Annotated in this window: 73 protein-coding genes and 2 pseudogenes; 28 read left to right on the forward strand and 47 right to left on the reverse strand. The window is 70.3% G+C overall.

What is annotated here, in order from left to right; genetic code table 11:
- Positions 1 to 10: 10 nt before the first annotated feature.
- A pseudogene (locus A4X16_RS18460) lies at positions 11 to 352 on the reverse strand (pentapeptide repeat-containing protein); the annotation flags it as partial.
- A gap of 751 nt (positions 353 to 1,103) precedes the next feature.
- Here A4X16_RS18460 and A4X16_RS03540 point away from each other — a divergent pair.
- The 3 genes from A4X16_RS03540 to A4X16_RS03550 are packed head-to-tail and all read left to right on the forward strand — an operon-like array spanning position 1,104 to position 3,236.
- Complete coding sequence (locus A4X16_RS03540) at positions 1,104 to 1,475, forward strand: YrdB family protein (protein ID WP_067116471.1); 372 nt, start codon at positions 1,104 to 1,106, stop codon at positions 1,473 to 1,475.
- A complete protein-coding gene (locus A4X16_RS03545; RefSeq protein WP_067116474.1) occupies positions 1,472 to 2,836 on the forward strand; it encodes an FAD-binding oxidoreductase in 1,365 nt (454 codons plus the stop codon). The genes A4X16_RS03540 and A4X16_RS03545 overlap by 4 nt, the downstream gene beginning before the upstream one ends.
- Positions 2,829 to 3,236, forward strand: a complete 408-nt coding sequence (locus A4X16_RS03550) for an NUDIX hydrolase (RefSeq protein WP_067116477.1) — start codon at positions 2,829 to 2,831, stop codon at positions 3,234 to 3,236. The genes A4X16_RS03545 and A4X16_RS03550 overlap by 8 nt, the downstream gene beginning before the upstream one ends.
- Before the next feature lie 70 nt (positions 3,237 to 3,306).
- Here A4X16_RS03550 and nagB read toward each other — a convergent pair whose 3' ends face one another.
- The 5 genes from nagB to A4X16_RS03575 all read right to left on the reverse strand — a co-directional run bounded on the left by nagB (position 3,307) and on the right by A4X16_RS03575 (position 10,814).
- A complete protein-coding gene (gene nagB / locus A4X16_RS03555; RefSeq protein WP_067116479.1) occupies positions 3,307 to 4,086 on the reverse strand; it encodes a glucosamine-6-phosphate deaminase in 780 nt (259 codons plus the stop codon).
- Positions 4,079 to 5,044 carry an ROK family protein gene (locus A4X16_RS03560; RefSeq protein WP_067116482.1) on the reverse strand — a complete coding sequence of 322 codons (966 nt, stop codon included), beginning with the start codon at positions 5,042 to 5,044 and terminating at the stop codon, positions 4,079 to 4,081. The genes nagB and A4X16_RS03560 overlap by 8 nt, the downstream gene beginning before the upstream one ends.
- Positions 5,045 to 5,084: 40 nt before the next feature.
- Entirely contained in the window at positions 5,085 to 6,272 is a 1,188-nt protein-coding gene (locus A4X16_RS03565; RefSeq protein WP_067116485.1) for an ROK family transcriptional regulator, read from the reverse strand.
- A gap of 79 nt (positions 6,273 to 6,351) precedes the next feature.
- Positions 6,352 to 9,606 carry a family 20 glycosylhydrolase gene (locus tag A4X16_RS03570; protein ID WP_067116488.1) on the reverse strand — a complete coding sequence of 1,085 codons (3,255 nt, stop codon included), beginning with the start codon at positions 9,604 to 9,606 and terminating at the stop codon, positions 6,352 to 6,354.
- Positions 9,597 to 10,814 carry an alanine racemase gene (locus A4X16_RS03575; RefSeq protein WP_231880261.1) on the reverse strand — a complete coding sequence of 406 codons (1,218 nt, stop codon included), beginning with the start codon at positions 10,812 to 10,814 and terminating at the stop codon, positions 9,597 to 9,599. Before A4X16_RS03575 ends, A4X16_RS03570 begins: the two co-directional genes overlap by 10 nt.
- A gap of 25 nt (positions 10,815 to 10,839) precedes the next feature.
- On the opposite strand from A4X16_RS03575, the gene A4X16_RS03580 reads away from it, so the two are divergent.
- Together A4X16_RS03580 and A4X16_RS03585 are read left to right on the forward strand one after the other, a co-directional pair.
- The gene (locus A4X16_RS03580; protein WP_067116491.1) at positions 10,840 to 11,247 is read left to right on the forward strand and encodes a RidA family protein; all 408 of its coding nucleotides are present in this window, start codon (positions 10,840 to 10,842) and stop codon (positions 11,245 to 11,247) included.
- Between the two features lie 119 nt (positions 11,248 to 11,366).
- The gene (locus A4X16_RS03585; RefSeq protein WP_067116664.1) at positions 11,367 to 12,881 is read left to right on the forward strand and encodes a L,D-transpeptidase family protein; all 1,515 of its coding nucleotides are present in this window, start codon (positions 11,367 to 11,369) and stop codon (positions 12,879 to 12,881) included.
- A 70-nt stretch (positions 12,882 to 12,951) separates the two neighbouring features.
- Here the strand turns inward: A4X16_RS03585 and A4X16_RS03590 are convergent, their stop codons facing one another.
- A complete protein-coding gene (locus A4X16_RS03590) occupies positions 12,952 to 15,171 on the reverse strand; it encodes an NADP-dependent isocitrate dehydrogenase (protein ID WP_067116494.1) in 2,220 nt (739 codons plus the stop codon).
- A gap of 180 nt (positions 15,172 to 15,351) precedes the next feature.
- On the opposite strand from A4X16_RS03590, the gene A4X16_RS03595 reads away from it, so the two are divergent.
- Both A4X16_RS03595 and A4X16_RS17710 read left to right on the forward strand, forming a co-directional pair.
- Positions 15,352 to 15,810, forward strand: coding sequence for a GNAT family N-acetyltransferase (locus A4X16_RS03595; RefSeq protein WP_067116667.1), 459 nt, complete (start codon positions 15,352 to 15,354; stop codon positions 15,808 to 15,810).
- 133 nt (positions 15,811 to 15,943) lie between these two features.
- Positions 15,944 to 16,084, forward strand: a pseudogene (locus tag A4X16_RS17710) (family 1 glycosylhydrolase); the annotation flags it as partial.
- 50 nt (positions 16,085 to 16,134) lie between these two features.
- Here A4X16_RS17710 and A4X16_RS03600 read toward each other — a convergent pair.
- The gene (locus A4X16_RS03600) at positions 16,135 to 16,938 is read right to left on the reverse strand and encodes a hypothetical protein (RefSeq protein WP_067116497.1); all 804 of its coding nucleotides are present in this window, start codon (positions 16,936 to 16,938) and stop codon (positions 16,135 to 16,137) included.
- A gap of 265 nt (positions 16,939 to 17,203) precedes the next feature.
- Between A4X16_RS03600 and A4X16_RS03605 the strand changes: the two genes are divergently transcribed.
- The gene (locus tag A4X16_RS03605) at positions 17,204 to 18,052 is read left to right on the forward strand and encodes a type IV toxin-antitoxin system AbiEi family antitoxin domain-containing protein (protein WP_067116499.1); all 849 of its coding nucleotides are present in this window, start codon (positions 17,204 to 17,206) and stop codon (positions 18,050 to 18,052) included.
- 104 nt (positions 18,053 to 18,156) lie between these two features.
- On the opposite strand, the gene A4X16_RS03610 is transcribed toward A4X16_RS03605, so the two are convergent.
- The 7 genes from A4X16_RS03610 to A4X16_RS03640 all read right to left on the reverse strand — a co-directional run bounded on the left by A4X16_RS03610 (position 18,157) and on the right by A4X16_RS03640 (position 28,040).
- Positions 18,157 to 19,971: an ABC transporter ATP-binding protein gene (locus A4X16_RS03610; protein ID WP_067116502.1), complete on the reverse strand. Its 1,815-nt coding sequence runs from the start codon at positions 19,969 to 19,971 to the stop codon at positions 18,157 to 18,159.
- Complete coding sequence (locus A4X16_RS03615; protein WP_067116505.1) at positions 19,968 to 21,854, reverse strand: ABC transporter ATP-binding protein; 1,887 nt, start codon at positions 21,852 to 21,854, stop codon at positions 19,968 to 19,970. Before A4X16_RS03615 ends, A4X16_RS03610 begins: the two co-directional genes overlap by 4 nt.
- Before the next feature lie 307 nt (positions 21,855 to 22,161).
- Positions 22,162 to 22,659, reverse strand: coding sequence for a methylated-DNA--[protein]-cysteine S-methyltransferase (locus A4X16_RS03620; protein WP_067116508.1), 498 nt, complete (start codon positions 22,657 to 22,659; stop codon positions 22,162 to 22,164).
- On the reverse strand, positions 22,656 to 24,179 hold the full coding sequence (locus tag A4X16_RS03625; RefSeq protein WP_067116511.1) for a DNA-3-methyladenine glycosylase 2 family protein: 1,524 nt from the start codon (positions 24,177 to 24,179) through the stop codon (positions 22,656 to 22,658). The genes A4X16_RS03620 and A4X16_RS03625 overlap by 4 nt, the downstream gene beginning before the upstream one ends.
- 179 nt (positions 24,180 to 24,358) lie before the next feature.
- On the reverse strand, positions 24,359 to 25,966 hold the full coding sequence (gene purH, locus A4X16_RS03630) for a bifunctional phosphoribosylaminoimidazolecarboxamide formyltransferase/IMP cyclohydrolase (RefSeq protein ID WP_067116514.1): 1,608 nt from the start codon (positions 25,964 to 25,966) through the stop codon (positions 24,359 to 24,361).
- Positions 25,967 to 26,005: 39 nt separating this feature from the next.
- Positions 26,006 to 26,593, reverse strand: coding sequence for a phosphoribosylglycinamide formyltransferase (gene purN, locus A4X16_RS03635; RefSeq protein WP_067116517.1), 588 nt, complete (start codon positions 26,591 to 26,593; stop codon positions 26,006 to 26,008).
- Between the two features lie 43 nt (positions 26,594 to 26,636).
- Entirely contained in the window at positions 26,637 to 28,040 is a 1,404-nt protein-coding gene (locus tag A4X16_RS03640; RefSeq protein ID WP_231880262.1) for a cell division protein PerM, read from the reverse strand.
- Positions 28,041 to 28,131: 91 nt separating this feature from the next.
- Here A4X16_RS03640 and A4X16_RS03645 point away from each other — a divergent pair, with 91 nt between their 5' ends.
- Both A4X16_RS03645 and A4X16_RS03650 read left to right on the forward strand, forming a co-directional pair.
- The gene (locus A4X16_RS03645; RefSeq protein WP_067116520.1) at positions 28,132 to 29,553 is read left to right on the forward strand and encodes an NCS2 family permease; all 1,422 of its coding nucleotides are present in this window, start codon (positions 28,132 to 28,134) and stop codon (positions 29,551 to 29,553) included.
- 126 nt (positions 29,554 to 29,679) lie between these two features.
- Complete coding sequence (locus A4X16_RS03650) at positions 29,680 to 30,627, forward strand: homocysteine S-methyltransferase family protein (RefSeq protein ID WP_067116523.1); 948 nt, start codon at positions 29,680 to 29,682, stop codon at positions 30,625 to 30,627.
- Between the two features lie 97 nt (positions 30,628 to 30,724).
- Here the strand turns inward: A4X16_RS03650 and sucD are convergent, their stop codons facing one another.
- A complete protein-coding gene (gene sucD / locus A4X16_RS03655; protein ID WP_067116526.1) occupies positions 30,725 to 31,627 on the reverse strand; it encodes a succinate--CoA ligase subunit alpha in 903 nt (300 codons plus the stop codon).
- 33 nt (positions 31,628 to 31,660) lie between these two features.
- On the reverse strand, positions 31,661 to 32,827 hold the full coding sequence (sucC, locus tag A4X16_RS03660) for an ADP-forming succinate--CoA ligase subunit beta (protein WP_067116529.1): 1,167 nt from the start codon (positions 32,825 to 32,827) through the stop codon (positions 31,661 to 31,663).
- A 168-nt stretch (positions 32,828 to 32,995) separates the two neighbouring features.
- Here sucC and A4X16_RS03665 point away from each other — a divergent pair, with 168 nt between their 5' ends.
- Genes A4X16_RS03665 through A4X16_RS03690 form a run of 6 tightly spaced genes read left to right on the forward strand, consistent with a single transcriptional unit; the run spans position 32,996 to position 36,173 of the window.
- Positions 32,996 to 33,409 carry a YbaB/EbfC family nucleoid-associated protein gene (locus A4X16_RS03665; RefSeq protein WP_067116531.1) on the forward strand — a complete coding sequence of 138 codons (414 nt, stop codon included), beginning with the start codon at positions 32,996 to 32,998 and terminating at the stop codon, positions 33,407 to 33,409.
- Positions 33,409 to 33,738: a type VII secretion target gene (locus A4X16_RS03670; protein ID WP_067116535.1), complete on the forward strand. Its 330-nt coding sequence runs from the start codon at positions 33,409 to 33,411 to the stop codon at positions 33,736 to 33,738. Before A4X16_RS03665 ends, A4X16_RS03670 begins: the two co-directional genes overlap by 1 nt.
- A complete protein-coding gene (locus A4X16_RS03675) occupies positions 33,735 to 35,186 on the forward strand; it encodes a TNT domain-containing protein (RefSeq protein ID WP_067116538.1) in 1,452 nt (483 codons plus the stop codon). The genes A4X16_RS03670 and A4X16_RS03675 overlap by 4 nt, the downstream gene beginning before the upstream one ends.
- Positions 35,183 to 35,467, forward strand: coding sequence for a hypothetical protein (locus A4X16_RS03680; RefSeq protein WP_067116541.1), 285 nt, complete (start codon positions 35,183 to 35,185; stop codon positions 35,465 to 35,467). The genes A4X16_RS03675 and A4X16_RS03680 overlap by 4 nt, the downstream gene beginning before the upstream one ends.
- Complete coding sequence (locus A4X16_RS03685; RefSeq protein ID WP_067116544.1) at positions 35,464 to 35,907, forward strand: glycohydrolase toxin TNT-related protein; 444 nt, start codon at positions 35,464 to 35,466, stop codon at positions 35,905 to 35,907. Before A4X16_RS03680 ends, A4X16_RS03685 begins: the two co-directional genes overlap by 4 nt.
- Entirely contained in the window at positions 35,904 to 36,173 is a 270-nt protein-coding gene (locus A4X16_RS03690; protein WP_067116547.1) for a hypothetical protein, read from the forward strand. Before A4X16_RS03685 ends, A4X16_RS03690 begins: the two co-directional genes overlap by 4 nt.
- Positions 36,174 to 36,241: 68 nt before the next feature.
- Here A4X16_RS03690 and A4X16_RS03695 read toward each other — a convergent pair whose 3' ends face one another.
- The 3 genes from A4X16_RS03695 to A4X16_RS03705 are packed head-to-tail and all read right to left on the reverse strand — an operon-like array spanning position 36,242 to position 39,235.
- Positions 36,242 to 37,609 (reverse strand): hypothetical protein, encoded by a 1,368-nt coding sequence (locus A4X16_RS03695; protein WP_067116550.1) that lies wholly within the window; start codon positions 37,607 to 37,609, stop codon positions 36,242 to 36,244.
- Positions 37,602 to 38,816 (reverse strand): S8 family peptidase, encoded by a 1,215-nt coding sequence (locus A4X16_RS03700; protein ID WP_067116553.1) that lies wholly within the window; start codon positions 38,814 to 38,816, stop codon positions 37,602 to 37,604. Before A4X16_RS03700 ends, A4X16_RS03695 begins: the two co-directional genes overlap by 8 nt.
- The gene (locus tag A4X16_RS03705) at positions 38,816 to 39,235 is read right to left on the reverse strand and encodes a hypothetical protein (RefSeq protein WP_067116556.1); all 420 of its coding nucleotides are present in this window, start codon (positions 39,233 to 39,235) and stop codon (positions 38,816 to 38,818) included. The genes A4X16_RS03700 and A4X16_RS03705 overlap by 1 nt, the downstream gene beginning before the upstream one ends.
- A gap of 151 nt (positions 39,236 to 39,386) precedes the next feature.
- On the opposite strand from A4X16_RS03705, the gene A4X16_RS03710 reads away from it, so the two are divergent.
- Positions 39,387 to 40,049, forward strand: coding sequence for a TetR/AcrR family transcriptional regulator (locus A4X16_RS03710; protein WP_067116559.1), 663 nt, complete (start codon positions 39,387 to 39,389; stop codon positions 40,047 to 40,049).
- A gap of 71 nt (positions 40,050 to 40,120) precedes the next feature.
- Positions 40,121 to 41,356 (forward strand): acyl-CoA dehydrogenase family protein, encoded by a 1,236-nt coding sequence (locus A4X16_RS03715; protein ID WP_067116562.1) that lies wholly within the window; start codon positions 40,121 to 40,123, stop codon positions 41,354 to 41,356.
- 56 nt (positions 41,357 to 41,412) lie between these two features.
- On the opposite strand, the gene ligD is transcribed toward A4X16_RS03715, so the two are convergent.
- From ligD to A4X16_RS03740, 5 genes are all read right to left on the reverse strand, one after another.
- Complete coding sequence (ligD, locus tag A4X16_RS03720; RefSeq protein ID WP_082914254.1) at positions 41,413 to 42,528, reverse strand: non-homologous end-joining DNA ligase; 1,116 nt, start codon at positions 42,526 to 42,528, stop codon at positions 41,413 to 41,415.
- Between the two features lie 40 nt (positions 42,529 to 42,568).
- Positions 42,569 to 43,726: an SseB family protein gene (locus tag A4X16_RS03725; RefSeq protein ID WP_067116565.1), complete on the reverse strand. Its 1,158-nt coding sequence runs from the start codon at positions 43,724 to 43,726 to the stop codon at positions 42,569 to 42,571.
- A 20-nt stretch (positions 43,727 to 43,746) separates the two neighbouring features.
- Entirely contained in the window at positions 43,747 to 46,206 is a 2,460-nt protein-coding gene (locus A4X16_RS03730) for an ATP-dependent helicase (RefSeq protein ID WP_067116569.1), read from the reverse strand.
- A gap of 125 nt (positions 46,207 to 46,331) precedes the next feature.
- Positions 46,332 to 49,424 carry a lamin tail domain-containing protein gene (locus A4X16_RS03735; protein ID WP_067116572.1) on the reverse strand — a complete coding sequence of 1,031 codons (3,093 nt, stop codon included), beginning with the start codon at positions 49,422 to 49,424 and terminating at the stop codon, positions 46,332 to 46,334.
- Positions 49,425 to 49,567: 143 nt separating this feature from the next.
- Entirely contained in the window at positions 49,568 to 50,554 is a 987-nt protein-coding gene (locus A4X16_RS03740; protein WP_067116670.1) for a glycerophosphodiester phosphodiesterase family protein, read from the reverse strand.
- A gap of 87 nt (positions 50,555 to 50,641) precedes the next feature.
- Between A4X16_RS03740 and A4X16_RS03745 the strand changes: the two genes are divergently transcribed.
- Both A4X16_RS03745 and A4X16_RS03750 read left to right on the forward strand, forming a co-directional pair.
- Positions 50,642 to 51,562, forward strand: coding sequence for a Bax inhibitor-1/YccA family protein (locus A4X16_RS03745; RefSeq protein ID WP_067116575.1), 921 nt, complete (start codon positions 50,642 to 50,644; stop codon positions 51,560 to 51,562).
- A gap of 164 nt (positions 51,563 to 51,726) precedes the next feature.
- A complete protein-coding gene (locus A4X16_RS03750) occupies positions 51,727 to 51,999 on the forward strand; it encodes a GlsB/YeaQ/YmgE family stress response membrane protein (protein WP_067116578.1) in 273 nt (90 codons plus the stop codon).
- A gap of 173 nt (positions 52,000 to 52,172) precedes the next feature.
- Here A4X16_RS03750 and A4X16_RS03755 read toward each other — a convergent pair whose 3' ends face one another.
- The 6 genes from A4X16_RS03755 to A4X16_RS03780 all read right to left on the reverse strand — a co-directional run bounded on the left by A4X16_RS03755 (position 52,173) and on the right by A4X16_RS03780 (position 62,235).
- Positions 52,173 to 53,114 (reverse strand): L-lactate dehydrogenase, encoded by a 942-nt coding sequence (locus A4X16_RS03755; RefSeq protein WP_067116581.1) that lies wholly within the window; start codon positions 53,112 to 53,114, stop codon positions 52,173 to 52,175.
- A 79-nt stretch (positions 53,115 to 53,193) separates the two neighbouring features.
- Entirely contained in the window at positions 53,194 to 54,780 is a 1,587-nt protein-coding gene (guaA, locus tag A4X16_RS03760; protein ID WP_067116584.1) for a glutamine-hydrolyzing GMP synthase, read from the reverse strand.
- Entirely contained in the window at positions 54,777 to 55,289 is a 513-nt protein-coding gene (locus tag A4X16_RS03765; protein ID WP_067116587.1) for a DUF3817 domain-containing protein, read from the reverse strand. The genes guaA and A4X16_RS03765 overlap by 4 nt, the downstream gene beginning before the upstream one ends.
- Before the next feature lie 110 nt (positions 55,290 to 55,399).
- Positions 55,400 to 60,046, reverse strand: a complete 4,647-nt coding sequence (locus tag A4X16_RS03770; RefSeq protein WP_067116589.1) for an ExeM/NucH family extracellular endonuclease — start codon at positions 60,044 to 60,046, stop codon at positions 55,400 to 55,402.
- 256 nt (positions 60,047 to 60,302) lie between these two features.
- A complete protein-coding gene (locus A4X16_RS03775; protein ID WP_082914256.1) occupies positions 60,303 to 61,061 on the reverse strand; it encodes an SURF1 family protein in 759 nt (252 codons plus the stop codon).
- Between the two features lie 58 nt (positions 61,062 to 61,119).
- Positions 61,120 to 62,235: a GuaB3 family IMP dehydrogenase-related protein gene (locus A4X16_RS03780; protein ID WP_067116595.1), complete on the reverse strand. Its 1,116-nt coding sequence runs from the start codon at positions 62,233 to 62,235 to the stop codon at positions 61,120 to 61,122.
- A gap of 74 nt (positions 62,236 to 62,309) precedes the next feature.
- Between A4X16_RS03780 and A4X16_RS03785 the strand changes: the two genes are divergently transcribed.
- Complete coding sequence (locus A4X16_RS03785; RefSeq protein ID WP_067116598.1) at positions 62,310 to 63,392, forward strand: FAD-dependent oxidoreductase; 1,083 nt, start codon at positions 62,310 to 62,312, stop codon at positions 63,390 to 63,392.
- 10 nt (positions 63,393 to 63,402) lie between these two features.
- Here the strand turns inward: A4X16_RS03785 and A4X16_RS03790 are convergent, their stop codons facing one another.
- The 10 genes from A4X16_RS03790 to guaB form a co-directional block, all read right to left on the reverse strand.
- Positions 63,403 to 65,091 (reverse strand): ABC-F family ATP-binding cassette domain-containing protein, encoded by a 1,689-nt coding sequence (locus tag A4X16_RS03790; protein WP_067116602.1) that lies wholly within the window; start codon positions 65,089 to 65,091, stop codon positions 63,403 to 63,405.
- 69 nt (positions 65,092 to 65,160) lie between these two features.
- A complete protein-coding gene (locus A4X16_RS03795; protein ID WP_067116605.1) occupies positions 65,161 to 66,948 on the reverse strand; it encodes a sensor histidine kinase in 1,788 nt (595 codons plus the stop codon).
- Positions 66,945 to 67,292 carry a response regulator gene (locus A4X16_RS03800; RefSeq protein WP_067116608.1) on the reverse strand — a complete coding sequence of 116 codons (348 nt, stop codon included), beginning with the start codon at positions 67,290 to 67,292 and terminating at the stop codon, positions 66,945 to 66,947. The genes A4X16_RS03795 and A4X16_RS03800 overlap by 4 nt, the downstream gene beginning before the upstream one ends.
- A complete protein-coding gene (locus A4X16_RS18010) occupies positions 67,289 to 67,432 on the reverse strand; it encodes a hypothetical protein (protein ID WP_197491765.1) in 144 nt (47 codons plus the stop codon). Before A4X16_RS18010 ends, A4X16_RS03800 begins: the two co-directional genes overlap by 4 nt.
- A complete protein-coding gene (locus tag A4X16_RS03805) occupies positions 67,429 to 68,916 on the reverse strand; it encodes a glycosyltransferase family 2 protein (protein WP_067116611.1) in 1,488 nt (495 codons plus the stop codon). The genes A4X16_RS18010 and A4X16_RS03805 overlap by 4 nt, the downstream gene beginning before the upstream one ends.
- Positions 68,916 to 69,629 (reverse strand): PHP domain-containing protein, encoded by a 714-nt coding sequence (locus tag A4X16_RS03810; protein WP_067116613.1) that lies wholly within the window; start codon positions 69,627 to 69,629, stop codon positions 68,916 to 68,918. The genes A4X16_RS03805 and A4X16_RS03810 overlap by 1 nt, the downstream gene beginning before the upstream one ends.
- Complete coding sequence (locus tag A4X16_RS03815) at positions 69,626 to 70,615, reverse strand: ATP-grasp domain-containing protein (RefSeq protein WP_067116616.1); 990 nt, start codon at positions 70,613 to 70,615, stop codon at positions 69,626 to 69,628. Before A4X16_RS03815 ends, A4X16_RS03810 begins: the two co-directional genes overlap by 4 nt.
- A complete protein-coding gene (locus A4X16_RS03820) occupies positions 70,615 to 71,658 on the reverse strand; it encodes a response regulator (protein WP_067116619.1) in 1,044 nt (347 codons plus the stop codon). The genes A4X16_RS03815 and A4X16_RS03820 overlap by 1 nt, the downstream gene beginning before the upstream one ends.
- Positions 71,659 to 71,817: 159 nt before the next feature.
- A complete protein-coding gene (locus A4X16_RS03825; RefSeq protein ID WP_067116622.1) occupies positions 71,818 to 72,132 on the reverse strand; it encodes a DUF2277 domain-containing protein in 315 nt (104 codons plus the stop codon).
- Between the two features lie 76 nt (positions 72,133 to 72,208).
- A complete protein-coding gene (gene guaB, locus A4X16_RS03830; protein WP_067116625.1) occupies positions 72,209 to 73,711 on the reverse strand; it encodes an IMP dehydrogenase in 1,503 nt (500 codons plus the stop codon).
- A gap of 338 nt (positions 73,712 to 74,049) precedes the next feature.
- Between guaB and A4X16_RS03835 the strand changes: the two genes are divergently transcribed.
- Genes A4X16_RS03835 through A4X16_RS03850 form a run of 4 tightly spaced genes read left to right on the forward strand, consistent with a single transcriptional unit; the run spans position 74,050 to position 78,053 of the window.
- Positions 74,050 to 75,327, forward strand: coding sequence for a branched-chain amino acid ABC transporter permease (locus tag A4X16_RS03835; protein ID WP_067116673.1), 1,278 nt, complete (start codon positions 74,050 to 74,052; stop codon positions 75,325 to 75,327).
- Positions 75,328 to 75,329: 2 nt separating this feature from the next.
- Complete coding sequence (locus A4X16_RS03840) at positions 75,330 to 76,307, forward strand: branched-chain amino acid ABC transporter permease (protein WP_067116626.1); 978 nt, start codon at positions 75,330 to 75,332, stop codon at positions 76,305 to 76,307.
- Between the two features lie 46 nt (positions 76,308 to 76,353).
- The gene (locus tag A4X16_RS03845) at positions 76,354 to 77,307 is read left to right on the forward strand and encodes an ABC transporter ATP-binding protein (RefSeq protein ID WP_157559940.1); all 954 of its coding nucleotides are present in this window, start codon (positions 76,354 to 76,356) and stop codon (positions 77,305 to 77,307) included.
- Positions 77,304 to 78,053 carry an ABC transporter ATP-binding protein gene (locus A4X16_RS03850; RefSeq protein WP_067116632.1) on the forward strand — a complete coding sequence of 250 codons (750 nt, stop codon included), beginning with the start codon at positions 77,304 to 77,306 and terminating at the stop codon, positions 78,051 to 78,053. The genes A4X16_RS03845 and A4X16_RS03850 overlap by 4 nt, the downstream gene beginning before the upstream one ends.
- A gap of 137 nt (positions 78,054 to 78,190) precedes the next feature.
- On the opposite strand, the gene A4X16_RS03855 is transcribed toward A4X16_RS03850, so the two are convergent.
- Positions 78,191 to 79,465, reverse strand: coding sequence for an ABC transporter substrate-binding protein (locus tag A4X16_RS03855; RefSeq protein WP_067116634.1), 1,275 nt, complete (start codon positions 79,463 to 79,465; stop codon positions 78,191 to 78,193).
- Between the two features lie 144 nt (positions 79,466 to 79,609).
- The gene (gene rarD, locus A4X16_RS03860; protein WP_067116637.1) at positions 79,610 to 80,548 is read right to left on the reverse strand and encodes an EamA family transporter RarD; all 939 of its coding nucleotides are present in this window, start codon (positions 80,546 to 80,548) and stop codon (positions 79,610 to 79,612) included.
- 184 nt (positions 80,549 to 80,732) lie between these two features.
- Here rarD and A4X16_RS18395 point away from each other — a divergent pair, with 184 nt between their 5' ends.
- The 3 genes from A4X16_RS18395 (at position 80,733) to A4X16_RS03875 (ending at position 86,072) form a co-directional block, all read left to right on the forward strand.
- Positions 80,733 to 82,595, forward strand: coding sequence for an Hsp70 family protein (locus A4X16_RS18395; protein ID WP_067116641.1), 1,863 nt, complete (start codon positions 80,733 to 80,735; stop codon positions 82,593 to 82,595).
- Positions 82,596 to 82,605: 10 nt separating this feature from the next.
- Entirely contained in the window at positions 82,606 to 85,215 is a 2,610-nt protein-coding gene (locus A4X16_RS03870) for a LuxR C-terminal-related transcriptional regulator (protein WP_067116644.1), read from the forward strand.
- A 128-nt stretch (positions 85,216 to 85,343) separates the two neighbouring features.
- The gene (locus A4X16_RS03875) at positions 85,344 to 86,072 is read left to right on the forward strand and encodes an IniB N-terminal domain-containing protein (protein WP_067116647.1); all 729 of its coding nucleotides are present in this window, start codon (positions 85,344 to 85,346) and stop codon (positions 86,070 to 86,072) included.
- A 421-nt stretch (positions 86,073 to 86,493) separates the two neighbouring features.
- Here A4X16_RS03875 and A4X16_RS03880 read toward each other — a convergent pair whose 3' ends face one another.
- The 4 genes from A4X16_RS03880 to A4X16_RS18015 form a co-directional block, all read right to left on the reverse strand.
- Positions 86,494 to 88,128, reverse strand: a complete 1,635-nt coding sequence (locus A4X16_RS03880; RefSeq protein ID WP_067116650.1) for a dynamin family protein — start codon at positions 88,126 to 88,128, stop codon at positions 86,494 to 86,496.
- On the reverse strand, positions 88,125 to 90,026 hold the full coding sequence (locus tag A4X16_RS03885) for a dynamin family protein (protein WP_082914255.1): 1,902 nt from the start codon (positions 90,024 to 90,026) through the stop codon (positions 88,125 to 88,127). Before A4X16_RS03885 ends, A4X16_RS03880 begins: the two co-directional genes overlap by 4 nt.
- Positions 90,027 to 90,098: 72 nt before the next feature.
- On the reverse strand, positions 90,099 to 90,341 hold the full coding sequence (locus A4X16_RS03890) for a hypothetical protein (RefSeq protein ID WP_067116653.1): 243 nt from the start codon (positions 90,339 to 90,341) through the stop codon (positions 90,099 to 90,101).
- Positions 90,342 to 90,423: 82 nt separating this feature from the next.
- Positions 90,424 to 91,710 carry a hypothetical protein gene (locus tag A4X16_RS18015; protein ID WP_067116657.1) on the reverse strand — a complete coding sequence of 429 codons (1,287 nt, stop codon included), beginning with the start codon at positions 91,708 to 91,710 and terminating at the stop codon, positions 90,424 to 90,426.
- Positions 91,711 to 91,818 lie beyond the last annotated feature (108 nt).

The following is a 91,818-nucleotide window of genomic DNA, read 5'->3' on the forward strand; positions in this document are numbered from 1 at the left end:
CCTACACCGCTCAGGATGCCGCCGCTCGCCGCGCCGGCGGCTCCGCCACCCGTCGCGCCCGCGGACGTCCCGGCTCCGGCACCGCCGGCACCGCCGGTCGCCGTCGCGCCGCCCATCGAGCCCGAGAACCCCGGCGGCGAGAACCCGGGAGGCGAGAACCCGGGAGGCGAGAACCCGGGAGGCGAGAACCCGGGAGGCGAGAACCCCGGAGGCGAGAACCCCGGAGGCGAGAACCCCGGAGGCGAGAACCCCGGAGGCGAGAACCCCGGCGAAGAGAACCCCGGCGAAGAGACCCCCGGAGGCGAGAACCCCGGAGGCGAGAACCCCGGAGGCGAGAACCCCGGAGGCGAGAACCCCGGAGGCGAGAACCCCGGAGGCGARAACCCCGGAGGCGAAAACCCCGGAGGCGAGAACCCCGGCATGCCGGAGGGCGTTCCGACTGTCTCCCCCGCGACCGTCGAGTTCGTGATCGGCGGCGACCTGGTCACCACGCACTATGTCGTCCCGGTGTCCGGCGCCGCGGGTGCGACCGTGAGCACGACGATCGCAGGCGGCACGGGCGGCACCGGGTCGACCGTCCTCGCCGCGGCCGACGAGACCTCGACCGTGGGGACCGGGCTCATCGATCTCCGCCCGTCGCTGCAGCAGATCTGCGAGGACGCCCCCGTCGAGTTCTTCTACGTCCTGGACGGCCGGGCGGGCGCTTCGACGACGACCACGCTCCGTCAGCTCAACGACTTCGACCCGAGGCTCCTGTGCATCCTCGTGCGCTCCGACGCGACCGCGGATTCCCTCGTCGCGGCACCGGCCGACGCCGCGGCGCCCGTCGATCCCTCGGCGGCGAACGCCGTGACCGCAGACGCCGCTCCGGCCGCGCAGGCGCCCCCCGTCGCGCCCGCTTCGCCCGTCGCCCCCGCGCCCGCCCCGGCCGCACCGATTCCCGCGGAGGCGCCCGCCGTCGCCGCTCCCGAGCCGACCGTCGCTCCCGCGCCCGTCGCTCCCGCACCCGCGCTTCCGGAGGTCACGACCGACCAGCCCGCGACCGCCGCGGACTCCCCCGCTCCCCTGCTCTGACGCCCCACGGCGGCGAATAGACTGGATCCATGTCCCCGGATCCCGCTCCCGTCCCCGGCGTCGACCGCCCGAACCTCACCGTCCTCGACGTCGTCCGCTCGGTCGTCCTGGTCATCGCCGTCGGCACCCTGGCCCTCTGGGGCTTCGCGACCTGGCCGCTGCCGTGGAACATCGTCCTGGGGATCGGGGCTCCCGTCGTCGTCATCGTCGTGTGGGCGCTCTTCCTGTCGCCACGACCCGTGCTGCGCCTGCATCCGTTCCTCCGCGCGGCGGTCGAGCTGCTGATCTACGTCGGCGTGACGATCGCGTGGTGGCTCATGGACCAGCCGTTCATCGGCATCGCCTTCGCCGTGGTCGCCGTCGGCACCGGTGTGGTGACCGGACGGCGCCGCATCGCATGACCGCGCTCGATCAGCTGACGTCCGCCCTCGGCGGCCTCGTCGACACCGACCCGACGACGCTCGAGGATGCCAGGGCCGACCAGTCCGGACACGCGGCCCCGGGGCGCCCGCTGGCCGTCGTGCACGCCGAGACCGTCGAGCACGTGCAGGCCGTGATGCGGATCGCCACCGCGACGCGCACCCCGGTGGTCGTCCGCGGCGCCGGGACGGGCCTCGCCGGAGCCGCGAACGGCGGCCAGGGCGAGATCGTGCTCTCCACCCGACGCATGACCGCCATCCACGAGATCAGCGCCGACGACCTCCTCGCCGTCGTCGAGCCGGGCATCCTCAACGCGGACCTGAACGACGTCCTCTCGGAGCACGGCCTCTGGTGGGCGCCCGACCCCGCCAGCCGCGCCATCTCGACGGTCGGCGGCAACATCGCCACGGGTGCCGGCGGCCTGCTCTGCGCCAAGTACGGCGTCGTGCGCGACGCGGTGCTCGGAGTCGACCTCGTGCTGTCCGACGGACGCCTCCTCCGCCTCGGCCATCGCAGCGTCAAGGGCGTGACCGGCCTCGATCTCACCTCGCTCGTCATCGGATCCGAGGGGACCCTCGGTGTGGTCGTGGGGGCGACTCTGAAGCTCCGGCGGCTCCCGGAGGGCACGACGTGCACCCTCACCGCCACGTTCCCGGACGTCAGGGCCGCCGCGGCCGCATCCGCCGCCGTCACGGCATCCGGCGTCCAACCCGCGATCATGGAGCTCATGGACGCCGCCAGCCTCGCCGCCGTGGCCGCGATGCTCGAACTGCCCCTCCCGAGCGCCGGTGCCGCCCAGCTGACGATCCAGACGGACGGTCCCGGTTCCGTCGCCGAGGCGACCACGATCGCCGAGATCCTCACCGCGCACGGCGGCGACGCGCAGGTCTCCCACGACCGCGACGAAGGCGAGCGCCTGCTGGCGATCCGGCGCGCCATGCATCCGGCGATGGCGCGGCTGGGCACGACGCTCATCGAGGACGTCTCGGTGCCGCGCAGCGCGATGCCCGCGATGTTCGACGAGATCTCCCGCATCGAGGAGGCCTACTCGATGACCATCCCGACCGTCGCCCACGCGGGCGACGGCAACCTGCACCCCAACTTCATCTTCGAGGGGACGGAGCCGCCCGCACACGTCTGGGCGGCGGCCGACGAGCTGTTCCGCGCGGCGATCGCGCTCGGCGGCACCCTGACCGGCGAGCACGGCATCGGCACTCTGAAGAGCCGTTGGCTGGCAGACGAGCTCGGCGACGACCAGTGGGAGCTGCAGCGTCAGATCACCCGCGTGTTCGATCCCGCGGGCATCCTGAACCCCGGCAAGGTGTTCGCCGCGGATGCCTGACATCCGCGTCAGCGCCGCCGTTATCGTCGATGACGCCGGTCGGGTGCTCGTGGTGCGCAAGCAGGGCACGACGAGGTTCATGCAGCCCGGGGGCAAGCCCGAGCCCGATGAGACGCCGTCGCAGACGCTGATCCGCGAACTGCACGAGGAGCTCGGTCTGCAGCTCGACGAGGCGGACCTCGAGCCCCTCGGCACGTTCGTCTCGGAGGCGGCGAACGAGCCGGGTCACCGCGTCATCGCGGACGCGTTCTCCGTGTCGATCGCGGCGGCCGAGGTGACGGTGCAGGCCGAGCTCGCCGAGCTGCGATGGATCACCCCGGCGGACGCCGGTACGCTGCCCCTCGCTCCGCTGAGCGTCGAGCACCTGCTGCCCTTGGCCTGGCCCGTCACCGGCCGCTGAGCCGCCGCGACGGCGTCGCCGGACCGCGATCACCCGAGGATCGACCCGCGGTCGACGCCGGGGCGCGGGATCAGATGCCCTGCCAGGACGGCTTGTTCGCGAAGGTGTAGCGGTAGTAGTCGGCGAGCGCCAGCTTCGAGGCCGCCGCCTCATCGACGACGACCGTCGCGTGCGGGTGCAGCTGGATGGCGGAGCCGGGCAGGATCGCGGAGAGGGGCCCTTCCACGGCATCCGCGACGGCCTGCGCCTTGCCCTCGCCGAAGGCGAGCAGCACGAGGTGGCGTGCGCGCAGGATGGTCCCGAGTCCCTGCGTGATGCAGTGCCGCGGAACGTCGTCGATCGAGTCGAAGAAGCGCGCGTTGTCCTCGCGGGTCTGCTCGGTGAGGGTCTTCACCCGCGTGCGCGAGGCGAACGACGAACCGGGCTCGTTGAAGCCGATGTGCCCGTCGGTGCCGATGCCGAGGATCTGGAGGTCGACGCCGCCGGCGGCGTCGATGGCCTCCTCATAGTCGGCGCCCGCGTGCTGGATCGTCTCCTGCGCGCCGTTCGGCACGTGGATGCGTCGCGGGTCGAGCCCGAGCGGCTCGACCACCTCGCGCGTGATGACCGACCGATAGCTCTCGCTGTGGGCCGGGTCGAGGCCGACGTATTCGTCGAGCGCGAAGCCGCGCACCTGGGAGACGTCGCGTCCTGCGAGGCGCTCCCGCAGCGCCTGGTAGACGGGCAGGGGCGTCGATCCGGTCGCCAGGCCGAGGACCGCATCCGGTCGGCCGTCGATGAGCTCGACGATCTCCTGGGCGACCAGCGCACCGGCCGCTTCGGCGTTCTCGACGATGACGACTTCAGCCATGGGGGACGATCTCCTTCACAGGGGTGGTCGCGCCGACGATCGCGGCGCCGAATGCCGCCGCCGGCGAGCCGTCGGAGAGCATCTCGATTCTCTCATCCAGGTGCAGCGACCGCATGAACGGTGACGCCTCCGCGCCCGCGCGCAGCGCACTCCGGACGCCGCCGAACAGCCGATCTCCGAGCGCGGTCAGTCCCCCGCCGATGATCACCCGCTCGACGTCGGCCGACAGCACCAGCGCGCGGACGGCAGCGGCCGCTCCGTGGAAGAGGTCGGAGCGGAGCGCGGCGGCGGCGGGATCCCCCGCGTCCGCGGCATCGAGGATGTCCCGCACCGGCAGCGCCCCCGGGCGACCCCACGCGCGCGCCAGGGCTCCTCCGCCGCAGAAGGTCTCGATGCAGCCGCGCTGCCCGCAGCCGCAGACCCGACCGTTCGGGTCGACGGACAGGTGCCCGACCTCACCGGCCGTGCCGCGCGCACCGCGCCAGATGGCGCCGTCGACGACGATGCCGGCGGCCACGCCGGTGCCGAGGTTGAGGTAGGCCATGGATCCCGTGATGCCGCGGAGAGCTGCCGCACCGAGCGCGGCCGCCTTCACGTCGTTCTCCACCCGCACCGGCGCGCCGATGATCGCCGACGTCCGCTCCGCGAGATCGAGCGACTCCACGCCGAGGTTGACCGCGTGGAGCACGCGCCCCGTGTCCGCGTCGACGAGTCCGGGGATGCCGATGCCGACCGTGCCCACGGATGTCGGTGCGAAGCCGCCGTCGACGGCGAGATCGGCGATCGCGTCGACGATGCCGGCCACGACCGCCTCGTCTCCCCAGCCGGTCGGGCGTCGGCGGCGCGCGACGATCTCGCCGGACGGGGCCACGGCGACGGCGTCGATCTTGGTGCCGCCGACGTCGAGGCCCACGCGTACCGGCCGACCGGCGAGGTCGGCGGGTGTCGCATCCGTCATCGGATGGTGCTCCTGCACGTCGTGTCGTCGGCCGCGGAGCTCACGAGACACCCAGCTGCCCCGACAGCACCATGACCGCGGTGCCGCGCAGCACGATGTCGTCCTGGTGGGTGCGGCGGATGAGCACGTCCTCGAACACGCCCTCGAGGGTGCGGGCGTGCAGCGTCTCGACGGCGGCGTCGATCAGGACCCCGTCGAGGAGGTCTGCAGGCCCCGAGAGCACGACCTCGGAGAGATCGAGCGCCGCGACGATCGGGGCGATGGCGATGGCCATGCGGGTGCCGGCGTCGCGCAGGATGTCCTCGCGGGAGTCGGGAGCTCCGTCGATCGCGGGGCGCAGCCGCGTCTCGCTGAGCCAGGCCTCGAGGCAGCCGTCCTTGCCGCACGCGCAGCGCGGACCGCCGTCGGTGCCGACCACGACGTGGCCGATCTCCCCCGCGGCGAAGCGGCTGCCCACGAGGGGCTGACTGCCCGTGATGAGGCCTGCGCCCACGCCGCGCCCGATACGGATGAGCATGAAGTCCGCCTTGGCATCGCCGAAGGTGTACTCGGCGAGCACGGCGGCGTTGGCGTCGTTGCGCACCAGCACCGGGAGGTCGAGCTCGACGCCGAGCTTCGCCTCGAGCGGCAGGTCGGTCCAGCCCAGGTTGGGCGAGCTCAGCACCATGCCGTCGGGGCGCACGACCCCGGGCGTGCCGATGCCGACGCCGAGCACCGGCTGCGAGGCCGTCTGCACGAGTGCGCGCGCGAGCTCGAGTGTGGCCGCGTATGCGGCGTCTCCGTCAGGGGTCTCGGGTCGCGCCACCTCGCGCCGCTCGAGCACGTCGCCGTCGAGGCTCAGCAGCGCGCCGACGAATGCGCGCGGCCCCGACAGGTCGATGCCGATGATCTGGTGTCCGACGCGGTCGATGTCGATGAGGATCGGCGGCTTGCCCGGCCCCACGGTCTCGCGGACGCCCATCTCGATCACGATGCCGTCCGCGATGAACTCCGCCACGAGATCCGAGATCGTCACGCGTGTGAGTCCCGTCTCGCGGGAGAGGTCAGCGCGGCTCATCGCGCCCGAGTGATAGAGGGTCTGCAGCACCAGCGCACGATTGTGTCCGCGGGCGTGTTCCGGAAGGACCTTCGAGCGCGAGCGCAGGTGGCGTCCGGGCCCGAAGGCGTGGGCGCTCGCACCGACGTACTCCGACGCCGCCGATGGAGCCTGTTCACCCGATACGGACATGTTTGTTAGTAGACCTTACGAACAAAAATTGTGCAACCCCTGCCCGGTGTGGTACCGGGAGGGTTACCGAAACGTTACATTACTTCGCGAGCCGTCCGGAGACGGTCTTCGCGCGATCGAGGAGAGGGGCCACGAGCCCTGCCACGATCTCCTCTCGCGCCTCACGCGTGAGCGGCTTCCCGGGCACTCCCGGACGACGCTGCGCAGGCGATGGTCCGTCCAGAGGACGATACCGCACCCCCGCCGCCGCGAGCCGTCGGAGGTGGGTCGGCAGACGCCTGCCGAAGTCGTCGAAGGGCGGCGGCTCCCCGCCCTCCCACAGACGCTCGGCGATCGCCGCGAGCCGGGGGAAGACAGCGAAGTCGACGCGGTCGCGCGTGGGGAGATGCTCCGTCCACACGTTCGCCTGACCCCCCACGGCCCCCTCCTCGATGCGCAGCGAATAGGCGCGCTCGATCGGGAGCGGCGGACCGACCCGGATCGGCTCCTCGTCCGAGTCCGACTGCGGGTAGTCCAGATAGACCTCGAGGTCGGGACACGCGACGACCGGGATGCTGCGGCGCAGCGCCTCGCGGATCGCGACCGGGCCGCGCCAGGCGAGGATCTGCACGCCCTCGGGCACATCACCCTCGAGCACCTCGTCCCACGCCAGGGCGACCCTGCCGCGTGCATGGACGGCGTCGACGAACCGCGCGGTGAACCAGGGCTGCACGTCACGGGGCGTCTCCAGCCCCCATTCGCGCATGCTCTCGTCCGCCGCAGTGCTCTGCGCCCATTCGGTCACCGGCACCTCATCGCCGCCGATGCCGATCCACGGCGAGTCGAAGAGATCGCACAACGCGTCGATGGCTGCGCGGCCGAAGGCGAGCGATCGCTCCGTCGGCGCGAGAGTGCGCGGATTGACGCCGAAGCGCTCCCAGGGGGTCGTGATCGGCTCACCCGCGTCGGTGTTGCCGAGCTCGGGGTAGGCGGCGAGCGCGGCCTGCACGTGGCCGGGCAGCTCCACCTCGGGCACGATCGTGACGAAGCGGTCCGCCGCGTACCGCACGAGCTCGCGCAGCTCGGCATCCGAGTAGTGCCCCTCGTGCACTCCGGGCTCGACCGTCGCGAACGGGCCGTGTCCGAGCTGCGTCGCCTCACGGCGCGCTCCCCGCTCGGTGAGCAGCGGATATCCGGGCACCTCGAAGCGCCACCCCTGATCGTCGGTGAGATGAAGGTGCAGCACGTTCAGATGGTGGTCGGCGAGCAGGTCGACGAGGCGACGCACGTCATCGACCGGGCGGAAGTGACGGGCGACGTCGAGCATCGCACCCCGCCATCCGTGGGCTGGAGCCCCCTCCCAGACGCCGGCGGGGATCCGCGTCTCCGCGCCGCTCGGATCCCGCAGCTGACGCAGCACCGTGACGCCGCGGAAGACCCCGGCAGCCGTGGCACCGGCGACCTCGACACCGTGTGCGGCGACCACCACCCGGAACGCCTCGTCCGAGACCCGATCACGCGCGAACGGCAGAGCGGCGAGCGCCTCGTCGACGCGAAGGGCGATCGCGGGTCCGGAGCCTCCGTCGCCGGACGGCTCCCCCAGCAGCTCGATGCTCGCGCCGAGTCCGTCGGGTGCGATGACGGCGGTGCGCGTGGTCCACACGAACGGAGGCGCGGCCGGATCGATGACGGCGGCAGCGCGGGGCACGGTCGCGCGATGCGCGGGTGGCGGCATTCGCAGGGCATGACCCGGCGTCTCGCCGGTGACGTCGCCGCGCGCGACGACCGGCACTCCCGCGACGAGCACCTCGACGATCCCTCGCGGCGGCTCGAACGGCGCGTCGAAGGTGGCGCCGGCGTCGACCGTCTCCGGATCGAACAGGACGAGATCGGCGGTCGCGCCCTCGCGGATCACGCCGCGAGGCGCGTCGCCGCGGTCGAGTCCCAGCCGTGCGGCGGGCGTGCCGGACAGGTGCCGCACGGCCTCCTCGAGCGACAGGACCCCGAGCTCGCGCACGTAGTGGCCGAGATAGCGGGGGAACGTCCCGCGGCCGCGCGGGTGCGGCCTGGCGCCGATCAGGATGCCGTCACTGCCCCCGCTGTGCCGCGGATGGCGCATGATGGCCCTGACGTTGTCCTCGTCGCCGATGTGCATGAGGATGCCGGTCGCGCCGGCGTCCGCCACGATCGTGTCGAGCACCACGTCGACCGCACGGCGTCCGGAGGCGTCGGCGATCTCCGCGACCGTGTGACCGACGAGCGCGGCGAGCGACGGATCCCCCGTCCCGGCGATCTGGATCGCCGACCAGTCGGCGCGCTCGCCGTGGAAGCCGTCGCAGCCGATCTCCTCGAGCTCGACGCGCACCGCTTCACGGCCCTCCGCGTCCAGTGCCGCGATCGTGCCGATCAGGTCTCCCCCCTCCGACAGCCTGCTGGGCAGCAGCGCGGCGAGCGTGGTCGCACCGGGGAGGTAGGGGTACGTGTCGAGCGTGACGTCCACGCCGTCGGCGAGCGCATCGTCCACGAGCGACAGCAGCTCGGCGGCGCGCCCGCGGTTCGGCGCGAAGTTCATGGTCGCGTGGGTCAGGTGGATGGCGCAGCCCGTGCGGCGTCCGATGTCCAGCGCCTCGCGATAGGCGTCGAGGGCGGACCCTCCGTAGCTGCGGGTGTGGGGCGCCCAGTATCCGCCGCGCTCGGCCACGACCCGGCACAGCGCCTCGAGCTCCGCGGTGTCGGCGTACATCCCCGGGGTGTAGGTGAGACCGCTCGACATCCCGAACGCTCCGGCGTCCAGCGCGGCGCCGAGCAGAACGGACATCCGCTCGATCTCGTCCGACGTGGCCCTGCGGTTCTCGTGGCCGACGACCATCATCCGCAGATTGCCCTGCGGCACGAGCAGTGCGGCGTTCGCGACGGTGACCGCATCCATCGCGTCGAGCAGGTCGCCCATGGTCCGCCACGGCGCCGTGGTCGGCGCGCCGTTCCATCCCGCGATCTGCGCCGGGATCACGGCCGCCGCAGCATCGTCGAGGGGGGCGTACCCGAGGCCGTCCTGACCGAGCACCTCGGTCGTCACCCCCTGGCGGATCTTCGCCTCGTGCGCGGCGCCGCGCAGCACAGCGAGCTCGCTGTGCGCATGCATGTCGATGAAGCCGGGAGCGAGCACGAGGCCCGCGGCGGCGATCTCAGCCGCCCCCTCGGGCAGCCGGAAGTCGATCTCCGCGCCTTCTCTGCTCACGCCCACCACGCGCGCGCCCTCGACCGCCACGTCGGCGATGAAGCGCGCGGCCCCGGTGCCGTCGACGACCGTGGCGCCGCGGTAGATCCGGACCGGCCTCTCGGCACTCAGAAGCATGTCGCCACCGCCCCGACGACCCTCGGGTCCTCGGCGTCGGGATCGTCGATCACGGCGACCACCCGCCACTTGTCGAAGGCCGTGCACGGGTGCGAGAGTCCGAGGCGCACGACCTCCCCCGGAGCGACCGTGGCCCCGGGCGCGAGGTGCAGGAACGCGTGCTGGTCGTTGAGTGCCGTGATGGTCCCGTCGACGGATTGCGGTGCGGGCAGATCGATGTCGAAGGGCACGTCCCGTCGCCCCGCGTCGAGAAGGGCGAGGCCGTCCTCGGGCTGCGACACGACGCGCGCCCACGCGTGCATCGCCGAGCGCAGCGGTGCGGTGTCCGTGAGCGGTCCGAAGGGCGACATCCGCGAGTAGAAGCCGTCGTCGTGGATCTGGAAGGCACCGGAGCGCAGGACGATGTCGTTCTCTCCGCGAAGCGGAGCGAGCACCGCGGCGGCGCGGTCGGGGAAGGAGCTCCCTCCGGCGCTCAGCACGGGGCGGATGCCGTCGGCGTAGTCGAGTCGCGCATGCAGCTCGACCAGCGTCCGCAGATACGCGTCGACGGCCTGCACGGAGGATGCGCTCCTGTCGGGACCGAACGGCCCCTCGTAGCCGGTGACGCCGGCGAGCCGCAGACCGTCCGCAGCGGCGATGGCCTCGGCGACGGCCTCGCCCTCCTCGATGCTGCGCGCGCCCGTGCGCCCACCCGCTCCGCCGAGCTCGACGAGGACGTCGAGGGGGCGGCGGGCTCCGGCGAGCGCGTCGGCGAGGATGCCCACCGTGGCGGCCGAATCCGCCCAGCAGAGGATCCGCAGCCCGTCGCGCTCCGACAGCAGGTCGCCGAGTCGGCGCGCGGCCGCCGCATCCGTGACCGCGTTCGCGATCAGCACCGTGTCGACACCGACCGAGACGGCGAACTCCGCCTGCCAGGGGGTCGCGACCGAGATGCCCCACGCGCCGGCGTCGAGCAGGCGCTGCCACAGCGCGGGCGCCATCGTCGTCTTGCCGTGCGGGGCGAGCAGCACCCCTTCGCGCGCGGCCCACTCGAAGACCGTCGTCTCGTTGTGGGCCAAGGCCGCCTCGTGGACCGTGAGCACCGGCGTCATCAGGTCGGAGACCCGCAGACCGGCCCCCGCGACGTCGGAGAGCGCGAGACCCGCGGCATGCGCCGGGAACCCCTTCGTCCAGCTTCCGATCACGGGGTCAGGGATTTGTAGAGGCATCTAACAAGGCTACTAGGCTGTCGGTATGACTGCGAAGATCCGCGTTTCGACCGACGCCGCCCCCGCCCCCGCCCACACCTTCTCGCAGGGTGTCCGCAAGGGACCGATCGTCCAGGTCTCCGGTCAGGGCCCGGTCGACCCCGCGACCAACGAGTACCTGTTCCCCGGTGACGTCGCGGCGCAGACCACCCGCACGCTGGAGAACGTGAAGGCGATCGTCGAGGCATCGGGAGCGACCTTCGACGACGTCGTGATGCTGCGCGTGTACCTCACGAAGCGCGAGGACTTCCCGATCATGAACGAGGCCTATGGCGCGTTCGTGTCCGCGCACACCACCGGCGACGTCCTGCCTTCGCGCACCACCGTGTTCACGGGCCTCCCCCGCGAGGAGATGCTCGTCGAGATCGACGGGCTCGCCGTCGTCTCCGACTGAGCAGGAGTCGTCGCGGGAGGCACCGCGCGCGTGATATCACGACCGTTGCCTCCCCGTTACCTCCCATCCCGTACCATTGAGCGATATACAGGCCACGCGAGTACCGGGGGGTGAAGTTCGTGACCGATCTGACCGCAGCGCAGGACGCGAAGACCGCGAAGCTGGATGAGTCGACCGTCTCGGAGGGCGTCGGGGGAACCGCGAACGCCCGCCCCGACGGCGATGCACCCACCGAGGCGCTCCCTCCGAGCGACGGCGACCAGCCGCTGGCGTGGGCGCCCATCGAACCGACTCCCAAGAAGAAGCGCCTCGGTCTCTGGATCGGCCTCGGCGTCGGTGCGGTCGTGATCGGCGCCGGAGCGGCCTCGATGATCCTGATCGCCCCGGGCACCACGGTCGCCGGCATCCCCGTCGGCTGGATGACCCCCGGCGCTGCCGCGGACGTCATCAGCTCGCACGTCGCCGACACGGAGATCACCCTGACCGGCGCAGGCGGCGACACCGTCCTCACCGGCGCCGACCTGGGGGCGCAGATCGATGCGTCCGCCCTCGCGGATCGGGCCTTCGCGGAACGCCCGCTGTGGAACGTCGGCGCCTGGATGGGTGAGCCGGTCCCCGGCGACATCGCCCTCGACGCGGACGCCGCCGAATCCGTCCTTCGCGACGCCGTCCCCTCGAGCTTCGTCGACCCCGTGAACGCGGGCGTCGTGTTCGACGCCGCGACCGGCGCATACGTCGTCACGCCGTCCGAGACGGGCACGGCGATCGACGTCGACGCCCTCGGCGCCGCGATCACCGACACCATCGCCGACGGCGGCCGCACCCTGCAGTTCTCCGGAGATCCCGCCGAGGCCGCCCCGGCGATCTCCGACGAGGATGCGACGGCCATGGTCGCGTCCGTGAACACGATGCTCGGATCCATCGGCTTCTATCTCGGCGAGGAGCGCACCGTTCCGATCGACGCCGCCACCGCCTCGACCTGGTTCACCGTGGTCGACGACGGCGGAGAGCTGAAGATCGAGGCCGATCAGACCGCGATCCAGGCGACCGTCGACGCGCTGCCCGCTGCCGTCGACCGCGCACCGGTCGATGCGACCAACATCGTGAACTCCTCGGGCGAGATCCTGCGAGTCGAGTCCGAGGGCGTCGCCGGTCGGGCGATCAGCGACACGTCCAACCTCGCGTCCGAGGTCGTCGACAAGCTGCAGGCGGGCGAGGGCGTCTTCCCCATCGCGGTCACAGAGACGCCGTTCCAGTCGGTGAACCTCAAGCGCAACATCGTCGTCGACCTGAGCGCCCAGACGGCGACCGCGTACGAGAACGACGTCGTGGTCAACTCCTGGAAGATCTCCTCGGGCAAGTCGGCGACGCCGACGGACGTGGGGAACTTCAGGGTCTACGCCCACGTCCGCATCCAGAACATGAAGAGCCGCGAGCCCGACGGCTCGATCACCGAGACACCGAACGTCCCCTGGGTCACCTACTTCAACGGCGACGAGGCATTCCACGGCACGTACTGGCACAACGACTTCGGCACCCCGCGCAGCCACGGCTGCGTGAACATGCCCATCGACGTCGCCAAGTTCGTCTACGACTGGTCCCCCATCGGCATGGAGGTGCGAGTCCAGTACTGACTCCCCCCTCCCCCGAGCGGGAACGACGAAGGGGCCGGATGCTGATGCGTCCGGCCCCTTCGTCATCCGATCAGATCAGCGGGTCGACGATGCCGTTGAGCGTCGCGGACGGGCGCATGGCCTTCGCGACCAGCGCCTCGTCCGGACGGTAGTAGCCGCCGATCTCGACCGCCGAACCCTGCACAGCGTTGAGCTCGGAGACGATCGTCTCCTCGTTCTCCGTCAACGCCGCCGCGATCGGCGCGAAGGCGGCGGCGAGCTCTGCATCCTTCGTCTGTCCCGCCAGCTCCTGGGCCCAGTAGAGCCCGAGGTAGAAGTGGCTGCCGCGGTTGTCGATCGTGCCGAGCGCACGCCCCGGCGAGCGGTCCTCCTCGAGGAAGGTCCCGGTTGCGGCGTCGAGGGTCTCCGCGAGGACGCGCGCCTTCTCGTTGCCTGTGCGGTCCGCGAAGTGCTCGAGCGAAGCCGCGAGCGCGAAGAACTCGCCCAGCGAGTCCCAGCGGAGGTAGTTCTCCTCGACGAGCTGCTGCACGTGCTTCGGCGCCGAGCCGCCGGCACCGGTCTCGAACAGACCGCCGCCCGCCAGCAGGGGGACGATCGACAGCATCTTCGCGCTGGTGCCCACCTCGAGGATCGGGAACAGGTCGGTGAGGTAGTCGCGCAGCACGTTGCCGGTCACCGAGATCGTGTCGAGGCCGTGGCGCATGCGCGCCAGCGTGTAGCGGGTGGCCTCCTCAGGGGCGAGGATCGTGATCGTGAGGCCCTTGGTGTCGAGCGTCGCGAGCCCCTGGTGGACCTTCGCGATGATCTGCGCATCGTGCGAGCGGTTGGCGTCGAGCCAGAACACCGCGGGAGCGCCGGTCGCGCGGGCGCGCGAGACGGCGAGCCTGACCCAGTCCATGACCGGGATGTGCTTGGTCTGCGTCGCACGCCAGATGTCGCCGGCGCCGACCTCGTGCTCGATGAGCACCGTGCCCTCACTGTCGAGCACCTGCACGGTGCCGGGTGCGGAGATCTCGAAGGTCTTGTCGTGGCTGCCGTACTCCTCGGCGGCCTGAGCCATGAGACCCACGTTCGGGACGGTGCCGATCGTCGCCGGGTCCAGCGGGCCGTTGGCGATGACGTCGTCGATCACTGCCTGGTAGACGCTCGCGTACGACGAGTCGGGGATGACCGCGAGAGTGTCGGACTCGCCGCCGTCCTCGCCCCAGAGCTTGCCGCCGTTGCGGACGAGGGCGGGCATCGACGCATCCACGATCACGTCGCTGGGGACGTGCAGGTTCGTGATGCCCCTGTCGGAGTTCACGTACGACAGGCGGGGCCCCTCGGCGATGGCCTTGTCGAAGGCCGCGGCGATCTCGTCGCCGCCGGCGATGCCGCCGAGCCCGGCGAGGATCGAGCCCAGACCGTCGTTCGCGTTGAGGCCCGCCTCGGCGAGCCGGTCGCCGTACTGGGCGAAGACGTCCGCGAAGAAGGCCTTCACGACGTGGCCGAAGATGATCGGGTCGCTGACCTTCATCATCGTCGCCTTGAGGTGCACCGAGTACAGGACGTCGTCGTTCTTCGCCGTCTCGAGCGTCTCCGCGAGGAACGCGTCGAGGTGCGCAGCCGAGAGGAAGGTCGCGTCGATGATCTCGCGCGGCAGGACCTTGAGCCCCTCCTTGAGGATCGTGACCGTGCCGTCCTCCGCGGTGTGCCGGAAGCTCAGGACGTCGTCGTGGGCCGCGACCCAGGAGCGCTCGTTGTGCTTGAAGTCGTCGTGGCCGAGCGTGGCGACGCGGGTCTTCGACCCCTCGGCGAACGGCTTGTTGCGGTGCGGGTGCTTCTTCGCGTAGTTCTTGACCGCGAGCGGGGCCCGACGGTCGCTGTTGCCCTCGCGGAGCACCGGGTTGACGGCCGACCCCTTGATGCGGTCGTAGCGCGCGCGCACGTCCTTCTCCTCGAGCGAGGACGGCTCGTCGGGGAAGTCGGGGATGTCGTACCCCTGCGCCTGCAGCTCGGCGATCGCGGCCTTGAGCTGCGGGATGGATGCCGAGATGTTGGGCAGCTTGATGATGTTCGCCTCGGGCAGCGTGGCGAGTCCGCCGAGCTCGGCCAGCGCGTCGCTGACCTGCTGCTCCGGGGTGAGCTTCTGCGGGAAGGCCGCAAGGATGCGCCCGCCGAGCGAGATGTCACGGGTCTCGACCTCGATGCCCGCCTGGCCGGTGTAGGCCTTGATGATGGGGAGGAAGGAAGCCGTGGCGAGAGCAGGAGCCTCGTCCGTGTAGGTGTAGATGATGGCGTCGTCGGTCACCAGGAGGTTCTCCGTTCGCGAGGGCAGATTTGTCTCGATACCAAGATACCTGAGCGCCTCGCCGGCCACGTCCGCCGCCGGACGTCGCGCGGATCGACTTCCGGCATTCCGGACGCGGCGACCCCTGACGAAAGTCGACGTTTCGGCGTGTGAGGGGCCCGGAGGGGCTAGCCTGTGATCATGTCCGAACTGCGCATGGTCGAACTCTCCGCCGCGACGATCGTCGCGGTGAACAACCTGTCGCTCAAGCCCGGACAGGAGCAGTTCCTCGCTCCGGTGTCCTACGGCATCGCCGCGACCGTGATCAACCCCCAGACGTCGTGGCAGCGCGTCGTGCTGGACGGCGACCAGGTGGTCGGATTCGTCAGCGCCAACTTCGACGCCGAGGCCCCGGAGGAGCACTTCCGCTCCGTGCTGTGGCGCATCAACGTCGACGCGGACGACCAGGGCAAGGGAGTCGGACGCTTCGCCGTCGAGCGGCTCGTGGAGGAGGCCCGCGCTCGCGGCGTCGACCACGTCAACGTCATCTACGAAGCCGGAGAGGACGGGCCGGAGGCCTTCTTCCTCCGCGTCGGCTTCACCCCGGTCGGCGAGACCGAGTACTCCGAGGTCATCGCCCAGATCCGCGTCGAACCCTAGACCGGCGGCGGGGTCTCGAATCCCCTCCCCCATCGAGGCCCCGTCGCCCTGTCCGGTCGATCCGCGGGAACGCTCCCATAGCGCGCACCTCGATGTGCTGCCTCGCGCCACAAAAAGCTTGCGTCCGGCGCCGCTCGACAACTTCGAGTGGGGGTACGGCTACGCGAAGCGGTTCGGGATCGTCCGCGTGGGCTTCGACACCCTCGAGCGCACCGTGAAGGACTCGGGGCACGGGTACCGCGAGCTGGTGCGGTCGCGCACGATCGGAGAGTGAGGTCTGCCCGCGAGCTCACGAGCGCGTCGGCGAGACCATGAGCGCGTCCGCTAGCGCTTGTCGGGCCGCTGCTTCCGATCGTTCCACGCGGCGAACGCAGAGGCAGCGGCACCGGCCGCGCGGTCGAAGGCCTCCGCCGACCGCGAGATCATGTCCTGCGCGGCATCCTGCCAGGTCGGAGCCGGAGCGACCTCTCCGGCCTGCACCCGCGCCGCATGCTCCGCCGCCTCGAACGCCCGCTCCAGGTCGGCCACCGCGTCGCGATAGGCGGCGAACTCCGCCGGCGTCGTGACCTTCCCGCCCGCAGCGCGGCGCGCGTCGACCGCGGCGCCCGCCGCCCGCAGGTAGGCGGCCGTCGCGGGCTGCTTGACGTCGGTCATCGCGGGGTAGGCGATCTGCAGCGATGCATCCGTCTCGTACCGCATCCACCGTGCGGTGATCGCCTCGTGCTCGGCCTGCAGACGCTCGAGCGGACGAGGAGCGGATGCCGCGGGCAACGCCGCCCGCGCGGCGCTGAGACGCACCTGTTTGGCTCGGACGTCGGCCGCAGCGGCCTTGGCGTCGTTCTCCTTCTCGCGCAGCATCCGTTTGGCTCCGGCGACCTGCTCGGGCGTCGCTCGCCTCGCGCTGCGCTCGGCCGAGACGCGCGCGTACTCGGCCCTGGCCAGTCGGGCGGCCATGCGACGTTCGGTCGCGAGCTGCTGCGCCTGCCTCAGGTCGTGCCGCGCGGCGTCGACCGCGAGCCGGCGTCCGCTCTTCATGCTCCGCCTCCGCATCCCGATGCCTCCCGCGGCGACTCCTCCGGCCGCGACGGGCGCGATCCACCACCACTCGACGAGCAGCAGCGGATCCATGCTTCGATGCTACCCAGTGCCCCCGACTCTGTCCCCCGCCCTGCTCTGCCCGCTCTGCCCTGCMCCGCCCTGCTCTGCCCCGTCACTTTCCGCGGCCTTTGCCAACTTCTGCGGCCTCGATGGCGCCCCGTGGCCGCAGAAGTCCGCGGTGGCCGCAGAAGTTGATGCCCTCATCCCTTCTGCACAGCGCAGACCAGCGGTCGGTTCTTCCCCGATCGCGTCGTGGGCGAGGTTCCCCGTGCCATCGACACCGCATCCTTGGTCGATGGACCTGACCGCATGGCTCGCTGCCCACGGCGGTATCGCGCATCGATCGGATGCCGCAGCGCACGGCTTCTCCCCTCGCCGCGTGCGGGCGGCGATCAGGGCGGGTGAAGTGCGCCGCGTACGAGCGCAGTGGGTGGCGCTCGATTCCGCCCCCGAGGACCTCACGGCGGCCGCCGCGGCATCCGGTCGTCTGACCTGCGTCTCGCTCGCCCGACGCCGTGGATGGTGGATACCCGATGGAGCGGATGCCGGACTGCACCTTCAGGTCGGCACGAACGCCCATCGCCATCGCGACGATGCGACGCTGCACTGGGGTGCACCGCTCGTCGATCGCGGTGCCCGAGAACTCACAGCCTCCGTCGAAGACGCTTTGGCGCACATCGCAGTCTGCTGCACACACGAAGACGCCCGGGTGATGTGGGAGTCAGCCGTCCGGGTGGAGCGCCTCGACCTGGAGGCCCTCCGGCTCGTGCGGTGGCGCGAGCCGCGCTCTCGCGGTCTCGCCGACCAGGTCGTCGGGCTGTCGGACTCCGGCCTCGAGACCATCTTCGTCGTGCGACTCAGCGGCTGGGGCGTGCCGGTGCGTCAGCAGGTCCGACTGGCAGGACGGCGAGTGGACATCGTCATCGGCTCGCACCTGGTCATCCAGATCGACGGGTACGCTCACCACGCGTCATCGGCGCAGCGCGGCTCCGACGTCGCTCACGATGCCGAACTGCGCCTCCGTGGCTACACGGTGCTGCGGTTCACCTACGGTCAGATCGTGCACGACTGGCAGCGGGTCGAGCGCACTCTGCAGGCCGCCATCGCGCGCGGCCTGCACCTGCCACCCGGTCGTCGCAGCTGAGGTGAGCACGTTCTGCGGCCATGAGCGACTTCTGCGGCCACGACATCCTGGTCGTGGCCGCAGAAGTTGACGATGGCCGCAGAAGTCGACGAGTATCCCGAGGGCTAGACCAGGGTCTCCTGCCATGCCGCGTGCAGTTGGGCGAACTTGCCGGTGCCGCCGATGAGAGCATCCGGCGTGTCGTCCTCGATGATGCGCCCGTGCTCCATGACGAGCACGCGATCGGCGATCGCGACCGTCGAGAGCCGATGAGCGATGATGATCGCCGTCCGGTCCTTGAGCAGCGTCTGCAGAGCGTCCTGGATCAGCCGCTCCGACGGGATGTCGAGCGACGCGGTGGCCTCGTCGAGGATCAGCACCCCCGGATCGGCGAGGAAGGCGCGCGCGAACGAGATCAGCTGCCGCTGCCCCGCGGAGACACGACCGCCGCGCTTGTTGACGTCGGTGCCGTAGCCGTCAGGGAGCGACGAGATGAACCCGTCCGCGCCCACTGCCCGCGCCGCGGCCCTGATCTCGTCCAACGTCGCGTCGGGCTTCCCCAGCGCGATGTTGTCGGCGACCGTGCCGCTGAAGAGGTAGGCCTCCTGCGTCACCATCACGATGGCACGGCGGAGATCCTTCGGATGCAGCTGACGGAGGTCGACGCCGTCGAGGGTGACAGAGCCGATCGACGGGTCGTAGAACCGCGAGATCAGCTTCGCGAGCGTCGACTTGCCGGCGCCCGTGGTGCCGACGAGCGCGATCGTCTGCCCCGCCGGGATGTCCAGCGAGAAGTTCGGAAGGATCGTCTTCTCTCCGTTGTACCCGAAGGTGACCTCGTCGAAGCGGACGTGACCGCGGGACTCCCAGAGGTCGACCGGCTTCTCGGGGTCGGGCACCGTGGGCACCTCCTCGAGCACTCCGGACACCTTCTCCAGTGCGGCGGTCGCCGACTGGTAGGAGTTCAGGAACATCGCGATCTCCTGCATCGGCGCGAAGAAGTTCCGCACGTACAGGACGGCCGAGAGCAGCACGCCCACCGTGAGCGCCCCGTCGGACACGCGGATGCCGCCCCAGAGCACGACGATGCCGAGCACGAGAGCGGCGACGCCCATCAGCCCCGGCTCGAACGTGCCGAACAGCAGCAGCGAGCGACGGTTCACGTCGCGGTACTCTCCCGCGATGCCCTGGAAGGCGGCGTCGTTGCGCGGCTCCTTGCGGAACGCCTTGACGGCGCGGATGCCCGTCATGGTCTCGACGAACTGCACGATGACCTTGGCGCTGATCACCCGGGACTCGCGGTAGACGAGCTGCGAGCGCGAGTAGAACCACCGCATGAGGAAGAACAGCGGCACGCCGCCGATCGCGAGGATGAGCCCCGACTGCCAGTCCCAGACGCACAGCGCGATGAACGTGAACAGACCGAACAGCACCCCCGAGACCAGCTCGTTGAGGCCGCCGTCGAGCAGCTCCCTGATCGAGTCGAGGTCGCTGGTCTGCCGCGAGATGATGCGCCCCGATGTGTACGACTCGTGGAACTCCAGGCTCAGTCGCTGCGTGTGGAGGAAGATGCGCTTGCGCAGATCGAGCAGCACCGCCTGGGTCAGCTTGGCCGCGATGATCACGTACCAGGCGATCATGGCCGCCGCGACGGCACCGGCGAGCAGGTAGATCCCGCCGATCACGAACGTCGGCATCCAGTCCGCGCGCTCGAGCACGGCGGGCAGCGCCCGGTCGAGCCCGATGCTGATCAGGATGGGTCCCGCGACCTGCAGAGCGGTCGAGATCACCAGCACGACCGCGGCCAGCGCGATCTGCGCCTTGAGGGGACGCACGAGCGAGCCGAGCAGCCGCAGCGAACGACGGCGGATCGCCCGGCTCTCCTCGCGGGTGTATCGGGAGCGGTCCTCGTCCTGGGTTCCCGTGATGGCGGAGCTCATCGCGACACCTCCCTCTCGTCGGCCAGGTCTTCGACGGCGGCGTCCTCGCGGATGATCGGGATGGCGCCGGTTCGGGCCGCCTCCTCCGCCTCGAGGCTCGAGATCACATGACGGTAGTGGCGGCTCGTCCTCAGCAGCTCGCTGTGGGTGCCGACCGCCGTGACGCGTCCGGCCTCCAGCAGTGCGACGCGATCGGCCAGCGCGACCGTCGAGGGACGGTGGGCGACGATCATCGCCGTCGTGTCGGCCAGCACATGACGCAGCGCCTCCTCGACGAGCGCCTCGGTGTCGACGTCGAGCGCCGACAGCGGGTCGTCCAGAACGAGCACCTTCGGCTTCGCCGCCACGGCGCGGGCCAGTGCGAGGCGCTGACGCTGACCTCCCGACAGGCTCAGTCCCTCTTCGCCGATGATGGTCTCGACGCCCTCGGGGAGGGAGTCGACGAACGCCGCCTGGGCGACGTCGAGCGCCTCGCGCAGGACCCGTTCGGCCTCGTCGCTGTGGATGTCGAGCTCGGCGCGCCCGAGCAGCACGTTCTCCCGCACGGATGCCGAGAACAGCGTCGCGTCCTCGAACGCCATCGCGATGTGCTGGCGCAGCTCGGCGAGCGGGAGATCCCGGACGTCGACCCCGTCGAGCGTGACGCGACCTCCGGTCACGTCGTACAGACGCGTCGGCAGGGTCGTCAGAGTGGTCTTGCCGCTGCCGGTCAGACCGACCAGCGCCATCGTCTCCCCCGGGCGCAGCACGAGATCGATGCCGTCGAGCAGGTCGCGCTCGCTCGCTCCCGCATCCTGGTAGCGGAAGTGAGCGCCCTCGAACGCGAGCAGGCCGCGCGGCTCGTCGATGTGGACGGGGTGCTCGGGATCCGTGATCGTGTTCGTCTCCGAGAAGATGTCGAAGATGCGGTCCGTCGCGGTGCGCGCATCGAGCATGAACGAGAACAGGAATCCGATCGACTCGATCGGCCACCGCAGGACCGTCGCCATCGCGAAGAACGCGAACAGCTCCGGCAGCTCGATCGCGCCCTGCGAGATGAGCCAGATACCCGTCATCAGGCTCAGGCCGAACGCGATCTGGGGCATGAGGTCGAGCCAGAACCAGATCGATGCGATCGCCCCGGCCTTGCTCATCTCGGTCTCGCGCAGGGTCTCGGCCTGGCGGCTGAAGCGGCGGAGCGCATGCGTGCCGCGTCCGAACGCCTTGAGTACGCGGATGCCGTGCACGCTCTCCTCGACACTGGTGGCGAGGTCTCCGGCCTGGTCCTGGCTGCGACGCGTCAGTGCGCCGTAGCGCTTCTCGAACAGATACCCACGGACCCACAGCGGGATCGCGGTCACGATGAAGATCACTCCGAGCAGCCAGTGCCAGCGGAACAGCAGCACCGCGCCGATGATGATCGTCAGGACGTTGACCACCAGCAGCACGAGCCCGAACGCGAGCCATCGGCGGATCAGGCCGATGTCCTGCATCATGCGGCTGAGCAGCTGGCCCGACTGCCACCGATCGTGGAAGGACACCGGCAGCGTCTGCAGCCGCGCGTACAGCTCGGTGCGCATCTTGTACTCGACCTCGGTCGAGGGGTTGAGCACGAACTGGCGGCGCAGCCACACCATCAGGGCCTCGCCGAGCGCGAGTCCGAAGACGGCCAGCGCGCCCCACACGATCGCGTCGACCGCGCCGCTCTGCACCGGGCCGCGGATGATCTGCTCGAGGACGATCGGGATCATCAGCGCGATGACCGCGGCGGCGAGCGCGCTGACGGCGCCCCCCGCAAGACGCCAGATGACCGGCATGACGAAGGGCTTCAGGCGCCACAGTGCGGCGACGGTGGAGAGGGAGGAGGACGGCGAGGCGTTCTGCGATGAAGGCGAGGAGGACATGGCTCTCAGACGAGTTTCGTATGGGAAGAGTGATGCGAGCGGAGCCGGACGCGCGGCGGACTCTCGGAGTCCGGCGGCCGGTGCAGGGAGGGCGCGGAGGCTCTAGCGGAGCGGGCGCGCCGGGGTCGAGCCGTGAGCGGCGATCTGCACATCGGCGATCGTTGTCATGATGTCCTCCTCAGGGGCTCGGCGGTGTCGTCCGGTCGGCGCGACAGCCCACCAGCCTATTCCTGGGAACAAGCTGAGCGCAAGAGAGATTCCCGAGTCCTCCGATCTCTCTCGCAGCCTCCTCTCCCTCCTCCCGGCATCAGCGCTCGGCGGCCTCGCGGGCGAGCAGGCTCTCCTTCACGTCGAGGCCCCAGGCGAAGCCGCCCAGGCTGCCGTCGCTGCGCAGCACCCGGTGGCACGGGACGAAGAGGGCGGGCGCGTTGCGCGCGCAGATCGACGCCGCCGCGCGGACGGCTCGCGGATTGCCGAGCCGCGCCGCGAAGGAGGTGTACGTCAGGGGCTCCCCCGGGCCGATCGCCCGCAGCGCCGACCACCCGGCGAGCTGCAGTTCGGTGCCGATCTGCCTCACTGCGACGCCGTCGATCGCCGAGAGGTCCCCGTCGTAGTAGGCCAGCGCGGCGGCGGCGGCATCCGTCGCGCCCTCCGCCACCGATGCGGGTCGCGCGGCGGCCGGCAGGCGACCGACGATCGTTGCTTGCTCGGCGGTCCACCCCGAGGCGAGCACCTGCTGACGCTCGTCGGCGAGGATCGTGAAGGCACCGTCCGGGGTGTCGATGGTCTGGATGAGAGCGGTCATGAGATCTCCTTCGAGGCGAGACGGGCGGAGGGGGACGAAGTGATCGGCGCCCGCCGACCCCGCGGCGCGCGCGGTGTGCGGATCGGCGCAGCGCGCCACAGATGCGCGCTGAGGTAGCTGCGCCAGGGCGCGGCCCGCTCGGCCCAGGCGACGAGCGGACCCGGGGCGCCGGGGAGGCCGGACGCGGCCGCCCCCGCGCGGAGTGCGACATCGCCGGGGAGCAGAACGTCCGGATCGCCGAGGACCCGCATCCGCACGTAGTCGGCCGTCCACGGTCCGATGCCCGGCATCGCGAGCAGCGCGGCGCGCTGCTCTGCTCCGTCGTCGCCGACCGTGAGGGTCAGCGACCCGTCGGCGAGAGCCTCGGCCGCGCCGACCAGCGCCCTGATGCGGGCCGCAGGTCCGCGGAGCACCTCGGCGCCGTGCGCGGCGATCGCCGACATCGTCGGGAAGAGCAGTCCCTGCTCGGTGCGCTCACCGAGCGCGTCCGTCAGCGCGGTCAGCGCCGTGCGCGCGGCGACGACGGTGATCTGCTGCCCCACCATCGCCCGGATCAGCATCTCGTGCGGATCAGCGGACCCCGGAACGCGGATGCCCGGTGTGCGCGCGACGAGCGGCGCGATCTCGGGGTGGGCGCTCAGAGCCTGGTCGATCGCGAGCGGATCGGCGTCGAGATCGAACACCCGGCGCACGGTCGAGACCAGCGGAGCGAGATCGCCGAGCTGCGTCACCCGCGCGCGGAGCTGCAATCGCTGCGCGGCATCCTGACCGACCTGGAACCAGGCCGGCCCGCCGGGCATCCGCAGGTGTCGGGCGAAAGACGTCGCCGTGGCCTCCTCCACCCCCGAGACCGCACGCGCCGCCATCCAGTCGAAGACGCCGCGGGCATCGAGCGGCCCCCGGTACGGGAGAGCGAGATCGATGGCACCCGGTGCCGTCGTGGTGTGCGAGCGACGCCGCGCGCGCAGCTCGCCCGGCGTGAGCCCGAAGACCTCGCGGATGGTGTCGTTGCACTGGCGGATGCTCGCGAAGCCCGCCGAGAACGCGACGTCGGAGATCGCCATGTCGGTGCCCACGAGGAGCATGCGCGCGGTGTGCGCCCTGTGCGCTCGCGCCAGTGCCAGCGGCCCCGCGCCGAGCTCGGTCGACAGCACTCGAGTGAGGTGCCGCGTGGAGTAGCCGAGGCGCATCGCGAGCCCCGACACGCCTTCGCGCTCGACGATGCCGGAGGCGATGAGTCGCATCGCCCTGGCGGCCACGTCGCTGCGCAGGTCCCAGGCGGGTGAGCCGGGCGCGGCCTCGGGGAGGCACCGCTTGCAGGCCCGGAACCCCGCCTCGTGCGCTGCGGCGCTCGTCGGATAGAACGTGACGTTCTCGGGTCTCGGCGTGCGCGCGGGACAGCTCGGACGGCAGTAGATGCCGGTGGACCGCACCGCCGTCACGAACTGGCCGTCGAACCGCGTGTCTCGCGCGCTGATCGCTCGATACCGCTCGTCGAAGTCCGTCACGGGGAAGCTCATGCCTTCACTCTGTCACGCGCCACCGACATCGGCTGGCGGAAATCGGACACGGCTGTGGAAGGTCGCTTCCTCGGACGCGACGCGCACGGCGACGCGCACGCCGAGACGCCGCGAGGCTCCCCCGGCCGACACGGCGCGAAGGAGCCTCGGCGCCGGTGGCGGCGCGATCCGCTCTCGGATCAGTGGAAGAAGTGACGCTCCCCGGTGAAGAACATCGTGACGCCGGCCTTGCGAGCGGCATCCACGACCTCCTCATCGCGCACCGATCCGCCGGGCTGCACGATCGCGGTGACGCCCGCATCGATCAGCACCTGCGCGCCGTCGGCGAACGGGAAGAACGCGTCCGAGGCGGCGACGGAGCCGGCGGCGCGGTCGCCCGCACGCTCCACCGCGAGCCGGCAGGAGTCGACGCGGTTGACCTGCCCCATGCCGACCCCGACCGTGGCGTTGTCCTTCGCGAGGACGATCGCATTCGACTTCACGGCGCGGCAGGCCTTCCACGCGAAGATGAGGTTCTCCATCTCCTCGTCGCTCGGACGCTCACCCGAGACGAGCTCCCAGTTCTTCGCGACCGACACGATGTCGTCGGGGAACCGGTCGGCATCCTGCAGCAGCAGACCGCCGGAGACGAGGCGAACGTCCATGCGCTCCTGCTGCCAGTCCTCGGGCAGCTGCAGCAGACGGAGGTTCTTCTTCGCCTTGAAGACCTCGAGCGCGGCCGGCTCGAACGACGGCGCGACGATCACCTCGGTGAAGATGTCCTTGAGGTTCTCCGCCATCTTCAGCGTCACCGTGCCGTTCGCTGCGATCACCCCGCCGTACGCCGACACCGGGTCGCACTCGTGCGCGCGGAGGTGCGCGCTCGCGATGGGGTCGAGCGCATTGGGAGCGGTCGTCGCGATGCCGCAGGGGTTCGCGTGCTTGATGATCGCGACGGCGGGCTTCACCATGTCATAGGCGGCACGGAGCGCGGCATCCGCATCGACGTAGTTGTTGTACGACATCTCCTTGCCCTGCAGCTGCGTGGCCTGAGCGATGCCGTGGCCGCCGACGCGCGTGTAGATCGCGCCGCGCTGGTGCGAGTTCTCGCCGTAGCGGAGCGTCGCCAGTCTCTCGGCCTGGATCGTCAGGTGGGTCGGCAGGTCCTCGCCGTCGCCCAGAGTGCCCTCGGCGAACCACGAGGCGACGGCCGTGTCGTAGGTGGCCGTGTGCGCGAAGGCGCGCGCGGCCAGCTCGCGACGCTGCGTGAGCGAGGTGCCGCCGGCGGCGATCGCGGCGATGATGCCGGGGTAGGACTGGGGCGAGACGACGATCGCGACGTTCGCATGGTTCTTGGCGGCGGCCCGGACCATCGCGGGGCCGCCGATGTCGATCTGCTCGACGACGTCGTCGCCCTCGGCTCCCGAGGCGACGGTCTCGACGAACGGGTAGAGGTTCACGACGACGAGCTCGAAGGGCTCGATGCCGAGGTCGGCGAGCTGACGCTCGTGGTCCTCGAGGCGGAGGTCCGCGAGGAGCCCGCCGTGGACCTTCGGGTGCAGCGTCTTCACACGCCCGTCGAGCATCTCGGCGACACCGGTCACGGCGGCGACGTCCGTCACCTCGAAGCCCGCGTCGCGGATGGTCGCCGCCGTGGAGCCGGTCGAGACGATCTCGACATCCGCCGCGGCGAGCGCCTCGGCGAGAGCGAGCAGATCGGTCTTGTCGCTCACCGAGACGAGCGCGCGACGGATGCGGACGGTGTCTCGGTCGCGGTACAGCGAGGGGTCGTGGCGGGGGCCGGCCATGATGGGCTCCTTCGTGCGAGGGCGGGCGTGCGGGACGGGTCAGGAAGCGGAGGTGAGCGGAAGATCGCCCGTGGCGATGCGACGCACCACGTCGATGAGCAGGCGGCGCTCGACCGGCTTGATGCGCTCGTGCAGCGTGTGCTCCGTGTCGTCCGCAAGGATCGGCACCCGCTCCTGAGCGAGGATCGGGCCGGTGTCGACGCCGTCGTCGACGACGATGACGCTCGCGCCGGTCTCCCCGACCCCGGCGGCGAGCGCGTCGCGCACGCCGTGGGCGCCCGGGAACTCCGGGAGGAACGCGGGATGCGTGTTGATCAGACGCGGCGAGTACTCGGCCACGAGGGCCGGCGGGAGCAGGCGCATGAGGCCGCTCAGCACGACGAGATCGGGCTTCCAGACGGCGAGCTGCTGTGCGAGCTCCTCACCCCATGCCGCTCGACTCTCGTGCTCGTGCCACGGGACGGTGAAGCTGGGGATGCCGAACTCCTCGGCGTGGGCGAGTCCCTCCGCCTGCCGATCGGCCCCGACGACGATCACCCTCGCGGGGAAATCGGGGTGGCGAGCGGCCTCGAGGAGGGCGCGAAGGTTCGAGCCGGTGCCCGAGATGAGAACGGCGACCGTGAGCACCCGCCCAGTCTAGCGGGGAGGGGAACAGACGCCGATCGGCGGGTCAGACGACGGGATCCTGCGGCGTGCCCGCAGCCGGTCGGATCGGGCCGAGATCGTCGAGCGGCACGGTGTCATACGGCGACGGGCGGCCGTCGGTCGACGCTGTCCATCCCGAAGGGACGTCTCGATTCTCCGTCGCGCCGCCGGAGCGCTCGGACTCGGTCATCTCGGCGAGCCAGCGGTCCGTGCGCTCCTCCGCGAGCTCGTCGCGGTTGCGCGGCGACAGCAGCAGGATCGCCGCGCCGAGCAGCACCTCGCCTCCGAGGGCGAGGGAGAAGGCGAGCACGTCGGGTCCGGCCTCGACGAGTCGACCGGGCCCCATGGACCCGCCGCCGAGCACCGCCGCGACCGCGGCGGCCCCCGCGGTGAGCGCGCCGATCCCGACCGCGATCACCGCACGGTGCGCGGTCCCGAGCGGCGTGACCTCCCACACCAGCCGCGAGCGGACCGCCCATCCCGCGAACGCTCCCGCCGCGATCGGGAGGATCACCACGACGAGCATCCAGATGGAGGTGTTCTCGGGGAGGATGCCGAGGATCGGGAGGCCCGGGACGACGCCCAGCTGCGTGCCGGCCGGGGACACCGCCGTGCCCGCGCCGACGGCGAACCCGGGACCCGCCAGCCATGACACCGCCCACACCACGGCCGTGGGCAGGTAGGCGAGCTGCCCCAGCGTGATCACCGTGGCGCCGAGTGCATCGACCCGCGCCGCCTGGAACAGGGCGACCACCTCCCCGCCGCGTGCCAGGGTCGCGACGGCGATCGCGAGCGCGCCGAAGAACGTGACGCCGACGAGCGCGAATGCCGCGCCGCGCACGGCGGCCGACGGGACCGGACCCCAGTCGCCCCAGGAGTCGAACACGTCGTGGACCCGATCGAGCGCGCCGCCGTCGCCGTCCTCCCAGGCGATGCGCACGGCTCCCCCCATCGCGCCGAGGAGGTAGACGGCGGGCGGCAGCAGCATCCCGAGCGCGAGCGGGGTCGCCGCCCCCTCGAGGTGCGATGTCAGGGCCACCCCCGCGGCGATGACGGCGAAGGTCGCCGCGCCGGAGAGGGATCCCATGAGCCATGCTCCCGCGCGGGCGGCGCGGGCCCCGGAGCGCGCGGCGAACAGCAGGGTGAAGAGGAGGAACGCCAGGGGCGTCACCGACAGGGTGAACGCGGCGGCGTCGGGTGCGATCCCCGTCGTGCGGAGCAGATCGCCGGCGATGTCTATGCTCAGCGGGACGCCGTGGCCGAACTGCCACAGCGTGCCGGTCAACGGCCACAGTGCGCCCCAGTCCGCCGAGACGCCGAAGGCCACCGTCCACAGCAGGGTGAGCGGCGCCAACAGCACGACGAGTCCGACGGCCGCGGCGATGGCGGCGTCGAAGGCGGCGAGGAGCGCGACGAGGAGGCGTTGCATATCGAATCGAGACTACGACGAGAAGCCTCGGGCGGCCTGTGGGCGCGCGCGGTGCGAGCGACACGATATCGTCTCCTGCGGAGGTTTCCCGATGTCAACTGCCCCGTCCCCCACCCCGCACCAGGCCGCTCCCGCGAACGCTCTGGACCGCTTCTTCGAGATCAGCACGCGCGGATCCACGATCGGCACCGAGATCCGAGGGGGCCTGGTGACCTTCGTCACCATGGCCTACATCGTGATCCTCAATCCGATCATCCTGAGCACGCCCGACGTCGACGGCAACACGCTCTCAGGGTCCGCGGTCGCCGCCGCCACCGCGCTCACCGCCGGCGTGATGACGATCCTCTTCGGCCTCGTCACCCGCCTGCCGTTCGCCTTCGCGGCGGGCCTCGGCATCAACGCCTTCATCGCGTTCTCCGTCGTCGGATCGGTCACCTGGCCCGAGGCGATGGCTCTCGTGATGATTAACGGCGTCATCATCGTCCTGCTCGCCGCGACCGGTCTGCGGAAGATGATCTTCGACGCAGTGCCCGTGCAGCTGAAGCTCGCGATCACCGTCGGCATCGGCCTGTTCATCGCCTTCATCGGCTTCGTGAACGCCGGATTCGTGACGGCGACCGGCAACGCGTCGCCGCCGGTCGACCTCGGCATCGGCGGCTCGGTCGCGTCGATCCCGACCCTGCTCTTCGTCATCACGCTGCTGCTCGGCGGAGTCCTGACGGCCCTGCGCGTCAAGGGCGCGATCCTCATCGCCCTGGTCGGCGGCACCGTTCTCGGCGGCATCGTCAACCTGATCTGGCCGTTCGGCCTCGACTTCGGCTTCACCGGCGCGATCGTGGGTCTCCCCGACCTCAGCCTCGTCGGGCAGGTCGACTTCGGCTTCGACCTCCAGAAGGTCAGCGTCGTCGCACTGGTCATGTTCGTCTTCACGCTCCTGTTCTCGAACTTCTTCGACGCGATGGGCACCATGACGGGCCTGGCGAAGGAGGCCGACCTGGCCGACGAGAAGGGCGACTTCCCCCGCATCAAGTCGGCACTGATCGTCGAGGGCGTCGGCGCCATCGCCGGCGGTGGCACGTCGTCCTCGTCCGCGACCGTCTTCGTCGAGTCGGGCGCCGGCATCGGCGAGGGCGCGCGCACCGGCTTCGCGACCGTCATCACGGGCACGATGTTCCTCGTCGCCATGTTCTTCACGCCCTTGACCTCGCTGGTGCCCGGCTCGGTGGCGGCCGCCGCCCTCGTCCTCGTCGGCGCGCTGATGCTCGCGCAGATCAAGAACATCGACCTCAGCGACTTCCGCGTGCTGCTGCCGGTGTTCCTCACCGCGACGGTCATGCCGATGACCTACTCGATCGCCAACGGCATCGGAGCCGGCTTCATCAGCTGGATCGTCGTGAACGCGTTCTCGGGCCGCGCCAAGACCATCCACCCGCTCCTGTGGGTGGTCGGCGCCGGATTCGTGATCTTCTTCGCGCGCGGACCCATCGAGGCCCTCTTCGGCGTCGGGATCTGATCCGCGAGCGCGGGCACGAAGGGGCGGATGCGCACTGCATCCGCCCCTTCGTCGTCTCCCCGGATGCCGTGGCGGCGCGACCGGCGCAGTGGTAGACCGGGATCACATCGAGGAGAGCAGGCCGCCATGTCCGGCGTCGACACGTCCATACCGCGCCGCTGGGTCAGCGACGGCGGGCTCGAGACCGACCTCATCTTCCACCACGACGTGGACCTCCCCGACTTCGCGGCCTTCGTCCTCGTCGACGACGAGCAGGGACGTCGGCTTCTGCGCGAGTACTTCCTGGAATACGCCGACGTCGCCCGGACGCACCGTGCTCCGCTCCGACTCGAGACCCCGACGTGGCGTGCCAGCTCCGCCTGGGGCGACCGTCTCGGGTACGACGCCGACGCGCTCCGACGCGTCAACGGCGATGCGGTGCGGCTCCTGCGCGAGGTCGGCACCGACTCCGGCGTCGAGGAGGTTCAGGTCGTCGGGATGGTGGGTCCGCGGGGAGACGGCTACCGTTCGGGCGCCTGGGATCCCGAGACCGGTGCGCGGGACGCGTACGAGTACCACCGCGCGCAGGTGCGGGCGCTGGCCGACGCCGGAGCCGATGCCGTCACCGCGTACACGTTGAACGATGCCGCAGAGGCGATCGGCGTCATCCGCGCAGCACGGGAGATCGGCGTGCCGGTGGAGGTCTCGTTCACCGTGGAGACCGACGGCAGGCTCGCATCGGGCCGCACGCTGTCGGACACGATCGCCGAGGTCGACGCCGCGGCCGCACCGGACGGCTACCTGCTCAACTGCGCGCACCCCGATCACATGGCTCAGGCGCTCGACCGGAGGTCGGCACGGCGCATCGTCGGCGTCCGTCCCAATGCCTCCCGACGGTCGCACGCCGAGCTCGACGAATCGGAGACTCTCGACGAGGGCGACCTCGCCGAGCTCGCCGCCAGCACGGCCGCGCTGGTCGCTCGGATGCCGGCGGTGCGCATGGTCGGCGGATGCTGCGGAACCGACTCTCGCCACGTGGCGGCGATCTGGGCGACGCTGGACCACGATCCGATGCCGCCGGCCGACGCTCCGTAAATCGGCGGGCAGGAGCAGTCCGTCGATCGTGTCATCGCAGCGGACACGAAGAAAGGCCCCGGGGTGGAGCCCGGGGCCTTCTTCACCAGTCTAGCGCTTAGAGCGACTCGACGATCTCACGCATGAGAGCGGCGGTCTCGGACGGCGTCTTGCCGACCTTGACCCCGGCGGCCTCGAGGGCCTCCTTCTTCGCCTGAGCCGTACCCGCCGAGCCCGAGACGATGGCGCCGGCGTGGCCCATGGTCTTGCCCTCGGGAGCCGTGAAGCCGGCGACGTAGCCGACGACCGGCTTCGTGACGTGGGCCTTGATGTAGTCGGCTGCGCGCTCCTCGGCATCGCCGCCGATCTCGCCGATCATGACGATGGCCTTGGTCTCGGGGTCGGCCTCGAACGCGGCGAGCGCGTCGATGTGGGTGGTGCCGATGACCGGGTCGCCGCCGATGCCGATGGCGGTCGAGAAGCCCAGGTCGCGCAGCTCGAACATCATCTGGTACGTGAGCGTGCCCGACTTCGACACCAGGCCGATCGGCCCCTTGCCGGTGATGTTCGCCGGCGTGATGCCCACGAGCGCCTCGCCGGGCGTGATGATGCCGGGGCAGTTCGGGCCGATGATGCGGGTCTTGTTGCCCTTGCTCTGCGCGTAGGCCCACGCCTCAGCGGAGTCGCCGACGGGAACACCCTCGGTGATGACGACGAGCAGCGGGATCTCGGCGTCGATGGCCTCGATCATCGCGTCCTTCGTGAACGCGCCGGGGACGAAGGCGATCGACACATCGGCGCCGGTCTCCTTCATGGCCTCGGCGACCGAGCCGAAGACGGGGAGCTCGACGGCGTTGCCGTCCTTGTCGGTGTGCGCGACCGTGGTGCCGGCCTTGCGGGCGTTCACGCCGCCGACGACCTGGGTGCCGGCCTTCAGCATGAGAGCCGTGTGCTTCGTGCCCTCACCGCCGGTGATGCCCTGGACGATGACCTTGGAGTCCTTGTTGAGGTAGATAGACATTTTCTTCTCTAGTCCTTGTGTCTCAGCGAAGCGTCAGGCGTTGGCGAGTTCGGCGGCCTTGTCGGCGCCCTCGTCCATGGTGGCTGCCAGGGTGACGAGCGGGTGCGCGTACTCTGCGAGGATCGCGCGTCCCTCCTCGACGCGGTTGCCGTCGAGGCGCACGACGAGCGGCTTGGATGCCGTGGCACCCAGCGTCTCGAGGGCACCCTTGATGCCGTTCGCGACGGCGTCGCACGCCGTGATGCCGCCGAAGACGTTGACGAAGACGCTCTTGACCTGCGGGTCGCCGAGGATGACGTCGAGGCCGTTGGCCATGACCTCCGCCGACGCGCCGCCGCCGATGTCGAGGAAGTTGGCGGGCTTGACGCCGTCGTGCTTCTCGCCGGCGTAGGCCACGACGTCGAGCGTCGACATGACGAGTCCCGCGCCGTTGCCGATGATGCCGACCTCGCCGTCGAGCTTCACGTAGTTGAGTCCCGACTTCTTGGCCTTGGCCTCGAGGGGGTCTGCGGCGTCCTTGTCCTCGAGCTCCTCGTGCTCGGGGTGACGGATCTCCGACGCGTTGTCGTCGAGCGTGACCTTGCCGTCGAGCGCGATGATGTCGCCGTCCTCGGTGCGGACCAGCGGGTTCACCTCGACGAGCGTGGCGTCCTCGCCCTTGTAGACCTCGAAGAGCTTCACGAAGACGTCGGAGACCTTCTCGACGAGGTCCTCGGGGAAGTTGGCGGCGCGAGCGATCTCGACGGCCTTCTCCTTGTCGATGCCCGTCAGCGGGTTGACCTCGACGCGGGCGAGCGCCTCGGGCTTCTCCACGGCGAGCTGCTCGATCTCCATGCCGCCCTCGACCGAGCAGAGGCTCAGGTACGAGCGGTTGGCGCGGTCGAGCAGCACGGAGAAGTAGAACTCCTCGGCGATGCGCGCACCCTGCGCGACCATGACGCGCTTGACGACGTGACCCTTGATGTCGAGGCCGAGGATGGCCTTGGCCGCCTCGTAGGCCTCATCGGGGGTCTTCGCGACCTTGACGCCGCCGGCCTTGCCACGACCACCGGTCTTGACCTGCGCCTTGACGACGACGACGCCGCCGATCTTCTCCGCGGCTGCCTTCACCTCCTCGGGGGTGTCGGCGACGATGCCGGCGAGAACCGGCACTCCGTACTTCTCGAAAACGTCTCGTGCCTGGTACTCGTACAGATCCACTGTGGTTCCTTCACTGGGCTGCGTGTCTGGTAATTCTCTCGATGTCGAGACATCGACCAGTCCCCCAGCCTACTACCGCCGCCTGAGCGCCCCGCACGCCGCCGAGACCTCTGGGGATGAGGCGAGGTCATCCGGTAGCATTCTTGAGCGTCGAGGCAGGGGGAGACGATGACGGACACCTTCGACTGGTCCGATCCGGTGGCCACTCGCGCGCGGATCGAACAGCAGGTGAGGGACGCGGAGCGGCGCGCCGAGCAGGCGGCTCAGGTGCGCGACGACATCGCCGCCGTGCGCGAGCAGGCGTCCTCCCCGAAGCGCGACGTCACGGTCACCGTGGATTCCTCCGGTCGACTCGCAGCCGTCGCGCTCACGGATGCCGCCTTCGACCGCTCCCCCGCGGCTCTCGGCGAACTGATCGTCTCCCTCGCGGGCGACGCGCAGCGTGCGGCCGGCGCGAGAGCCGTCGAGATCGCCGCCGAGGCCTTCGGCGCGGAGGACGCGGCCGTCGAGCACCTCCGCGACGAGATCGCCCAACTGCCCGATCCCGGTCAGGACGGCCGACCCCGGATCGAGTACCGCTGATGGCCGACCTCATCGCCGTCGACACGGAGACGGTCCGCCGACACGCTCAGCGCGTCGGCCAGATCGCGTCGGACGTCCGGCTCGCCGAGAACGCCGCAGGGTCGATGAACGTCGGAGGCGGCGCGTTCGGCGTGATGTGCGCCTTCCTGGTCCCGCCCGCCCAGATCGTGTCGTCGATCGCCACGGGCGCGATCTCCGCCGCTGCGACCATGCTCGAGCGCTCAGAGGAGGAGCTCCGCGGTCTCGCGAACGATTTCGATGAAGGCGAGCAGCGGCAGCTCGACACGATCTCGGGCCTGCTCGCCTCCGTCGACGGCGCCGCCGGATGACTCCCCCCAATCCCCTGGTCGCCGGCCCGATCGATCCCACGACGCCGTTCAGCGGCGCGGGACTGCTCGAGGACGGCTACGAACTGGTCAACGCCATCGAGAGCGGCGACTGGGTGGCCGGCGGACTCGCGTCGTTCTCCGCGCTCGCGAACACCGTCGCCACCGCCATGGACCCGCTCGGCTCGCTGATCGCGGCAGGGCTGGGCTGGCTCATGGACCACCTGGAGCCGCTCAAGGGGTGGCTCAACGACCTGACCGGCGACGCCGGCGAGGTCGCCGGCTTCGCCGCGACATGGGGGAACATCGCCCAGCATCTCCAGCAGGCCGGTCAGACCCTGGACGCCCGGCTCGCGGACGTGAGCTCGATGTCCGGCGAGGCCATCGCGGCGTACCTGCGCCTGCAGTCCGACGTCGCCGCCCACATCTCCGCAGCGGCCTCCTGGGCCGGCGGGATGAAGACCGGCATGGAGGCGGCATCCATGCTCGTGCAGGTCGTGCACGAGCTGGTCCGCGACACCCTCTCCCAGCTCGTCGGGTCGCTGATCTCGTACGCGAGCACGCTCGTCGTCTCCCTCGGAACGGCGACGCCCTACGTCATCGCCCAGGCCACGAGCCGGGTCTCGGCCATGACGGCCCGGATCTCGGGCACCGTCCTCAAGCTGGTGGATGCCGTCACCGCACTCGCCAAGCATCTGGACGAGCTCAAGGCTCTGTTCCAGCGCCTCGGCGACCTCTTCTCGCGCGGTCCGAACGGCGGCAGCGCGCCGTCCGGCCCCGGAGCACCGCACGCACCCGGTGCCCCGCATGATCCCGGCGGCACCGCGCCGGACGGCCCCTCGTCCGAACCGCCGAGCGTGCGGGATCAGAGCTCGCTCACCGACGAGCAGCTCCAGACATACCTCGAGCAGAACTACCCCGAGTACGCGGACGATTTCGCGAACACCGGCACCCTCCCGCCCGATGTGCAGATCCCGAAGGGGCCGGAGGTGCTCCAGCCTGACGGCAGCATCGACTGGAGCCAGGTGCCGGGCGGCGGCTACCGGCTCGACCCGAACGGCGACCCCATCCGCACTCCGCACACTCCGCAGGTCGGGGACGTGCTCGACCGCTACGGTCCGCCCGAGGGGCGATACACCTCACCGGTGCCCGAGGGTGCTCCGTACACGTACGATCAGCGGTCGCTGCCCTATGTGGAGAACCCCGCGCATTACCACCAGTACGAGGTCGTCGGCGATCTGTCCGACGTGCAGGGCGCGTTCGATCGTGCCCCCCAGCACGTCCAGGACGAGCTCCTGGCCGGCGGACTCCGACCGGAATACCTGGGGTCGCAGGGCTACCGTGGAGACATCGCTCCCGGTTTCGGCTCGACCGGAGGCGGGGTGCAGGTTCAGCTGCCGCTGACCGCGCAGCAGCTGATCGCGCTGGGCCTGTTGAAGGAGATCACATGACCGGACTCAGCGCCGACGAGGCGCAGCGCATCATCGCGGACGAGAAGCTCACCGCCACCGCGAACTGGTTCGGTCGCACCGGTCGACGCCAGTCCTCCGCCTGGATCGACCGGGACGGCGACGAGTGGGCCGTCTGGGAGACCGACGAGCGCGGAGAGGTGTTCCACGCTCCCCTGCGCTTCCGGTCGGAGTCCGAAGCGCTGGACCTCTTCCTGCGGATCGCTCGTCGGTATCACGCGGGGGACTCCCACGCCGTGCGCCGCAGCGGAGGATCCTCATGACCGAGCTGTGGATCGGCCCCGACGGCCGCACCCTCGACCGCGAGCCCATCCCTGCCGGCGCCGAGGTGTGGGACATGTACGGACCGGTGAACACCCGCTATGTGTACCTGATCCAGAACGGACGCCCGGCCTCGTATCCCGAGCGGTCTCTCCCGTGGATCGAGAACCCCGCGGCGTACCACCAGTTCCTCGTCGTCGGCGACTGCATCCATCTCCGCGCCGCGTACGAGCGATCCGACGACACCGCACTCCGCCGTGATCTGGACGATCTCGTGGACATCGGCTACTACCGATGGGACGAGCCGATCTTCAGCGGGCCCGTCGCCCCGGCATTCGGTGAGCCAGGGGGCGCCATCCAGCTTCTGCTGCCCCTGCCGCTGTCGTTCTATCTTCGCCTCGGGCTCGTCCGCGAGCTGACCGTGCCCGGGAGGACGGCATGAACCGCGACACTCTGCTCGCCGACCTCCGCGCGCGAGGCCTCTCCGGGTTCTGCTTCTTCGAGGACCCGCGCGGCAAGGCGCACGTCGTCGTGATCTCCTTCGGGAGGGACGGCTTCCAGACCTGGCTCCAGGACGAACGCGCCCAGCCGATCGTCAGCTCGCTCCGCACGTTCGCGGAAGAGCGCGACGCTCTCAGCGACCTCGCGCATCGCGTGGAGGTCTGGAACCGTATCGACGGGGTGCGCTCCCCCGTCGCACAGGCCTAGACGAGCCGCGAGCGTTCCCGACCCGGACGAGCCGTGAGCGATCGCAGCTCGTCCAGGCCTGGAACCGTTCAGTCGAGCGCGTCGCGGCTGCCCGCCTGGGCCGACCTCGAGCGGGGTCCGACTTCCTCGTCGTCCTCGAGCTTGGGCGCGATAGGGCCGCCGAGACCCGAGCGCTCGCGCTTCTCGTCGTCGCCGGCGCCACCGCCCATCATGCCGGGAGCCATCGTGCGGCCGCCCGCACCGGCCGCCGAGCCGCCGGCGGATCCGGACGCGGAGCCGGATGCCGACCCCATCGCGCCCATGCCGCCGGGGCCCGTCGCGCCGCTCATGCCGAGCAGTCCGCGCCCCGCCGTGGCCGCTCCCGCACCGGTGCCGGTGCCGGTGCCGCCGCCGAAGAGACCGGCGCCGCCTGCGGTGTTGAGCGATGCCGATCGTGCGCCCAGCATCGCCGCAGCTCCCGCGCCGCCCACGACGGCTGCTCCGAGACCGCCCGAGCCGCCGCCGGGAAGCAGACCGCCGCCGGCTCCGCCACCGCCGCCGAGTCCCCCACCGCCGAGCCCGCCGCCCGGGTAGCCGGGCAGGATGCCGCCACCGGGAGAGTCCACGCTCGGGTCGTCGGTGCCGATCCCTCCGGTCCCGCCGTCGCCGCCGGAGCCTCCGTCGCCGTTACCGTTCCCGTTGCCGTTGCCGTTGCCGGAGCCGTCACCGCCGCCGTTGCCGTCAGGCACCCAGGTGCCGGTGGGCGGGTTCCAGCTGCCGATCCCGGCGCCACCCTGGGGGTAGCCGCCCCCGGCGGACGGCGCGCCGCCGCCGAAGGAGGAGGGGGCGTTGCTGCCGACCGCGGGAACGCGCGCGTCGATCGCATCGACGTCGATCGAAGGGAGGGGCACCGATGAGGGGTTGACCGTCACTCGGCCCGGATCGGTGAAGTTCTGTCGAGCTTCGCCCGCGAGGGTGCTGCGGATCGTCTTGAGCTCGTTCATCGCCGCCGTCTCGCGCTCCGCCGCGAGCCTCGCCTCCTCCCGAGCCACTGCCTCGCCCGTGTCGAACGCCCCCCATCCGTCGGTGAGTCCGGAGAGGTTGCGCCCTGCGTCCGCCAGGAAGCCCTCCGCCGAGGCCGAGGGGAGTCGTCGAAGCGCCGCGGATGCCGCGCCTGCCGCGGTGTCCGACGCTGCGCGGAGATCGGAGCGCATGCCGGTCAGGGCCGTCTCGATCGTGGTGGCGCCCTTCTCCATGCGCTCGAGGAGAACCTGCGCCTCGCCCACCGAGTCTCCGCTCCAGCCGGGGATCTCGCGAACGGCCTGGATGGCCCTCCGCAGCTCCGCCACGGCCTGGAGACGGGAATCGATCTCGGGGTCGGTGAACGCACTCATCGAGGACAGCGCGTTGAGCTCGTCCTCGAACATCGTCGGCGTGCACACGTTGGGGTCATACATTCGTGCGTCCTCCAGTCTTCTTACGGCTGATGAGTACTACGGCCACCACGGCGGCGACCACGATGACGGCTCCGCCGCCGACCAGCCACGGCACGACGTCGGGACCGGCCGCCTGACCGGCGTCGGGTCCGTCCGTTGCGGCGGGATCCGGTGCGGCGGAGAACACCTCGTCGAGGGACGGCTGCTGCTCGTCCTTGAAGAGGGGGTTCTCGTCGGGATACTGCGTCGGGTCCTCCTGCATCAGGCGGGTCGCGTTGACGATCCCGTGGCCGATGGTGTTCGACCACTGCAGCTCATGCGGGGTGGATCCGGTGTTGCGGATCATGGACTGGAGGATCTGGGATCCCGTCGCCTCCGGCCATTTCTCCGTGGCCAGAGCGAGGAGCCCGGCGACGATCGGGGTGGCGGCCGAGTTGCCGGACCAGGTCGACATTCCCCAGGTCCGATCGATGCCGACGCCGGCGACGTCGATCCCCGGAGCGGCGACATCCACATCCTCGTTGACCATCGGGGAGCCGTCGAGCTGGGTCGCGGGCTGCGCGGTGGCATCGACGGAGGCCACGTTCACGACGCCGTTGACGGTGGTCGTCACGAACTCCCACGCGGTGTCACGGTTCGGCAGACCCGCGACGACCAGGACGCCCTCGCGCAGAGCCGCGGCGACACTGTCCACCGAGTCCTGCGCGAGCTCGTCGGCCAGCCGGTTGAGTCCTCCCGACATCGTCACGATGTCGGCGCCCTGGGCGACGGCGTCGTCGAGGGCGCCGGGGAAGGTGTCTCCCTCGCACGAGTCCTGGAGGATGCCGTAGTAGAGGATCTTGACGCCCGGTGCGATCCCGACCGGCCCCGCGCCCGAGTCCGAGGTCCCGTTGCCGACGAGCAGAGAGGTCACCGAGGTGCCGTGCTGCAGCGCATCGAAGTCGGACGGGTCGGCCGACAGCGGGTCAGGGCACCCGTCGACCTGGCGCACCTCGATGTCGGCATCCGCCAGCGTCGCGACGTCGCGGTCGAGGGCTCCGTCGAAGACGGCCACGGTCACGCCGTCGCCGGAGATCCCCGCGTCGTGGATCGCGGACATCTTCATCGCGTCCAGGTACCAGAGCGCGCCTCCCGCGGAGAAGTCCTGCGCGGCTGCGGCACCCGGGAGCAGGACCCCGCCCAGCATCATGGTCGCGGCGGCCGCAGCCGCCCATCGACGCCTCACCATCAGAACTCTCCCGACTCGGAGCCGCCGTCCCCTGTCGTCGTGGTCGTGGTCGTGGTCGTCGTCGGCGATGCCTGCGGAGAGGCGGCCAGCTCGGTGGCCGGGGTGAGCGTCGGGTCGTCCACCACCTGCGCGATCTGGGACAGCGTCGAGGACAGGTTCGCCTCGGACTCCTGCTTCTGGTCGACGACGGCCTTGAGCGCGTCGCGGAACGCTGCCGCGCTGGTGCTCAGATCGGCGATCATCACCTCGAGCGCCGCGGTGTAGTCGGACGCGGAGTCGAGGTACGTCGCGGTGGTGTTCGTGCGCAGGCCGTCGATCTGCGCGCCCCGCGAGCCGACGCCCGCCGCCTCGATGCTCTTGACGAGCGTGTGGATGTTCTCGAGCATCTGCTCGAAGTCAGCACCGATCTGCGCTGCCATGATCTTCCCCTCCGTCGGGGACGCCGTCGCGTCCCGCCCTCCGGCCCACCATGTTAGTCGACCCGATCGATTTTCTGGAGTCGCAATCCCACTTCCCTCGCACGCGTTCCCGCGCGACATCCCGAGGACGGCCGAGGTCTAGGCTCATCACATGCACGAATCCGCAGAACTGCGCAACGGCGTCGTGGCCGCAGCGCTCGAGCTCTTCGCCGCCCAGGGGTTCGATCAGACCTCGGTCGAGCAGATCGCCAAGGCGGCCGGAGTGTCCCGATCCACCTTCTTCCGCCAGTTCGGCGGCAAGGAGGACGTCGTGTTCGCCGACCACGAGGTCCTGCTGAGCCAGCTCCGCGAGTTCCTCGCGGAGGGACACGACGATCCCTGGGGCGCCGTGTGCGCGGCATCCGAATCGGTCTTCGCGCACTTCGCGCACGACCCGGAGCTCGCACGTCGTCGCTATCAGATCGTGCGCCAGGTGCCGGTGCTGCGAGAGCGCGAGATCATCACCGTGTTCCGCTACGAGCGCCTGTTCGACGACTATCTGCGCAGCTCCCTCCCCGGCGTCGACCCGCTGGACGCCGTGGGTTTCGCCGCCCTCGTCACCGCGGTGCACAATCACGTCCTCCGTCAGCTGCTCCGCGGCAAGAAGAAGGTGCCCCTCGCCACGCTGCAGGCGGCCCTCGCGGACGTGCGCCGCCGATACGGGGTGCCGGCCGAGATCGCCGCGCCGGCAGCCGACGACGTCGTCGTCGCGGTGTTCCCGCGCTCGATGCCGATGGCCGAGGTCACCAGGCGTCTTCGCAGTCAGCTGGACTGACAGAACCGTCCCTCGAGGTCGTGGAACTGAGTATCGAGGAGTACGATACTGAGGTCCACGAAGGAGTCCTCATGAGCACCGCTGCCTCTCCCGTTCCCGGCGAACGCGTCTCGTCCTACGACATCACCGGAAGACAGGACGGCGACTACTACGCCGTCTTCGCCGACATCCCCTCCGTGGATCGCGAGGCGTGGGATCGCGCGAGGGCGTACATCGACGAGGTCGGACCGCAGATGCTCGACGCGTGGGATCGCGCCGAGTACCCGCTGGATGTCGCCCGACGCATGGGCGAGATGGACCTGGTCGTCGACGGCATCGAGCACCCGTCCCTCACTCGGCTGTCTCCGCTCGCCGCGGGACTCGTGAACATGGAGATCTCCCGTGGCGACGGCTCGCTCGGAACGGTGCTCGCCGTGCAGGGCGGCCTGGCGCTGCGCACCCTGGCGCTGTTCGGCTCGCCCTCCCAGCAGGAGCGGTGGCTGACCTCGCTCGCGGACGCCTCGGTGCTCGGATCCTTCGCGCTCACCGAGCCCGATCACGGCTCGGACTCCGTCTCCCTCGAGACCGTCGCGCGCCGCGACGGCGAGGAATGGGTGATCCGCGGCGCGAAGAAGTGGATCGGGAACGGCGCGTCGGGCGGCATCACCTTCGTCTGGGCGAGGGTCGACGACGAATCCGCGCCGGAGCACGGTGCGGTGCGCTGCTTCCTCGTCGACCAGGACACCCCGGGATACACCGGTACGCCGATCCGCGGCAAGGCCTCGCTCCGCGCGATCCACCAGGCGCACATCCTGCTCGACGACGTACGCGTGCCGCTCGACGCCGTGCTCCCCGGCACGAAGAGCTTCAAGGACGCGTCGACCGTCCTCTACGCCACACGCTCAGGCGTGGCGTGGTCGGCACTCGGACACGCGACCGCCTGCTACGAGGCGGCGCTCGCGTACTCGAAGGAGCGCGTCCAGTTCGGCAAGCCCCTCGCGAAGTTCCAGATGGTCCAGGAGCGCCTCACGCACATGCTCGAGGACCTCACCGCGATGCAGCTGTACTGCCGCCGGCTCGCCGATCTCGAGAACGCAGGCGAGCTGAGGCCGACGCAGGCGTCGCTCGCGAAGTTCCACAACACGCGCGCAGCCCGCAGGGTGGCCTCCATCGCCCGCGATCTGCTCGGCGGCAACGGCATCCTCCTGGAGAACGGCGTGATGCAGCACATGGCCGACATCGAGGCCATCCACACCTACGAGGGGACCGAGAGCGTGCAGGCGCTCCTGCTCGGGCGCGACATCACCGGGATGAGCGCGTTCGCCTGAGCGGGTCGAGCGCGGCGGATGCGGTCAGTCGCAGCCGCATCCCCCGGCCGGCGTCTTCACCATGAAGCAGACGTCGCACACGCCGTAGTCGCGCTCGACGGGCTTGGGCGCCGCCGGAGTGCGCGGGGCGGCGGCCACGCGCGGCGTCGTCGACCGCTTGGCCTTGACGGGCGCCGACGGGGCATCTTCGGGAACTCGGGCGGGAACGGCAGCTCGCCGAGACCCGCCGCCCTGTCGCGCTCCCACCACTCGAGAAGCGTGTCGATGCGGCCGGGAGAGTCCTGCTTCCCCGCCCACGGGTCATCCCCGTCGGCGAGGCGCTGCGGGATGCTGCGGACGGTGAACGCTGCGGGGTCGAGGTCGTCGAGCTCGTCCCAGTGCACCGGCGTCGACACGGTAGCCCCCGGGAGCGCCCGCGGACTGTAGGCGCCTGCCATGGTGCGGTCGCGATTGGCCTGGTTGAAGTCGACGAAGATGCGCTCTCCGCGCTCCTCCTTCCACCAGTTCGTCGTCACCTGCTCGGGCATGCGCCGCTCGAGCTCGCGACCGGCGGCGATCACCGCGTGCCGGACGTCGAGGAACTCATGCGTCGCCTCGATCGGCGCGAAGACGTGCAGGCCGCGGTTGCCGCTGGTCTTGACGAAGGCCTCGAGCCCGACCTCGGCGAGCACCTCCCGCAGCGCGTGCGCCGCAGGCACGGCGTCGGAGAAGCCGGTGCCCGGCTGCGGATCGAGATCGATCCGCAGCTCGACGGGGTTGTCGGGCTCGGAGGCCAGCGACGCCCACGGGTGGAACACGATCGTGTTCATCTGCCCGGCCCACACGATCGCGCTCGGTCGGGTGAGCACGAGCTGAGGATGCTGACGCCCGCTGTTGTACGTGACGGTGACCGCATCGACGAAGTCGGGCGTCCCCTTCGGAGGGTTCTTCGAGAAGAATCCCTGCGGGCGCTCGTCCGTCGACGAGCCGACGCCGTCGCGGAAGCGCTCGAGGGAGACCGGACGGTTGCCGTTGGCCTCCAGGAAGGGCGTCGCCACGGTCTGGAAGTACTCGGCCAGCTCGGCCTTGGTGATGCCGACATCCGGCCAGATGACCTTGTTCGGACTCGAGAGCGCGACCTCGCGCTCCCCATCGGGATCGATGACGGTCAGGGTCACGCGCTCGGAGGCCATGCTCCGACCCTAGGGCGCGCACGACGCGCGCGGTAGCCCGTCAGTCGGTCGACGCCACGTCCAGAGCGAGCACGGGAGCGAGGGCGTCGCGCTCGATCACCATGCTCGGCCCAGCCGGATCGATGATGATGCCCGCCATCTCCGGGTGGGTCGCGAGCGTCTTCGCCAGCTGCTCGGGATCGAACGGCAGGGGTCGGTCGCCCCGACCGAGCGCGATGATCTCGAGCGGGTGCGAGAACAGCTGCAGGAAGCGCTTGCCGTCCGGTGTCTGCGCCTCGGCGATGCCGACCTGTCCGGTCTCGCCGCCGTCGTTGACGGCGACCCAGGTGCGCTTGAGGGCGAGAGCCTCTCCGAGCCGCACGGTCGAATCCTGCTCGCGCGGCGCCGCGATGATCGACTTGATCGTCATGTCGACATCGGCCTGCTCGAGCGCCTTCTGCAGGAGCTCGGTCGGGAAGACCACTCGGTGAGGAGCCGACGCGTTGTCGACGATGAGGCCCGCGAAGTCACCGGCGACCACCTGCTGCAGCACCGAGGTGACGGGCTGGGCGACGGCGGATGTGGCGGTGGGGTCCTTCTCGAGCTGCACCGAGTCGCGCACGGCGGCCGCCGAGCTGAACCCGAGCATGAACTGGCGATCGCCGTCGCGCACGACCGCCACGGAGAGGGGCTTGCCCTCGCTGATCTGCGCTCGGGCGTCGCCGTTGACCCTGATGTACAGGTGCCCCTGCAGGGCCTGACGCAGCACGCCGAGCAGCTGCTCGTTGGTGGCGCCCTTCTCGACCTCCTTGAGGGACTCGCGCAGCAGGACGTTGTCCTTCATCCCGGCCACGGTCTCGGTCTGCTCCGGCGGCAGGGCCGGTGCGAGCGGTAGTCGCCGCTCGGGCGCGGGCGCCGTCGCGGTCGGAGGCGTGCCCGGCGCGGTGATCGCGCCCGATCCGGTCGATGCGCCGGTCGCGACATCCGGGTCGGGGAGGGAGATCTCGGGCCCCGCCTGAGCGCCCACTCCGCGGAAGGCCTGCACGGAGATGCCGATGGTCGGGGTCGCCTCGGCCTCTTCCGCCGCGGGCGTGTCGGTCGCCGCGGCAGCGCCGACGGACGAGGACTCCTCCGTCTCCGACGCGGAGGCGGTCTCGATGTCGGTCGACTCGGCGACCACGTCGTCGTCGGACTTCTTGCGGCGGGAGAACAGGGCCATATCGCCCAGCCTAACCCGCGTCAGGCGGAGATCTTCTCGATCGGCGCGACCTTGATCAGCAGCTTCTTCTGCCCCGCGGAATCGAAGCGGACATGCGCGATGCGCTTCGCACCCTCCCCCGTCACGGCATCGACGCGCCCCTCGCCGAAGTCGGCGTGGCGGATGCGGTCGCCCGCGGCGAGCTCGAGGTCTCCGTTGTCGCGCATCTTGGCCGTCACCCGGTTGGGGAACTTGTCCATCGCGGTCGAGAGGGGCGTGAGCGAGTCCCGTCCCGGGAGCGGCTTGACGCCGAATGGATCGTTCGACCCGGATCCGCCGAATCCGCCGGCCCGTCGGGCGTTCAGCGCGCGGGACTGCGTGCCGCCGCGGGAGTTCACGTCACCCGGGGACTGGCGCCAGTCGATGAGGCCGGCGGGGATCTCCTGCAGGAACCGGCTCGGCATCGCGACCGACACCTCGCCGAACTGCGCGCGGGTCATGGCCAGCGAGAGGTGCAGCCTCTTGCGCGCGCGGGTGATGCCGACGTAGAACAGCCGGCGCTCCTCCTGAGGACCACCCGGCTCCCCTGCCGAGATGCGGTGCGGGATGAGATCCTCTTCGACGCCGGTGACGAACACGGCGTCGTACTCGAGGCCCTTCGCGGTGTGCATGGTCATCATCGAGACCGATCCGGACTCGTCGTCGAGGTCGTCGGCATCCGACACCAGAGCGACCTCGGTGAGGAAGTCGACGATCGTGCCCTCGGGGTTGTTGCGAGCGAAGTCGCGAGCGACGGCGACGAACTCGTCGAGGTTCTCGACCCTGGCCTCGTCCTGCGGGTCCCGGCTCGCGCGGAGGGCGTCGAGGTAGCCGCTCTTCGACAGCAGGAGGCTGAGACCGTCGGCGACGGTCGTCGGTGCGGGGACCTCGCCGGATGCCGGCAGCATGATCTCGGTCGCCTCGGCGAGCACGGCATCGAGCTGCGCGATGGCGGCCTGGATCTTCGGTCCGAATCCGAGCTCGTCCGGCACCGAGAGCGCCTGTCGGAACGTGATGCCATGCTCCTCGGCGAAGCGGGCGATCGCCGTCTCGCTGACGTCGCCGATGCCGCGGCGCGGCTTGTTGAGGATGCGGCGCACGGCCATCTCGTCGGCCGGGTTCGCCACCGCGACGAGATATGCGAGGGCGTCCTTGATCTCGGCGCGCTCGTAGAACTTGGTGCCGCCCATGATCTTGTACGGCACGGCCGAGCGGATGAAGATCTCCTCGAGCGCACGCGACTGCGAGTTGGTCCGATAGAACACGGCCATCTCGGAGTACGGCATGCCGGCCCGGCGCAGGGCCTCGACCTCGTCCGCGACGAACTGCGCCTCATCGTGCTGCGAGTACCCGGTGAAGCCGACGATCATGTCGCCGTCGCCCTTGTCGCTCCAGAGCTTCTTGTCCTTGCGGTCGAAGTTGTTGCCGATCACGGCGTTCGCGGCCGAGAGGATGTTCTGGGTCGAGCGGTAGTTCTGCTCGAGCAGGACCACCCGCGCTCCGGGGAAGTCACGCTCGAACTCGCTGATGTTGCGGATGTCCGCGCCGCGGAACGCGTAGATCGACTGGTCGGAGTCGCCGACCACGGTGAGCGACGCTCCTTCGAGCTCCGGCGTCGTCTCGGGCTCGAAGATCATCATGCCGTTCGACGCATACGGGTCGGGCGATTCGCCCGACACCGGCCGCGTGAGCTCGTGGATCAGCGCGTACTGGGCATGGTTGGTGTCCTGGTACTCGTCGACGAGGATGTGTCGGAAGCGACGGCGATAGGTGTCGGCCACCTGCGGGAAGGCGCGGAAGAGGTAGACCGTCTGACCGATCAGGTCGTCGAAGTCGAACGCGTTCGCCTTCTGCAGCTGACGCTGGTAATCGGTGAAGAGCTCGACGAAGATGCGCTCCGCCGGGTCGCTCATGTTGGCCTGGCGCGCGTACGCCTCCGCATCGGACAGCTCGTTCTTGAGCTTGGAGATGCGGGACTGCACGGATGCCGGGGTGAGCCCGTACGCGTCGGCCTCGTGCTCCTTGACCAGCCGCTTGATCAGGGCGCGCGAGTCCCCCGAGTCGTAGATCGTGAACGACTTCGTGAATCCGAACTGCTGTGCCTCGCGCCGCAGGATGCGCACGCAAGCCGAGTGGAAGGTGGAGATCCACATGCCCCTGGCGGCCTCGCCGACGATCGCCTCGACGCGCTCCCGCATCTCACCCGCGGCCTTGTTGGTGAACGTGATCGCGAGGATCTGGCTCGGCCAGGCCTCGCGCGCGCGGAGCAGCGAGGCGATGCGTCGCGTGAGCACGCTCGTCTTGCCCGACCCCGCACCGGCGACGATCAGCAGCGCGGGACCGCGGTAGGTCACGGCCTCGAGCTGCTGAGGGTTGAGACCGGCGAGGAGGTCGTACTGTCCGGTGGGTCCTGCCGGGCGAGGGCCGGCGGTTCCGGGGACGATGAGGGGGGCTTCTGTCATGGCTCTACGAGTCTAAGCCGCGCCACCGACACCGCCGTCGGCGTCTGCCCGCGTGACGCCGGGCGCACGCGGAAGGGGTGCGCGGACCGGAGCCCGCGCACCCCTCCGGTGGGTGCGGATCGACGTCAGGCCGCGCGCCGGCGCCGGGCCACGACCACCGCGCCGGCGACCAGCATCAGACCGGCCAGCACGACCGCCGCGATCGGGAGTTCGGCCCCCGTGGCGGCGAGCCCCGTCGCGGTGATGCGGATGTCGGCCCAGCCGAGGAGCGTGCCGTCTGCGGCGTACACCGCGATCCGGTGGGCGCCGAGCGCGGCATCCGTCGGGATCGTGACCGTGATCGCGCCCGCCGCGTTCAGCTCGCCGGTCGCGAGCAGCGCGGGATCCGAGTACAGCCAGACGGCGGCGCTCGTTCCGGCGTGCTCGGCGCCGACGGTCACGGTGACCTTCGATCCCCGGGCGGCGACGGCCGGGTCGACCGTCGCGTCGTTGCGGTTGTCATCGGTCAGGCCCGTGCCCGGCAGCGGCGTCTGCCCGCCGGGAGTGCCGGGGCCGCCGGGGGTGCCAGGGCCGCCCGGGTTGCCGCCGGTCGTGCCGGGAAGCGTGCCCACTCGGAGAGCCTCGGAGGCGAAGCCGTCGGCGAACCACCACACGGGTCGCTGCCCGTCGACGGACAGCGATGCCGGAGCGGTCGCGAAGCCCTCGTTGTTGATGTCCGGCATCCCCGTCGGTCGCGCGAAGTGCGCGACGCCGGGCTTGTCGGTGCCGTTCAGGCTGATCTGCGCCGACGTGCCGTGGCAGCCGTCGTCGCACACCGCCCAGAGGACGTCCAGGACGCTGTCGTAGTCCAGGGCCATGACGCCTGCGAGCCCCGGCGCGATCTCCGAGACGAGCGTCGCCTCGCCGTCCGCGCCGAGCGCGAAGGCGTAGACGTGGCCGTTGTCCTCGACCGCGACGAAGAAGAGACCGTCGCCGTGTCCGGCATAGTCGCTCGCGTCGTAGGCGGATCCGGTGTTGACGTCGAACAGCTCGCCGTCGAGAGCGGAGTCCGGCACCCACTGCACCGCCTCCATGCCGAGGTTGGCCCCCACGGCGGGAAGCAGCGCGGTGAGGTCCCACTCCTGCTGGGCGACGAGGTCGCCGGCTGCGGCCTCGGGGTCGACCTTCAGCACCACGTTCTGGTTGACGCCCTTGGCGCTGTTGTCGCGCTCGGAGGCGACATAGACGAAGCCGTCTCCGTCGACCGTGATGCCCTCGGTGTCGGGGCCCGCAGCGCCGGGCGCTCCGGCGTCCCGCTGGAAGCGGACGCGCTTGCCGTCCTCCCAGCCGGAGATCTTCGAGAACGATCCGTCGGCGCTCACGCGGAGCTTCCAGATGCGTCCCTCGCCGTTGTCGACCGCCCAGAGGAACGCGCCGTCGGCGGTCTCCTGCACGTCGAGGCCGGAGCTGTCCTCCAGGAACGCGGGAGCGGAGTCGAGCACGCGCACGTCCTGCGAGCCCGGCCACGCCGATACGGCGACCTCGCCCTCGCAGACGTTGGCGGCGCCCTTGGTGCTCTCCGCCGTCACGGCGAAGGCACCGGTGACATCGGGGCAGCGCCCCCACGTGGTGGCGGCGTGCCCCTCGCCCCAGGTCGTCGAGTCGACGAGCAGGTCGCCGTCGAAGACGCGCACGGCGTCTCCGCCGCCGAGGCCGAAGCCCAGCTGGTCGCGCTCGATCACCAGGTACCCGCCGGCCGCGATCGTCGTGCCCGCGGGAATGACGTAGGCGTGGGCGTCGTCGTCATCCTTCACGACGATTCCGGAGACGTCCAGCGCGGATGCCGTCGGGTTGACGAGCTCGATCCAGTCCTCCGGCGATCCGCCGTCCGACTCGACCTCGTTGATGCGCACCGGGTTGCCGCACGCGTTGCGCAGTCCCTTGGTGCTCGTCGCGATGTCGACGAAGTCGCCCGTGCCGTCCTCGCAGCGCGCGAGCACGCCGTCGGCGTGAGCCGGGTACACGTGCTCGTCCACGACGTTGAGGTTCGGGTCGCGCAGAGTCACGGTGTCGCCGCCGCCGAGCCCGAACTCGAAGTCGCGGAACTGGTCGAACACGAGATACGCCCCCGGCTCGAGGATCGTGCCCTCGGCGAGCGGGGTGGTCTGGACCGCGTGGCCGACCGGGTCGTCGTCCATGACCGACCAGCCCGAGACATCGACCGGGGTGCTGCCGATGTTCACGACCTCGATCCAGTCGGTGAGGTCGCCGTTCGACTCGATCTCGTTGATCACGACGTCGGGCATGACGCACGAGCCGGCGTTGGTGGCGCCGGGGGTCGCGTGTGCGAGCACGAACTCGCCGACGCCGTCGGGGCAGCGGGCGAGGGTCGCGGCGATGAAGTCGCCGTCGATCGCGGCGTGCGCCGTCCACGGCATCGTGTCGTCGATCTGGGTGCCCGTCGCATCGAACAGGCGGATGCGGTCGGCGCTGCCGATGCCGATCGGGTCGCGGAAGGCGGTCGGCACGCCGTTCACGACGCCGATCGACCCCTCCTCGACGACCAGGTACTGACCGGCCTCGATCGACGTGCCGGCCGGGAACTGCCAGCGGTGGTCGTCGGAGTTGTCGCGGATCTCGTATCCGGAGATGTCGAGCGCCGTGTCCCCCGGATTGAAGAACTCGACCCAGTCGGCCGGCTGCGAGTCCACCTCGTTGATGAGGATCGAGCCCGGGTTCGGGACGTCGGCGCGGAAGACGTTCGCCGCGCCCTTGGTCGACTCCGCCGTCTGCGCCCAGGTCGACACTCCGTCGATGTCCTGCACTCCCCACGTGACCGGGGCGTGCCCGGTCCAGGTGGTCGAGTCGACGACGACGCCCTGCGGGTCGAACAGTCGGACCGAGTCGTCCTTGCCCAGACCGAAGTCGAATCCGGTGACGCCGCCGTCGACCTGGTCGATCGCGAGGAAGGCGCCCGGTGCCACGACGGTTCCCACGGGGAACGTGTACAGGGGGCTGTCGTCCTTGTTGTCGCGGACTCCGAAGCCGGAGATGTCGACGGGCGCGGACGACGTGTTGACGAACTCGATCCAGTCGCCGGGGACGCCCCCGTCGGATTCGACCTCGTTGATGCGGATGCCGGTGTCGGCTCCGGCGGCGGAGAGCGGGACGGCGAGCAGGGCGGCGGCGCTGAGTGCGCAGACCGCCGTGGCCGCTGCCGCGGATTGCAGGCGGGACATGGGGCTCCTGGGTAGGGCTCAGACGGGTGTGAGCCCAGATCATCGGCACCCGGTGGACGGACGGCGTCCCGCCGGTGGACGGGAGGTGAACGAGCGCTGGACATTGCCGCGATCACGCCCGTCCGACCCGCTGCACCGCGTGCTCAGGAGCGGAAGAAGCCGACTCCCAGATCGGGATGATCGACGAACACGCCGTCGACGCCCGTCGCCGCGATCGCGCCCCACTCCGCCTCATAGTCGCCGTAGGCGCTCTTGCCGCCCTGGCCGCGGTACTCCGGCGACAGGAAGGCGTTCTCCGGACGGCACGTCCAGGTGAACACCGTGAGACCCCGCGCATGCGCGTCGGCGACGATCGTGTTGCCCTTCTCGAGCAGCATCCGCTTGTTCACGCTGACGCCGTCGACCACGCCGACGAGACCGTCGAGTCCGGTCGGGGTCACCGTGGCCGGGTAGGTGAGGGCCTGTCTGCCCTGGGCGGTGAGCAGGTCGAACGGCCGCCCCGTCGCCTCGATGAGATAGATGTACGACGCCGGGATCCCCCTGGCCTTGAGCTGCGCGAGCACCGTCGACTCGAAGCTCTCCACGATCAGCGGCAGCTCGCCGTCGGCCCATCCCGCCGCTCGCAGGTCCCGCTCGATGAGCGGCACCAGGTCGAGTCCGATGCTCGCGAAGTAGGTCGCATGCTTGACCTCGAGAACGACGCCGATCTCGCGTCCGTGCTCGGCGGACCCCTCCCGGACGATGTCGAGGAGGTCGATGAGGCGCAGGATCGCCTGAGAGCCGTCGAAGGAGGCGCTGGACAGGCGGACCTTCGGCAGGCGTTCGCGGCTCCGCAGCGTCGCCAGCTCATCCCAGGTGAAGTCCTCGGTGAACCAACCGGTCAGCGCCTCGCCGTCGACGCGCTTGGTCGTCTTCCGGTCGGCGAACTCCGGATGATCGGCGACGTCGGTGGTCCCGGAGATCTCGTTCTCGTGGCGGACGACGAGCACGCCGTCCTTCGTCGCCACGACGTCGGGTTCGACGGCATCCACTCCCATCGCCAGCGCGAGCTCGTACGAGGAGCGGCTGTGCTCCGGACGGTAGCCGGGCGCACCGCGATGCCCGATGACGAGGGGGGATTTCCTGGGCACGCTCACAGCGTAGAACACCCGGGCGACGGTTCCCTCCGGGTATCGTGGAGGAAAGCGACCTACAACCCCTTTGGAGTGAGGCCCACCATGAGCAATTTCGCTTTCAACAACCCGGCGTTCCAGCAGCAGGATCCGCGTAACGTCGCGACCTACCCGGGTGCGCCGCAGGGCGCTCAGGGTGCGCAGGCCGCGTCGTTCCAGCATGGGACCATGGATGCCGCCGCGAACGCGCAGCTGGAGGGCATGTACGCCGCTCCCCCGGCCGGCGCCATCGAGACCGACCGCATGTCCGTCGAGGACACCGTCTGGAAGACCGCGGGTCTCTTCGCCATCCTGCTCGTCACCGCGGCCGTCGGCTGGGTGTGGACGCTCGGCGGACTCTCCGCGCCCGAGTACAACCCGTACGGCGGCGCGGCCGTCAACATGCTGCCCTGGATCGTCGGCGCACTCGGCGGCTTCGTCCTCGCGATGGTGATCTCGTTCACCTCGCGCAAGAAGGTCCGCCCCGCGCTGATCTTCGCGTACGCCGCCTTCGAGGGACTCTTCATCGGCGGCATCTCGGCGTTCTTCGAGGTCCGCTGGCCCGGCATCGTGACTCAGGCGACGCTGGCCACGGTCGCGGTCGTCGGTGTGACCCTGGCGCTCTTCGCGAGCGGCAAGATCCGCGCGTCCAAGAAGGCCACGAAGGTCTTCATGATCGCCATGATCGGCTACCTCGTGTTCTCGCTGCTCAACCTGGTCCTGATGTGGACCGGCGTGAACCAGAACGCGTTCGGACTGTTCAGCCAGCCTGTCTTTGGCATCCCCCTCGGCCTGATCATCGGCGTCCTCGTCGTCATCATGGCCGCGTACTCGCTGGTGCTCGACTTCGACCAGATCCAGCAGGGCGTCCGCAACGGCGCTCCCCGCAAGTACGGCTGGCTCGGCGCCTTCGGCATCATGGTCACGGTCGTCTGGCTCTACGTCGAGATCCTCCGAATCATCGCGATCGCCCGCGGCAACAACTGACGCGACCTCACCTCGCTCAGGAGGCCCGCTTCCCTTCGGGGAAGCGGGCCTTCTGCCATACCTGGATGGCCGCGCGCAAGGGGTTGGCTGACAAACAGCTGAGAGGGCACAGTGGACGACACGAGCCGCGGCACCCCGCGGCTCACGAAACAAAGGAGCTGACCATGAGCTTTCTCGGATTCCTTCTTCTCGGCCTGATCGCCGGTGCCATCGCGAAGCTGATCCTTCCCGGCAAGCAGGGCGGCGGATGGTTCGTCACCCTTCTGCTCGGAGTCGTGGGCGCCCTCCTCGGCGGCTGGCTCGGCAGCCTGATCCTGAACCGTCCGCTCACGGAGTTCTGGGACCTCGGCACCTGGCTCCTCGCCATCGGCGGCTCGATCATCGTGCTGCTGATCTACGGCCTGATCGCCGGACGCGGCCAGAAGGCGCGCAGCTGACACCGCCGTTCACCGAACGCCACGAGGCCCCCGTCGGAGCTCTGCTCCGCGGGGGCCTCGTCCATTCGCTGCAGCGGTCCATCGCGTCGATGACCTGCTCGAACGGCATCTGCTCGTACGCCTCGACGGCCTCGTCGTTCGAGCGCATGATCAGCATGTCGCGTCGACATCGGCTACGCGCCGAGGGCGTCCACGGCCGCACGGATCGCATCCGCGGACGCTCGCAGCAGCCCCGACTCGAGCTCGCTCATCGGGGTCTGCCCGAGAGACACGGCACCCGTCGCGCCGACCACCGACGGCACCGACAGCGCGACACCTCGGATGCCGTACTCGCCGTCGAGCACGGGCGCCACCGGCAGCACCGCCCGCTCGTCGCGCAGGACGGCCTCGGCGATGCGCGCACAGCTGACGCCGATCGCGAGGTTGGTCGCCCCCTTGCCGCGGATGACCGTGTACGCGGCATCGCGCACCTCGATCGCGATGCGATGCAGCTCGTCGGCGGTGAACGGCTCGTCACCCGGCCAGTCGAGGATGGGCACCGAGCCGATCGTCGCATTCGACCAGAGCGGGAACTCGGTGTCGCCGTGCTCGCCCACGATGTCCGCGTGCACGCTTGCCGTGCTCACACCGGCGCGATGCGCGAGACGCCACCGGAGCCGGGACGTGTCGAGCACGGTGCCCGACCCGAACACCCGGTGCGGCGGCAGGCCTGAGACGCGCTGTGCGACGACGGTCATCACATCCGCGGGGTTGGTCACGATGAGGAACACGGCGTCGGGGGCTCGCTCGACGAGCTGCGGCATGAGCGACTCCAGCAGGCGGGCGTTCACGGCCGCCAGCTCCATACGGGTCTGCCCTGGCTGCTGCTTCGCTCCGGCGGTGACCACCACGACGTCGCTGCCGTCGACGACGGAGAGATCCGATCCGCCGCTCACCGCTGCCGATGTGAACTGGGTGCCGTGGGAGAGGTCGAGCACCTCGGCGTCCACCTTCTCCGTCGCGATGTCGTAGAGCGCCACCTCGGCCGCACTCCCCCGGATCAGCGCCGCGTACGCGACGCTCACCCCCACGCTTCCCGCACCGATCACCGTGAGCTTCGTCCGCGCCTTGGTCATACCGTCATACTGCCTGAAGAGACGCGAACGGGCACGGACCTCATGGTCCGTGCCCGTTCGGCTGCGCGTCGGGGAGCGCTCACTCCCATTCGATCGTCCCCGGCGGCTTCGACGTCACGTCGAGCACGACGCGGTTCACGTCGCGCACGCCGTTCGTGATGCGGTTGGAGATCTTGGACAGCACGTCGTACGGCAGACGGGTCCAGTCGGCGGTCATCGCGTCTTCGCTGGAGACGGGACGCAGGACGATCGGATGTCCGTAGGTGCGGCCGTCGCCCTGGACGCCGACCGAGCGGACGTCGGCGAGGAGTACGACGGGGCACTGCCAGATCTCCTGGTCGAGGCCCGCCTTGGTGAGCTCCTCGCGCGCGATCGCATCCGCTTCGCGGAGGATCTCCAGACGATCGGCGGTCACCTCGCCGATGATGCGGATGCCGAGTCCGGGACCGGGGAACGGCTGGCGGCCGACGATCGCCTCGGGGATGCCGAGCTCACGGCCGATCGCGCGGACCTCGTCCTTGAACAGCGCGCGCAGCGGCTCGATCAGCTCGAAGTCGAGGTCGTCGGGCAGCCCGCCCACGTTGTGGTGCGACTTGATGTTCGCGGTGCCCGCCCCGCCGCCGGACTCGACGACGTCTGGGTACAGCGTGCCCTGCACGAGGAACTTGACGGGGGCTCCCCCGTCGGCCTTCGCCTCCTCGACGAGGTCCAGCTGCACCTTCTCGAACGCGCGGATGAACTCGCGGCCGATGATCTTGCGCTTCTCCTCGGGGTCGGTGACGCCCTTCAGGTGCCCCAGGAAGACATCCGCGGCGTCGACCGTGATCAGACGGACGCCGGTGGACTCGACGTAGTCCTTCTCGACCTGCTCGCGCTCGCCCTTGCGGAGAAGACCGTGGTCGACGAAGACCGCGGTGAGCTGGTCGCCGATGGCCTTGTGGACGAGAGCCGTGGACACCGCGGAGTCCACACCGCCGGAGAGCGCCGAGATGACGCGCGCGTCGCCGACCTGCTCGCGGACGCGCTCGACCTGCTCGGCGATCACGTTGTCGCTGTTCCAGTCGGAGGCCAGACCGGCGCCCTTGTGCAGGAAGTTCTCGAGCACGCGCTGTCCGTGGTCGGAGTGCTTGACCTCGGGATGCCACTGCACGCCGTAGAACCCGCGCTCCTCGTTTGCGAAGGCCGCGACCTTCGTGGCGTCGGTCGTCGCCAGCACGTCGAAGCCCTCCGGGGCCTTGGCGACCTGGTCGCCGTGGCTCATCCACACGTTCTGCTCGGCGGGCTGGCCACCCAGCAGGGTGCCTCCGTCGCCGGAGATGACCGCGTCGGTCGCGCCGTACTCGCGCAGTCCCGTGTTCGCGACCTCGCCGCCGAGCGTCTGGGCCATGTACTGGAAGCCGTAGCAGATGCCGAGCGTCGGCACGCCGAGGTCGAACACCTCGGGGTCGAGACGCGGCGCGCCCTCCTCGTACACCGACGAGGGTCCTCCCGAGAGGATGATCGCGACCGGGTTCTTCTCGGCGATCTCGGCAGCGGTGGCCGTGTGCGGCACGATCTCGCTGTAGACGCCGGCCTCGCGCACTCGACGGGCGATCAGCTGCGCGTACTGCGCGCCGAAGTCGACGACGAGCGCCGGGCGCTGCTGGGTCTCGGACTGTTCGGTCAACGGACACCTTCCGGGGCGGTGATCGAGGCCTCAGCGGCCTCACGGGTGGCGAGATAGGCCTTGACCTCACGGGCCACGACGGCCTCCATGAAGAAGGACAGCAGCGGCACGACGCCGCCGAGAGCCAGGAGGATGAAGCGCGGGAACGGCCAGCGCATCAGGCTCCACATGCGGAAGCACGCGAAGAGGTAGACGACGTAGAACCAGCCGTGCGCCACGAGGATGAACAGCGAGATGTTGAAGCCGTCGCCCAGCGACGTCATCTCGCACGAGTTCGTCATCGGGGCGAACAGCGACCACCACTGGCAGTCGGGCCCCGCGATGACCCCGGCGAACCAGAGCGGTCCGCCCGAGCCTCCGGCGAAGAGCTCGAGATGGATCGGCGTGTACTTGAGCACCATCTCGGTCAGCAGCAGGAGCAGCATGACTCCGGTGATGATCGACGCGATCTGGTAGAACTTCAGCGCACCACGGATCGCCGGAAAGCTGGCGACTTTCGGTTCGGGCATGCTCCCAGTCTACGGGGCGCCGATGCGAGGCCGTTCCGGGTCGGGGTGCGGGCGGGCATGCGTCGAGGGCCGCCGGGATCGCTCCCGACGGCCCTCGACGTCCGATCAGATCAGAACCACCCGTTCAGGAGGTCCCAGAGCCAGTCGATGATGCCGCCGATGATCCCGCCGATGCCTCCGGCGCGGTTGACGGTCACGGTGGCCGTCGCCTCGTCGCCGTCGGCCTGCGAGACGGCCACCGTGTACTTGCCCGGCTGCGTGCTCTTGGGCACCGTCACGGCGCTCGAGAACGTGCCGTCGGCCTTGACCTGGATGGTCCCGACGGTGATCGGCTGACCCTTCTTCGGTCGCAGCTGCACCGTCACGGTCTCGCCCGGCTCGTAGCCCTCGCCCGTGATCTGCAGCTTCTTGCCCGCGGCGACCTTCGAGGAGCCGAGGTCGATGGTGCCCGCGAACTCCGCGGGCTCCTCGCCGGCGATCGCGAACGGCACCTGGACCGTGGTCCCCGTGCTCGGGACCCGCACCGTCAGCAGCTGATCGCCGAAGACACCGCTCGGCACCGTGAAGGTGAGCGCTGCGCGCCCGGCCTCGTCGGTGGTGTCGACCACGGTCGGGTCGACCGTGCCGGTCGCGAGCGTGGCGTCGCCGAGAGACAGCGTCACCTCGCCCGGAGCCGGCTCGCCGCCCGTGAAGGCCAGCGAGGACAGCGAGACGGTGACCTGGTCGCCGGCGCTGTAGCCGTCGGCGTCCGGGGCGCTCACCGCGACTCCGACCGCACGCTGGGCGAGGTCGGGGCTCGCCGTCTTGTTCGCGGCGAACCAGTCCACCATCGACTGCAGGTCGATCTTGCCGGTGTCCCGCTTGCCGTCACCCTCACGGAAGGTGAAGAAGTTGTCCCCACCCGCGGCGAGGAACGAGTTCGCCGCGACCGTGTACTCGGCTGCCGGGTCGATCGGGGTGCCGTTCAGGGTGATCGAGGTGATTCGCGATCCCTGAGCGGCGGCCGGGTCGTAGGTGTAGACGAGGCCCTCGGAGACGCCGAGCTTGAGGAAGGGCCTGGCGGCGCCCGCAGGCTGCCACTGCTCCTCCAGCACTCCCTTGAGCTCTGCACCGGTCAGCGTGAGCGTCACGAGGGTGTTGGCGAACGGCTGGACCGTCGCCGCCTCGCGATAGGTGACGTTGCCCGCCGGATCGTTCGCGTTCGACGAGGCGTAGGTGAGGTTCGCGCGGATGCCGCCCGGGTTCATGAGCGCGATGTCGGCACCCGTGGACCACTTCTGCACGTCCGCCACGAAGTTGCCGATCGTGGACTCGCCACCCCGGTTCTCCGAGCCGTTCGCCTGACGGGCGCGGTTGAAGTCGGCGGTGATGTCCCCGACCTTGACCGCTCCGAGCACATCGGCGTCGGCCTTCGCCTTCGCCACGATCTCCGCGACCTCCGGAACGGCCGGGTACTGCGCGACACCGCCGACGACGAGCGGCTTGATCTCGTTGGTGATCGAGAGCAGCTCCTTGGTGGTCGGGTCGACCTGGATGTTCATCAGGCCGAGGTTCTCGCCGTACTGGCCGGCCGAGATCACCGGGCGTCCGTCGATCACGTGGTTGTAAGGGAGGTGCGTGTGCGCCGAGACGATGGCGTTCACATCGTCGTCGACCCCGTAGACGATCTCGCCCAGGGGGGTCTCGGGGGTGATCGTCGAGAGCTCCGTGCTCGCGGCGCCCTCGTGCACGAGGAGGATGACGACGTCAGCCTCTCCATTGGAGGCGTCGCCGTCGCGCAGGTCGTCGGCCACGGCGTTCACCGAGTCGACGATGCTGCGCACCTCGAGGTCGGCGATCCCCTCCGGGGACACGAGCGAGTCGAGATCCTCCGTGACGGCGCCCACGAATCCGACGCGAACACCGTCGAGCTCCTTCACCCAGGCGGGAGCGAGCGCGGGCTCGCCCGTCTCGGTGACGAAGACGTTCGACGAGATGTACTTCCAGTCCGCGCGGTCCTGCACGCGATCGCGCAGGTCCTCCCAGCCCTGGTCGAACTCGTGGTTGCCGGCGGCGCTGACGTCGAGACCGGCGGCGTTCAGCGCGTCGATCGTCGGGTTGTCGTCGTTGATGAAGGAGGTGAACGTCGATGCGCCGATCAGGTCGCCGGCGCCGGCGAAGATCGTGTTCGGGTTCGCCTCGCGGAACTGCTGGACCGCTCCGGCGACGACCGCCGCGCCGGCGGATGCGCCGTCGGCCTCGATGCGCCCGTGGAAGTCGTTCATCGTGGCCACGTCGATGCTCACCGGCGGGATCTCGGAGTCGACGCCCACGACGATCGGGTCGTGGTCGCTCGAGCGGAACGGCGTGCCCGCCTCGGTGGCTCCGAACGCGTAGCCGCGGTCGCTCCACTCCGGCGAGTTGATGCTCCACACCCCGCCGCCCGTGATCGATGCCGAGAGCGACGGCGACGCCAGCACGTGGTCGAGGGAGCCGAGCTCGCCGTCGAACGTGTAGGTGTACTGCCCCGGAGCCTTCTCCGGTGCGACGTCGCTCCAGCCGGCGGTCGTGAGGACCTCGATCGGGTCCTCCTTCGCGTAGGAGTTGAAGTCGCCGATGAGCAGCATGTCGCTGCTGCCCGTGGTCTCCTCAATCTCCTCGGTGAAGCCCAGGAGGGAGTTCGCCTGCGCGACGCGGTCGGCGTTGAAGAAGCCCTGGCCGTCGGCCGGCTCCGCTCCGCCGCCCTCGGGTGCGGACTTCGACTTGAAGTGGTTCGAGACCACGGTCACGACGCGACCGTCGATGTCGAACGCCTGGGCGATCGGCTCGCGGGCGTTGCCCCACACCGTCTCATCGGTCACGGTGAGGCTGTCGCCGACCGTGCTGACGGCATCCTTCTTGTAGATGATGGCGTTCGTGATGAAGTCCGTCGTCGCGGCGTCGTTCAGCTCATCGGGCGTGCGGACGTAGTCCCACTCCTCGCTCCCGAGGTCGTCGTTGAGGCCGTCCACGAGGTCGGCGACCGCCTCGTCGATCGAGCCGCCGAGCTTGACCGAGTTCTCGATCTCCATCAGGGAGACGATCTCCGCGCCGAGGCCGTTGATCGCCGCGACGATCTTCGACTTCTGGATCTCGAACTGCGCGGCGTTCGCCGCACCGCGCGCGTTGGGGTTCTCGCTCTTCAACGTCGTGAAGTAGTTGAAGACGTTGAACGATGCGACCTGCACGTCGCCGCCGACCTCGGGCGCCGCGTCGGCGCGCGGGTTGGTCGACGTGAACGTCGCCTTTTCATCGGCGGGCGTCGTGCTGTCGATCGGGACGACCGGCTGCAGACGCCAGTCGTCGAACCCGTACTGCAGCACGTAGCCGCGGTCTGCGAAGTCGACGGTGTCGCCGTTGCGGACGACCTGGTCCTTCGTGAAGTACGGCTGGTCGCCCGGGTGAGCGTTGTTGGTCACCTGGATCGACCACGCGTCGTCGAGCAGGATGCGGTTCGCGCGGTTCGCTGCGGCGATCGCGGCGGCCTCGTCCCCCGGGCGGGCGGCCTCCGTGCTCTTGACGTTGAGGTCGTCGCCGGCGTTCAGCCACAGCGTGCCGAAGTTGTAGAGCTGGTGACTCGAGGCCAGGCGATAGGTGCCGGTCGGCGCGACGTACATGTTCTCGTACTGCTCGCGATCGGCGCCCACGACCGTGTCGGGAAGCGGAGTGATCTCGGGGACGCCGACGCCCGCCTGCACGACCGACACGCCGGCGAGCGACGACGGGTCGATCTGCGTCTGGCCGAAGTACTCGCTCACCGAGCCGGTGACCGAGACCAGGTCCCCGATCTCGAGGGTCGGCGCCAGCGCGTTGAGGTAGACGAACACACCGTCGGACGCGCCGGGGGTCGCGTCGGTCTCGCCGCCCGATCCCTGCGTCTGGATCACGATGCCCTTGTAGCCGCCGGTGCGGTGGTCGGCGGTGACGACGCCCTCGACCGTGACCGTCTGGCCGTTCAGCGGCGACACGTCGGCGGTGCTGCCCTGGACCTCGGCGATGGAGGTCACGGTGGGCTCGGGCTCGGGCTCCGGCTCCGGCTCCGGCTCGACGCCGCCTCCGGAGTTCTGCGGGGTGATGGAGGCCGAGAGCGTGAAGTCCGCACGGTTGTCATCGGTGTCGACCCCGCCGGTGCGGTTCAGCGACTTCACGTCGGTGTTGCCCGTCGGAGACGTCGCCGCTGCGGTCTCGAACGTGTTCGAGGTGCCATAGCCGAGCACGTCGATCACGCCGTCGACTCCGGTGACCGAGCCGGGCGCGAGGGTCACGGCCGCCGTGCCCTCGACGAGAGCGAGGGTCCCGTTGGTGCCGCTCGGGTTGAGGGTGCCGACGGCGTCGGCCGTTGGCAGCGCCGCGCCGTTCGCACCGTTGCTGCCGCCCTGAACGAGGTAGTACCCGCCGGCGGGGATGCTGCCCGTCAGCGGCGCGACGCCGTTGGAGGAGCCCGTCCCGGTCGCCGACCGGTACTGCAGCGACAGGCCGTCGAGCGGGATCGCGGCGGAGGTCGGGTTATACAGCTCGACGAACTTGTTCGTGAACGCGGCTCCGGCGCTGCCTCCGGAGAGGTACGCCTCGTTGATCACCACCCCCGTGCCTGCGACATCGGCGGAGGCGGGCGCGGCGATCAGGGCGCTGGCGCCCAGAGCGGCGACGCAGGTGGCGGCGAGAGCGCCGAGACGCCCCCGATCTCTGCGAAGGGACGCGGGAACCCGGCGGTTCTCGGCGTCGGGAGCGGACATCATCTGTGTTGTCTCCTCGGTATCGTCTCGGCGGCGGCTCTCGTGGAACCGTGCTGCGCGCGCTCACAGCTCGCGCACATGTGAGCGAGCTTACGGAGCGCCCCGGACATACCTCAACGGAGTTTCCCGATTGGTCACCGAGCGCTCACCGAATGATCCGAGCGCTGTCCGAATGACCGACGCGCACCCCTGACGAAGGTCGAAGAAGCGGACGATCGCCGCTCACGGGAGCATCGGAGTGTGCTCGGATGCGCGAGCGTCAGGTGAGTGCCGAACCCTCGGAGTCCTCGAACTCCTCGACCTCCCGCTCCCAGGCGTCCTTCGCCAGGCGATACCAGAGGTAGAACGCGAAGCCCGCGAAGATCACCCATTCGGCGGCGTAGAAGACGTTGAGCCAGTTCACCGGCGACTGCTCGTCCGGCGCGCGGGAGGCGATGTCCACGAGCCCGTCCGGAGCGGTCGTCGAAGCCAGGTACGGGCGGTAGACGTCGAGCCCGTCGACGTCGCTCCAGCGACTGAGGAGCGCTGCGGGCGACATGCGATCCATCCGCGTCGGGTCGTCGACCGGCGGCACCGACGGTCCCTCGTCGGAGATGAGGCGCCCCGAGACGGAGACCGCCTCACCGTCCGCGTCGGCGTTCAGCTCGTTCGCCACGGCATCCGCCGTCGACCGGTCGGGCGTCCATCCGAGCGCGACCGCGATCGACGTCTGTTCGGCGACACGGAGCTGCCCGGTCACCCAGTAGCCCTCTGCACCGTCGTTGAAACGGCTCGACACGATCAGGAAGTCGCCGGCGACCCAGGTTCCCGAGGTGTCGACCTTCTGCCCGACGAGGGGCTCCGCCAGGTAGGCGCCGGGTGCGACGACGTCCTCGAGGGGTCGCACCTGCTCGGTGATGCCCGGCGGTGGCGGGTCGGTGTCGATGGCGCGCCCGAGCTGCCACTGGCCGAGCCATGCGAAGACGCCGGCGACGACGAGCGAGAACAGGAGCATCCCGATCCATCGCCCCCGGAGCATGACCTCGCGGAGGGTCGGTGGGAACAGAGCGGATGATGTCACGGCGTAGCGGGGGCGCTCAGGCCTCGTAGGGAGCCAGCACGACCTCGACGCGCTGGAACTCCTTGAGATCCGAGTAGCCGGTGGTCGCCATCGACTTGCGGAGGGCGCCGATCAGGTTCGCCGTCCCGTCGGCGACGGGCGCGGGTCCGTACAGGATCTCCTCGAGCGTCCCGATGCCGCCGACCTCGACCCGACGGCCACGGGGGAGCTTCGGGTGGTGGGCCTCGGGGCCCCAGTGGAAGCCGCGACCGGGCGCGTCGGTGGCACGGGCGAGGGCGACGCCGAGCATGACGGCGTCGGCGCCCATCGCGAGCGCCTTCACGACGTCTCCGGACGTGCCGACGCCTCCGTCTGCGATGACGTGCACGTACCGTCCGCCCGACTCGTCGAGGTAGTCGCGGCGGGCGGCCGCGACATCGGAGACGGCCGTCGCCATCGGGGCGTGGATGCCGAGGGTCGCGCGGGTCGTCGACGCCGCTCCCCCGCCGAACCCGACGAGCACGCCGGCCGCGCCCGTGCGCATGAGGTGCAGGGCCGCGGTGTAGGTCGCGGCGCCGCCGACGATGACCGGCACGTCGAGGTCGTAGATGAACTTCTTGAGGTTCAGCGGCTCGTCGACGCTGGACACGTGCTCGGCCGACACGGTGGTGCCGCGAATCACGAACAGATCGACGCCCGCGGCCGCGACGGTGTCGTAGAACTCCTGCGTGCGCTGCGGGGTCAGGGAGCCGGCGACCGTGACCCCGGCCTCACGGATCTCGGCGAGGCGCTGCGTGATGAGCGCGGGCTTGATCGGCTCGGAGTACAGCTGCTGCATCCGCACCGTCGCCTTGTCGTCGCTGAGACCGGCGATCTCGGCGAGCAGCGGCTCCGGGTTCTCGTACCGGGTCCACAGGCCCTCGAGGTCGAGGACGCCGAGGCCGCCGAGCTGTCCGAGCATGATCGCGGTCTGCGGGCTGACGACGGAGTCCATGGGCGCGCCGAGCACCGGGATGCCGAAGCCGAAGGCATCGATCGTCCATGCGGTCGACACGTCCTCCGGGTTCCGCGTGCGCCGCGAGGGCACCACCGCGATGTCGTCGAACGTGTACGCGCGACGCGCGCGCTTGCCTCGGCCCAGCTCGATCTCCATGGTCACCCCACCAGACTACCGGGCGCGCGGTGCGCTCATCGGCTGGGAGACTGGAAGGGAGATCGGGAGGCAGCATGCCAGCGGATGCCGTGGAGGTCGCCGTCGTCGGCGGCGGGGTGATGGGGCTCGCGACCGCCTGGGAGCTGGCCTCCCGCGGCCTCCGACCGGTGGTGTTCGAGCGGTTCGCCCGGGGCCACCGGCACGGAGCATCGCATGGGGCGACGCGCAACTTCAACAACGCCTACGACGAGGATCACTACCTCGACCTGCTCGTGCGGGCGCACGAGGGCTGGCTCCGACTCGGCTCGGTCGACGGCGAGCCGCTGCTGCGCCTGCACGGTCTCGTGACGCACGGGGAGGTCGGGATCGCGGCGATCGAGCGCCTCCTCGTCGAGCGCGGCATCCACGCCGAGCTGCTCTCGTCCCGCGAGGCGGCATCGCGATGGGCGGGAATGCGGTTCGACGGCGAGGTGCTGTTCTCGCGCGACGCCGGGGTCGCACGAGCATCCGCCGCCCTCCTCGAGCTCGAGCGGCGCATCGTCGCCGCCGACGGCGAGGTGCGCTGGGAGACGCCGGTGCTCGGCATCCGCGAGACCGACTCTGGCGTCGACCTCGAGCTCGCGGGGCGGGCGGTGCACGCCGACGTGGCCGTCGTCACCGTCGGCGCCTGGACGGAGCGGATGCTCCCGTCGATGCGGCTGCCCCGTCTCACGGTCACGGAGGAGTTCCCCGCGCACTTCCGCCCGATCGACGGTTCGGACTGGCCGTCGTTCAACCACTACGTCACTCCGGATGCCTACCCCGCCACCGTCTACGGCATGCCCACCCCGGGAGAGGGCGTGAAGGTCGGCTTCCATCGGGTCGGCGACGAGGTCGACCCGGATGCGCGGCCGCACGCCGTGACGCATGCCGCCGCGCTCTCCGACTACGTGCGCGAGTGGATGCCGGGGCTCGACCCGGCATCCGCCGTGCCCATCAGCTGCACGTACACGTCCACCGACGACAGCGCGTTCGTGCTCGACCGCCGCGGCCGCATCGTGGTGGGTGCGGGGTTCTCCGGACACGGCTTCAAGTTCGCCCCCGGCATCGGCGCCGCGCTCGCGGATCTCGCGGTCGACCCGTCGGCGCTCGCCGCACCGGCGTTCCGCCTGATGTGACCACGGCCGGTCAGCGGGCCCTGGCCACTCTCCGCTCGTCCCAGACGGGCTCGTCCGACTCGTACACGTCGCCGTCGGATCCGAACACGAGGAATCGATCGAACGAGCGCGCGAACCACCGGTCGTGGGTCACCGCGAGCACGGTGCCGTCGAAGCGGGCGAGCGCCTCCTCGAGGGCCTCCGCGGATTCGAGGTCGAGGTTGTCCGTCGGCTCGTCGAGGAGCAGCAGGGACGCCCCGGACAGCTCGAGCAGCAGCACCTGGAACCGGGCCTGCTGCCCTCCCGAGAGGGACTCGAACGTCTGCTGCGCCTGCTTCACGAGGCCGTAGCGGTCGAGGGCCGAGCTCGCGGCGTCGCGCGGCATGCCCGCCCGCCGCTCGTCTCCGCGGTGCAGGATCTCGAGGAGAGTGCGACCGACGAACTCGGGATGCGCATGCGTCTGGGCGAACAGGCCCGGCGCGACCCGCGACCCGAGCACGGCGCGCCCCGAGTGCGAGACCTCGTCGAGCTGCTCGCCCGTCGAGGTGACGTGGCCGAGCGTCGGATCGGGATCGCTGCCGCCCCGCGCCAGAAGGCGCAGGAAGTGCGACTTGCCCGAGCCGTTCGAGCCGAGCACGGCCACGCGGTCGCCGTACCAGACCTCGGCGTCGAACGGCCGCATGAGGCCGGTCAGCTCCAGTCGCTCGACGACGACGGCGCGCTTGCCGGTGCGCGATCCGCGGAGCCGCATGTCGAAGTCCTGCGACGGCGGTCGCTCCTCGGGAGGTCCGGCGTCCTCGAAGCGGCGCAGCCGTGTCTGGGCCGCCTGATACCGCGAGGCGAACCCGTCGTTCGCCGAGGCCTTGACCTTCAGCGTCGCCACGAGCACCCGCAGCTTCTCGTGCTGCTCGTCCCAGCGCCGCCGGAGCTCGTCCAGCCTGTCCATGCGGTCGCTGCGCGCCTGCGTGTACGTCGAGAAGCCCCCGCCGTGCACCCACGCCGCGGCTCCCGCTCCCCCGGGCTCGAGCGTGATCAGCCGGTCGACGGCGTTCGCCAGCAGCTCACGGTCGTGCGACACGAGGAGCACGGTCTTGGGCGTCTGCCGCAGCTGCTCCTCGAGCCACCGCTTGGCGGGGACGTCGAGGTAGTTGTCCGGCTCGTCGAGCAGCAGCACCTCGTCGGGGCCCCGGAGGAGTGCCTCGAGGGCGAGTCGCTTCTGCTCGCCGCCGGAGAGGGTCGTGAGCTCGCGGAAGCGGGCGCGCTCGAACGGCACGCCGAGCGCGGCGACCGTGCACTGGTCCCAGACCGTCTCGTGCTCGTACCCGCCCGCATCCGCGTACTCCGCGATCGCGGAGGCGTAGGCCATCTGCGTGTCGTGCTCGTCGCGCTCGATCAGCGCGTCCTCCGCCTCGACGAGCGCCAGCGCCGCCAGACGGATCCGCCGCGGCGCGACCCTCGTGAGCAGCTCGTGGACGGTCTCCCCCGCCTCGCCGTGACCGACGAACTGATCCATCACGCCGAGGCCGCCGTCGATCGTCACCACGCCGGCGTCGGGGGCGAGATCTCTGCGGATGATCCGCAGCAGCGTCGTCTTCCCCGCCCCGTTCGGTCCGATCAGTGCGCTCGTCGACCCCGTCCCCACCCGGAACGTCACCTCGTCGAGAAGCGGTCTGCCGTCCGGCAGGGTCAGCGAGATCCCTGCGACATCGATGTATCCCACAGCGCGTGGCCGTCCTTCCGCCCGCGTGGCGAGCCGATCAGGATATCAGCACGCGGGCGCGCGGGCGAGTCAGCCGGAACGGGGGACGATCGTGATCGCCTCGGTCCGCGGCGCGGTGGGCAGCAGGATGCGGAACTCCGTGCCCACGCTCTCCTTGCTCGTGACATCCATCGACCCGCCGTGCGCGAGGACGATCGCGCGGGTGATCGTGAGGCCCAGCCCGACACCCGGCACCGCGTTGCGCGTCGCCGTCGAGGCGCGGAAGAAGCGCGTGAAGAGCATGCCCTGCTCGTCCTCCGGGATGCCGACGCCGGTGTCGCGCACCGCGATCTCGACACCGCCATCCGCCTCGCGCACGCTCGCGGTGACCCGCCCTCCGGCAGGCGTGAACTTGATCGCGTTCGAGAGCAGGTTGTCGAGCGCCTGCCCGATGCGGCCGGCGTCGAGCACGAGGCGCACGGGCGACTCCGGCACGTCCGCGACGAGCTCGATGCCCTCGCGCTGCGCGTGCGGGCCCGACGACACGACGGCTGTGCGCACGAGGTCGGCGAGGTCGGCTTCGCCGCGCTCGAGCGGGAACCTGCCGGACTCGACCTGAGCGGTGAAGAGCAGATCCCCGACGAGGTTGAGCAGGCGCTGCGCATTGCGCTCGATGATGCCGACGAACTCCCGCTGGTCGTCGGTCAGCGGCTGGCCCGGATCGTTCTGGAGCAGGTCGAGGAATCCGATGATCGCGCTGAGCGGCGTGCGGAGCTCGTGGGAGATCATGCCCACGAACTCGTCCTTCATCCGAGCGACCTCGACCGCCTTCGTCTCGTCCGTGATCACGAGGAGATAGCCGTGCCGCGCCCCCGACGAGTCCTGGTACGGCGACACCGTGACCCGTGCCGGCACGGACGACCGCCCGACCGTCAGCACGTCGACGTCCGCGAGCACCGAGCGCCCGGAGTCCGCCTCGTCGAACAGCGCGCGCAGTCCCGGGTGCACCTCGTTCGCCGACCGCACCGCACCGCTGTCGGCGAACTGCGTGAGCATCGACGGCTCGAAGAACCGATCGATCCGCACCCCGTCGAGCGCGTCGTCGACGGGCATCCCGAGCAGCCGCACGGCGCCGGGGTTCCAGGCGGTGATGATGCCGCAGTTGTCGGTCGCGACGACGGCCTGACCCGTGATCGAGTTCCACAGACTGGTGAACGACTCGGTGAGCGTCCGGTACTGCGTCTCGCTCGCCCGCAGTCGCTCGAGGATGGTCTCGTTGGCGGCGAGGGCCGCGGAGCGCTCGGCGACATGACCCTCGGCCTGCGAGGTGCGGAAGCGCTGCTGCCGCGAGAGCTCGTTGACGATGGCGCCGACGGTCGCGAAGACGAGGGGGCCGATCACGCCGCGGAGCCACGCGAGGGCGTCCTCCGGCGGATCGAAGAGGTTGGGCATCAGCAGGGCGATCGAGGTGAGGACGCCGACGATGAAGACGTAGCGGATGCCGGGGGCGGCCGCGATCCAGATGACGGGCAGCAGGACGAGCGACGAGAACAGCGACGAGGCGCCGTCGGTGCCCGCACGGAGCGCCCCGATCGCGAGGATGTCGACCATCGGGATCATCATCACGAGCCAGCCGTCGTAGCGGCCTCGCGCCGCGAACACCGCGGCCAGCACCGTCATCGCGCCGACCCCGCCGATCCCGGCGATCGCGGCGGCGATGTTCGTCATCGGGAAATCGGGGATCACCGCGATCAGCAGTGCGGAGATCGCGACCGCGATCGCGGTCGGCCCCTGCTTCATCAGCGGCGTGGGATTGTCGAAGAACCTCCGCCAGCCGCGCTCGAGCGTCGCGGACGCGATCGTCGTCGTCGTGGTCATCGCGGCACGGCCTGCAGGATCCTGCGCAGGTCGGCCCCGCGGATCGGCTTGGGCAGCGCCGCATCCGCCGACGGATAGTCCGCGACATCGAGCACCGAGCTGACGATGAGAAAGCAGCCGGGGAAGCGGCCCTGCACGAGGCGGGCGCAGTCGCGTCCGGAGATGCCGGGCAGCAGAAGGTCGATGATGGCGACGACGGGAGAGATGCCGGGGAACGCCGCGATCGCGGACTCGGCGTCGGCCGCCGCGAAGACGTCGAACCCCTCCCGTTCGAGGTGGCGGCGGAGCAGCGCGGTCTGATCCGCGTCGTCCTCGACGATCAGCGCCAGCGGCGAAGCGCTCATCGCAGCAGCAGCTCTCGCACCACCACGATGACCACGACGACGCCGAGGGAGATCAGCGCCTGCGGGATGAGCCGCTTCTCACGGCGGGCGTCCGCGGCGATCTCCTGCTCCTCCGCGCTGCGCGAGAGTGGTTCCGTCATGCGTCGACCCGTCCGACCTTCTCGGTCTTGATCCAGGCGGCGTCAGCGCGACGCCACTCCTTGATGTACGAGTCCACGGTGATCGCGCAGAGCAGCGAACCGTAGCCGCACACGTACAGCAGCAGGCCGGCGAAGAAGCGTCCGCCGGGCAGCGGCTCGACCGCGCGGGCGAGCCAGATGCCGAGCATCGAGATCGGGCCCCAGAGGTAGAAGATCACGGCCCACACGAACGTCGTCTCGTCCGTCAGGGAGAGGCCCAGCAGGTTCAGCCCGTCTTCGAAGGCCCAGGGGAACAGCGCGATGGCCATGAGGATCAGGGCGCCGAGGCCGGGGAACATCAGGGCCTCGCGCCAGGACTGCCGTCCGATCCGCGGATCGAGCTGCACCGAGTACAGCATCGAGAAGAGGTAGATGCACGCCGCGGCGATCCACATGAACCGGAACACGAACTCGGCGATGTCGCTGTGCAGGAGCAGCAGGATCAGCAGGGCCGTCGCGGCGAGGATCATGAACGCGGGCAGCAGCAGGATGGTGAACCACCCCAGTCCGAACGCGAAGCTGCCCAGGTTGTGGTCGGGGCTCGGGCGGAACCAGAGCTTGCGGTAGATCGAGGTGAGCTGCACGTTGCCGCGAGCCCAGCGCAGACGCTGCTTCCAGAGGCTGTCGATCGTGCGGGGCTCCTCCGCGAGCACCACCGCGTGCGGTTCGAAGACCATCCGTCGGCCCGCCAGCTGACCCTCGAACGTCGTCATCGTGTCCTCGGCGAGCGTCCCGGTGGGGATGCGGCCGCCGATCGCCTCGAGGTTCGCCCGCGAGTGCAGCTGCGCGCCGCCCGCGAGGCAGGCGATGGCACCGCCGACGTTCTGGGTGCGGCGGGCCGAGAGCTGACCGATGACGTACTCGATCGCGATGAAGCGGGTCAGATAGTTGCGGTCGCGACTGCCCTCGGCGATGTAGGCGGTCACGGCCCCGACCTTCTCGTCGGCGAGGTGACGGCTCATCTTCCGCAGCGAGTCACGGGCGAAGATGACGTCGGCGTCCATGATGAGGACCGCCTCGGTCCAGTCGTCCGCGAGGACGACGTCGAGGCCATGGTTGAGGGTGTGCGCCTTGCCCTGGCCGCCCTTGTCCCGTCGCAGGTGCACGACGCGACCCGGATACGCCTGGGCCTTCGCGGCGACCACCTCCGGGGTGTCGTCGGTGGACGCGTCGTCGATCACGAAGATCCGCAGCCGGTCGGCCGGATACTCCAGCTGCAGCAGCCGCTCGATCGCCTGCCCGAGCACGAGGCCCTCGTTCCAGGCGGGGATGAGGACGGCGATCCGAGGGTGGTGCGGCGCCGCGCTGCCGTAGTGGTTGCGGAACGCGTGGATGGGCAGCGCGAGGTACTGCAGGCCGGTGTTGATGACCGGGAGCGTGCCGACGAAGACGCAGATGAGGAGGATCACGACGACGACCGTCTCGATCCAGGTGAGGTCGGGCATCAGGGCTCCTCCGTCCCGTCGAGCAGAGCGGCGACGCGCGTGTAGCGGCCGACGTCCGCGGCGAGGTGGCTGTCGGTGGACGCCACCACTTCTGCGCCTGCCGCGCGCAGAGCACGCAGCGACGGGATGCCGGGGCACCCCCACTTCTCGTTGACCTCGACGAGCGTGTCGGTCTCCGCCGCGGCGCGCGCCCAGGCGGCGGTGCGTTCGGGGCCGAGATCGTCCTCGGAGAGGCCGATCTTGGGCAGGATCGAGAAGCAGTGCGCCAGCTGGTTGCCCGGGTGCTTCCGCATGGTCGCGATGGTCGCCGACACCAGCTGGTCGAGCACGTCATCGCGCGACCAGCCCTCGGCCATCCGCTCGCGCACGGCGGTCGGTCCGAGGGGTCCGTCCGTGCCGGGGAACTGGTGGTCGGCGATCAGGATGCGGTCGATCCCCGTCGGGAGAGCGGGGATGTCCAGCTCGCCCGAGGCGTCGAGGATCTTGGCCTCGACGCCCGTGAGCACGGTGAGCCCCTCGGGGACCCGCAGCGCGCGTACGGCGGCGAGATACTCCGGCACCCAGTCGGTCGAGCGCCGCACGTGATCGACCAGTCGCAGCGTGGTCAGCCCGGCGTCGACGGCGGCCGCCACGTTCTCCGCGAGCGTCGAGACGGCGTCGTCCGAGAACGTGGAGTGGACGTGGTGGTCGCCGAGCAGCGCCGCGTGCGTCACAGCTCCTCCTGATGGCCGGCGTGCGCGGAGACGAGCACGTCGTCGACCTCGACGATCACGTCCTCGAGGAACCTCACGGAGGCGATCTCGCGGAACGGCAGGCGCTGCGGAAGCTCCGAGCCGAGATACAGATCGGCGACGAGAGAGGGGATGTCGACGCCTGCCGCGATCGTGAGCGGGAGCGCCCCGGGGAACCGCGGGTTCACCTCGAGCAGCACGGCGCGTCCGGCCCGATCGCGACGCAGCTGCACGTTCGCGACGCCGACCAGGCCGATGGCCCGCGCGATCGCCGCCGCGGTCTCCTCGAGCTCGGGGTCGTGCACGGTGCGGCCTGCGATGGCGACGCCGGAATCGACGCGGGCGCGCGTGCGGGGCACTGCGGCGACGATCTCGCCCGCCGCGTCGGCGATGACGTCGACCGAGTACTCCTCCCCGGGCAGGAAGTCCTGCACGATGAGGCCCTCGTCCGTCGGGAGGGCGCGCAGCGCCGCGAGGTCGGGCACGAGGCGCACACCCCGGCTGCCGGCGCCCTGCCTCGGCTTGGCGAACGCGGGGAACTCCCAGTCGATCGCCTCGGCGTCCGCCCCGGCGAGCGCGGTGCGCGGAACACGACCGGTCGGCGCGCAGCGCTCGGCCAGCTCGAGCTTGTCGAGGGCGGTGTCGAGGGTCTCCTTCGACGGCGCCGCGAGCACGGCGGGCGCCAGCTCGTCGCGGCGTCCCGCGAGGGCGATGAGCTCGACGTCCACGGTCGAGATCACGAGGTCGAGACGGTCGTCCCTGACCATCCGGGCGATCGCCGGGACGAAGTCGTCGTCGCGCCCCGGGGGCACGAGGCGGCGCCGGTCGGCAGGGACGAGATAGATCCCGCTCGCCCAGCCGTCCATGTCGGCGGCGAAGACGTCGAGGTCGGGGCGACGCAGGAGCGAGCGGATCACCGCGACGCCGGCGGGCCCTCCCGCGCCTGTCACCAGTACGCGCGCGGTCATCAGCTCTCCCGCCGTGTGAGCTCGTGGGCGCCGATGAACTCGGCGGTCTCGCGGACGACCTCGAGCGGCTCCACGGCCGCTCCTCCTCCGAAGCGCGACCAGTAGCGTGCGGTCGCGGTCACGAAGTCCGGTTCGAGGTAGTCGCGGGTGGCCGTCTGCGAGCCGAAGCACTCGAGCAGCCGGAGCTTGCGCTCGAGGAACGAGTCGATCCGCACGAATCGCGTCGGGCGGAAGTCGATCGTCGACGAGGGGCTCTGATAGCAGGCGACGGTGCCCACGCGTCGGGTCGCGACGACCGTGGCCTCGCTGACGGCGCGGTGGTCCTGGTGGCGGTCGTGCGTCGAGTGCGTGTAGACGATCGTCGGCTGGACCTCCCGCACGACCTCCTCGATGAGACGCACGGTGGCGCCGCCGCCGGAGATCTCGGTGTCGATGAGGTCCTTGACGAACAGGCGTGCGCCGAGCAGATCCGCGGCGGCCAGCGACTCGTGCTGGCGGCTGTCGGCGTCTCCCCCGCGCGCGCCGCGCGACAGCGTGAGGATCGTGATCGCGTCCCCCGCCTGGGCGTGCGCCGACAGGATGCCGCCCACGCCGATCTCCACGTCGTCGGGATGGGCGCCGATCGCGAGGACGACGTCCTTGGGGCGGCTCGCCTCGCGGCGCGCACGGCCCTCCTCCGCCAGACGCGTGACCGCCTCGACGAGGCGCGCGTTGTCGAGCGGCTTGGTGAGGAACTCGTCGGCCTGCGCCCGCAGGGCCGAGACCGCGTACTCGACCGAGACGTGCGCCGTCATGACGATCACGGGCACCAGCGGATCGCTGCGACGCAGCTCCGCCAGCAGCTCGAGGCCGTCGAGCCCCGGCATCTCGATGTCGGTCACGACGACGTCGGGTGCGAACTCGGGCAGAGCGTCGACGGCCGCGCGGCCGTCGCCCGCGGTGCGGACCTCGCAGCCCGCGCGTCGCTGGAGCACGGTCTTCACGAGCAGGGCGACATCGGGGTCATCGTCGACGACGAGTACCCGGGGCGCATCCTGGGGCATATCTGCGGCTCTCCATGGGGAAGTCCCCGCCGGTGGGTGACCGGCGTGCCGTCCCCTGCGCCCTTCGCGCCGGGAACTCGAGGGGAAGTCGAGCGGTTATCTCTAAATACTGGCATACCAGCAGACGGGCGCGCCTCTGCGGGATCCGCCACGCGGCGATCACGCCGGCGCGCGCGCCGCGCGCTTCTCCTGCTGGTACACGCGGATCGCCTCGTACCGCTCCGCCGATCGCGCACGGCGCTTGGTCGCCTCGAGCTCGCGGTCCTTGCGCGGCGCCGACGTGGTCAGCCCGTCGATCAGCTCTCTGGTCGCGCGGGCGATCTCGTCGACGGCGTGATCGAACACCGCCTGGTTCGCCCGCGACGGCGCCGTCGATCCCGAGATCTTGCGCACGAACTGCAGGGCGGCGTCGTGGCATTCGTCGTCGGTGGCGGCGGGTTCGAGGTTGTTCAGGGGCACGATGTTGCGGCACATACCCGCACGGTACGCCCCGTCGCGGACATGCGGAAGGGACCGGATGCCGTGGCGTCCGGTCCCTTCCGCATGATCCTCAGCGCTTGTAGTTGGGCGCCTCGACCACGATCTGCACATCGTGCGGGTGCGACTCCTTGAGCCCGGCCGCCGTGATGCGGACGAAGCGGCCGCGGGTCTTGAGCTCCTCGATCGTGCGCGCGCCGACGTAGAACATCGACTGACGGAGTCCGCCGACCAGCTGGTAGGCCACCGCGGAGACCGGGCCGCGATACGGGACCTGGCCCTCGATGCCCTCGGGGATCAGCTTGTCGTCGCTTGGGACGTCCGCCTGGAAGTAGCGGTCCTTCGAGTAGGACGTCTGCTTGCCGCGCGTCTGCATGGCGCCGAGCGATCCCATTCCGCGGTACTGCTTGAACTGCTTGCCGGACTGGAAGACGATCTCGCCCGGCGACTCGTCGGTGCCGGCGAGGAGCGAGCCGAGCATGACGGCGTCCGCGCCCGCGACGAGCGCCTTCGCGATGTCGCCCGAGTACTGCAGGCCGCCGTCCGCGATCACCGGGATGCCGGCGGGGCGCGCGGCGAGCGACGCCTCGTACACGGCGGTGACCTGCGGCACGCCGACGCCGGCGACGACGCGGGTGGTGCAGATGGATCCCGGGCCGACGCCGACCTTGACGGCGTCGACGCCCGCATCGACGAGCGCCTGCGCGCCCTCGCGGGTCGCGACGTTGCCGCCGATCACGTCGATGTGCGCGAAGCTCTCGTCGGCCTTGAGGCGGGTGACGAGGTCGATGACGCCCTGCGACTGGCCGTTCGCGGTGTCCACGACGAGCACGTCGACTCCGGCGTCGCGGAGCGCCTCCGCGCGCTCCCAGGCGTCGCCGAAGAATCCGATGGCCGCGCCCACGCGCAGCCGGCCCTGGTCGTCCTTCGTGGCGAGCGGATACTTCTCGCTCTTGTCGAAGTCCTTGATGGTGATGAGACCCGCGAGCTTGCCCTCGTCGTCGATGAGCGGCAGCTTCTCGACGCGGTGCTTGGCGAACAGCGCGATGACCTCGCCCGCGGCGACGCCGACCGGGGCCGTGACCAGCCCCTCCGAGGTCATGACGTCCTTCACGAACGTCGTCTGGCGCTCGAAGCCCGAGACGAAGCGCATGTCGCGGTTGGTGACGATGCCGACGAGGCGGCCGTCGGGGTCGACCACGGGAAGGCCGGAGATGCGGTACTTGGCGCAGAGCGCGTCGACCTCCTCGACCGTGGCGTCGGGGGTCGTCGTGATGGGATCGGTGATCATGCCCGACTCGCTGCGCTTCACGCGGTCGACGTGCGCGGCCTGGTCGGCGATCGAGAGGTTGCGGTGCAGGATGCCGATGCCGCCCTCGCGTGCCATGGCGATCGCCATGCGCGACTCGGTGACGGTGTCCATCGCGCTGGACAGCAGGGGGGTCGCGACCGAGATCCGGCGAGTGATCCGCGACGAGGTGTCCGCCTCGCTGGGGATGACGTCGGTGTGCCCCGGGAGGAGCAGCACATCGTCGTACGTGAGTCCGACGAAGCCGAAGGGGTCGTGCTGGTCCATGGATTGTCCTCCTGCGGGCGCGATCTGGGGCGAGGTGTACCAATTCTAAGCGTCGCGACCCTGGGGAAATTCCCGGCGGATGCCGGCATACCGCACGCCGCGACCGGCCCTCGGGGCGCGCATCGCGCAACTTCGTGATGGGATCGTTCTCACCGTGAGCAGATCGTGCCTTGGTTGAAACAGAGCCGACACATTACGCTCATACCGTCGTACATCAGGGCCGATGAACAACCCGGTCATGGTCTGTGTACTCGACTGGAGGTTCTGTGAGTCCGACGATCTCGGCGAATCGAAGCGGAAAGCGGTGGGCTGTCGCCCTGCTCGCTGCGCTCCTCGCCATGGCATTCCTCTGGGTGCAGCCACCCGCATCCGCCTCTGCGGAGGAGACCGACGACGGTCAGGAGGTCACCGACTTCTACTTCGCGGGCGTGATCACCTTCGAGGACGAGCCCGTCGAGGGCGTCGTCATGACGATCGAGGGCGGCGGCTTCGAGGGCGAGACCGAGACGGACGCCGAGGGCAAGTGGCGCCTGTACGTCCCCGAGAAGGAGACGTACACCCTCACGGTCGACGAGGACACCCTCCCCGACGGCGTCATCGTCGACGCCGCGCAGCTGCCGGAGGGCACGCAGCCGATCTCGGGCACCACGGCGTCGTTCGAGGTCGAGTTCGGCCTCACCGGCACGAAGATCCTCAACCTCTTCCTCGGCGAAGGCGAGCGCATCACCGTCTCGTTCGCGGATCAGCTCCTCTCGCGCCTCGTGGGAGGTCTGAACTTCGGTCTCCTGCTCGCACTCGCGTCGATGGGCGCCGCGCTGATCTACGGCACGACCCGCCTGTCGAACTTCGCTCACGCCGAGATGGTGACCTGGGGCGGACTCGTGGCGCTGGTCACCACGAGCTTCTGGCACCTGCCGCTGTGGCTCGGCATCGCGGCGGCGGTGATCGGCGGCGGCCTGTTCGGCTGGGCCATGGATGCCGGACTCTGGCGTCCGCTGCGCCGCCGAGGTCTCGGTGTGGTGCAGCTCATGATCGTCAGCATCGGCCTCTCCCTCGCGCTGCGGTACGTGTTCCAGTACTTCATCGGAGGCGGCACGCGGCAGCTCCCGGGTGCGAGCCCCGAGCCGATCCAGTTCGGACCGATCTCGCTCTCCTACATCGACATGATCGCGATGGCCGTCAGCATCGTCGTGATCCTCGGCGTGGCCTGGTTCCTGACCCGCACCCGCATCGGCAAGGCCACCCGCGCCATCTCGGACAACCCGCAGCTCGCCGCGGCGTCCGGCATCGACGTCGACCGGGTGATCCGCATCGTCTGGATCCTCGCCGGCGTCCTGGCCGCGATCTCCGGCATCCTGTGGGCGTACTTCCGCCCCGGCGTGAAGTGGGACATGGGCGTGCAGATGCTGCTGCTCATCTTCGCCGCGATCACGCTCGGCGGCCTCGGCACCGCGTTCGGCGCCCTCGTCGGCTCGCTGATCGTCGGCATCGCCGTCGAGGTCTCGACGCTGTGGATCCCCTCCGACCTCAAGTACGCGAGCGCCCTCGTCGTCCTGATCGTCATCCTCCTGGTCAGGCCCCAGGGTCTGCTCGGACGCAAGGAAAGGCTGGGCTGACGATGGACTTCGGAAGCATCTTCTCCAACACCGCGGTCTACCTGATCAGCCCGGTCACGATCGCCTACGCCCTCGCGGCCACGGGCCTCGCGGTGCACTTCGGCTACGCGGGCCTGCTGAACTTCGGCATGGCCGCGTTCATGGCGATCGGCGGCTACGGGTACGCGATCTCGGTGCTCACCTTCGGTCTGCCCTGGTGGATCGGCATGCTGATCGGCCTGATCGGCGGCGCGGTGTTCGCCATCATCCTCGGCATCCCGACCCTGCGGCTGCGTGCCGACTATCTCGCCATCGCGACCATCGCCGCGGGTGAGATCGTGCGCCTCCTGTTCACGACGCAGCTCTTCGACGAGTACACCAACTCGGCGGACGGCCTCGCGCAGTTCAACGGCGGATTCCGCGATGCGAACCCGTTCCCGGAGGGCACCTACGGATTCGGTCCGTGGACGCTCACGGCGAACGATCTGTGGAACCGCGTCTTCGGCATCATCGTCCTGGCGATCGCGGTGCTCCTCGTGTGGGCGCTCATGCGCAGCCCGTGGGGACGGGTGCTCAAGGGCATCCGCGAAGACGAGGACGCCGTGCGGTCGCTCGGGAAGAACGTGTTCGCGTACAAGCTGCAGGCGCTCGTCGTCGGCGGCATCATCGGCGCCGCCGGCGGGATCGTGTTCGTCCTCCCCTCGGCCGTCGTCCCCGGCAGTTACACGACGTCGCTCACGTTCTTCCTGTGGACCATCCTGCTGCTCGGCGGGGCGGCGACGGTGCTCGGCCCGACGCTCGGCGCGGTGCTGTTCTGGGTCGTCTTCGCCTTCCTGGCGAACCTGCTCCCGGCCATGGCGAAGGCCGGCATCCTGCCGATGTCCGACAGCCAGGCCTCGACGCTCGTGTTCGTCTTCGTCGGAGTGGCGCTCATGCTGCTCGTGATCTTCCGCCCGCAGGGCATCCTCGGAGACAAGAGGGAGATGACCTTTGTCAAGTGAACTGACCCCCGATGAGGGCGCCCAGCCGGCGCCCTCCACCGGCAGCATCCGCCGCCCGAAGACGACGGGGCTCACCAAGGGCCCCGCGGCGCCGGGTGTGGCGAAGGTCGACCCGATCCTCGTCGTGGATGCCGTGCAGCGCCGCTTCGGCGGCCTCACCGCCGTCGACGTCGATCATGTCGAGATCCCCCGCGGTGCGATCACGGCGCTCATCGGCCCGAACGGCGCCGGCAAGACGACGCTGTTCAATCTGCTCTGCGGGTTCGACAAGCCCAACAGCGGCTCGTGGTCGTTCGACGGCACCAACCTGTCGGGAGTGCCGTCCTTCAAGGTCGCGAGGATGGGCCAGGTGCGCACCTTCCAGCTCACGAAGTCTCTCTCGCTCCTCACGGTGCTCGAGAACATGAAGCTCGGCGCGCCGGGCCAGCGCGGCGAGGGCTTCTGGTCGAGCCTGTTCCCCTTCCTCTGGCGGAAGCAGGATCAGGAGATCGAGACCAAGGCCCGTGAGCTCCTCACCCGGTTCAAGCTCGATGCCAAGGAGAAGGACTTCGCAGCCGCGCTCTCGGGCGGCCAGCGCAAGCTCCTCGAGATGGCGCGGGCGCTCATGAGCGATCCCACCCTGGTGATGCTCGACGAGCCGATGGCCGGCGTCAACCCGGCGCTCACGCAGTCCCTGCTCGACCACATCCTCGATCTGAAGGACCAGGGCATGACGGTCCTCTTCGTCGAGCACGACATGCACATGGTCCGCCACATCGCGGACTGGGTGGTCGTCATGGCCGAGGGACGCGTCGTCGCCGAGGGTCCGCCGGACGAGGTGATGGAGGATCCGGCCGTGGTCGACGCCTATCTCGGCGCGCACCAGGACGTGGACCTCGGGGCCGTCACCGGGCGCATCCCCGTGCTCGCCGACACCGCGGCCGTCAAGCTGCGCGAGCAGATCGAGGCCGAGGCAGACGCCGAGCTGGCCGCCGAGAGCACCGAGGAGGGCAAGGCATGACCGACGCATCCGTGGACGACCGCATCGTCGTCGAGATGAAGGACGTGCACGCCGGCTACCTGCCGGGCGTCAACATCCTCAACGGGGCGAATCTCATCGCGAGGCAGGGCGAGCTCATCGGCATCATCGGCCCCAACGGCGCCGGGAAGTCGACGCTCCTGAAGTCGATCTTCGGACTCCTGAACGTCCGCAGCGGCGAGATCACGCTGAACGGCGAGAGCATCGTGGGACTGAAGGCCGACAAGCTCGTGAAGCGCGGCGTGGCCTTCGTGCCGCAGACGAACAACGTCTTCCCCTCGCTCTCGATCGAGGAGAACCTGCAGATGGGGCTGTATCAGAACCCGAAGGCGTACGCCGAGCGGCTCGAGTTCGTGACCGGCATCTTCGCCGAGCTGGGCAAGCGGCTCAAGCAGCGCGCGGGATCGCTCTCCGGCGGCGAGCGGCAGATGGTCGCGATGTCGCGCGCGCTCATGATGGATCCCTCGGTGCTGCTGCTCGACGAGCCGTCGGCCGGCCTCTCCCCCGTCCGACAGGACGACGCGTTCATCCGCGTCTCCGACATCAACAAGGCCGGGGTGACGACCATCATGGTCGAGCAGAACGCCCGTCGCTGCCTGCAGATCTGCGACCGCGGCTACGTCCTCGATCAGGGCAGGGATGCGTACGAGGGCACGGGACGCGATCTGCTGAACGACCCGAAGGTCATCGGCCTCTACCTGGGCACGCTGGGCACCGACGCGGCCTGAGCGCGACGACGAGAGGGGCGGATGCCGCGGGGCATCCGCCCCTCTCGCCGTCTGCGCACCCGCGGGCACCGGCTCACTCCGCGGGCGGCATGACGAAGGCCCCGGATGCCGAGCATCCGGGGCCTTCGCGGTGATGATCAGTTCGTGCGGGTGATGAGGTTGTCAGCGCCGTACACGTAGGTGCCGATCGAGGCGCCCGTCGGGTCGCCGTTCTCGTCGAACGTCACCTCGCCGGAGTAGCCGTCGTAGTCGGCGGTGCCTCCGTCGTTGATGATCTTGGCGCAGTCGGCGAAGCTCGTGCACTTCTCGCCGTCGCCGCTGCCGCCGGAGACCTCCTGCATCTTGGCCGCGATGTCCGCGCCCTCCGTGGAGCCGGCCGCGAGCGACGCGAGAGCCACGAGGACCACGGCGTCGTACGCCTCGGCCGCGTAGGTGAAGTCGTTGACCTCGGGGTTGCCCTCACCGGTCCAGAACGTCTGCAGGCGGTCGGTGAAGTCGTCCTCGAGGGCCGGACCCGGCTTGGTGCCCTGCGCACCCTCGAGCGAGAACGGGAAGTTCGTGTCGGGCGACGAACCGTAGTCCGACAGGTTGCCGTCGACGAGGTACCACTTCTCGGGCGAGACGCCCGCGTTCGAGAGCAGCGGTGCGATGGTCTTGAACTGGTCGAACGAGACGATCGCGACGGCGTCGGGGTTCTCGGCCTGGATCGTCGCGACCTGCGCGTCGAACTGACCGTCGCCGACGTTGTACGACGCGCTCGCGACGACCTCGCCACCGGCGTTCTCGAACGTCGACTGGATGTTCTCGAACAGACCCGTGCCGTAGGCGTCGTTCTGGTAGATGACGCCGAGCGTCTTCGCGCCGTCCTCGGCGATCAGGTTGCCGAGCACCTCGCCCTGCAGCAGGTCGCTGGGAGCGGTGCGGAAGTACAGGCCGTTGTCGTCCCAGTCCGTGAAGTCGGGGCCGGTGTTCGACGCCGAGATCTGGAGGATGCCGGCGCTGACGTTGCCGTCGAGGATCAGGCGCGAGACGCCCGATGCGGCGGCGCCGACGATCGCCGACACGCCTGCACCCTGCAGCTTCGTGATCGACGTCTCGTACGCCTTGGTGTCGGTGTCGCCCTCGTCCTCGGCGGTGAGGTCGATGGTGATGCCTGCGGCTGCGTCGTTGACCTCCTGGACCGCAAGTCCGACGCCGGACTCCATGGGCGGTCCGAGGAAGGACAGCGAGCCCGTCTGCGGCAGCAGCGAGCCGAGCTTCAGAGTGAGGTCGGCCGACGACTCGCCGCCGCCGCCCTCCGAGGGCTCCTCCGAGGGCGTGCCGCTGCAGCCAGCGATGACCAGCGCGGAGGCGCTGAGAAGCGCGACTCCTGCGAAGATCTTGGCGCTGCGCGAGCGCGTGAATGCGATCATGATGCTCCCTTGCGTGACTGGCCGTGGATTGTGACCACGGTCGGGTGCTCTAACACTAGGACCAGATCGTCTCGCGCAGGGGTCGGGAGTATTTCGGTGCGTTAACGATCCGGACACCCGGTCCGACGGGTCCCGCGCGCCGTGTCAGAGCGCTCCGACAGCGCCCGCTCTCCGCCCCCGGGCGGCCGTCATCAGCAGGTCGACGACGAACACCGCGATCGCGATCCACACGATGATGAAGCCGATCCAGCGTTCGACGGGCATGGGCTCGCCGAGCACGGCGGCGCCGATGACGAACTGCATGATCGGGGTGATGAACTGGATCATCCCGATGACCGTGAGGTCGATGCGCCGGGTGCCGGCGGCGAACAGCAGCAGCGGCACCGCCGTGGCCACGCCCGCGAACGCGAGCAGCACGCCGTGCCCGATGCCGTTCTGCCCCATCGTGATGCCCTCGGGCGTCGAGGCGACGATGACGAGCTGCACGACCGCGATCGGGATCAGCCAGAACGATTCGAGCGTCAGGCCGCTGACCGCGTCGACGGCGGCGCCGATGCGCTTCTTGATGAGGCCGTAGATGCCGAACGACGCGGTGAGCGACAGCGCGATCCACGGGAAGTCGCCGTAGGCGACGACGATGACGACCACGGCGACCGCCGCGATGCCGATCGCCGCCCACTGGAGGCGCCGGATGCGCTCGCGGAGCACGAACACGCCCAGCAGCACGGTGGTGATCGGGTTGATGAAGTAGCCGAGACTCGTCTCGATCACGTTGCCCGTGAGCGTGCCGATGAGGAAGACCTGCCAGTTGACGTAGATGAGCGCGCCGGCGAGGGCCGTCCAGCCGAGCAGGCGTGGTCGTCGCACGATCGCGATGAGCGCGTGCCACCCGCGCGTGACGCTGAGCAGCAGGACGCAGAAGACGAAGGACAGCAGCACGCGCCAGGCGACGACCTCCCACGGCCCCGTCGGGGCGAGCAGGAGGAAGTAGAGCGGGAGGAATCCCCAGAGCAGATACGCCGCCCCGGCGTACGCGACGCCGGCGGTCTGACCGCTGAGCGCGGCGGATCTCGGCGTGGTCACCGACTCACCCTATGCCCGCGGCGGGACGACCGGGAGGCCTCGCCGCGGGGGCCGGCGGATCGGCAGGAATCACGCGCAGAATGTCGGAATGCTGCACTTCGCCAGACCCCTACCGCTGGCCCGATCGAAGACCTATAGTGAGCGTGTCCGACACTACTTCTGGGGATGGTAGACGGAATACCAAATGAGCGAGTCCGAGTTCGTGCTCGCGCTGGATATGGGGATGAGCCGCGTGGGTGCGGCGACGGCCCGTCTCGCGCCGAGCGAAGAGATCGAAGCCGACTCCCACGTGCTGGGGCACGGGGACGGCACCATCGCCGCGGCCTGCTACGTCACCGACGAGGGCGACCTGCTGTTCGGCCGCGCCGCCGAGGACGCGGGCGCCGCGAGACCGGAGCGGCTGATCCGCGGATTCGTCCGCGACGTGGGAGACGAGGTCCCGCTGCTGGCGGGAGACCGATCCGTCTCCGCCGAGGAGCTGTGCGCGCGCCTCGTGCTCTGGGCGCGGGACGAGGTCGCGCGCGGCGGTCCGCCGCCCACCGCGATCGCGCTCACCCATCCGTCGTCGTGGACCGCGCATCGCGCCGCGGCGGTGCGCACCGCGCTGTCGGCGGTCGGCGTCGACGACGTCGAGCTGCTCAGCTCCGCCGAGGCGGTGACGCGTCTGCATGACGGAGAGCACCGGATCGAGGCGGGCGAGACCATCGCCGTCTACGACCTGGGCGGCAGCACGTTCGAGGCGACGGTGCTGCAGAAGAGAGCCGACGGCACCTTCGTGGTCCGCGGGACCCCCGTGGTGCTCGCCGATCACGGCGGGATGCTGTTCGACGACGCGGTACTCGCGCACGCGCTCTCGGCGTCCGGCGCGGACGCGGCGGCCGCCGCTGCCGACCCGGCGGAGAGCTCGTCGCCGGCGGCACTCCGCCGGGCGGCCGAGGCCGCGAAGCAGGCGCTGTCCTTCGACGGCGAGGCGACCATGTCGGTCGACCTCCCGGGCGGCGACACCACCGTGCGCATCACCCGCTCCGAGTTCGAAGCCGCGATCGAGCCGGCGCTCGACCGCACACTCGACGCGCTCGAGCGCGCGATCGACGGTGCGGGCCGGTCGATCGGCCGGATCGACCTGATCCTCCTCGCCGGGGGATCGACCCGCATCCCGCTCGTGGCGCAGCGCCTGTCGGACCGCTTCGACCGCCCGCTGGCGGCGGCGCCCGACATGGCGGCCGCGATCGGCGCCGCACGGACGGCCGCTGCCAGGGTCCGCGAGTCGATCGCGGCCGCGGTGCCCTCGACGGCGCCCGCAGCTCCGTCGGCCGCTGCTCGTCCGGGCGGAGGACGCCTCCTCGCCGCACTGCGTCCGATGATCGCGGGCTCCTCCGCGCGCACGACCGCCGCGGTGACGATCGCGGCGGCGACAGTGGTGGTCGCGGCGGGATTCGCCGCCACGGCGTTCGGCGCCGGAATCGGCGAGACGCCGACGGCGGAGTCGGCCGGCGGAGCGGGCGGCAGTGTCTCGTCCGTCGGCGTCGCCTCGGCCGCGGTGGGCGCCCTGCTCGACCGCCCGATCCGCACGACCGAACAGGTGGTCGAGGGCCCGACGCCGGACGACGGCACCGAGCCGCCCGGCACGGACCCGGGACAGCACAGCGACGGTGCTGAGCCTCCCGCACGCCGCACGGTCCGGGAACCGCTGGGCGACGCCGCGGAGAGCTCGCCGACGACGCGATCGTCGGCACCCTCCCCCCTCGTCCCGGCGCCGTCAACGGGGACGGCGCCGGGCACGGCCTCCCCCGGCTCGACAGGCCAGACGCCGTCCGACACCCCCGCCGACGAGACACCGCCCGACGATCCGCCTCCGGCGGAGGAGCCGCCGGTCGAGCAGTCGCCCGCGGAGCAGCCGCCCGCCGAGCAGCCCCCCGCGGACCCGCCGGTGGAGGATCCGCCTCCTGCCGAGCAGCCTGTCGAGCAGATCCCGACCGAGACCGACCCGGGAGCCGTGATCCCGGCCGGCGCACGGCTCGCCGAGACTCCGACCTCCGACCTCTGACGCCGCGACCATGACCCGCCTCCCGATCAGCGCCGACGACGCCCGCCGACCGAATCCGCCCCTGCTGGGGGAACGCCGGGCCCGCGCCCTGTGGGACGCCGTGGGCGAGCCGCCTCTCCGACCGCCGCGCGCGGTCATCTCCGGCACCGCCGGATCCGGCAAGACCCTGGCTCTCCGACGCCTCCGCGATCGGCTGTCGATGCTCGGACTCGCCCCCGTCGATCTCGACGTCGATCGCGCGGCCCTCGACGAGCTGCCGCCCGACGCCGTCCTCCTCGTCGACGACCTCCACCTCCGTGGCGCCGCCGACGTCGCAGCGGTCCTGCGCCGAGCGGCGGATCCGGGAGCGGGAGTGGTCGTCGCCGTGCGCCCGTGGCCCTCGACGCCTGAGATCAGGCGCATCGCACGGATGCTGAAGGGACCGGCGATCGTGCTCGGCGAGGTCGGCCGCTCCGACGTCGCACGCTACCTCGAGGAGGTCGGGCGGACGATCCCCGAGCGCTGCCGCACCCACATCCTCGAGATCACCGGCGGGATCCCCTGGCTCGTCTCGGACGCGCTGGCCTCGCATGACGAGCAGGGGTGCGACGACGACGACCGCCACAGCGATCTGCACCGCGCCCTGGAGGGGCGGACGCACTACCGACTCGACGATGTGCCGCCGGAGCTCCGGAGCGCGATCGAGGAGCTGTGCGTCGTCTGGCCGGACCGGACGGTGTCCGACGGCATCGACGACGAAACGGTACGCGACCCCGACGACCTCGTGCGCCACGGGCATGCGGAGGGACTGCTCCTGCGCGACGGCACGCCGGTGCCCATCGTGCGCTCCGCCGTGCGCGCCTCGATGTCGCCGCGACGGCTCATCGACCTCGGTCCGGCCATCGTCGCCGGGCTGATCCGCGACCCGATGGCCGTCGCGGATGCCGGCGACTGGCTCGCCGCGGTCCGTGACGCGTCGGTCGGCGACGCGCTCGTCCGGCAGGGCGATCGGATGCAGGACACGCACCCCGGTCGCTCGCTCGAGCTGTACCGCCGCGCCGAGGAGTGCGGGGTGTCGCCGGATCGACTGGCGCGGCGCCGTGCCGAGGCGCACTGGGCGACGGGAGATCTGGATGCCGTGATGGTGATCGTCGACGACGCGCCGTCGGCGGACGAGTCCGGCCTGACGGACGTCGCCGCCGCCGTGTGGGCGGCGCGGGGCATGATGGCTCACGCCGATGCGACCTATCGCGCCGCACCCCCGCACGACAGGGCTTCTGGGCTCGGCGCGACCATGGCCGCCACCGCGGTCGGCTCGCCGCGCCCGGCATCCGCCGATGCGGAGCGGGACGCGACGGCATCGCGACCGACCACCCTCAGTGCAGCGCGCGACCTGCTGCAGAGCGGCCTGTCGGCCACGCTCCATTCGGCGTCCGGATCGTCGCTCGCGGATCTCGTGCGCGCGTCCGAGCTGTACACGAGCTCCGGATCGCGCTCGCCGCTCCCCGAGCTGCCGGCGGTGATCGCGGCGGTCGTCGCTCTCGACCTCGGCGCGCTGCGGACGGCCCAGAGCGTCATCGACGAGGCCGTCCGCGGTCGGCACGGCGGTATCTGGGCTCGCCCTCGCCTGTTGCTGTGGCGCGCGTGGGTGGCCGTGCAACGCGCGAGGCCGACAGCCGCGCGGGAGGCCCTCGAGCAGGCCCGCGCGCTCGCCCCGCGGATGTCCGCGCGCGACGCGCTGCTCGACGGCGCGGTCGCCGTCGCCATCGCGCGTCGATACGAGGACGCCGCCGGTCTGGAATCGGCCTGGCGCCACGCTCGCGTCACTCTGCTGCGTGCCGACATCGACCTGTACCTGCTGCATCCGCTCGGCGAACTGCTCAGCGCGGCAGCCCGCGTCGGCGCCGCGGGCGAGGTCGCACGTCACTTCGCCCATGCTCTGGAGATCACCGCCGCGCTCGGCGACCCGCCGCTGTGGATCACCCATCTGCGCTGGGCGGGCATCCAGCAGGGCATCCTGCTCGGCGATCCGACGGTGGTCGCGCCCCACGCGAAGGCCCTCGTGGCCGCCTCCGCGCACGACCATGTCGCGGCGGTGATGGCGAGCGCCGGCCGGGTGTGGACGTCCGTCCTCGCCGGCAACGTCGACGCGGCGGCGGTCGAGGCGGCGGCCGCCGGACTCGCCTCGGTGGGATTGAAATGGGACGGCGCGCGGCTCGCCGGGCACGGGGCCGGACGCACGGACGACCGGAAGACCGCTGCGCGCCTGCTCGCCTGTGCGCGCGAGCTGCATCCGACCGATCAGCAGCGGCGTGCGACGGCAACGGCGACGGAGGAGGCCTCGAACGCCGACAGCACGCGACCGGCGCCCGAGGAGGTGCTGAGCGAGAGGGAGATCGAGGTCGCCCGCCTGGTGCTGCAGGGCAAGACGTATGCGGAGATCGGCGAGGCCATCTTCATCTCGCCGCGCACCGCCGAGCACCACATCGCGCATATCCGCCACCGACTCGGCGCGACCTCGCGCTCCGATGTGATCGCCAAGCTGCGCCAGCTGATCCTCGAGGATCGACCGGCCCAGGGCCGCGGCGTCACGAGCGATCACGCGGGACCCCCCTCGGTCCCCCTCCGGGCATCGGGGTGATCCCCGATGCCCGACGAGCGCGATGCGCCTACGCTCCGAAGCAGGATCTGGGGACGCCGAGGGGAAGAACGACGGCAAGGTCCGCACTGGGATGAACTCGAAGTGACGTCTGCAAGGGGGAACTGTCCATGACTACACCGGTCGAGACGATAGCCGATGCGCTGCTCGCCTTCATCCTCAGTCTTCTGCGAGACCCGGAGGCCGCCGCGGAGTTCGCCGCGAATCCCTCCGGAGGACTCGCCGACCACAATCTCGAGACGGCGTGCATGAAGGATCTCGCCGCCGTCCGTCCGGTGATCGTCGATCGACCGGACGTCGTGATGCGCACCCAGACCGAGGCCCCGGTCGTGCGGACCACGGGAGACACCGAGGTCACGAACCAGATCCTCCGCATGGTGCAGCAGTTCAGCACGACGACGGTCGACGCGCGCTCCACCATCGTCGACAACTCGGTCAACCAGAACATCTGGACCGAGGGCGGCGACGTCACCCAGATCTTCGACCAGGAGGCGATCATCGCCTCGGGAGACGGCTCGGTCGCCGCCGGTCACGACGGCACGATCGACGACAGCGACGTCGATGTGACCATCGGCGACGTGGCGATCGGCAACGAGACGAACGACGGCAGCTTCAACGGCGGCGCGGCGACCCCCGCGCCGACGCCCGCACCGGCGCCCGCGCCCGCCCCCGCCGCTCCGGTCGAGCAGACGCCGCCGGTCGCTCCCGCGGACGTCCCCGAGCCGGCGGACGTGCTGGAGGCGGACATGACCGCGACGGACGACTCGTACGACGCGGATGCGGCGAGCGCGGCTGCCGCCGAGCAGCCCGTCGTCGAAGAGCCGGTCGAGGAGGACTGACATCACTGCCGTGACCGATCGCGACCCCGACAACGCTCGAGGCGCCCCGGAGAGACCGTCGACGACGAGCAGCAACGGGGCGCCGGTGCTGGTCAAGCTCACCCCGCCGTTCGAGGTGCGGCTCGCACAGTTCTTCTGGATCCTCAGCTTCGCGGCGGGTGCCTTCGCGGCGGTCTACCTGTTCGTCCTCCGGCAGGAGCTGCTGCCGCTCATCGAGGAGGTCGCCCGGTCCGTGACGGCGGATCGCAGCGACGAGACCTACGAGACGGCCGCCGACATCATCTTCTGGATCGTCTTCGGCACGCTCGTCGCGATCGTGCTCACCCAGATCACTCTTCTCGTGTCCTTCAGCGCGCGGCGACCCCAGGTGCGCTGGTGGCAGCTGGCGACATTAGGGGTTCTCCTGATCCTCGTCGCCCTCTCACCCGAATGGGTGGCGCTCGGGGCGCGCGGAGAGCAGTTTCAGACGGTGATCACGGCGCAGGCGGGGCTCGTGGTCCTCGCGCTGCTGTGCAGCATCCTCCCCCGCGCCATGTCCTGGTCCGCCCGGCGCGTCGACGTCCGTCGGGCCGGGCCGAAGGGGACGGCCGGCCCCGAGCTCTGACGCGATCGCCTCCAGGCTGCGGATCACCACCCGGCACACGGCCCTCGTCTCGGTGCTCGCGGCCGGCGATTCGACCCGCGTCCGCCAGTGGGCGAGCTTCTCCCGCACGGCGTCCCGGAGCGTGTCGAGGTCCGCGGTCGACGCGGCGCCGAGCCGCAGGTGCGCCGCGGTCCCCTCTGCGCCGACGATCCGCTCGGCCTCCGCGGCGTCGTCCTCACCCAGCGGCAGCCGACGGGCCCGGGCCTCGGAGAGCACCGACAGCTCGCGAAGCGTGTGTGCGGCGAGGGTGAAACGCTCGATCCCGGCCCGCAGCGGTGACGGGTCGTGCGGCGGATGCTCCTGCAGCAGCCGCTCGAGCTGCAGCACGATGCCGCGAGCCTTCAGCGTCGCCTCTCGCGACAGCAGCTGCTCGGACACGAAGGCCTGGATCTCGAGCAGGCCGCTCTGCTGGATGAGCTCCGCCGCCAGCTCGGTCGAGTTCCGCGCCCCGCCCCGGATGACGGTGACGGCCATCCGCACGCCGAAGATGCCGAACCGCGCCAGCAGATCGCGGCGGACGGTGACGCTCAGCCCTGTGATCGACGATTCCCGGACGAAGCGATCGGCGGAGACGAGCAGGCGCTCGCGATCCGCCCGGTCGAGCCCGGCCAGCTCCCGGAAGGCGATGTACTCGCTCTCGCGCAGTGTGCGCGCTCCCTCGGCGAGCAGACCGGCGACGGGGATCACGCCCAGGGTGAGCGACGCGAGCTCCTGGTCGAACTGATAGCGCTGCGCGACCTTGCGCGCCGACAGCAGCGAGTCGATGCGCCCGGAGCCGACCTCGTCGGAGCGCGACAGGACGCCGACGGCGCACACGGTCTGCGCGGCGCCCGCCGCCGTGTCCTGGAAGGCCCGCAGGAACTTGATGTCGGAGCCGTGCAGGTGCCGCAGCAGATAGACGACCGCGTCCGCCGCCGGCGGCGCGTCGTCGGGAGTGAGGAACCGTGCCGCGCGCGCCGACGTGTCCTCCGACAGCGACGCGATCCCCGGGGTGTCGATGAGGATGACCGACTTCAGCGACTGCAGCGGCCAGCCGACGTCGATCCACTCCACCTGCTCGGCGACCAGACCGTTGAGGTCGAGGACGAGCCGGCCGCGATCCCTGCGGATCGGCATCCGCCGGGGCGCGCCGACGCGCGGATGCATCGTGATGGTGGGCGTGGGCGAGTACCGGTACCACGTCACGACTCGCGTGCACTCCCCGGTGTCGGTCGGTGCGATCTGCTCGCCGAGCATGGCGTTCAGGAGCGTCGACTTGCCCGCCTTGACCATGCCCGCGACAGCGAGCCGGAGCGGCTTCTCCAGCCGGGCATCCAGCTCGTCGATGGTCTTCAGGGCACGCGGGTCCTCTCCATAAGCGGCTCTCGAGGCGGCGAGGAGGTCGCGCACGATCTCGGTGATCGGGGTCGTCATCGCGCGGCCCCACGTGCCGGCGCCTCGAGCTCGGCCGCACCCCGAGGACGCTGCTCGAGGGAGGGCGGTGCGACCATGCCCTCGATGGCGGGCACCCGACGGCGCATCGCCTCGAGCTGATCCATCCGCTTCTGCAGCGCGACGACGCGCGCGTCTCGGGTGGAGGTGAACGCCGTGGCCGCCTGCTTCGCCGCGGTGAGCGCCTCCGACAGCGAACGGTGCAGCTCCTCGGCGATGGCGCCGAAGTGGTCGCGCGCTGTGCGCTGCACGAGCCGCAGCCGATCCTTGAGCTGCTTGCCGACCTGGAAGATGACCTCGTCGATGTGGCGGCGCACGAGAGCCTTGGCCTCCTGCTGGCGCCGTCCGAGCCGCGCGCTCATGTCCTCGCGATACGCCCGTCTTCCGACCAGGACGCCGGCGAGCAGTGACAGCGGGTTGATCAGCGACATGCCGATGAGACCCGTGACCAGTCCCACCATGAGAACGCCGCCGTACGATCCGCGCACGCCGATGAAGATCTTCTCTCCGGCGCTGAGCTGCCCCGAGTCGATGCCGGAGATCCCTTCGACGACGTCGAGCACGCCTCGGGTGTCGCCCACGTCGATGGAGGGGAGCTCGGCCTCCTCCTGGCTGAAGAGCTCCGCGACCTCCTCGGAGAGCCATCGCGAGCGCTCGTCCGTCCAGACGAAGGTCTCGGCGACGGCCGCTGCGACGCGCTGATCGAGCCACTCGGTGATCTGGTCCCAGATCGGCCCCGGGTCGCCCTCCTCGATCGACTGCTCGGCTTCGCGCATGACGCGACGGAGCCGATCGCGGAGGTCGTGCTCCATGTCGGCGACGAGGTCGGCGATGCCGTCGGTGAGCGTGACCTGCCAGCGCGCGGAGCGTCCGCGGAACTCGTCGGCCTTCGCCTTCGCCTCTTCGAGCTCGGCGATCATGCGAGGGGTGTCCTCGGGGTTCAGCAGCGCGTTCAGCTCGGTGCGCATCGACACCGCGAGCTGATCGACCACCGACAGCAGGTCATGCACGGCGGCGCGCTCATGGATGACCTCGGCGCGGCCGAGCACCTCCCGGCGCAGGTGCGCGACCAGCCCGGGGAAGCCGGACTCGTCATTGAGACTGCGGTCCTGCGTCTCCGCGGCGAGGAGGCGCAGGTCGCTCGACACCGAGAAGACGGGCACGTCGCCCACCTCGCGGAGGTGCCGCCGATCGATCTCCTCGACCTCGCGCCAGTCGGGGTACAGATCGGTCTTGGCGAGGACCGCGGCGACGTTCGGCGAGACCCGCATGGCGTGCTTGAGGAACTGCACCTCGGGCTCGGTGTACTCCTGCGACGCATCCGACACCATGAGCACCGCGTGCGCCGAGGAGATCGCGGCCAGCGTGGTCAGCGCGTTCGTCGACTCGAAGCCTCCGACACCGGGCGAGTCGACCAGCTGCAGGCCCCCGCGCAGGATCTCCCTCGGCAGCAGCACCTCGGCGGCGAGGATGCCCCGCTCGTTGTCGGGGTTGCCCTGCGCGGAGATGTAGTCGGCGAGGGCGTCGATCGGGATCTCGCGACGCATGACAGGCGGTTCGCCGCGCGTCGGCGGCGCATCCGCCGACCGCTCCAGGATCCACGCCGAGGGCTGAGGGGCGTAGCCGACCACCGTCGGCACCGTCGTCGCGACGTCGTCGTCGACCGTGCAGACCGGAGCGTTCACGAGAGCGTTGATCAGCTTGCTCTTGCCCTGCTTGAACTCGCCGACCACGACGACCCGGATCCCCGGGTCGAGCAACCGTCGATGCGTCTGCTCGAGACGGGACGCCAGATCCGCGCGCCCTGCGGAGGCCGCGAGTCTCCCCACCTCGCGCACCGTGCTGAGGACCGAGTCCTCCGTGCTGGCTGCCTCCGACACCCGACCCCCTCGTGCCCCTCGTCTTTGAGCGGAGGGGTGGTGCACCACCCCTCGCTCCCCCAGTGCTCGGGTTCAGACCGCGAAGTCCGCCCCCAGTGATCCTCCGTCGACGTCGTGCGTCAGGACCGTCTCATCTCCCCAGATGATGTCGGGGTCCATCTCCCAGTCGGAGGAGTTCACGTTCTCGATCTCCGCCGTGAAGATGTTCGACCCTGCGGGGTCGGCCTCCACGGCGGCTTCCGTCCAGAAACCCGCGTCGAAGCCGTCGAGGTCGGTCGGCGTCTGCGCCGGATCCGTCGGTTCCTCGTGGGACATGTCGTCACGACCTTCGTGTCGGGTGATTCGAAGTGTAGTGGTGTGCCCGGCTGCCTTCCAGAGGCAGCCGGGCAGGTCGGGGTCAGAACGCGATGTCGTTCATGTCGCCCGACGGACTGTTGACGTTCACGTCCGAGACGTCGACGTCCAGCGAGCCGTCGGTCATCGAGTTGTCCTGGAACGAGTCCGTCGCCGTCCAGGTCTCCGAGTCGTCCAGCATCGAGTTGTCCTGGAACGAGTCGTTGACCGACCAGGAGTTGTCCGTCATCGAGTTGTCCGAGTTGTCCGAGTTGTCCGAGTTGTCGGTCATCGAGTTGTCGGAGTTGTCGGTGGTGGAGTTGTCGGAGTTGTCCGTCATGGAGTTGTCCTGGAACGAGTCGTTGATCGACCAGTTCTCGGAGAAGTCCTCGTTGAAGGAGTCGGTGTAGCTCTCGTTGCCGATCGACACGTCGCCCGTGGTGATGCTGGTGTCGATGTCGGTGAGCGTGCCGTCGTTGCCCGCGGCCACCGAACCGTCTCCCGAGACGATGACGCTGCTGTTGCCGAACGTCTGCGTCACGTCGCCGCCGGTCGCGGGAGCACCGCCGCCGTAGCCGAGTCCGGCCAGACCGGTCGCGCCCGCGGATGCGGCTGCGCCGCCGGCCGAGGTCGTGATGTTCTGGTTGACCGACTGATCGCTCACCGTCGAGCGCGCGTCGATCGTGAAGCTGCCGCCGCCCGTTCCGCCGAGTCCCGATCCCCCGAACGACACGTCGTTGAGACCCGAGTTGAACTGGCGGGTGCCGATGCTGATCGAGTGGTCGTTCAGCGTCGTGTTGCCGGAGTCGTTGACCGAGTTGTCCTGGAACGAGTCGTTGATCGAGTTGTCGGAGTTGTCCGAGTTGTCGCTGTTGTCGGAGTTGTCCGAGTTGTCGGAGTTGTCCGTCCACGAGTTGTCGGAGTTGTCGCTGTTGTCCGAGTTGTCGGAGTTGTCGCTGTTGTCGGAGTTGTCCGAGTTGTCGCTGTTGTCGGAGTTGTCCGAGTTGTCCGTCCACGAGTTGTCGGAGTTGTCCGAGTTGTCGGAGTTGTCGCTGTTGTCGGAGTTGTCCGTCCACGAGTTGTCGGAGTTGTCCGAGTTGTCGCTGTTGTCCGAGTTGTCGCTGTTGTCCGAGTTGTCGCTGTTGTCGCTGTTGTCCGTCGTCGAGTTGTCGGAGTTGTCCGAGTTGTCGGTCGTGGAGTTGTCGCTGTTGTCCGAGTTGTCCGAGTTGTCGCTGTTGTCCGTCGTCGAGTTGTCGGAGTTGTCCGTGTTGTCGGTGTTCCCGTTCGCGACGTTGTCGAGGCCCAGATTCCACTGAGCACCGAGCGTGTTGTCGTTGTCCTGCACAGCCATGATGTTCCCCTGTTCGTGAGTGCCGAGTGGCGCGTACTGAGAGTCTGCGCTCGGCGGTCCGGAGGGACATCGGGGGGTGCCCCTGCGCTTCGCGGGGGACATCGGGGG

Origin of the sequence: Microbacterium sp. H83 (genome assembly GCF_001650405.1) — a bacterium.
Lineage (GTDB): Bacteria > Actinomycetota > Actinomycetes > Actinomycetales > Microbacteriaceae > Microbacterium.

Excerpts from the sequence above, each read along its gene's own strand:
- A4X16_RS03540 (WP_067116471.1), top strand. The coding sequence starts at position 1,104 with ATGTCCCCGGATCCCGCTCCCGTCCCCGGCGTCGACCGCCCGAACCTC.
- A4X16_RS03545 (WP_067116474.1), top strand. The coding sequence starts at position 1,472 with ATGACCGCGCTCGATCAGCTGACGTCCGCCCTCGGCGGCCTCGTCGAC.
- A4X16_RS03550 (WP_067116477.1), top strand. The coding sequence starts at position 2,829 with ATGCCTGACATCCGCGTCAGCGCCGCCGTTATCGTCGATGACGCCGGT.
- nagB (WP_067116479.1), bottom strand. The coding sequence starts at position 4,086 with ATGGCTGAAGTCGTCATCGTCGAGAACGCCGAAGCGGCCGGTGCGCTG.
- A4X16_RS03560 (WP_067116482.1), bottom strand. The coding sequence starts at position 5,044 with ATGACGGATGCGACACCCGCCGACCTCGCCGGTCGGCCGGTACGCGTG.
- A4X16_RS03565 (WP_067116485.1), bottom strand. The coding sequence starts at position 6,272 with ATGTCCGTATCGGGTGAACAGGCTCCATCGGCGGCGTCGGAGTACGTC.
- A4X16_RS03570 (WP_067116488.1), bottom strand. The coding sequence starts at position 9,606 with ATGCTTCTGAGTGCCGAGAGGCCGGTCCGGATCTACCGCGGCGCCACG.
- A4X16_RS03575 (WP_231880261.1), bottom strand. The coding sequence starts at position 10,814 with ATGCCTCTACAAATCCCTGACCCCGTGATCGGAAGCTGGACGAAGGGG.
- A4X16_RS03580 (WP_067116491.1), top strand. The coding sequence starts at position 10,840 with ATGACTGCGAAGATCCGCGTTTCGACCGACGCCGCCCCCGCCCCCGCC.
- A4X16_RS03595 (WP_067116667.1), top strand. The coding sequence starts at position 15,352 with ATGTCCGAACTGCGCATGGTCGAACTCTCCGCCGCGACGATCGTCGCG.
- A4X16_RS03600 (WP_067116497.1), bottom strand. The coding sequence starts at position 16,938 with ATGGATCCGCTGCTGCTCGTCGAGTGGTGGTGGATCGCGCCCGTCGCG.
- A4X16_RS03605 (WP_067116499.1), top strand. The coding sequence starts at position 17,204 with ATGGACCTGACCGCATGGCTCGCTGCCCACGGCGGTATCGCGCATCGA.
- A4X16_RS03610 (WP_067116502.1), bottom strand. The coding sequence starts at position 19,971 with ATGAGCTCCGCCATCACGGGAACCCAGGACGAGGACCGCTCCCGATAC.
- A4X16_RS03615 (WP_067116505.1), bottom strand. The coding sequence starts at position 21,854 with ATGTCCTCCTCGCCTTCATCGCAGAACGCCTCGCCGTCCTCCTCCCTC.
- A4X16_RS03620 (WP_067116508.1), bottom strand. The coding sequence starts at position 22,659 with ATGACCGCTCTCATCCAGACCATCGACACCCCGGACGGTGCCTTCACG.
- A4X16_RS03625 (WP_067116511.1), bottom strand. The coding sequence starts at position 24,179 with ATGAGCTTCCCCGTGACGGACTTCGACGAGCGGTATCGAGCGATCAGC.
- purH (WP_067116514.1), bottom strand. The coding sequence starts at position 25,966 with ATGGCCGGCCCCCGCCACGACCCCTCGCTGTACCGCGACCGAGACACC.
- A4X16_RS03640 (WP_231880262.1), bottom strand. The coding sequence starts at position 28,040 with ATGCAACGCCTCCTCGTCGCGCTCCTCGCCGCCTTCGACGCCGCCATC.
- A4X16_RS03645 (WP_067116520.1), top strand. The coding sequence starts at position 28,132 with ATGTCAACTGCCCCGTCCCCCACCCCGCACCAGGCCGCTCCCGCGAAC.
- A4X16_RS03650 (WP_067116523.1), top strand. The coding sequence starts at position 29,680 with ATGTCCGGCGTCGACACGTCCATACCGCGCCGCTGGGTCAGCGACGGC.
- sucD (WP_067116526.1), bottom strand. The coding sequence starts at position 31,627 with ATGTCTATCTACCTCAACAAGGACTCCAAGGTCATCGTCCAGGGCATC.
- A4X16_RS03665 (WP_067116531.1), top strand. The coding sequence starts at position 32,996 with ATGACGGACACCTTCGACTGGTCCGATCCGGTGGCCACTCGCGCGCGG.
- A4X16_RS03670 (WP_067116535.1), top strand. The coding sequence starts at position 33,409 with ATGGCCGACCTCATCGCCGTCGACACGGAGACGGTCCGCCGACACGCT.
- A4X16_RS03675 (WP_067116538.1), top strand. The coding sequence starts at position 33,735 with ATGACTCCCCCCAATCCCCTGGTCGCCGGCCCGATCGATCCCACGACG.
- A4X16_RS03680 (WP_067116541.1), top strand. The coding sequence starts at position 35,183 with ATGACCGGACTCAGCGCCGACGAGGCGCAGCGCATCATCGCGGACGAG.
- A4X16_RS03685 (WP_067116544.1), top strand. The coding sequence starts at position 35,464 with ATGACCGAGCTGTGGATCGGCCCCGACGGCCGCACCCTCGACCGCGAG.
- A4X16_RS03690 (WP_067116547.1), top strand. The coding sequence starts at position 35,904 with ATGAACCGCGACACTCTGCTCGCCGACCTCCGCGCGCGAGGCCTCTCC.
- A4X16_RS03695 (WP_067116550.1), bottom strand. The coding sequence starts at position 37,609 with ATGTATGACCCCAACGTGTGCACGCCGACGATGTTCGAGGACGAGCTC.
- A4X16_RS03700 (WP_067116553.1), bottom strand. The coding sequence starts at position 38,816 with ATGGTGAGGCGTCGATGGGCGGCTGCGGCCGCCGCGACCATGATGCTG.
- A4X16_RS03705 (WP_067116556.1), bottom strand. The coding sequence starts at position 39,235 with ATGGCAGCGCAGATCGGTGCTGACTTCGAGCAGATGCTCGAGAACATC.
- A4X16_RS03710 (WP_067116559.1), top strand. The coding sequence starts at position 39,387 with ATGCACGAATCCGCAGAACTGCGCAACGGCGTCGTGGCCGCAGCGCTC.
- A4X16_RS03715 (WP_067116562.1), top strand. The coding sequence starts at position 40,121 with ATGAGCACCGCTGCCTCTCCCGTTCCCGGCGAACGCGTCTCGTCCTAC.
- ligD (WP_082914254.1), bottom strand. The coding sequence starts at position 42,528 with ATGGCCTCCGAGCGCGTGACCCTGACCGTCATCGATCCCGATGGGGAG.
- A4X16_RS03725 (WP_067116565.1), bottom strand. The coding sequence starts at position 43,726 with ATGGCCCTGTTCTCCCGCCGCAAGAAGTCCGACGACGACGTGGTCGCC.
- A4X16_RS03730 (WP_067116569.1), bottom strand. The coding sequence starts at position 46,206 with ATGACAGAAGCCCCCCTCATCGTCCCCGGAACCGCCGGCCCTCGCCCG.
- A4X16_RS03735 (WP_067116572.1), bottom strand. The coding sequence starts at position 49,424 with ATGTCCCGCCTGCAATCCGCGGCAGCGGCCACGGCGGTCTGCGCACTC.
- A4X16_RS03745 (WP_067116575.1), top strand. The coding sequence starts at position 50,642 with ATGAGCAATTTCGCTTTCAACAACCCGGCGTTCCAGCAGCAGGATCCG.
- A4X16_RS03750 (WP_067116578.1), top strand. The coding sequence starts at position 51,727 with ATGAGCTTTCTCGGATTCCTTCTTCTCGGCCTGATCGCCGGTGCCATC.
- A4X16_RS03755 (WP_067116581.1), bottom strand. The coding sequence starts at position 53,114 with ATGACCAAGGCGCGGACGAAGCTCACGGTGATCGGTGCGGGAAGCGTG.
- A4X16_RS03765 (WP_067116587.1), bottom strand. The coding sequence starts at position 55,289 with ATGCCCGAACCGAAAGTCGCCAGCTTTCCGGCGATCCGTGGTGCGCTG.
- A4X16_RS03770 (WP_067116589.1), bottom strand. The coding sequence starts at position 60,046 with ATGATGTCCGCTCCCGACGCCGAGAACCGCCGGGTTCCCGCGTCCCTT.
- A4X16_RS03775 (WP_082914256.1), bottom strand. The coding sequence starts at position 61,061 with ATGCTCCGGGGGCGATGGATCGGGATGCTCCTGTTCTCGCTCGTCGTC.
- A4X16_RS03780 (WP_067116595.1), bottom strand. The coding sequence starts at position 62,235 with ATGGAGATCGAGCTGGGCCGAGGCAAGCGCGCGCGTCGCGCGTACACG.
- A4X16_RS03785 (WP_067116598.1), top strand. The coding sequence starts at position 62,310 with ATGCCAGCGGATGCCGTGGAGGTCGCCGTCGTCGGCGGCGGGGTGATG.
- A4X16_RS03795 (WP_067116605.1), bottom strand. The coding sequence starts at position 66,948 with ATGACCACGACGACGACGATCGCGTCCGCGACGCTCGAGCGCGGCTGG.
- A4X16_RS03800 (WP_067116608.1), bottom strand. The coding sequence starts at position 67,292 with ATGAGCGCTTCGCCGCTGGCGCTGATCGTCGAGGACGACGCGGATCAG.
- A4X16_RS18010 (WP_197491765.1), bottom strand. The coding sequence starts at position 67,432 with ATGACGGAACCACTCTCGCGCAGCGCGGAGGAGCAGGAGATCGCCGCG.
- A4X16_RS03805 (WP_067116611.1), bottom strand. The coding sequence starts at position 68,916 with ATGCCCGACCTCACCTGGATCGAGACGGTCGTCGTCGTGATCCTCCTC.
- A4X16_RS03815 (WP_067116616.1), bottom strand. The coding sequence starts at position 70,615 with ATGACCGCGCGCGTACTGGTGACAGGCGCGGGAGGGCCCGCCGGCGTC.
- A4X16_RS03820 (WP_067116619.1), bottom strand. The coding sequence starts at position 71,658 with ATGCCCCAGGATGCGCCCCGGGTACTCGTCGTCGACGATGACCCCGAT.
- A4X16_RS03825 (WP_067116622.1), bottom strand. The coding sequence starts at position 72,132 with ATGTGCCGCAACATCGTGCCCCTGAACAACCTCGAACCCGCCGCCACC.
- guaB (WP_067116625.1), bottom strand. The coding sequence starts at position 73,711 with ATGGACCAGCACGACCCCTTCGGCTTCGTCGGACTCACGTACGACGAT.
- A4X16_RS03835 (WP_067116673.1), top strand. The coding sequence starts at position 74,050 with ATGGCATTCCTCTGGGTGCAGCCACCCGCATCCGCCTCTGCGGAGGAG.
- A4X16_RS03840 (WP_067116626.1), top strand. The coding sequence starts at position 75,330 with ATGGACTTCGGAAGCATCTTCTCCAACACCGCGGTCTACCTGATCAGC.
- A4X16_RS03850 (WP_067116632.1), top strand. The coding sequence starts at position 77,304 with ATGACCGACGCATCCGTGGACGACCGCATCGTCGTCGAGATGAAGGAC.
- A4X16_RS03855 (WP_067116634.1), bottom strand. The coding sequence starts at position 79,465 with ATGATCGCATTCACGCGCTCGCGCAGCGCCAAGATCTTCGCAGGAGTC.
- A4X16_RS18395 (WP_067116641.1), top strand. The coding sequence starts at position 80,733 with ATGAGCGAGTCCGAGTTCGTGCTCGCGCTGGATATGGGGATGAGCCGC.
- A4X16_RS03870 (WP_067116644.1), top strand. The coding sequence starts at position 82,606 with ATGACCCGCCTCCCGATCAGCGCCGACGACGCCCGCCGACCGAATCCG.
- A4X16_RS03875 (WP_067116647.1), top strand. The coding sequence starts at position 85,344 with ATGACTACACCGGTCGAGACGATAGCCGATGCGCTGCTCGCCTTCATC.
- A4X16_RS03880 (WP_067116650.1), bottom strand. The coding sequence starts at position 88,128 with ATGACGACCCCGATCACCGAGATCGTGCGCGACCTCCTCGCCGCCTCG.
- A4X16_RS03890 (WP_067116653.1), bottom strand. The coding sequence starts at position 90,341 with ATGTCCCACGAGGAACCGACGGATCCGGCGCAGACGCCGACCGACCTC.
- A4X16_RS18015 (WP_067116657.1), bottom strand. The coding sequence starts at position 91,710 with ATGGCTGTGCAGGACAACGACAACACGCTCGGTGCTCAGTGGAATCTG.